The sequence below is a fragment of the Gleimia coleocanis DSM 15436 genome (assembly GCF_000159015.1).
GTDB lineage: Bacteria > Actinomycetota > Actinomycetes > Actinomycetales > Actinomycetaceae > Gleimia > Gleimia coleocanis.
In genome coordinates this window covers 56,867-172,209 of sequence record NZ_DS999543.1, presented here as the reverse complement: position 1 = coordinate 172,209, position 115,343 = coordinate 56,867, and the positions used below count along the sequence as shown (strand labels likewise).

At 48.7% G+C, this 115,343-nt stretch carries 83 protein-coding genes, 1 tRNA gene, 2 pseudogenes and 1 CRISPR repeat array (1 of these 87 cut by a window edge); of the genes and pseudogenes, 28 read left to right on the top strand and 58 right to left on the bottom strand.

Going from position 1 to position 115,343, the window contains the following annotated elements; genetic code table 11:
- A protein-coding gene (locus HMPREF0044_RS02575) for a phosphotransferase (protein ID WP_006546545.1) crosses the window boundary here: on the top strand, positions 1–1,090 show its 3' portion. 68 nt of this gene lie to the left of the window's left edge; only the last 1,090 of its 1,158 coding nucleotides appear in the window; the start codon falls outside the window, past its left edge; the stop codon is at positions 1,088–1,090.
- Here the strand turns inward: HMPREF0044_RS02575 and HMPREF0044_RS08395 are convergent.
- The 3 genes and pseudogenes from HMPREF0044_RS08395 to HMPREF0044_RS02565 form a co-directional block, all read right to left on the bottom strand.
- Entirely contained in the window at positions 1,061–3,088 is a 2,028-nt protein-coding gene (locus HMPREF0044_RS08395) for a PD-(D/E)XK nuclease family protein (protein ID WP_342626747.1), read from the bottom strand. The genes HMPREF0044_RS02575 and HMPREF0044_RS08395 overlap by 30 nt on opposite strands.
- A pseudogene (locus HMPREF0044_RS08390) lies at positions 3,080–4,456 on the bottom strand (ATP-dependent helicase); the annotation flags it as partial. The gene HMPREF0044_RS08395 and the pseudogene HMPREF0044_RS08390, both read right to left, overlap by 9 nt.
- A gap of 97 nt (positions 4,457–4,553) precedes the next feature.
- Positions 4,554–7,820, bottom strand: a complete 3,267-nt coding sequence (locus HMPREF0044_RS02565) for a UrvD/REP family ATP-dependent DNA helicase (RefSeq protein ID WP_006546543.1) — start codon at positions 7,818–7,820, stop codon at positions 4,554–4,556.
- 160 nt (positions 7,821–7,980) lie between these two features.
- Here HMPREF0044_RS02565 and HMPREF0044_RS02560 point away from each other — a divergent pair, with 160 nt between their 5' ends.
- The gene (locus HMPREF0044_RS02560) at positions 7,981–8,205 is read left to right on the top strand and encodes a DUF3107 domain-containing protein (RefSeq protein ID WP_006546542.1); all 225 of its coding nucleotides are present in this window, start codon (positions 7,981–7,983) and stop codon (positions 8,203–8,205) included.
- Between the two features lie 87 nt (positions 8,206–8,292).
- Here HMPREF0044_RS02560 and HMPREF0044_RS02555 read toward each other — a convergent pair whose 3' ends face one another.
- Entirely contained in the window at positions 8,293–8,901 is a 609-nt protein-coding gene (locus tag HMPREF0044_RS02555; RefSeq protein ID WP_040312746.1) for a ferritin-like fold-containing protein, read from the bottom strand.
- A gap of 179 nt (positions 8,902–9,080) precedes the next feature.
- On the opposite strand from HMPREF0044_RS02555, the gene HMPREF0044_RS02550 reads away from it, so the two are divergent.
- Together HMPREF0044_RS02550 and HMPREF0044_RS02545 are read left to right on the top strand one after the other, a co-directional pair.
- Positions 9,081–10,667 (top strand): DEAD/DEAH box helicase, encoded by a 1,587-nt coding sequence (locus tag HMPREF0044_RS02550; protein WP_006546540.1) that lies wholly within the window; start codon positions 9,081–9,083, stop codon positions 10,665–10,667.
- Between the two features lie 594 nt (positions 10,668–11,261).
- Positions 11,262–11,897 (top strand): hypothetical protein, encoded by a 636-nt coding sequence (locus HMPREF0044_RS02545; RefSeq protein WP_006546539.1) that lies wholly within the window; start codon positions 11,262–11,264, stop codon positions 11,895–11,897.
- A gap of 54 nt (positions 11,898–11,951) precedes the next feature.
- Here the strand turns inward: HMPREF0044_RS02545 and HMPREF0044_RS02540 are convergent, their stop codons facing one another.
- Both HMPREF0044_RS02540 and HMPREF0044_RS02535 read right to left on the bottom strand, forming a co-directional pair.
- The gene (locus HMPREF0044_RS02540; RefSeq protein WP_006546538.1) at positions 11,952–12,596 is read right to left on the bottom strand and encodes a MarC family protein; all 645 of its coding nucleotides are present in this window, start codon (positions 12,594–12,596) and stop codon (positions 11,952–11,954) included.
- Positions 12,593–13,447, bottom strand: coding sequence for a PHP domain-containing protein (locus HMPREF0044_RS02535; RefSeq protein WP_006546537.1), 855 nt, complete (start codon positions 13,445–13,447; stop codon positions 12,593–12,595). Before HMPREF0044_RS02535 ends, HMPREF0044_RS02540 begins: the two co-directional genes overlap by 4 nt.
- A 78-nt stretch (positions 13,448–13,525) precedes the next feature.
- Between HMPREF0044_RS02535 and HMPREF0044_RS02530 the strand changes: the two genes are divergently transcribed.
- Together HMPREF0044_RS02530 and HMPREF0044_RS02525 are read left to right on the top strand one after the other, a co-directional pair.
- Positions 13,526–15,031, top strand: a complete 1,506-nt coding sequence (locus HMPREF0044_RS02530; protein WP_006546536.1) for an aminopeptidase P family protein — start codon at positions 13,526–13,528, stop codon at positions 15,029–15,031.
- Between the two features lie 286 nt (positions 15,032–15,317).
- Positions 15,318–16,247 carry a hypothetical protein gene (locus HMPREF0044_RS02525; RefSeq protein WP_006546535.1) on the top strand — a complete coding sequence of 310 codons (930 nt, stop codon included), beginning with the start codon at positions 15,318–15,320 and terminating at the stop codon, positions 16,245–16,247.
- A 104-nt stretch (positions 16,248–16,351) separates the two neighbouring features.
- On the opposite strand, the gene HMPREF0044_RS02520 is transcribed toward HMPREF0044_RS02525, so the two are convergent.
- Positions 16,352–17,041 (bottom strand): general stress protein, encoded by a 690-nt coding sequence (locus tag HMPREF0044_RS02520; protein ID WP_006546534.1) that lies wholly within the window; start codon positions 17,039–17,041, stop codon positions 16,352–16,354.
- 131 nt (positions 17,042–17,172) lie between these two features.
- On the opposite strand from HMPREF0044_RS02520, the gene HMPREF0044_RS02515 reads away from it, so the two are divergent.
- A complete protein-coding gene (locus HMPREF0044_RS02515; protein ID WP_040312744.1) occupies positions 17,173–18,477 on the top strand; it encodes a magnesium transporter MgtE N-terminal domain-containing protein in 1,305 nt (434 codons plus the stop codon).
- A complete protein-coding gene (locus tag HMPREF0044_RS02510; protein WP_006546532.1) occupies positions 18,470–18,976 on the top strand; it encodes a DUF1003 domain-containing protein in 507 nt (168 codons plus the stop codon). The genes HMPREF0044_RS02515 and HMPREF0044_RS02510 overlap by 8 nt, the downstream gene beginning before the upstream one ends.
- A gap of 98 nt (positions 18,977–19,074) precedes the next feature.
- Here HMPREF0044_RS02510 and HMPREF0044_RS02505 read toward each other — a convergent pair whose 3' ends face one another.
- Positions 19,075–21,003: an acyltransferase family protein gene (locus HMPREF0044_RS02505; RefSeq protein WP_006546531.1), complete on the bottom strand. Its 1,929-nt coding sequence runs from the start codon at positions 21,001–21,003 to the stop codon at positions 19,075–19,077.
- Between the two features lie 102 nt (positions 21,004–21,105).
- On the opposite strand from HMPREF0044_RS02505, the gene HMPREF0044_RS02500 reads away from it, so the two are divergent.
- Positions 21,106–22,224 (top strand): Mrp/NBP35 family ATP-binding protein, encoded by a 1,119-nt coding sequence (locus HMPREF0044_RS02500; RefSeq protein ID WP_006546530.1) that lies wholly within the window; start codon positions 21,106–21,108, stop codon positions 22,222–22,224.
- A 206-nt stretch (positions 22,225–22,430) separates the two neighbouring features.
- Here the strand turns inward: HMPREF0044_RS02500 and HMPREF0044_RS02495 are convergent, their stop codons facing one another.
- Genes HMPREF0044_RS02495 through HMPREF0044_RS07815 form a run of 3 tightly spaced genes read right to left on the bottom strand, consistent with a single transcriptional unit; the run spans position 22,431 to position 24,075 of the window.
- Positions 22,431–23,003: a YbjN domain-containing protein gene (locus HMPREF0044_RS02495; RefSeq protein ID WP_006546529.1), complete on the bottom strand. Its 573-nt coding sequence runs from the start codon at positions 23,001–23,003 to the stop codon at positions 22,431–22,433.
- Positions 23,004–23,014: 11 nt separating this feature from the next.
- Positions 23,015–23,446, bottom strand: coding sequence for a YbjN domain-containing protein (locus HMPREF0044_RS02490; RefSeq protein WP_006546528.1), 432 nt, complete (start codon positions 23,444–23,446; stop codon positions 23,015–23,017).
- A 2-nt stretch (positions 23,447–23,448) separates the two neighbouring features.
- Positions 23,449–24,075, bottom strand: coding sequence for a twin-arginine translocase TatA/TatE family subunit (locus HMPREF0044_RS07815; protein ID WP_006546527.1), 627 nt, complete (start codon positions 24,073–24,075; stop codon positions 23,449–23,451).
- A 92-nt stretch (positions 24,076–24,167) separates the two neighbouring features.
- On the opposite strand from HMPREF0044_RS07815, the gene HMPREF0044_RS02480 reads away from it, so the two are divergent.
- The 3 genes from HMPREF0044_RS02480 to HMPREF0044_RS02470 all read left to right on the top strand — a co-directional run bounded on the left by HMPREF0044_RS02480 (position 24,168) and on the right by HMPREF0044_RS02470 (position 27,403).
- The gene (locus HMPREF0044_RS02480) at positions 24,168–24,800 is read left to right on the top strand and encodes an O-methyltransferase (RefSeq protein ID WP_040312742.1); all 633 of its coding nucleotides are present in this window, start codon (positions 24,168–24,170) and stop codon (positions 24,798–24,800) included.
- Positions 24,801–24,839: 39 nt separating this feature from the next.
- A complete protein-coding gene (locus HMPREF0044_RS02475; protein WP_006546525.1) occupies positions 24,840–25,655 on the top strand; it encodes a purine-nucleoside phosphorylase in 816 nt (271 codons plus the stop codon).
- 62 nt (positions 25,656–25,717) lie between these two features.
- Positions 25,718–27,403, top strand: a complete 1,686-nt coding sequence (locus HMPREF0044_RS02470) for a phospho-sugar mutase (RefSeq protein WP_006546524.1) — start codon at positions 25,718–25,720, stop codon at positions 27,401–27,403.
- A gap of 215 nt (positions 27,404–27,618) precedes the next feature.
- On the opposite strand, the gene HMPREF0044_RS02465 is transcribed toward HMPREF0044_RS02470, so the two are convergent.
- From HMPREF0044_RS02465 to HMPREF0044_RS02405, 13 genes and pseudogenes are all read right to left on the bottom strand, one after another.
- Positions 27,619–34,812 (bottom strand): MSCRAMM family protein, encoded by a 7,194-nt coding sequence (locus tag HMPREF0044_RS02465; RefSeq protein ID WP_006546523.1) that lies wholly within the window; start codon positions 34,810–34,812, stop codon positions 27,619–27,621.
- Positions 34,813–34,932: 120 nt separating this feature from the next.
- Positions 34,933–35,586: a deoxynucleoside kinase gene (locus tag HMPREF0044_RS02460; protein WP_211205074.1), complete on the bottom strand. Its 654-nt coding sequence runs from the start codon at positions 35,584–35,586 to the stop codon at positions 34,933–34,935.
- A 96-nt stretch (positions 35,587–35,682) separates the two neighbouring features.
- Positions 35,683–36,330 (bottom strand): deoxyribose-phosphate aldolase, encoded by a 648-nt coding sequence (deoC, locus tag HMPREF0044_RS02455; protein ID WP_006546521.1) that lies wholly within the window; start codon positions 36,328–36,330, stop codon positions 35,683–35,685.
- 37 nt (positions 36,331–36,367) lie between these two features.
- Positions 36,368–37,666: a thymidine phosphorylase gene (locus HMPREF0044_RS02450; RefSeq protein WP_006546520.1), complete on the bottom strand. Its 1,299-nt coding sequence runs from the start codon at positions 37,664–37,666 to the stop codon at positions 36,368–36,370.
- A gap of 18 nt (positions 37,667–37,684) precedes the next feature.
- On the bottom strand, positions 37,685–38,116 hold the full coding sequence (locus HMPREF0044_RS02445) for a cytidine deaminase (protein WP_006546519.1): 432 nt from the start codon (positions 38,114–38,116) through the stop codon (positions 37,685–37,687).
- An 82-nt stretch (positions 38,117–38,198) separates the two neighbouring features.
- Positions 38,199–39,467, bottom strand: a complete 1,269-nt coding sequence (locus HMPREF0044_RS02440; RefSeq protein WP_006546518.1) for an ABC transporter permease — start codon at positions 39,465–39,467, stop codon at positions 38,199–38,201.
- Positions 39,464–40,672, bottom strand: a complete 1,209-nt coding sequence (locus HMPREF0044_RS02435) for an ABC transporter permease (protein ID WP_006546517.1) — start codon at positions 40,670–40,672, stop codon at positions 39,464–39,466. Before HMPREF0044_RS02435 ends, HMPREF0044_RS02440 begins: the two co-directional genes overlap by 4 nt.
- A pseudogene (locus HMPREF0044_RS02430) lies at positions 40,665–42,221 on the bottom strand (ABC transporter ATP-binding protein). Before HMPREF0044_RS02430 ends, HMPREF0044_RS02435 begins: the two are co-directional and overlap by 8 nt.
- Positions 42,222–42,308: 87 nt before the next feature.
- Complete coding sequence (locus HMPREF0044_RS02425) at positions 42,309–43,379, bottom strand: BMP family lipoprotein (protein WP_006546514.1); 1,071 nt, start codon at positions 43,377–43,379, stop codon at positions 42,309–42,311.
- Between the two features lie 158 nt (positions 43,380–43,537).
- Complete coding sequence (locus HMPREF0044_RS02420) at positions 43,538–44,656, bottom strand: mannose-1-phosphate guanylyltransferase (RefSeq protein ID WP_084799313.1); 1,119 nt, start codon at positions 44,654–44,656, stop codon at positions 43,538–43,540.
- Between the two features lie 701 nt (positions 44,657–45,357).
- Positions 45,358–45,651: a 50S ribosomal protein L25 gene (locus HMPREF0044_RS02415; protein ID WP_006546512.1), complete on the bottom strand. Its 294-nt coding sequence runs from the start codon at positions 45,649–45,651 to the stop codon at positions 45,358–45,360.
- Between the two features lie 170 nt (positions 45,652–45,821).
- A complete protein-coding gene (locus HMPREF0044_RS02410; RefSeq protein WP_040312740.1) occupies positions 45,822–46,802 on the bottom strand; it encodes a ribose-phosphate diphosphokinase in 981 nt (326 codons plus the stop codon).
- A 36-nt stretch (positions 46,803–46,838) separates the two neighbouring features.
- Complete coding sequence (locus tag HMPREF0044_RS02405) at positions 46,839–47,855, bottom strand: bifunctional UDP-N-acetylglucosamine diphosphorylase/glucosamine-1-phosphate N-acetyltransferase GlmU (protein ID WP_040312739.1); 1,017 nt, start codon at positions 47,853–47,855, stop codon at positions 46,839–46,841.
- Between the two features lie 525 nt (positions 47,856–48,380).
- Here HMPREF0044_RS02405 and HMPREF0044_RS02400 point away from each other — a divergent pair.
- The 5 genes from HMPREF0044_RS02400 to HMPREF0044_RS08185 all read left to right on the top strand — a co-directional run bounded on the left by HMPREF0044_RS02400 (position 48,381) and on the right by HMPREF0044_RS08185 (position 49,727).
- Entirely contained in the window at positions 48,381–48,587 is a 207-nt protein-coding gene (locus HMPREF0044_RS02400) for a hypothetical protein (protein ID WP_006546509.1), read from the top strand.
- Between the two features lie 119 nt (positions 48,588–48,706).
- A complete protein-coding gene (locus HMPREF0044_RS02395) occupies positions 48,707–48,967 on the top strand; it encodes a hypothetical protein (RefSeq protein WP_158027158.1) in 261 nt (86 codons plus the stop codon).
- A gap of 114 nt (positions 48,968–49,081) precedes the next feature.
- Positions 49,082–49,303: a hypothetical protein gene (locus HMPREF0044_RS08145; protein ID WP_006546507.1), complete on the top strand. Its 222-nt coding sequence runs from the start codon at positions 49,082–49,084 to the stop codon at positions 49,301–49,303.
- Positions 49,304–49,449: 146 nt separating this feature from the next.
- Complete coding sequence (locus tag HMPREF0044_RS08190; protein WP_006546506.1) at positions 49,450–49,590, top strand: hypothetical protein; 141 nt, start codon at positions 49,450–49,452, stop codon at positions 49,588–49,590.
- The gene (locus tag HMPREF0044_RS08185) at positions 49,590–49,727 is read left to right on the top strand and encodes a hypothetical protein (protein WP_158027157.1); all 138 of its coding nucleotides are present in this window, start codon (positions 49,590–49,592) and stop codon (positions 49,725–49,727) included. The genes HMPREF0044_RS08190 and HMPREF0044_RS08185 overlap by 1 nt, the downstream gene beginning before the upstream one ends.
- 70 nt (positions 49,728–49,797) lie before the next feature.
- Here the strand turns inward: HMPREF0044_RS08185 and HMPREF0044_RS02390 are convergent, their stop codons facing one another.
- From HMPREF0044_RS02390 to HMPREF0044_RS02380, 3 genes are all read right to left on the bottom strand, one after another.
- The gene (locus tag HMPREF0044_RS02390) at positions 49,798–52,596 is read right to left on the bottom strand and encodes a Cna B-type domain-containing protein (RefSeq protein WP_006546505.1); all 2,799 of its coding nucleotides are present in this window, start codon (positions 52,594–52,596) and stop codon (positions 49,798–49,800) included.
- Positions 52,597–52,791: 195 nt separating this feature from the next.
- Positions 52,792–53,319: a type 1 glutamine amidotransferase domain-containing protein gene (locus tag HMPREF0044_RS02385; RefSeq protein WP_006546504.1), complete on the bottom strand. Its 528-nt coding sequence runs from the start codon at positions 53,317–53,319 to the stop codon at positions 52,792–52,794.
- A 77-nt stretch (positions 53,320–53,396) separates the two neighbouring features.
- Positions 53,397–53,471: transfer RNA gene (locus HMPREF0044_RS02380), tRNA-Gln, on the bottom strand.
- 189 nt (positions 53,472–53,660) lie between these two features.
- Here HMPREF0044_RS02380 and HMPREF0044_RS02375 point away from each other — a divergent pair.
- The 3 genes from HMPREF0044_RS02375 to HMPREF0044_RS02365 are packed head-to-tail and all read left to right on the top strand — an operon-like array spanning position 53,661 to position 56,860.
- A complete protein-coding gene (locus HMPREF0044_RS02375) occupies positions 53,661–54,464 on the top strand; it encodes an ABC transporter ATP-binding protein (protein WP_006546503.1) in 804 nt (267 codons plus the stop codon).
- On the top strand, positions 54,449–56,149 hold the full coding sequence (locus HMPREF0044_RS02370; protein WP_006546502.1) for a hypothetical protein: 1,701 nt from the start codon (positions 54,449–54,451) through the stop codon (positions 56,147–56,149). The genes HMPREF0044_RS02375 and HMPREF0044_RS02370 overlap by 16 nt, the downstream gene beginning before the upstream one ends.
- A gap of 18 nt (positions 56,150–56,167) precedes the next feature.
- Positions 56,168–56,860, top strand: coding sequence for an RES family NAD+ phosphorylase (locus tag HMPREF0044_RS02365; RefSeq protein WP_006546501.1), 693 nt, complete (start codon positions 56,168–56,170; stop codon positions 56,858–56,860).
- Between the two features lie 157 nt (positions 56,861–57,017).
- On the opposite strand, the gene HMPREF0044_RS02360 is transcribed toward HMPREF0044_RS02365, so the two are convergent.
- From HMPREF0044_RS02360 to HMPREF0044_RS02335, 6 genes are all read right to left on the bottom strand, one after another.
- Positions 57,018–58,901, bottom strand: a complete 1,884-nt coding sequence (locus HMPREF0044_RS02360) for an ABC-F family ATP-binding cassette domain-containing protein (protein WP_006546500.1) — start codon at positions 58,899–58,901, stop codon at positions 57,018–57,020.
- 74 nt (positions 58,902–58,975) lie between these two features.
- Positions 58,976–59,893, bottom strand: coding sequence for a 4-(cytidine 5'-diphospho)-2-C-methyl-D-erythritol kinase (locus HMPREF0044_RS02355; protein ID WP_158027156.1), 918 nt, complete (start codon positions 59,891–59,893; stop codon positions 58,976–58,978).
- A gap of 159 nt (positions 59,894–60,052) precedes the next feature.
- Positions 60,053–60,985, bottom strand: coding sequence for a 16S rRNA (adenine(1518)-N(6)/adenine(1519)-N(6))-dimethyltransferase RsmA (gene rsmA, locus HMPREF0044_RS02350; RefSeq protein ID WP_006546498.1), 933 nt, complete (start codon positions 60,983–60,985; stop codon positions 60,053–60,055).
- On the bottom strand, positions 60,976–62,178 hold the full coding sequence (locus HMPREF0044_RS02345; RefSeq protein ID WP_006546497.1) for a resuscitation-promoting factor: 1,203 nt from the start codon (positions 62,176–62,178) through the stop codon (positions 60,976–60,978). Before HMPREF0044_RS02345 ends, rsmA begins: the two co-directional genes overlap by 10 nt.
- A 15-nt stretch (positions 62,179–62,193) precedes the next feature.
- Positions 62,194–63,396, bottom strand: a complete 1,203-nt coding sequence (locus tag HMPREF0044_RS08345; protein WP_006546496.1) for a resuscitation-promoting factor — start codon at positions 63,394–63,396, stop codon at positions 62,194–62,196.
- A gap of 106 nt (positions 63,397–63,502) precedes the next feature.
- Positions 63,503–64,429 carry a TatD family hydrolase gene (locus HMPREF0044_RS02335; protein ID WP_006546495.1) on the bottom strand — a complete coding sequence of 309 codons (927 nt, stop codon included), beginning with the start codon at positions 64,427–64,429 and terminating at the stop codon, positions 63,503–63,505.
- A gap of 279 nt (positions 64,430–64,708) precedes the next feature.
- On the opposite strand from HMPREF0044_RS02335, the gene HMPREF0044_RS07810 reads away from it, so the two are divergent.
- Positions 64,709–70,627, top strand: coding sequence for an endo-alpha-N-acetylgalactosaminidase family protein (locus HMPREF0044_RS07810; protein WP_006546494.1), 5,919 nt, complete (start codon positions 64,709–64,711; stop codon positions 70,625–70,627).
- 240 nt (positions 70,628–70,867) lie between these two features.
- On the opposite strand, the gene HMPREF0044_RS02325 is transcribed toward HMPREF0044_RS07810, so the two are convergent.
- The 7 genes from HMPREF0044_RS02325 to HMPREF0044_RS02295 form a co-directional block, all read right to left on the bottom strand.
- Complete coding sequence (locus tag HMPREF0044_RS02325; RefSeq protein WP_006546493.1) at positions 70,868–73,075, bottom strand: transglutaminase domain-containing protein; 2,208 nt, start codon at positions 73,073–73,075, stop codon at positions 70,868–70,870.
- Positions 73,076–73,129: 54 nt separating this feature from the next.
- The gene (locus tag HMPREF0044_RS02320; RefSeq protein ID WP_006546492.1) at positions 73,130–74,335 is read right to left on the bottom strand and encodes a CapA family protein; all 1,206 of its coding nucleotides are present in this window, start codon (positions 74,333–74,335) and stop codon (positions 73,130–73,132) included.
- A 151-nt stretch (positions 74,336–74,486) separates the two neighbouring features.
- A complete protein-coding gene (gene guaA, locus HMPREF0044_RS02315; RefSeq protein ID WP_006546491.1) occupies positions 74,487–76,058 on the bottom strand; it encodes a glutamine-hydrolyzing GMP synthase in 1,572 nt (523 codons plus the stop codon).
- 42 nt (positions 76,059–76,100) lie between these two features.
- Positions 76,101–77,834, bottom strand: a complete 1,734-nt coding sequence (locus tag HMPREF0044_RS02310; RefSeq protein ID WP_006546490.1) for an ABC transporter ATP-binding protein — start codon at positions 77,832–77,834, stop codon at positions 76,101–76,103.
- Positions 77,831–79,855, bottom strand: coding sequence for an ABC transporter ATP-binding protein (locus HMPREF0044_RS02305; RefSeq protein WP_006546489.1), 2,025 nt, complete (start codon positions 79,853–79,855; stop codon positions 77,831–77,833). Before HMPREF0044_RS02305 ends, HMPREF0044_RS02310 begins: the two co-directional genes overlap by 4 nt.
- Positions 79,856–79,977: 122 nt before the next feature.
- Positions 79,978–81,738 (bottom strand): ABC transporter ATP-binding protein, encoded by a 1,761-nt coding sequence (locus tag HMPREF0044_RS02300; protein ID WP_006546488.1) that lies wholly within the window; start codon positions 81,736–81,738, stop codon positions 79,978–79,980.
- On the bottom strand, positions 81,735–83,744 hold the full coding sequence (locus HMPREF0044_RS02295) for an ABC transporter ATP-binding protein (RefSeq protein ID WP_006546487.1): 2,010 nt from the start codon (positions 83,742–83,744) through the stop codon (positions 81,735–81,737). The genes HMPREF0044_RS02300 and HMPREF0044_RS02295 overlap by 4 nt, the downstream gene beginning before the upstream one ends.
- 194 nt (positions 83,745–83,938) lie before the next feature.
- On the opposite strand from HMPREF0044_RS02295, the gene pta reads away from it, so the two are divergent.
- The 4 genes from pta (at position 83,939) to HMPREF0044_RS02275 (ending at position 89,647) form a co-directional block, all read left to right on the top strand.
- The gene (gene pta, locus HMPREF0044_RS02290; protein WP_040312829.1) at positions 83,939–85,510 is read left to right on the top strand and encodes a phosphate acetyltransferase; all 1,572 of its coding nucleotides are present in this window, start codon (positions 83,939–83,941) and stop codon (positions 85,508–85,510) included.
- A gap of 118 nt (positions 85,511–85,628) precedes the next feature.
- The gene (locus HMPREF0044_RS02285) at positions 85,629–86,801 is read left to right on the top strand and encodes an acetate/propionate family kinase (RefSeq protein ID WP_040312736.1); all 1,173 of its coding nucleotides are present in this window, start codon (positions 85,629–85,631) and stop codon (positions 86,799–86,801) included.
- A gap of 363 nt (positions 86,802–87,164) precedes the next feature.
- Positions 87,165–89,216 carry an NAD(+) synthase gene (locus tag HMPREF0044_RS02280; RefSeq protein ID WP_006546484.1) on the top strand — a complete coding sequence of 684 codons (2,052 nt, stop codon included), beginning with the start codon at positions 87,165–87,167 and terminating at the stop codon, positions 89,214–89,216.
- Positions 89,213–89,647, top strand: coding sequence for a hypothetical protein (locus HMPREF0044_RS02275; RefSeq protein WP_006546483.1), 435 nt, complete (start codon positions 89,213–89,215; stop codon positions 89,645–89,647). The genes HMPREF0044_RS02280 and HMPREF0044_RS02275 overlap by 4 nt, the downstream gene beginning before the upstream one ends.
- Positions 89,648–89,855: 208 nt before the next feature.
- Positions 89,856–92,389: direct repeats of the CRISPR family, unit length 36 nt; unit sequence GCTGGGAATCAGTCTTAATTCCCTCTGATATACTTG.
- 50 nt (positions 92,390–92,439) lie between these two features.
- Here the strand turns inward: HMPREF0044_RS02275 and cas2 are convergent.
- The 12 genes from cas2 to HMPREF0044_RS02215 all read right to left on the bottom strand — a co-directional run bounded on the left by cas2 (position 92,440) and on the right by HMPREF0044_RS02215 (position 106,724).
- Positions 92,440–92,760: a CRISPR-associated endonuclease Cas2 gene (cas2, locus tag HMPREF0044_RS02270; RefSeq protein WP_006546481.1), complete on the bottom strand. Its 321-nt coding sequence runs from the start codon at positions 92,758–92,760 to the stop codon at positions 92,440–92,442.
- The gene (gene cas1 / locus HMPREF0044_RS02265; RefSeq protein WP_040312734.1) at positions 92,750–93,649 is read right to left on the bottom strand and encodes a type II CRISPR-associated endonuclease Cas1; all 900 of its coding nucleotides are present in this window, start codon (positions 93,647–93,649) and stop codon (positions 92,750–92,752) included. Before cas1 ends, cas2 begins: the two co-directional genes overlap by 11 nt.
- A 14-nt stretch (positions 93,650–93,663) precedes the next feature.
- Complete coding sequence (gene cas9 / locus HMPREF0044_RS02260) at positions 93,664–96,981, bottom strand: type II CRISPR RNA-guided endonuclease Cas9 (protein WP_006546479.1); 3,318 nt, start codon at positions 96,979–96,981, stop codon at positions 93,664–93,666.
- 264 nt (positions 96,982–97,245) lie between these two features.
- Entirely contained in the window at positions 97,246–98,004 is a 759-nt protein-coding gene (locus HMPREF0044_RS02255) for a potassium channel family protein (protein ID WP_040312733.1), read from the bottom strand.
- A gap of 132 nt (positions 98,005–98,136) precedes the next feature.
- A complete protein-coding gene (gene rbsK / locus HMPREF0044_RS02250; RefSeq protein WP_040312827.1) occupies positions 98,137–99,057 on the bottom strand; it encodes a ribokinase in 921 nt (306 codons plus the stop codon).
- A gap of 5 nt (positions 99,058–99,062) precedes the next feature.
- Positions 99,063–100,082, bottom strand: coding sequence for an aldose 1-epimerase family protein (locus HMPREF0044_RS02245; protein WP_006546476.1), 1,020 nt, complete (start codon positions 100,080–100,082; stop codon positions 99,063–99,065).
- 6 nt (positions 100,083–100,088) lie between these two features.
- Complete coding sequence (fucP, locus tag HMPREF0044_RS02240) at positions 100,089–101,459, bottom strand: L-fucose:H+ symporter permease (protein WP_006546475.1); 1,371 nt, start codon at positions 101,457–101,459, stop codon at positions 100,089–100,091.
- Between the two features lie 6 nt (positions 101,460–101,465).
- Positions 101,466–102,116, bottom strand: coding sequence for a deoxyribose-phosphate aldolase (gene deoC / locus HMPREF0044_RS02235; protein ID WP_006546474.1), 651 nt, complete (start codon positions 102,114–102,116; stop codon positions 101,466–101,468).
- Between the two features lie 265 nt (positions 102,117–102,381).
- Positions 102,382–103,353, bottom strand: a complete 972-nt coding sequence (locus HMPREF0044_RS02230; RefSeq protein WP_006546473.1) for a sugar-binding transcriptional regulator — start codon at positions 103,351–103,353, stop codon at positions 102,382–102,384.
- Between the two features lie 160 nt (positions 103,354–103,513).
- Positions 103,514–104,617 carry a hypothetical protein gene (locus HMPREF0044_RS02225; RefSeq protein ID WP_006546472.1) on the bottom strand — a complete coding sequence of 368 codons (1,104 nt, stop codon included), beginning with the start codon at positions 104,615–104,617 and terminating at the stop codon, positions 103,514–103,516.
- A 39-nt stretch (positions 104,618–104,656) separates the two neighbouring features.
- Positions 104,657–105,595: a TIGR01777 family oxidoreductase gene (locus tag HMPREF0044_RS02220; RefSeq protein ID WP_006546471.1), complete on the bottom strand. Its 939-nt coding sequence runs from the start codon at positions 105,593–105,595 to the stop codon at positions 104,657–104,659.
- Positions 105,596–105,599: 4 nt separating this feature from the next.
- Positions 105,600–106,724: a GuaB3 family IMP dehydrogenase-related protein gene (locus tag HMPREF0044_RS02215; RefSeq protein ID WP_006546470.1), complete on the bottom strand. Its 1,125-nt coding sequence runs from the start codon at positions 106,722–106,724 to the stop codon at positions 105,600–105,602.
- A gap of 229 nt (positions 106,725–106,953) precedes the next feature.
- Here HMPREF0044_RS02215 and HMPREF0044_RS08140 point away from each other — a divergent pair, with 229 nt between their 5' ends.
- Together HMPREF0044_RS08140 and HMPREF0044_RS02205 are read left to right on the top strand one after the other, a co-directional pair.
- Positions 106,954–107,835 (top strand): hypothetical protein, encoded by an 882-nt coding sequence (locus tag HMPREF0044_RS08140; protein WP_006546469.1) that lies wholly within the window; start codon positions 106,954–106,956, stop codon positions 107,833–107,835.
- A 246-nt stretch (positions 107,836–108,081) separates the two neighbouring features.
- Positions 108,082–108,570, top strand: a complete 489-nt coding sequence (locus tag HMPREF0044_RS02205; RefSeq protein ID WP_006546468.1) for a DUF456 domain-containing protein — start codon at positions 108,082–108,084, stop codon at positions 108,568–108,570.
- A gap of 49 nt (positions 108,571–108,619) precedes the next feature.
- Here HMPREF0044_RS02205 and HMPREF0044_RS02200 read toward each other — a convergent pair whose 3' ends face one another.
- From HMPREF0044_RS02200 to HMPREF0044_RS02180, 5 genes are all read right to left on the bottom strand, one after another.
- Positions 108,620–109,459 (bottom strand): DUF2971 domain-containing protein, encoded by an 840-nt coding sequence (locus HMPREF0044_RS02200; RefSeq protein WP_006546467.1) that lies wholly within the window; start codon positions 109,457–109,459, stop codon positions 108,620–108,622.
- A gap of 12 nt (positions 109,460–109,471) precedes the next feature.
- Positions 109,472–110,170: an exonuclease domain-containing protein gene (locus HMPREF0044_RS02195; RefSeq protein WP_006546466.1), complete on the bottom strand. Its 699-nt coding sequence runs from the start codon at positions 110,168–110,170 to the stop codon at positions 109,472–109,474.
- Between the two features lie 109 nt (positions 110,171–110,279).
- On the bottom strand, positions 110,280–111,794 hold the full coding sequence (gene guaB / locus HMPREF0044_RS02190) for an IMP dehydrogenase (protein ID WP_006546465.1): 1,515 nt from the start codon (positions 111,792–111,794) through the stop codon (positions 110,280–110,282).
- Between the two features lie 123 nt (positions 111,795–111,917).
- Positions 111,918–113,207 carry an AGE family epimerase/isomerase gene (locus HMPREF0044_RS02185; protein WP_040312729.1) on the bottom strand — a complete coding sequence of 430 codons (1,290 nt, stop codon included), beginning with the start codon at positions 113,205–113,207 and terminating at the stop codon, positions 111,918–111,920.
- A 74-nt stretch (positions 113,208–113,281) separates the two neighbouring features.
- Positions 113,282–114,187 (bottom strand): MerR family transcriptional regulator, encoded by a 906-nt coding sequence (locus tag HMPREF0044_RS02180; protein WP_040312728.1) that lies wholly within the window; start codon positions 114,185–114,187, stop codon positions 113,282–113,284.
- A gap of 263 nt (positions 114,188–114,450) precedes the next feature.
- Here HMPREF0044_RS02180 and HMPREF0044_RS02175 point away from each other — a divergent pair, with 263 nt between their 5' ends.
- Positions 114,451–114,744, top strand: coding sequence for a WhiB family transcriptional regulator (locus HMPREF0044_RS02175; RefSeq protein WP_006546462.1), 294 nt, complete (start codon positions 114,451–114,453; stop codon positions 114,742–114,744).
- Positions 114,745–114,973: 229 nt separating this feature from the next.
- Here the strand turns inward: HMPREF0044_RS02175 and groES are convergent, their stop codons facing one another.
- Complete coding sequence (gene groES, locus HMPREF0044_RS02170) at positions 114,974–115,270, bottom strand: co-chaperone GroES (protein WP_006546461.1); 297 nt, start codon at positions 115,268–115,270, stop codon at positions 114,974–114,976.
- Between the last annotated feature and the right edge of the window lie 73 nt (positions 115,271–115,343).

Genomic DNA, 115,343 nt, shown 5'->3' with positions numbered 1-115,343 from the left:
AGGTATGAAAGCACTAACTCCCCTCTCACTCACCGCCCACGCTTGCGCTGTTTTCCCAAACTTCAACGTGGTTGCTTTAACGCAGCCCAGCGAAAACGACGGCACTTTCATGCGACAGGGAGTTATTGATTCTCGAGGCGACCACTGGGTAATTGTTGCGCCCCTAACTGACGCTGCAGGTGCCGAATTAGAAGCCCAAACTACCCTATTGCATTTTCTGCACCGCGCGTGGGAAAAAGGCTTAGTTCCTTTCGACGTGCCGGTCCCCGCTGCGCATACTCGCGCGAACGCAACCGTCCCTCTGTTCATTCACACTGAGCTTTCTGGGGAAGTTGCTGACCAAACTGAACTGGAAGAATCCGCTACTCTAGCTGGGTCCATGGGTCGGGCGTTAGCTGCTTTACATTCTCTGCCAGCTGAGATTATTGAACGCACCGGATTACCAGTTTATTCAGCAGCGGACTGTCGGGAACGCTTACGTTCCCAGCTTTCCGAGGGCGCAACTGCCTGGTCTTTACCGCAGAATCTATATCATCGTTGGGAAATGGCGTTAGATGACGATGCCTTATTTAACTTCGCGACGACTCCGATTCACGCGAATGTTGATGTTGATGCTTTCCTCAGCATTAATGGTGTCGTTACTGGCATGAAGGACTTCGGGGCTGCGTGTTTGGGCGATCCCGCTGAAGACTTAGCAACTTTACTTACTGTTGATAGCCAGGAAGTAGCGGAAGAATTCATCCGCGCTTACATGTTTGCCCGCAAAAATGCTGATATTCACCTGGTTACACGAGCTTACTTACTCTCTGAATTCGCGGTGTTGCGTTGGTTGTTGCACGGTCTGCGACTACAAGATGCGACGATTGTAGCGGAAGCTAAAGAAATGTTGCAAGAACTGGCTGAGATTCTAGGTGACGAGCCTTTAGTGCCTGAACATGCTGAGATTGAACGTCCAGAATTTAATCTCTTAGACGTAGCTGAAGCTGTAGTAGCTGCGGCTGGTACAGAAAGTGCCTCTGAAGTTGATCCAGAGGCACTAACCGTGGTTCTTAATGAAGTCCTACCCTTGAGTGAAAAGCTCAGCGAATAGTTGTTCAATATTCACGTTTGCAAAATAAGTTTGCAGCTGCGATAAGCTGATGCGCCTTTGTTGCGGACTATAAGAGTCATCTCCACCTAGGAAAATAAGTTCAACTTCGACTTCATTCTCAGCTACTCCCTGCTGCTGGGCGATAGCCTTACGGTAAAGCGCCAGCTGCCCTAAGTACCCTGATAAATGAGAGCTCAAATTATTTTCTCGATGTTTTTCATCTAACACGGGTGGGCGCCCAGTTTTCCAGTCGATTACCCGCCACTTTCCATCTGCTTTCGCCAGCACGTCAATCTGACCACGAATCGTAAGCTGTTCGTGTTTTAAAGAAAACGGTACTTCGAGGCCCACTACTGTAGACAGTTCGTCTGTGAAGATTTCTTTAGCACGTTCCTGTAGCTTACCTAACTGCAGTTTTTGTTTCTGAGTTAGCGTATCGGGGTCAAATGAAACTGTTGTTTCGGCACTGTTCTCTGCGGTTTCTGCCTGCAGAGGCTCAGCTTCTGCACTAGCTTGCCCAGCTTTTTGGCACCAAGTTTGTGCCCACGCATGGAAAATAGTACCCAGTAAAGCAGCGTCGCTAGGTTCCGCAGGTACAGGACGACGCAGACGTTGCGCGAATTCTTTCTGGTGTAACAGTAACGAGGTAACTGAAGTAGCTGAAAGACGTTCAACTGATACTTCTATAGTTTTATCCGCTAAACGTTTCTTGTAAGCATCTAAGGCACGTTGCGCAGTGTAGATCAGTTCTGCTTGTTGCTTATCAGCAGGGTCAAAATCAAGCTCGGTGATTTCCATGCCACTAGTGTTTAGTCTTTGCGCTATCTGCGATAAAACTCGACTACCACTGTCATTAATCAATTTGCGTGAAACACCAGGTTTGCGTGGAATCTGAGTAGTTTCTTGATTTACCACTAGATTCTCGACATCTAAGTCAGGTGCATCCCAAATTAACGCTGGTCCAGAAAAACTGTAGTTTTCTGCAGCTTCTACTTCCGTGGTCTCTGCATCTGCAAATACAGTTGGGTTAACGATTCCCGCATGAATCCCCTCTGTAAGATAGCGCGAGGGAAGCTGGGTGCTTTTTGTGCCGATACGATACCAGGCTCCTGATAAAACCAGTTCTTTCTTTGGGCGAGTGAACGCCACATAAGCCAAGCGCCGCTCTTCGCGTTCCTGGTAGTAGGCTAAATCCAGACGGTACGCTTCAATAGCCGCTTCTAAGGCATCACAATCCTCATACTGGTCAAATTCAGGAACACCAGGCAAGATTTGAGCTTCACCCTTAAAAGTGTAGTCCTGACGTAAATTGTGGGGCAGATCAGCTATCGTCCCCAACCAACCTGACTGAGGGCGAGCATCAAAACTAAATCCACTCTTTAACGTAGCCGGATTCTCGTACTTGATAAAGTGCGCCCCCTCATAAGAGGGGAACCCACCCTCATTTAGCCCGATTACAGCGACGCGATCCCATTCCAAGCCTTTCGCCTGATGCACGGTCATAATCTGGATTACCGAAGAATCAACTTGTGCTGTAGGAGCTTTCAACCCTTGCTCAGCTTCAACTGTGGTTTCCAACCAATCTAAGAAGTTAGCCAAATTTGCGTACTCAGTTTGTGACGCATAGTCATTGGCGATTTCTAAGAAAGCGTCAACGGCTGTGCCAGCCAAGTTCAAGTAAGGATCAGCATCTACTTCCACATCTAAATCAAAAACGCGGATTGCCTTAGAAACAATGTAGGAAACGTCAAAGTCCAGCACTGCCCTGACTGCTGCTAAACGATCGCGTAACAACTGTACTTGTTGGTGTCCTCGGGCTGAAAAACCTGCACCCCCGTCAGCTGACCAGCCAACTTCCGGCGGATTGTCTACGGCATCTAATAAGAACTCTTGTCGGCCTACTTCCAAAGAGTTACGTTTTTTGCTCAGCTGGGTTGCCCAGCTGTACAGGACCTTAATGTCACGAGCGCTTAGATCCAGATTAGTTAGTAACCTCATCACAGCTGGCCCATCCAGCGGGTCAATTGAAGCCGCTAGAATTGCGCGCAAATCAGCAATGACTGGTTGCGTGACTAACCCACCTAAGCCGACTACTGCTGCTTCTAAGCCCTGTGCTTCTAATGCTTCAATCATGGGAAGGAAGTGTCTGCGAGAGCGCACTAAGATTGCGTAAGTTTCGTCGTTTACTCCGCTGTGTGGGTCAATATAAGTTTGCTTCCACTTTTTCACTTGTTCCGCAACGTAACGGTATTCTTCCACGTTAGTTGCCGGATAAAAGACACTAATCTTACCTTTATCCGCATCCTCTGAGTTAGAAGCCACCAGTTTAATAACATCTACGCCCGGATAAGTTTTTTGAGCCAGAGGTGCAGAGATTAAGTTAGCTAAATCAAGGATATTTTCCTTATTCCGCCATGCTTTTGAGAGAGAAAAAGTCTTGGTCTCCATCTGTTGAGCGAACATAATTGGGAAAAGATCCAACGATGCCGCTGAAGCTCCACGCCAACCGTAGATTGCCTGGTTAGGATCGCCCACGGCTGTCACGGACATATCCTTAAACAGGGTGGATAGCAGCTCCATCTGTCCCACTGAAGTGTCTTGGAATTCGTCTAAGAGTACAGCGTCATATTCGCTACGAATTTCTGCAACTACAGTTGGGAAGTTTCGTACAATCTCCAGGGCTACCGCCATTTGGTCAGTAAAATCCAGTAGATTATGCGCACGCTTATAGTCGTTGAATTTCTTAATCAGCGGCAAGAGCAATCTTCTTTCAGAAATCTTATCGAGAAGGCTCTGCGAATATCGTGGCAGTTTCTTCTTACGCCCGGTAAGTGGCGTAGTTTTAATCCCCTCTTCCCAACGTGCTAACTCTGCTTCTAAAGCTGTTATCGTAACCCCATGGCTAGTCATTTCATTAGCTAAATGCAGAGCTGCCTTACGAATTTCTGCAGGTGCTTTTTCAGGTAATTTCCCCTGATAGGTACTAATCAAGTCATCCAAAATCTGCCAGCTAGCTGCGGCAGTGATAAGACGCGCATTAGGGTCTACACCAACTAAAGCACCGTGTTCTTTCACTAAGTTTCCAGCAAAAGAGTCATAGGTTGAAACGTTCACAGAAGCAGCAAACCACGGGTCATTTTCAACTTCCGCTAGTAGACCACTTGAAGCAAGGAATCCAATACGTTTGCGCAGACGATGGGCAAACTCTGCAGCTGCCTTTCGAGTGAAAGTTAAGCCGAGCACACGCTCAGGAGCAATCCCATAGTTAGCCAGTAGGAAAAGTACACGCTGAGACATGGTCTCAGTCTTACCGGAACCGGCTCCCGCCACGATTAGGGTAGGTACAGCTGGTCCTTCAATAATCTCTTGCTGTTCAACTGTCGGAGGAAAACCTTAGTTCCCGGCGCTACGCTACCCACGGCTAAGTCTGCAGCACTTAAAAGAGGCTGTCGTTGTAGTCTCATCATTCGATTGTCCTCAATCCCTCATCTTTAAGTGGACACATTGCCTGCACTGCACACCGATCACAATGGCTCCCTGCGATTGGTTGATAGAAAGGCCCTCTTACTCTCTCAACAGCAAGTTGCAAATCAGCTTCTGTATTGGCTAAAAGTTCTTTGGAAATCTCAGTATCTCCCATGATTGATGACTGAATATACTTAGCCGGATCTTTTTCCCTTAAGCCAAGTAGCCGAGCTCCCATAACCTCATAGCCAGCTTTCATCAACGCATACTGGTAGAAAGCCAACTGCTTATGTTTCTGCGTCTCTTTCACACTTGGCACATACCCCGTTTTAATATCGGTTACACGTACTGCGCCATCAATATGCTCCAGGCGGTCAATGACCCCCATAATGGTGGCTATGCCAACATCAACGCTAATTCGTTTTTCGACTTCTACTTCGCCATTTCCGAAATCAGCAAAACACTGTGCTAATTTAACGATTTTTTCTCGCGCATCAGTGTAAGCGCGTCGCCCTAGTTCAGTTTCACGATTATATTCCCCGTCGTCCCAGAAGATTTCTAAATCAGCTAACATCTGTTCAGCATCACCGTGCGGATATTTTTCTGCAATTGTGTGAATCAATGTGCCTAATCCCGCTGCCCCTGTTGACTTCCGACTTCCACCATGTCGCGAAAGGAACCATTGCGCTGGACAATTCAAAAGTGACTCAATCGCAGACGGGGAAAGCACGGGCTTATCACCAGGAAAAACTGGAGCATGGGATATCTCTTCTAAACGGGTTCCAGTCCAGTTCAACGGATCTGCTATACGGACTCCCTGGAGGGCTAAACTAGCAAGAATTTGTTCTGCTACCCTTGCTAACTCCGGGTTTATTTCGGCTTCTAAAAGCTGCGTGTCTTGGGCAGATAAACGCCGTAATTTAGCTACTAACGGACGCATTTCTGCCACTGGTAACTCACGGAGTTCAACAATCTGTTGAAGCACGTCAAAATTATCCGAAACACTCTCAGCAGATAAGAACTCTTCTGCAGCCAAATCAAAGAAAACTGATTGCGCAGTATCTTCACCACTTACTGCACTTATAAAAAGCTTCTCAGAACTGCGTGAAACTGCAGCTACGAAAGTACGTAGCTCATCCACGCGGGACTGTAATTTCAGCTGTTTAAAAATTTGCGTCTGAGGCAGGCCCTTAAGCTCGGGGTGATGAACTTTCAAGGAAATCTGTGAAGCTTTAGTTAAACGGTTACGGATAGCAAGGTTTGGCCAAACGTCGCTTTGTACGCCCGCAACAAAAACCACTGGCCACTGTCTCCCGGCTGCCTGCATTACAGTAAGAACTTCGATGCCTGCTGGCCGCTGTGCGATAGTAGCCAAGTTATCCGAAGGAATCGTCTGTGCGACCAGCTCATTAGCAAAATCTAATGCGGTTCCCTCCGGATGACGTTGTTGCCACACATCCGCAGTACGGCACAGAGAGATAACCGCATCTAAACGATCATCTGCACTCACCGATTCGGAAGTACCCGCTAAAGCTAGTTTTACAAAAGAGTCCTCCAAACCAGTAGCCTGCCACAGTTTCCAAACTCCAACATTTGGAGAGGCTTCCTGTAATTCCCGCCCAAGATGAATAAGGCTCAGGCACTGCAACATAACCTGTACAGTTGCCTGGTTTTCGGTAGTTTTCAACGTCTTTCGAATAGCACGCTCAGCTTCATCTGAGGTTTTGTCGGTAGCACGGTCAAGCTCTTGAACTTTAGTGAACAGCTCCCACAAATTTAACTCACGTTCACTTAACTGTCCTACTAAATCAGTTACCCGGCGAAGTTTAAGCGGATCTATTTTAACCAGAGGAGAACGCACCAACTGTTCTAAAATCAACAGTTCCTGCTGGACTTCCAACTGCTGTCCGAATTCGTCCGTCAACACCTTTACCGCAACGTTTTCTGCGGACAGTAATAGCAGCAACATCGCGGTGATTGGTTTATGTAAATAAGTAATTGCGCGCGAATTAACAGAAGTAGGAATCCCATTGCGTACCAGTGCTTGCCGGAAATGCTCTACCTCGTGACTGCGACGGACAATCACCGCCATATCCTGATACTCTACTTTTTCATGCAAATGCTGATAGTTTAGCTGTCGGATAATGCCCGTAACTTCCTGATAAGCAGAAGCATAAAGCTGAGCAACCCCCGCAGAAGCAGACTCATCCGCATTAACTGACCCAAATTTTCTGCGGTCAGCACCACCGGCTACAGGCAAGAAACCCGTAAGTTTATCCACGACTTTAGAAAGCACTTGGTTTCCACGGTAAGTTGGCCCCAATTGAAGTGTACTCACCTGCAGGGCTTCTCTGAACCGACCATCAAGATGCGGTTCACCACCACGATAAGTGGCGACTGCAATATCTGGATTAGCTGTCGCTACAATAACAGTCCCCTGCTTTGCTAACGCCACCAACAAATTCAAAGTCGCAACCGTACAGTCTTGCAAATCATCAACAATCACCACCCGGGGAACTTCAAGCGCAGCACTCACCTGCTGTTTTTCTGCCTCTACAGACCAAGCACTAATTACCTGCGCCGCCGTTTCCTGCAGTTGCGCAGTAGTTAAAAGAGCCGGCGTTTCAGCACTGCCCACGCTAAGCGGTAAAGTTTCCCACAGTTGCAAGAGTTTACCGGCACTTACCCAGATTTCTTCCCTCTCGGATTCACCTAAAGCAACTAAACCAGCACCATCCAAACCAGCTTCACGTGCCCGCTCAAAAAGGTTACGAAGTTCCATGCGGAAAGCCGGTAGCGCTCGTAAATCAGCAGGAATATTCTCCGGCCACTCAACAGCACAAGTTTCCAACAACTGTGCCAACTCAATATCTTCCCGCGCCCCCGTTAAAAGCTGCGGAAATAAACGAGGCTCTGCCCGCTCTACGTACCAGGTCTGTAAATACTTATAAGCTAACGCCACCGGAGTTTTCACCGGACGTACAATGCCTGGAAGTAAAGACTCTACCGTCGCCTGTAGGTAATCCGCACGCAACCGGTCCGGCACCAGCACCAGCACATCTTTAACTCCCGCGGTAAACAGCTCACCAGCAAGACTCAACGCCACCGAAGTACGCCCTGCACCCGGACGCCCATAAATCAAGAAACCTTCCGCAGCAACCCCACTTAAAACCGCATTCTTAATCTGCTCGAGCACACTCTGCTGCACCGCATCTAGCTGCGGAAGCAACAACTTTGAAGCACCAAAACTCAGCTTATATTCCACTGAAAGTCCTCCTTAACTCAGCAAATCAGCACACGCCCAGTAAACTCTTTAGCTAAAACAATTCAACCACATACCACTGACACAATTATTTCGCTTAGCTAAAACCATATAAACCCCTTAGGATTAGAAGAAGAAAAACAGAAAACACAAGGAGCTTGCAATGGTAGTAACCATCGGCGTATCCGGTTGCACCCGCGAACTGCGCCTCAACCTCAACCTCAATGCCGACGAACTCTTCCACCAGGTAGAAAACTCCCAGGCACAGGGAACCCCACTAAAACTAGTTGAAGAAAACGGAAACGTAGTGATTATCCCCGCTAACTCCCTGGGATACATCCAAGTAGCCGAAGAAAAAGTCCGCAAAGTCGGCTTTACCGTAGGCTAAAACCCACCAAAATAACACCGGTTCCAGCAAAAGCTGGAACCGGTTTTTAACGCCCTCGGGAAACTAAAAATCCCCCGCCAACGCAACTCAATAAACCAAATGCAAAGCCGTTAAACGCTCATCATGGGCTTTAGAAATCTGCGCGAAAATCTCATCCGCATCCGCATCTCCCAACATCTCCGGATGAGTAAAGAAGAAAGAACGCACCAAAGCTAAAACATCCCCGCCCACACGACGAGTCCACAAAGACAAACGATCCTGCAACTGCTCATCCGCAGCAGTCAGCTCCGCCAAACGCTCCACCGTCCACTGCCCATGCCCAAAATCATTCACATCAGCAGCAAACTCAACCTCACCCGCAGCAGTCGCCAAAGCCCGCATAGCGTCAGTAAAAATCCCCACCCCCACGTAGGTTTTCGTTAAACGTTCCCACCAGGTAGTTGGGCGAGTCCGCGCATCCAAATCATCCAATAAACCACGGAAAGGAGTAATCGCAGCTTCTAAATCAACGCCCGCAGCCTCAGCCCGACGCGCAATCTTCGTGAAACGCTCCCACGCCTGCCCCGACATTCGCGCCATCGCAATCTTTTCTGAAGCTAACGGAGCCTGATCAGCATCCTTCGCTAAACGAGTCTGCGCAGCCAAAGTGGAATAAGCAGAAATTCCCAAAACACTTGCTAAAACTTCGCTTGCCATGAGCGTCTCCTTAAACACAACGCAACCTTGTTAGAAACCATCTTAACCCCAACGCACCCAATATACGGACCTATCCAGGTTCTGGTCACACTCCCCCTAAAAACCGCGTTAAATACGAAAAACCGCTGAAAAGCCCGTAAACTAAGGATGAAGAAAAGAATCGAAAGAAAAGTGAAAATATGGCTCAGAATGCCACCTATTCCGCTGGCGTAGTTAACCTCGCCGGCGTTGAGTACCAAGCACCCGCTGGAGACGCCACCCCAGATATTTCCGAAAAACTCTCCAAAAATGAGTTAGCTGATAAAACCTTCGCAGACTTCGGAATCAACACTGAAATCTGCGATGCCCTCTCAGCAAAAGGCATCACCTACCCTTTCCCAATCCAAGCTCTCACCCTGCCAGTTGCATTAGCTGGACGTGACATCATCGGCCAGGCAAAAACCGGTACCGGCAAAACCCTTGGTTTTGGCCTACCAACCCTAATGAAAGTTCACGGCCCCGCTTCTGCCAAGTACGCCACGGAAGTTCACTACCAGGGCCACCCGCAAGCCATGGTGATTGTGCCAACGCGTGAACTTTGCAAACAAGTAGCAGCTGACCTCCGCGCAGCAGCTAAACAAACCTCCGTACGAATCACTGAAATCTACGGTGGAGCAGCTTTTGAACCACAGATTGATGCCCTAACTAAAGGCACTGACCTGATTGTAGGCACTCCGGGACGTCTGATTGACCTGTTGAAGCGTAAAGTTTTGCAGTTACACGGCGTGAATACGGTTGTACTGGATGAAGCCGATGAAATGCTGGACCTGGGCTTCTTACCTGATGTTGAAATCTTACTTTCGCGAGTTCCGCAGACTCGTCAGACCATGCTGTTTTCCGCGACGATGCCAGGTGAGATTGTAGCTTTAGCACGTCGCTACATGAAGCAGCCTACGCATATTCGCGCGCAGGAAGCTGACGATCAGGGGGCAACTGTTAAAACTGTTAAGCAGGTAATTTACCGTTGCCACGCGTTGAATAAGATTGAAGTCGTAGCCCGTATTCTGCAGGCTCGTGAACGCGGTTTAGCAGTGATTTTCACAAAGACGAAACGTACTGCAGCTACCTTATCTGAGGATTTGTCGGCGCGTGGCTTCGCGGTAGCTTCACTACACGGTGATTTAGGGCAGGGCGCGCGAGAACAAGCTATGCGTGCTTTCCGCAGTGGCAAGGTTGATGTCCTGGTAGCTACTGACGTGGCAGCCCGCGGTATTGACGTGGATGACGTAACCCACGTGATTAATTACCAGTGTCCTGAGGATGAGAAAATTTACTTGCACCGTATTGGGCGTACTGGGCGTGCGGGTGCGTCTGGCACGGCAGTTACTTTTGTGGACTGGGATGATGTGCCGCGTTGGGGTTTGATTTCTAAAGCATTGAATCTGGGGGTTCCAGAACCTTTGGAAACCTACCATACTTCCCCGCATCTTTACACTGACTTAGATATCCCAACTGAAGTTTCGGGTCGTTTGCCACGGGCAAAGCGGACTCGTGCAGGTTTGGATGCGGAAGAATACCAGGATGTGTCTGGAAAGGGGCGGCGTAGTTTTGGTCGCCAGAATCGTTCTGGTAGCCAGCGTCGTTCGCGGCGTGTGGGCTCCCAGAATTCTGATTCCCGAGGGCGTTGTGCGAATCGTAATGCGGATGGCGCTGGCTTACCGCCAGCGAAGTCAGGAGAGGCTGCGCGTCCACAGCGTCGTCGCCGCCGGATTCGTCGTGAAGACTGACGGAGGCATTTTAGATTATTGATGTTTAAATACATCAGACATCTGAGATTTCTCTTGTTTTATCTACATTTTCCTTTTAGGATTTTATATACGACATAGCTGTCGTATATAAAATCCTAAAAGGAAGGTCTGACATGAAACTGAAAAAGTTTTTCTCCCTCGGCCTTGCACTCGCATTCGCGGGGGGATTGTAGTATTTGCTCCACCAGTTGATGCTGCTTCGGAAAGCATCTCTGGAGCTGTAGCTGCTGACGTAACGCAGTACACTCGTGTACGTTACAAGCGAAATTGGGTAGCCGTAACATTTTACGGAAACATCAATAATGGAACTTGCACGCTGTCAGGTGGTCGTCCTAACAACGCTGTCCATTTCCCATACAGTTGGGCTCTAGGATTACGCCACAAATCAAATGGGCAACAGTTCACACGCCTTCAAATTAATGGAACTTCAGGAGGCGGAACTTTCCCGGGCACTGGCGGAGCCCCGGGTAACTTTGCCACATATTTCCAAATAAATACTAAGGGAATGCTCTGTGGAAATAGTTCTTACCGCACTTTTAATGGAACCTTAACTTACTAAGAAAGGAACCGAAGATGTCTAAGTACAAGAAATCATTTCTAGCTGTAGCTGCCACCACCTCACTCCTAATTTGTGGAGGTTTATATGCCTCCCAGGCTGGTGGATTGTTTTCGGACGATACGAAATTAGCAGACCAATTAGGGGCAACCCAAACAAGTGCGGCAGTCCAAAAGTTAAAAGCTAACATTGACCGCGCCTTAGAACAGCAGGAAGCTGAATTAGCTGAATTTTACGCGGATTATGAAATGCCAGCTGGGTTTGAGCATGAGCCTATGGAAACTATCCCTGAACTCCAAACCCAGATTGAACAGCTATCAGCGTTAAGTTCAAAAGAAGCTGAAACCACTCCCGTCACTGTTGAAACAATCAACTACGAGGAAGGTTTCTTCAAAGTCGATGGAATCATGAGTTGGCAATGTGCCTGGATGCATGAAGCTGTAGTCGCTACTGAAAAGCACGACACTAAAGCACGTGACCATGCGATTAAACAACTCTTAGATTTTAAAAACAGCACCGACATTGAATATTTCCCAGACTATGATGTTTTCCTCCAAGACAACATCAAACCTTTGGAAAATAACGATACTAGCAATGCAAAAGCTTTTATCAACAACGGTTTTACCTGTCCCGAATCATACAAAGTTAAATAAAAACTAGTTTTGGGCCCCTCAACGAGGGGCCCAAAACTTATTTAACTAATACTTTCAGCCAAGAATCACGTGTTTATTCGTGGCGATAAAGTCAAAGATAGAAGAGGCCACCATCTGAGTTGCAATGGCTGCCAAAAGTAGACCTGCAATACGGGTAAGTAGCAGCGTGCCTCCCTCGCCCAGAACTCCCGAAAGTGCCACCGCGAAGTAAAGCGAAACCCACAGGACCAGGTGCATGACAACCACTGCCAAAGCAACACCAGCAGTAGCCGCGAAGTTACCTGAAGCATTAGCTACTGCCACCATCACAGCTACAATCGTCCCCGGACCCGCCAGTAGTGGCGTCCCCAGGGGAACTAAAGCGACATTGACTGAATAATCACCGGTAGCATCAGGTTCCTGCTGGTCTTTCCCAGTCAAAAGTTCCATTGCCACGAGGAATAGCAACACGCCGCCTGACAAACGCAGAGCTTCCACCGAAATCTGCAACAGACCCAAAATGTACTGGCCAAACAGTGCGAAAACTACAATCACACAAAAAGAAGTCAGGGTTGCTTGGAACGCAGCTCGTTTCTGCGCCCAGTTATCAGCCTTAGAGGTAAGAGCCAAAAACACTGGGATATTACCCGGTGGGTCCATAATCACGAACAAAATCGTGAAAGTGGAAATGAAAGTAGTTAAGTCAATCCATGAGCTCATGGGGTTAATACCTCTAATTCTCCCTGTTGGGCGATAGCTTGTAGGACACTTGGTTTAGTTAAGTTTTCGCCAAGCTGGTTTGGCTTCCCCAGCCCGTGATAATCCGACGAGCCGGTAACTAGTAAATCGTACGCTGAAGCAATCTCGGTTAGGAAATCTCGATCAGCATATGAGTTATCACGGTGGTGAATCTCAACCCCCGCCAACCCATGTGTTGCCATCTCCAAAATGACTTTTGTAGGCAGAAGCTTCTGGCGGCTACGTGCCCGCGGATGCGCAATCACAGGGACTCCTCCGGCGGCGCGTACCAGCTCCACTGCTTCCACCGGGTCCAACGACCAATGCTTCGCATAGTAAGGGCTAGTAGGATGCAAAATCTGCCTGAAGCAGGCAGAACGGTCTGGGAAATATCCTCTCGCGACCAAAGCATCAGCAATATGTGGGCGTCCTACCGGTCCTTCGGCAGGCGCATATTCTAAAACTGTCTCCCAGGAAATCTCATAGTCTTTTGCCAGCCTATCCACCATTTCCGCGGCACGAGTAAACCTTGAATTAATAGTCTTTTCCTGGGCTTCATTCAACGCGGCCGTAGTTGGATTATGCAAGTAGGAAAGAAGGTGAACCGTAATACCCTGCCATGCGCAAGAAAGTTCCATCCCCCGTACCAAACTAACCCCCGTAGTCTGCACCTGAGAAGCAGCTTCTTCCCACCCGCTGGTAATATCATGGTCAGTTAAAGCAATAACATCCAGGTTAGCTTCCTGGGCTTTTTGCATAAGTTCCGTAGGCGTGTCAGTGCCGTCAGAAAGATGCGAATGCACGTGTAAGTCGATGCGCACAGTTTTAAACATGAGACTACCTGACTATATTCCGAAGCTGATTACTGAACTGGGGATGTAATGCGTGCTAAAAAATAGCACAATATAACTATGACAGAAAAAACTAACGCAAAAGAAGAAACCCAAGCGATAGAGAACCGCGGTTCTAACCGCTCTCACCGTCCTGACTCTACCGCTTTCAAAAACTTCATTGGTTCTAACTGGGGTCCTCGCCCAGCCGGGCCAGATCGCCAAGAAGTAGCTGACTACCTACCAGCCCGTCATGCTCGTGCCGCCGCACCATTCGCAGGTGAGCGCCTGGTCGTACCAGCTGGCCCACTAAAGGTACGTAACAACGACTGCGATTACCGTTTCCGCGCACACTCCGCTTTCGCACACCTCACCGGTTTAGGCGCAGAACTCGAACCAGATGCAGTACTAGTTTTTGACCCACAGGCTGACGGTTCCCATCAGGCAGTTTTCTTCTTCAAACCACGCGCACCACGAGACTCCGAAGAATTCTACGCTGACGCCCGCTACGGTGAATTCTGGGTGGGGGCCCGCATGTCACTCGAAGAAATGAGCGTTTTCACCGGTTTAGAATGCGCTCATATTGATACGCTCCGCGAGCGCTTAGCAACTGACAATGCACCACTGCGAGTTATTCGTGAAGCAGACCCGGCAATGACCGCCCTCGTGGATGAACTCCGCGCAGAATCCAACGCCACCCGCCCAACCGCAGACGACGATGCTTTACTTGAGCACCTGTCTGAAATCCGCCTATGCAAAGATGCTTACGAAGTTAAGCAGATGGAACTAGCGGTAGAAGCCACTCACGCTGGATTCGACCAAATCATTAAAGAACTGCCACGCGCTATCAACCACTGGCGTGGCGAACGCGTAGTCGAAGGGGCTTTCGGCGCGCGGGCTCGTGAAGAAGGAAACGGCCTTGGTTATGACACTATCGCAGCTTCCGGCAACCACGCAAACACCCTGCACTGGATTAACAACAACGGTCCAGTAAACGAAGGAGATTTGATTCTGGTAGACGCCGGCGTAGAAGTAGACTCCCTCTACACTGCAGACATTACCCGCACTCTGCCAGTAAACGGTAAGTTCACTGAAGTGCAGGCCAAGATTTACCAGGCTGTGCTGGATGCATGTGAAGCAGCACTAGTTGCAGCTAACCGCCCTGGCTGTCGTTTCCGCGAGGTTCACGAAGCCGCTATGGAAGTTATCGCAGCACGACTAGAAGAATGGGGCATCCTGCCAGTTCCTAAGGAAGAGTCCCTGCTTCCAACTGGACAGCAGCATCGTCGCTGGATGCCACACGGCACCAGCCACCACTTAGGTCTGGACGTTCACGATTGTGCGCAGGCACGTCGCGAAATGTATGTCGATGCGGTGTTGGAACCAGGCATGTGTTTCACCATTGAGCCAGGCCTGTACTTCCGCGCAGATGACTTGGCGGTACCTGAAGAATTCCGTGGTATTGGCGTACGCATCGAAGATGACATTATCGTGAATGCAGATGGTTCGGTAACGCGTATTTCTGAGAATATTCCTCGTACCATCGCTGATATTGAGGCTTGGATGCAGCGCGTGCAAAACTCCTGAGTTCCACTGCTAGGTCTCTGTACCAGTATTTACAGCTAGGGGTATTTCCCTAAAATCACATGGTAACGCGAGTTCGCATATGACTTTTTGGTCTTTGTCCTTTAAAAGTCATATGCGAACTCGCGTTGTTATATGAGGTTTTGCCTCGTGCGCTCCAGAATTCACATGCCAAAGAGCGTTCGCATGTGAAAATCAGTTTTCCACAAGCAGGCTACGGCAAAAGACTTATCCACAGTTTTTCTACTACTTCAAGTTTTATTCCACTAATCCCAGTAATCTGCATAACATGAAGACTCAAAAACTCGCCTGTCAATCTCCATTTCATGTCGATGCAGTTCCTCAAATCGTCGAGAACCTAGTACATCGAGGTAAAACTCTACTCTACGTTGAAAACCTACCCGCCTGGGAACTATTTGAAGCAAAAATCCTCTCCCTGGCAACTCGCACCTATCAAGCTAGTAAAACTGACTTCGCATACACCGACTTAGTCGCAGCCGTTGCATTAGAACTACCCACGGCAGAGCTTCCCCTACAGCTTGACCTTCTCTTCTTTGATAAAGTCCGCCGTTCCAGTTCGAAAGTCGGAGTTCTAGAAGGCAGAGGAGGAATCGACGTACACCGTCATTTACGCCGCTACCCCAACACATGCAGAAACTTCATCAAAGGATTGCCGATTCTCGACACGCCCTACCTGCTAGCTGAGTTTTTATCTAAAGACCGGCTTGAACAAGCACTAATGCTCGGCGACGCTTTAGTACGCAAAACCCTCAAATGTACTCACTCACTGTCACCTGCACAGCTTGCAGCCTACGCCGAATTAAAAGCTACTACCCTGCAGGTTGCCAACGAGTTTTTGCCAAAACGTTTGCGGAAACTAGTATCTTCACGTTTATGCCTGCTAAACCCGCTGGCTGAATCACCACTGGAATCCAAAGTTCGCGCATTCCTCATTGAAGCAGGGATTACTGAAATATCCCTTCAATTCCCAATCTTTACTGAAGGCTCTCAATATTACGCAGATATTTTCCTCCCCACTAATCGTCTGATAATCGAATGCGACGGTAGTGGAAAATACGCTTTCGACCCAGATAAAACAAGTGAAAAACGTAGACAGTTAGCGATTGAAAATCTGGGCTTACAAGTCCTACGAGTAAGCTGGGAGCAAGCTCACGACTATAAGTTCATGCAACGTTTAGTCCAGAGGCTAAACAAATAGATCCAGGTTCCGCCCTCGGAAAATCATATGGGAACTCGCGTTCGCATATGACTTTTTGAACTAAAGAAAACAAAACTCATATGGCAACGCGAGTTCCCATGTGACTAATTAGCAGAATCTGCAGAATCCTGCTCTTCAGAAACCGGCAGGCGTACTCCGTAACGAGGTTGCTCATCCGGACGTGAACCATACTCAGAAGGTTTCTGTGAGCACGGTACTGACCCGGATGTGAGAGGCAAGTCCGTCATATTAGGCTGAGAGGTTACCTCCGGCTGATCAGGAGCCACGACCGTCTCAGGACGCAGCAGGTTTCCCGGTACGGAAGCAAAAAACTGCGTGTACTGTGGAATATGCGTTTCAGCTAAAATTGCGTAGCGGGCAGCTACCAGACCTTTTTGGGTGATGAAACGATTCCGTGCTGAACCAGTCGCCAATGTAATCGAATTAAAAGTAACCCCACCCAATACTGACGCGAGAATAATCAACCCGAGGATAAGTGGATTCAGTTCACTCCACATTACGGAATAACCAAAAGTAAAAATCACGGCAAACCACATGCCAGTCATTACTCCTGACAGCAAATGCTTTGCGGCAGTAACCCGAGACTCAATGTATGTTACCGAGCTTAAATCAGTGCCTACTACGCGCAAACCAGAGACGTCCACACCGCGTTCTGACGCAAACTTAATCGCAGCTTGAGTTTGCTGCGGAGTACGGAATACAGCTACTTCAGAACCGGTAATTTCCAGCAGGCTCTTTGATTTATCATTAAATGCGTCTACGTCCCAATTCATACTTCCTATGCTGGCAGAATTTCTGAATCTTTGCTCGTAGGCAAGCAGGTTTAACGCTATCAGCAGAAAAATAACGTACCGATTTTAAACTCAGCTACAAAAATACCTCGGTTTAGCGATACTCTTAAAGGGTGACTCAAGGACCAACTACACTACGTACCAAAGGCACGCGCGTATTCGTGGCGCGACTAGCTGGCAAAGATGTTTTCGACCCAATTGGCGATAAAGTCGGGCGGGTCCATGACGTTGTCTCTATTATTCCTTTCAGTGGCCAACCTCAAGTTGTTGGCCTGGTAGTTGAAGTTTCTAGTAGACACCGCATTTTCGTTTCTCTTTCCCGCGTTACCTCTGTAGAATCCGGAGCAGTAATCACTACCGGGCTACTGAATATGCGTCGTTTCAACCAGCGTGCCGTAGAAACCCTGGTTGTTTCCCAACTGTTTGACCGCGTTGTACAAATGCGGGATGGTTCTGGCCCAGTTCGGATTCGTGACGTAGGGATTGAACAAACTATGCCACGCGAATGGCGTATCACTTCCCTGTTCGTAGAGCGTGTGCGCCGCTCCACCCTTGGTTTCAAACGAGCTGGGGAAACTCTCATGGTAGAGCTAAATCAGGTTTCTAGTTTAGCTGCGCAAATGGGTACGCAAGACGCTACCTCAATGATTGCTTACACTGAGGATCTTAAACCAGCAGACTTAGCTGACTTACTGCACGACCTCCCTGAAGCTCGAATGCTTGAAGTTGCCACTCAGCTCACAGATGAACGTTTAGCTGACGTACTGGAAGAACTTGGAGAATCCCATTCAGTTGCGATCCTAGAATCTTTAGATGGCAAACGCGCGGCAGATATTTTGGAACTCATGCAGCCTGATGACGCAGCTGACTTGATTGGTGAAATGAAACCAGACACCGCTGATGAGCTATTGAGTTTGATGGAACCTGATGAAGCTGCTGACGTGCGGCGTCTGATGAAATACGAAGACTACACTGCAGGCGGTTTGATGACTACCGAACCAGTTATTCTTCCACCTGATGCTACTGTTGCGCAACTTTTAGCAAGTGTGCGTCGCCAGGATATTCCCCCAGCGTTAGCAGCAATGACCATTGTGGTTCGTCCGCCTTTGGAAACCCCTACTGGAAAACTACTTGGGGTGGTGCATACACAACGGGCTTTGCGTGAGCCACCGCAAACTCTGCTGGGAACTATCTTAGATACTGACATAGAGTTAGTTGAACCGGATGCAAGCATCGGCACAATTACGCGTCTATTAGCTACCTACAATCTGACGGCTTTGCCGGTAGTCGATGAAAATAAACATCTTTTAGGTGCAGTTTCTGTAGACGACGTTCTTGACCACCTGCTTCCTGATGACTGGCGTGATCAGGAAGATGAGGTAACTGACGCGGAAATGGAGGAACGCTACGATGTCTGAACGTATGGACACTCCCGTTACCCGTCGTCGGGGTTGGTTGCCTTCACTAAACTTAAACTGGGAATCTGATGCTGTGGGTGTTGCAGCAGAGCGTATTGCTCGTTTTTCAGGTACCCCGCAGTTCTTGATTTACTTGAGTATTTTCGTTTTCGTTTGGTTGGCGTGGAATACTTGGGCGCCTTCACACTTGCAGTTTGATAAGGCTGATTTAGGGTTCACAGCACTTACCCTAATGTTGTCTCTACAAGCGTCTTATGCGGCTCCGCTGATTCTGTTAGCTCAAAACCGCCAGGATGACCGTGACCGTGTGACCGCAGAGCAGGATCGTCGTCGTGCAGAACGAAATCTGTCCGACACCGAGTATTTAACTCGCGAAATCGCTAGTTTGCGTCAGGCAATGAATGATGTGGCAACCCGCGACTTCGTACGTTCAGAGTTGCGTTCTATTTTAGAGGAATTACAGGCGCAGCAAGTGCAGTCAGAAACTCCCGAGTCCTAAACTTTAGGAGTTTATTCAAATCGCCCTCGGAAATTTTTTAATTCCCGAGGGCGGTTTTAAAACTTTTCAGTACCCCTGGGGGGCGAAAACTCTTGCTCTTATTTTTTCTGATAGTAGCTTTCTAAAGTTGTTTTCAACTCGCCAGCAAATACATCTCCACCTTCGACACTGGGGTGGATGAAATCTGAAGCTAGGTAATCTGTATGCGGTGCGATTGCTTCATCCCAGTTAGCGACTCGCACCCGCGAAGGATACTTCTTCGCAAAATCACGGATATTTTTATTCGACGCAGCGATCCATTCAATACGTTCTGGCCCGAAACCTGTTACTAAAATTAGGCGACGTGTGGGTCCTATCTCGTTCAGAATAGTTTCCAGGTACTGGATTTCTGCCTCAGAGTTTGTCGCCAGGGAAACCACCACGTAAGGGCGAAGCTGTCCAGTGGTTGCGGCAGCAGCAATCATTTCTGGGGCCTGGTACATGTGGCGTGACACTGCCGCATCTACATAGATTCCTGGGAACACGGCTTCAAGTGAAGGAGTAGAAGCCACCGTCACAGAATCACCCAGCACATAAATGTTCTGGCCAGTGATGTCTACTGGATCTAGCTCCTGCAGTTCCGGTAGCGCAATAAAAGGTAGTTGCGGAGCATCTGCTCGCAGCAGAGAAAACGGCCCCTTTGGTTTACTATCCTGCCCCGCTTCAACAACTTTCTGCGCCGAAGATTTTTCTGGAGCGATGAAAAAGAATCCCAAAACTACACCCAGCACGGTGATTAACGCTAATGCTGGTGCCAGCGCCTGCCAGAAGCTAAAACGACGTCCCTGATATTCAGCTAGTTTCGTAGGTGCTCCCAAAGTAACTGAGTCACCCAACCAACCGCGAATAGTTGGGAAAATACCGTTACGACGCATAGGTTCTTCCACGAACTCAAAGGACAGATGCGCGATCAGTACAGAAAGAAGTAATACTACAACGGCTACTGTCCACGTGGAGAGCCGTGGGAACTGGGTTACCACAATCACCCAGATTGGCCAGTGCCACAAGTAAATGCCGTAAGAGCGCTCCCCTAACCAGCGGAACGGAGCTAAGGAGAGGAAACCAGCTAAGAGTTTACCCGGGCCTGATCCACTGTCTACCGTTGGCAGAAAACCTTGAATTACCAACACTGTAGCAGTAACTGAAATGAGCATCCCTGCAGGGTAAACCCAGGTTTGGTTATCTGGTATGAAATAGTAAGTTGCTAACATTACAACTAAGCCCACCCAGCTGAGAAAGCCACGGGCAAAACGGTTATACCAGGCGGATGGCGCGTGTGAGGTGAAAGGCTTATCAGATAGGAAAGCTAGGGATGAGCCAGCCATGAGGCCAAAAGCATGTGAGTCTGTCCCCTGATACGCGCGGGTAAAATCGTTGGCGTCAGTTACATACCAGGCCATTAACCCTGCTGAAATAATGGCTAATACAAAGGGCACTGCCCACTGCGCGCTTTTGCGGAGCCTCAGGATGATTACCGTAACAAGTGGCCAAATCAGGTAGAACTGCTGTTCCACCGCAAGTGACCAGACGTTGGTCCACAAATGCGGGCTGGCAATATCAAAGTAAGAGGCTCCCTGGAAGATTTCTACCCAGTTGTATGAGAACGTAATAACGCCTAGGAATTGAGGAATAATCCCTGCCAGTAAGTCAATGCTGAATAAGCCGGCGACAATCACTGTAACGATTGCCATCAGGAAAGCTGCTGGGAAGAGACGGCGTACGCGTCGAATCCAGAAGCGTTTTAAGTCTAGAGCGCCTTTGCGGTCATATTCGCTAACTAGGAGTGAGGTAATTAGGAAGCCAGAGAGAACGAAGAATACGTCTACACCGAGGAAACCACCAACTATTTGCCCTGGAAGCAAGTGGTATCCAAGTACAGCGAGGGCCGCCAAAGCACGCAGACCGTCAAGCCCTCTGATAGGACGTAAACTGCCTGTTTTCTGGGGATTTAGCCCTGTGCTTTCTCCAGCCTGGTTTACCGCTACCACTCACGCCTACCGTTTCTGAAGCGTCTCTTACCTAAATGTCTCTACCTATTAGGTTACCTGTGAATGAGCATTTACTGTGCATTTCAGTCTAGGATAGTAGCTATGAGTATCATCACCGAAGAATCCGTGTGGGCTGCTCTGGCTACTGTGGAGGATCCAGAGATTCATCGCCCTATTACTGAACTAAATATGGTTAATACTGTTTCTATTTCTGAGGGAACAGTTGAAGTTGAAATCCTATTGACTACCGCAGGTTGTCCTTTGAAAAACCACATTCACTCTGCTGTTGAAGCTGCTTTGCTGGCACTTGATGGCGTTGAGAATGTACTAGTTGTCATGGGGTCTATGTCTGACGAGCAGAAGAAAGCTCTGCGTGAGAAGTTGAATGGTGGCGTTGAGGAAAAGGAGATTCCTTTTTCTAAGCCGGGTTGTTTGACTCGCGTTATTGCAGTTACCTCTGGTAAGGGTGGCGTTGGTAAGTCTTCTATGACTGCTAACTTGGCTACTGCTTTAGCTAAGCAGGGTCTAAAGGTTGGTGTCGTTGACGCTGATATTTATGGCTTCTCTATTCCACGCATGATGGGTGTCACCCATGAGCCTACCGTTTTGGATGGCATGATTATTCCTCCGGTAGCGCACGGCGTGAAGGTTATTTCCATTGGTATGTTTGTGCCAGATGGTCAGGCTGTGGTTTGGCGTGGTCCGATGCTTCACCGGGCGATTCAGCAGTTCCTTGCTGACGTATTCTGGGGCGATTTGGATGTGCTGCTACTCGATTTGCCTCCTGGCACTGGTGACGTAGCTATTTCTATTCCTCAGTTGCTTCCTACTGCGGAGATTTTGGTTATCACTACCCCACAGTTGGCAGCTGCTGAGGTGGCTGAGCGGGCTGGTTCGATTTCTGGGCAGACTCGTCAGCGTGTGATTGGCGTGGTTGAGAACATGTCTTACTTGCCTCAGCCTGATGGTACGCAGTTGCATTTGTTTGGTGAGGGAGGTGGCGAAACTGTTGCTACTCGACTTACCCAACAGCTGGGCTATGAGGTTCCACTTTTAGCGCAGGTTCCACTGGATGTGAACTTACGTGAGGGAGGCGACGAGGGTTCACCAGTGGCGTTGCGTGAGTCGGATGCTTCTGAGGTGATTAATGCTTTAGCTAAGCATCTTTCTAAGCATTCTCGTGGTTTAGCTGGGCGCCAGCTGGGGGTTTCCCCTAAGTAGTTTTTCTTTTCCGAGGGCGGGCTTTAACTGTTACAGTCAGGGACCGCCCTCGGTTATTTTTAGGCTCACCCTTATGGTTGCGCGCGAACTTCAGTTCCCCCGCAGGAAAAACGCGGGAACTGAAGTTCGCGCGTAAAAGTTATCCACAGAGAAAATAGTTGAGGGTGTAGGCTTAATGCCCACACCCTCATTTGCTACAAAGTGTTTTACGCTTCCTCTTCTTCTAAAGAAATGCCGAGTTCTGCGTATCCCGTGCGAATCGCGTCTAATGATGTCGCGATTGCACAGTGGAGTTGTAGCGCTAGTTGTTTATCCGTCACACCGTGTTCTAAGTCGATGGAATGTTCACAGCATACGCGTAATGCAGTGTCAGCGGAGGCACGGCGAGTGTAAACTTTCGGGAAATAGTGTTCGCGATGCCAGTTTTCAATGAATGCGTCTAGCTGATCTTCTGCGTCTAGTGGAATGTCTACTGAGCTCTGCGCAAATACGGTGAGGATTTCGCCTTCCTGTCCGTTGAAGTTAAAGAGGAACGGGATACCATCCCATCCGGATTCAATTTTCGCACGAGAGCCTTCTGCTGGATCAGCGTCGATAATACCGTAGTTATAGCCTTCTTCATCAAAGTGTTGAGTTACGCGTTCCAGCGTCAGAGGTGCTAGTTCCCCTGTAGGTATTGCTGGCTGGAATCGAGGTTCTTCAACTGCTTCTTCCGGCAGATTTGGAATCTGCTGTGCTCCTTCGTCATCAGCACCGAATAATTTTGAAAACATACCCATTTTATCTATCCTTACGCATCAAGAGCAGCTTCAAGTTCTTCAAAGAACTGACGGCTGGTGGTTACTGCACACTGCAATTGCATTTCCAACTGACTGTCACTTACGCCGTGCTCCCAGTCGTAGGTGAGCTGTGTGTGTACAGTCAACAAGCCTTCATCAGAAATTCGGTAGAAACAGGTTGGGAAAATCTTTTCTGCGTTAAATTCCTTTATTTTTGCACGTACGACGTCTAAGTATTTCATGGTGAGTACGCGACGAGAACGGCACAAAATATGCAATAGTTCCTGGTTTTCACCCGCTAATACGAAATGAAACGTGTTGAAATCCCAGAAACCACCTAAGTCTCCATCGCTATCAACGTAGTATTTGTATCCCTCAGCCTCAAAAAGTGCTTGCAAGCGCTCTTTGGACAGTGGGTAAACTAAGTCCTTGTCCTTAGCCACTATTAACTCCTATTCCTTTGCTTATTTTGTTTAAGTCGTTTTGAGATAGCCCTTCGAGATGGCCCTGCAGCTGGTTTCATAACCGGTTGAATCCTGTAGAAACCTCCGTATCTTGGCATTTTAAGTTTCTTTGTATGTCCGCTATGAGAAAAACCGACGCTGGATTTTTGAGATTGCACCAGTTGATTAATCCCTGCCGCTTCTAATGCTTGAGCAACTGCTTGTGCAGAAGCTTCTTCCACTGCCTTGTGGGCAACTTCTTCAGCTACTTCAATAATAGAGTCTTTAACCTCTGCAGCACTTGTTTTTTCAGAATCTGAATGCGGTTTTTCTTTATTTCCGAGTGGAGACAGTAGGGCTTTCCATTCATCCATTTCTTCTTGAACAGCTTGCTTAACTAAACGGCGTGGATCATACTGACGCGGATCGAGGGCGGAAAAATCAATGTCGTTTAACCCTAAATCACCTGTTGAATCAAGTTCCGTACGAAGTTTAGCTAATTGCAAACGTGCAGCACGAAGCCATTTAGAAATAGACTTCGCTACTTCTGGTATACGCGACGGGCCGATAATGACGGTCAGCACCAGAAGCAAGACTAAAAACTCAGGACCAGAGATTGGAAACGACATACTTTCATTGTACGTGTCAGCGCTGACACATTTAAATGCAAGAACCGTTAATATATTTATTAAAGCCTGATTTTACTAAGAAAGTAGCGGAAATGAGCAACGAAAAAACCCTCAGTTGGTCCTACTGTGAAGACTTCATACCCGAAGGTGAAGTTTTAGAAACTGCTCGCCAGCATGCTCGCGACTTCGGTATTAATACTATTACTTCCGGTGTCGGCGCAGCCCTGCGTATGATCGTTGCAAGTTGTGGTGCTAAAGCAGTTGCAGAGATTGGCACCGGCACTGGGGTTTCAGGGTTGTGGCTACTATCCGGAATGAGTGCCGACGCAGTATTGACCACCATTGACATTGAGCCAGAACACCATAAGATTGCACGTACCGCATTCGCGGCTGCGGGTATGCGCCCTCCACGGACTCGTTTAATCACTGGTCAGGCACTAGATATTTTGCCGCGTATGGCAGCTCGCGCCTACGATTTAGTATTTTTAGATGCCGACCCCCAGCAAAATCACGCTTATATTGCAGAAGCTACTCGAATGTTGCGCCGCGGTGGGGTTTTGGTAGTCGCTCATGCCCTGTGGAATGATACTGTAGCTGATCCGGCTCGTCGTGAACCAGAGACAGTAGCAATACGCCAGCTCGGCAAGGATTTAGCTGACTCTGAAGATTTTATGACCACTATTTTGCCTGTTGGTGACGGCCTGCTGGTAGCAGTTCGCCGATAACTACGTGAGCTAGTTAGAAACCGAGTAGAATATATAGCTATGAATATTGAATCAAACGATATTAACCCTTTTGAACTAGCCTCCCAGGCAGCAACGGTTATCCGCGAGCGTTCAGGCGTTGAGAAGCATGATATTGCGCTGGTGCTTGGCTCTGGTTGGGGTGGAGCTGCTGAGCTGATTGGCGAGGTAGTTTCTGAGATTCCAGCAGCCGAAATTCCTGGTTTTCATGCTCCAGCGGTAGCTGGTCATGGGGCTACTTTACGTTCTATTAAGCTTCCTTCCAGTAAGGTAGCTTTGGTTTTAGGTTCCCGTACGCACTTTTATGAGGGTAAGGGGGTGCGCGCAGTAGCTCACGGTATGCGCACCGCCGCCGCCTGCGGTGTTAATACCGTGGTTCTCACTAACGGTTGTGGTGGTTTAAATCCAGCGTGGGCACCAGGTCAACCTGTTTTAATTAGCGACCATATTAATCTTACGGCTGCTTCTCCGCTTGAGGGCGCTACATTTATTGACCTCACTGACCTGTATTCTTCCCGTTTGCGTGACTTGGCTCGCAGTGTTGATCCGACTCTGCCAGAAGGCGTTTACGCTCAGTTCCGCGGGCCTCACTATGAAACTCCTGCGGAAGTGAAGATGGCGAAGATTCTGGGCGCTGATTTGGTGGGGATGTCCACCACTTTAGAAGCTATTGCAGCTCGTGAAGCGGGTATGGAAATCTTAGGCATTTCTTTAATGACTAACCTGGCTGCTGGCATTTCTGAAACTCCTCTGTCTCATGAGGAAGTTATTGAAGCTGGCCAGGCAGCGGGCCCTCGTATTTCTGCACTTTTAGCTGAAATTATCGCTAAGCTGTGATTTTTGTGCGGGACTTACTATTGTAGGTCCCGCATTTTTCGTAACTGTATTTAGGAGTTTAAATGTTGAACTTTGATGAGATTGAAGCTTGGATCGCGGATGATCCTGATACCGCTACTCAAGCGGAAATTCGCGATTTGGTTACTGCTGCTCAGGTAGGCGATGAAGTGGCTTCTGCTGATTTAGCTGACCGTTTTAACGGTACGCTTACTTTCGGCACTGCGGGTTTGCGCGGTCAGTTGGGCGGTGGCCCGAACCGTATGAACCGTGCAGTAGTTATCCGCGCTGCCGCTGGCTTAGTTGCTTACTTGAAGGAAACGGTTGGTCCTGACTTTCACCTGGTAGTGGGCCATGATGCACGTTATGGTTCTAAGCAGTTTGCGCAAGACACTGCTGCTATTGCTGTGGCCGCTGGTGGTCGCGCTTCCCTTTTTGACCGCGCGCTGCCTACCCCCGTTACTGCTTTTGCTTTGCGCCACCTTAACGCTGATGCTGCGGTAGTTGTTACTGCTTCGCATAATCCTCCACAGGATAATGGTTACAAAGTTTATTTAGGTGGCCGCGCTGTAACTGACTCTGGTCAGGGCGCGCAGATTGTGCCTCCTGCTGATAAGGATATTTTCACCGCTATTAAGGCTGTTCCTTCTGTAGCTTCCGTGGAGATGGCTGAATCTGGCTGGGAAACTCTTTCCGATGAAATAGTTGAGGCTTACTTAAGCCGGGTTACTTCCCTCATACCAGCAGGTGAAAAAAACCTGCGCATCGTGTTGACTTCCATGCATGGTGTCGGTGGTGAAACCTGTCTGGCAGCTCTTAACCGCGCTGGTTTCAATGATGTTCATTTGGTTGCTGAGCAGCATGATCCAAATCCTGATTTCCCCACCGTTACTTTCCCGAACCCGGAAGAACCAGGTGCTTTAGATTTATCGTTTGCGTTGGCGCAAAAAGTTGATGCCGATATTATTTTGGCAAATGATCCTGATGCTGACCGTTGTTCTGCTGCGATTCGTGATCCGAAGTCTGCTAACGGCTGGCGTCAGCTTTCTGGTGACGAAGTTGGTTCTTTGCTGGGAGAACAGGCTGCTTCTAAGTATGCGGGTGATTCCGCTGCGTTGCTGGCAAACTCTATTGTTTCCTCTCAGTTGCTTGAGCAGATTGCTAAGCATCACGGTGTTTCTTATAAGGCAACGCTGACTGGGTTCAAGTGGATTTCCCGTGTAGACGGCTTAGTATTTGGCTACGAGGAAGCCCTTGGTTATTGTGTTGATCCTGGTTTCGTGCGCGACAAGGACGGTATTTCTGCCTGCCTTCAGCTTGCTACTATGGCTGCTGATCGTAAGGCCGATGGCTCTAACCTACAGGATGCGTTAGATGACTTAGCTCGCCGCCATGGTTTGTATGCGACTGCTCCACTTTCTATTCGCGTTTCTGACCTTTCCCTTATTCAGCAGGGCATGGCTAATCTGCGTAAGGGTGAGTTGACTGAGCTGGCGGGCTCTCCATTAGCTTCCGTAGTTGATCTGTCTGAAGGTTCAGCTGAGCTTCCTCCCACTGATGGTTTAATCTTCCGCACTGAACGTGGAGATCGTGTGGTGGCTCGCCCATCCGGCACCGAACCAAAGCTAAAGTGCTACTTAGAAACCATCGTAGAAGTTCCCGAGGGCGCTTGCATGTGCGGCATCCGTGAAGAAGCGACTAAGCGTTTAGAACAGATGAAGCTAGATATGCGGGCAGCACTAGGTATCTAAGCCCACAATCTAAGCTATTACTGTTAAGTGCCGTGGAGGCTCTCCTCCACGGCACTTTTAGTTTATCTTTCGCCTAACAAGGACTCTAATACTATATTTGCTTCACTCGGTTGTAAAGCTGTTTCTGCCACCGCCCTCGGTAAATAAAAATCGCCCCGCTTTTCCCTGACTTAACGGGGAAATAGCGAGGCGACTCTAACGGGAGTTAAACCCTATCAGTGGCGACGCTTCCGAGCCACAAGCAGACCTGCACCCAAGAAGAAGGACAGCAGAGCTGCGTAAACAATACCGGTTTGTACACCAGTCTGAGCCAAAGGCTTCTTTGGAACAGGCTTATTCACAACCTTACCCAAATCAACTACTTCAGCTTCAGCCTTAACTTCTGCATTTAGAACTTCATTAGACTTAATGTAGCCCTTAGGAGCAGCAGTTTCCTTAACCTGGTACTTACCGAAATCAACTGACTTGAAGATAACTTCACCAGCATTATTAGAGGTTTCTTCAGCTACAACCTTGCCTGATTCATCAGTCAAAGCGAACTTAGCGCCCGCCAAAGGCTGACCAGCTGGAGTGACCTTAAGCAGCTTCACGTCACCGCGAATCAGCTTATTCTCAAATGCTTCCGCAACGTTAATTTCTTCACCATCGTTTACTACGGTCAGTAGGCGACCGAAGGTTTCTGGGCTTGGGTTGTAACCGGTGATTGGCTGCAGTTCAACTACAATCCATTTACCGTATTCCACGCCCTCGAACTTAACCAGACCCTCAGCATCAGTTTCTGCCTTGTGGGTAGGTTCAGCAGCCAAAGTGAAACCGTCAGGGTATTCAGTTAGCTTAACTGCTTCACTTTCAACCGCCTGGTCAAAATCATCTGACGCAGGGAACAAACCGAATACAACACCTGCAAGAGGCTTCTGCGTATCTGCATCAACCTTCTTCACAATAATGTCACTGGCGATCTTGCGGTTTTCAATCTGGCCCAGTTCCACAACCTGCTTATCAGTATCGATAGTTACTGGATAGGTGTCACCGTGAGCTACGTAGCCTTCCAGTGGCGCCTTTTCACGAACCGTGTAAGAACCGAAACGAACGTTGAGGAAGGTTAAGTTGCCGGCATCATCAGTTGCCTTAGTTTCTACAACCGTGTCATTAGCATCAACTAGCTCAAACTCTACACCAGCCAAAGGCTGCTGAGTCTTTCCTTCAACCTTAGTAAGGGTTACTTCACCGCGGATAGCACGGTTGTTAACGGTACCAGCATTGACTTCCACGCCTTCTTCACGTACGGATACGTTAACCGGCTGGGCATCCAGAACGAATCCTTCTGGAGCTGCAGTTTCAACCAGTACATAGTCACCGTAGATTACCTTTTCAAAGACCAGTACGCCTTCATCATTGGTAACACCTTCGTGAATGGTCTGATCGCCCTGCTTCAATGCGAAGTGAGCACCAGCTAAGCCATTCTGATCGTCTACAGAGAACTTAGTAACCTTAACGTTACCCTTCTTCAAAGTGTTTTCTACAGTACCCAGATCAACCATCTGCTTATCATCGCGAATGCTTACATTAGCAGTCCACGCAGTATTCAGATTGTAATTTTCTGGAGCGCTCAGTTCAGAAGCAACGTAATCACCGTAAACAACATCGTTGAATACTACGTTACCCTGTTCATCGGAAGTAGCCTGGTATTTCACAGTATCTGCCTGCTTCAGAACGAAAACAGTTCCAGGAACTGGTTTAGTCGTATCGTCAGAATCGACCTTACGTAATGAAACAGTGCCCTTCTTTAGAGTATTGCGCACGGTATCCAGAGTGACTTCCTGAGCTTCAGTACGAATCACTACCTGTTGGGTAGCGGTAGTACCTACATAGTTAATCAGCGGAGTGATTTCACGTAACTGGTATTCGCCGTACTCGACATCTGCGAAGGTAGCTACACCGTCTGCTTGAGTCAGAGCAGTGTAAGCAGGTGCGGTTGGGTAAGAACCATCAGCATTCTTCTTAAAGAGACCGAATTCAACACCACCCAAAAGGACGGTTGGAGTATCGTTATCAACCTTAGTGACCTTAACAGTACCGGTGATTACCTTATTAATGAAAGGCGCACCAGCTGATACTTCCTGCTTTTCATTCACTACGGATATTTCACGTCCTTCAACCTCTGCAGATGGATTGAAACCTTCCTTCGGGGTTGTTTCCTTCAGAATGTAGTTTCCGTAAAGAACCCGCGTAAAGGTAGCAGTGCCTTCTGCACCAGTGGTTGCAGTGTAGGCTGCGTTAGCTTCAACAGTGCCGTCAGCGCCCTTCTTGAAGAGGCTGAATACTACACCTGCCAACGCATTACCCTTTGTGTCCTGCTTGTTTACAACCACGTCACCGCGAATACGAGTGTTCACGAATGGGTTTGTTGTCAGATCGTTAACTTCCCCGGACTGATCGATAACGATTTCTCGCTTATCAGTAGTGTTTAAGTTGTGACCTGCAACAGTTGCCTTTTCACGTAGTTCGTAAGTGCCAAAAGGAACCTTCGCAAAAGTGGCTACACCATCATTGTTAGTAGTTGCTTCAACTGTAGGATCAGTTGCAATACCGTTAGCCGTCTTAGCGTAAAGCCCAAATACTACACCGGCAAGTGGCTTAGCTGGGGTGTCATCATCAACCTTCTTAACGGTTACGGAACCATTAATGAATTGGTTAGTGATAGTTCCAAGATTAACCACTTGACCATCTTCGGTTACATTCACTTCCCGATCCGTAGTATCCAAAACGTAACCGGTGAGGGTTTTGGTTTCACGCACTACGTAGGTACCGTAACGAATGTTTTCGAAAGTAGCTACGCCCTGTTCATTAGTCTTTACAGTTGCGGTTGGATCAGCAGCAACTACTCCACCGTTCTTTGCAAAGAGCTTGAAAGTAACTCCAGCCAGTTTCTTAGTAGGTTCATCCTTATCTACCTTCACCAAAGTCACATTTGACTTCTTAATGGTGTTAGTAATCGGAGTAGATACGAAATCAACTACCTGACCGTCAGTAGTAATATTTACGTCCAGTTCCCGTCCCAAAGGAAGGTATCCGACAGCTGGAGTTTTTTCTACTAACTTGTATTTACCAAACTCTACGTTGTTGAAGGTAAGCATACCCTGCGTATTAGTGGTTTCAGTTGCATACACAGCGTCCTGCTTAGCGCCATCAACTACCTTGTGCAGTGTAAATACTACTCCAGAAATAGGGGTCTGAGTATCCGCATCAACTTTCTTCAAGTTCACAGTGCCCTTAAAGATAGTATTTGCAAAGTCACCCATTGCGTAGGTTTCCGCGTGTGCGCGTACCTGCACATCCAGGGTCTGGGTAGAACGCACATAGTTTGTTGGTGCGGTCTTTTCACTAAGAGTGTAATCACCGTAGAGAACATTAGTGAAGGTGGCAACACCATCTGCACCGGTTGGTGCGGATTCATACTTCACCTTCGGATCAGTCTTGCTTACCAGTTCAAAAACTGCACCAGCCAAAGAAGTACCAGCCTTATCAGCATCAACCTTCTTTACCGTTACGGTTGCTTTGATTACAGTGTTTTGAATTTCCAGGTAAGGCAGTGGATCACCGGCAGTATCAGTTGCATAAGGCTGTGGGCCGACAACTAGTTGCTTTGGCGTAGCCAAACCGGTAATACCAGCTGGAACGGTAGTTTCAGAAAGCGCATACTTACCGAAAGGTACGTCCGCAAAGGTTGCCATACCCTTTTCGTTTGGCTCTGCACCTGTGGTTGCAGTCAGAGGTGCTGGAACCTGGTTCGGTGCATCCGCTCCGTCCAGAGGCCCAACCCAAGTTAAGGTAAAGCCAATACCGTCAAGTAAGTTACCATCCTGGTCTACCTTCTTAACGACAATATCGCGCTTATTTACCTGCACGCCCGCATTACGGGTGTGATGTAACTGTGTTGGATCCAAAGTAAATTCAGATGAATACCCAATTGGGTTAGCAACGGAATTTAGTTCCTTACAGTTTTCTTCGTTTGCAGAGTTAATTGGGTCTACACCAGCTTCTGCAGCTGGACCACAGAGTCCAACGTGGTTTACTAGCTTAACGTCACCGTCCACTACATTGGTGAAAACTTCTTCAGCTTGCTTCTCAAACTGCAGGCGGTAATCACCACGCGTAAACACGCGCATCTTGAAGTAACCCTTTGAGTCGGTAACTGCGGTTACTGGAGTACCATCCGGGTTTGTAGCTGGTTGACCTGTGGCAGCGTCTACCAGGGTAACAGTGCGATTTTCAATACGAGTTTCGTCTTTACGCGCAATACCATTCTGGTCAAGGTCCTTAAAGTAGATACCATCAACCGTATAGTGAACAATTTCAGAAGTTACTTCGTTTGCTTCACTGTAGTTTAGGTTGTCTAAGGAACCTGCAACAGAGTTCACAGCGCGGTAGCCGACAGGTAGTTTCTTAGTTCCCTCAGTAAAAGGAATCTTATGCTTAGTGACAACCTGAATTGCTTCACCCGGCTGAATAGACTTTCCTTCTTTAAGCACTGGCTTAATATTGCGGATTTTTGACCAGTCGGTTACTTGGTCAGCAGTTAGCCAAGCACCATCTCGAACAGCATCAATTGTGTCACCTTGCGGAACAGTTGAATAGTAGTGTTCGAAACGATCTGAAGCATCAGTCTCAAGACCGTTGTATACAGAAAGGGTTGCTACAACTGGACCCGTTAATGGAGTTTCGTATGACGAGTGAGTCATTTCTGTGGTTTCTCCACCTTCATCTACGAAAGTCCAGTGGCGAGCAGGATATTCGCCCTTTTCATTCGCAGCGACGCGGTGGTCAGCCAGGTGCGGCAAAACATCTAGCAAAGAGGTTTTACCTACCGGACGGAAACCTGCGTTACGTGCTTCCAGACGATAGTAGATATCGCCGCCCAGGTCCTGTGCTGGAGCATTTAAGAACCAGCTTTTACCATCCAGAGAAACATTCTTACGTACCACGATTTCTTGTGGTGGAGTGAATGTAGCATTTACAGAACTAGTCAATACATTCTCTGCCCGGTCACCATTCTTGTTGATGTCATATACGTCTGGTTTTACATTCCAGTCAGCTGCACCAATCGGCTGCTTAGAATCCCAGGTCGTAAACATTTCAATCTTATTTGGACCAGGTTCAGCGTAAAGGGAAGTATCAAGCAGAACGCGAGATACTACCCACATCTGTCCTTGATCATTACGGGAAATATCACCGTAATTGTAAATTACTGCAGTTTTTCCCGAATTGTTGTAGTTAGGAACAATTTGCGGTTCTACATTTTTGCCTGTATTCCGGTTCCAATCTGAAGAAGAAGCTTCGGTACCGACATAGTTAATGCCTGGTGGCAGCAAGTAAATCTGCTTGAAGTTCTTCAATGGCCCTTTGAAAGGTCCCCACTGATCAGTTGGGTAGCTCTGCCCCTGGTACATACGTACGCGAGAACAATTTTCCTTAGTTAGCTTAGTTGGGTCTTCACCCTTAGCAATCAGCTTGTTCTCACAGTTTTCATACAGGATAGTTTGATTCCAGTCAAAGTCTTGACGAATCTTCGGGTTAATAGCCTGAATAGCTACATAGTTATTCCAGTCCCAACCTTCAGGAGCAGTTTTGACTTCTGTACTGTCGGAAGTAGAATATTTCATCTCTGCGATATTCTTGTAATTCTGTATGTTGTTTTGATCAGCATAAGCGTTCTGGTTCCACTTTTCTACTTCCGCAGCCGTTGGCGCAACATCTACGGTGATAACAAAGTTCATGTTGTCAAAAACTACCGGCCTGTCAAAGCGGAAAATCAGCTTCGAATATTTACGTGCCCGGTCGTTAATATAGAAATTATTTTCGTTAGTATTACCAAACTGTAATGGTTCGGTAGTAAGTTTTTCTTCAACACCGGCAGCAGTTACACCATAGAGGTGCAGCCCACCATCAATAATGCGCTGTTTTGCTTCCTCACTAGTTGGTGCCCCTGTATTGTCATGGACTCGAATATCACCCAGGAATACACGACGGTAGTAGAGACGCGGATCTAGTTCCTTATCCACAATTTCGTGAATAGTATGCGTCTTTCCACCAGTTCTCTTACCATTTGGACTGCTACCATTATTAGATTGGGAGACACGAATATTGAAACCAAAAACTCGACCGGTACGAGCGTCGTCAGAAAGATCGTTCTTATGGATACCGTCGTAAAGATTGCCTTCTACGAAAGTATTTATATTCGTGATCCTGTCCTTATCAAGAGACAAATTACCAGTAGGTACGAAACCGATAGCTACGAAACCTGTCTTCACAAAGTCGCTACCCGCATTATAGTTTAACGTATCTGGATCAATAACGATTGAAGCCGTGTTAGTATGCACTTTCATTTCTGCACCGTCTTTTAGTGCAGCGTTACTGAAGTTTAAGTTAATAAGTACACCGCGTACGCCAGTTCCACACTGCCAGCTTACGTCACCGAGATCAGTAGCTTTCTTCGTGATAGTAGCCTTACGGTTATTAGAACCTGGTACGTACTGCCAACCAGCGTCGATTGAAGGTTGAGCCAATTCGGTTCCTTCCGGTAGCTCGTCAGTAATAGTTACCGTTTCACCCCAGTACTGACCAGCGCTACCCGGAGCGTCCGCAGGCTTAGTGTAAACCAGACCAATACAGTAGCTCTGCTCGACGTAGCCACCCTCACGTAGCTCTCCAACCTTAGTAACAGCATTAACATCCTTAACAATGTATCTACTAACATAAGCGCGCTGGTTGTTTGAGTTATCCCAATAGGCGTCATTTACTCCAGATGCAGGGCCCCAATGACGTTTGATCGTCTTATAGTTCATCCCCGACTTTGCAACTAAATTAGCAGAAACACTTTTAATTGGAGTCTTATCTCCGTCATACAAAGTCCATTCAACCGGAATAGCAGTTCCATTCGGGGTAATCCCATTAATAAAGTTAGTAACAAATGGGATTTCTGATAGTACACCACCCTTAAGCAAGTTATAGGTGTAATCCATGTACCAGTAATCATCATCTTCACGTGCAATAGAAGAATTAGCATTGGCTGAATCTGCGAACTTAGGTTTCACCAAATACTTAGATTTCTTAACTTTTACAGTGATTACCGCGTTAGGAATATTCACGCTTGTACCGGAAACGTTAATACCCGGCACAATAGTAATCGGCTCACCTGACCAGTAATCCCATTTTGCAGGAATCTCTGGATTTTTAGCATTTTCTAAAGATGTAAGCGTAAGGTCAATACGCTGCGTAGGGTCATTAGGATTATAAGCAGCCTGCGCAGAACTTCCCCCAAAGAAAGTTGGCACAGTAACCAATCCCAAGACCAGTGCGAGAGTAACAAAGATTGCTCGCACACGGGTGTTGAAAATAGTTTTTACCATACTCTCTATCTTATAAAACTGCGGTATACACTTCTATATTAATCATTAAAATGCAACCCATCCCACAAGCAAACCCGGTTTGCAACACAACAAGTTCAACCACCACAAAAACTATAAAAACTAAAACAACTCAGCAGGAACAACCGACCTAACTCGCTCAATAAACTCATCCCGCGACTCAGGATTCTCTAAAAGATCATACTCAGAAATATCAAACTCAATAACTTCAGAAACCTCATAGCAGTTAACCACCCAATCGTCATAGCCTTCCCACAACTTCCGGTAATACGAAACCAACTCCGGGCTCTGCTCAAAAGAACGTCCACGCTGCGCGATCCTATCCAAAATAGTGTCAAAATCGCCACGCAAATAAACAAACAAATCCGGAGCCTTCTTCGGAATCTCAGCCACCGCCTGCATCATGTTATTCAACAAATCCGAATAAATCTTAAACTCTAAATCAGAAATTCCCCCCAACTGGTGGTTAATATGCGCAAAATACCAATCCTCATAAATAGAACGATCCATCACAACCCGACGACCGCCCTCACGCAACGCCTCCCTAATAGACGCGAAACGATTACTCAAAAACTCAAGCTGCAACAAAAACGGGTAACGACGCTTCTCTTTCTCATCCGGAGTAGAAGTATAAAACAACGGCAAAACTAAAGAATCATCAACTTTTTCCTTAACTACCATAAACCCCAGTTCCGCACCAAGAACCTCAGAAACCGTAGTTTTACCAGCCCCGATCATACCCCCAACAACCAGCACCGTCAGCGTCCTTCCCTAATCACGTATGATTTCCCCAAGGGCGGTGCCTCACTACCCCACAACGAGATATGAAACACCGCCCTCGGAAAAGAAAACTTATGCCAGATCAGCCAAAATCGCAGCAGAAGCAGACAAACCCAAACGATTTGCACCAGCTTCAATCATAGCCACAGCATCAGCTGCCGTACGGATACCACCCGAAGCCTTAACCCCCAAACGATCCCCCACAGTCTTACGCATCAAAGCCACAGCATGTACTGAAGCCCCACCCGCAGGATGGAACCCCGTAGAAGTCTTAACAAAATCCGCACCCGCCCGTTCAGAAGCCTCACAACAAGCTACGATTTCCTCATCAGTCAAAGCAGCAGACTCAATAATCACCTTAAGCAAAGCACCTGGAATAGCATCACGAACAGCCCGAATATCTGCCTCAACCTCATCCCATTCACCTTCCTTCACCAACTTCAAATTAACAACCATATCAACTTCATCTGCACCCAAAGCTACAGACTGAGCTGCTTCAGCCGCCTTAACCTCCTTATGATGCGCACCAGAAGGAAAACCACAAACAGTAGCCACAGCAACATGATCAGGAGTAGATACTGGAAGCTGATTAGGGCTTACACAAACAGAAAAAGTACCCAAATCAGCAGCTTCATCAATGACGCGCTGCACGTCAGCCGCAGTAGCCTCTGGCTTCAAAATAGTATGGTCAATCAGCTTAGCTACTTCCGCCTTATTCATTTTTATCTCCTTAAATTCGTATCAAAGCAATAACTAATTAAAAATCCGTTGCCAGACGTTCAAAAACCACAGATTCACGTGGAGTTGGAGCACTCTCACCAATCGTGTAACCACCCACCAAAGATTCCAAAGCACGCTCAAAACGCTCCGGAGTCTGAGTGTGCAAAGTCATCAATGGCTGCCCCTTACGAACTGGGTCACCAATCTTCGCATGCAGTTCAATACCAGCTTCAGCCTGCACAGCCTCACCAGCAGCCGCGCGACCAGCACCCAAACGCCAAGAAGCTACACCCACAGAAAGCGCATCCAATTCAGTTAAATAACCGTCTGCTTCCGCAACCACCTGGTGAGTATGAGCAGCCACTGGCAATGGAGCAGTTGGGTCACCCCCCTGTTCACGAATCATCTGATTCCAACGATCCATTGCACGCCCATCCTGAAGAGCCGCTTCAATGTCTTCATCAGGCTTACCAGCTGCAGCCAACATTTCCTGCGCCAAAGCCAACGTTAGTTCAACAACATCAGCGGGGCCGCCACCAGCCAAAACCTCTACAGATTCCCTAACTTCCAACGCGTTACCAACCATGTTACCCAGTGGAGTAGACATATCAGTAAGCAGCGCTACAGTATGAAGCTTATGAGAAGCACCAATGTTAACCATAGTCTGCGCCAGTTCCCGCGCCTTACCCAAGTCCTTCATGAACGCGCCGGAGCCAACCTTAACATCCAGCACCAAAGAACCAGTGCCTTCAGCAATCTTCTTAGACATGATGGAAGAAGCAATCAACGGAACACAATCCACCGTAGAAGTAATGTCACGCAACGCATAAAGCTTCTTATCAGCTGGAGCCAAACCTGCACCGGCAGCACAAATTACTGCACCAGCTCCTTCGCCCAACATGTGCATGATGTGTTCATTTGAAATAGATGCCTGCCAGCCGGGGATTGATTCCAGCTTGTCCAAAGTGCCACCAGTATGGCCAAGACCGCGACCAGAAAGCTGCGGAACAGCAACGTCAAAAGCAGCGACCAGTGGGGCCAGAGGCAAAGTAATCTTGTCACCAACTCCGCCGGTAGAGTGCTTATCTGCAGTTGGACGTGGCAAAGCTGAGAAATCCATAGTTTCACCAGAGTCAATCATTGCCTGAGTCCACTGAGAAATTTCATCTGGATTCATACCCCGCAAGAAAATTGCCATGGCCAGTGCAGCCATTTGCTCTTCTCCTACTACCCCACGGGTGTAGGCATCAATTACCCAGTTAATTTCGTCTAGAGAAAGTACGTGACCGTCACGCTTAGTGCGGATTACGTCAACGACATCAAAAAGTTCAGTCATTTCTCCTCCTTTGATGTGTTAGTTTGCGGATGCGTGCTTATTACGCATATGTTCGAGGTGGCCGGGACCAAACGCGTCAGGTAGCACCTGGCTCATTGGTTGAATTCCTCCTGGCATCGTCACCAGTAGGTTAGGACCACCATGCTCATAGAGAAGTTGGCGGCAGCGTCCACAAGGAATCAGCGTTTCCTCATCCTTATTTACGCAAGCAAATGCCACAAGACGTCCGCCACCAGTTTTAATAAGTTCAGAAACCAGTCCACATTCTGCGCAGAGAGTCAAGCCGTAGGAAGCGTTTTCAACGTTACATCCAGTTACAATGCGACCATCGTCTACCAGTGCTGCCACTCCTACAGGATAGTTAGAGTATGGCACGTAGGCTTTACGCATAACTTCAACAGCGTAAGTATGTAGAGTTTTCCAGGTTTCTTCAGTAATTTCGATTGGCATGATTACCTTTCAATTTCTGAATCACCTGAGTGAAATTGGTGTAAGGGCACCGGGAAGGTGCCCTTACACCAATATTCATCTATCAGGCTGGGTATGGCTTACCTTCAGCTGCAGGAGCCTTAACTGCTCCAACGAAACCAGCCACTGCCAAAATAGTGATCACGTAAGGAATCATCAGCAGGAATTCTGCTGGCAAACCAGCTTGGACGGTCTGCATAGTGGCACCCAAGTTAGTTGCAAAACCGAACAGCAAAGCTGCTCCGAATGCTCCACGAGGATTCCAACGTCCCAGAATCATCGCTGCTAAAGCAATGAAACCAGCACCAGCAGTCATATCTTTAGAAAATGCTAGACCCTGACCGAGGGTGAAGAATGCGCCACCCAAACCAGCAATAGCGCCACCTAGGATTACGTTCTGCCAACGAGTACGGTTCACCTTAATACCCACAGTATCAGCTGCCTTTGGATGCTCACCACAGGCACGCATCCGCAAACCCCAACGAGAGTTATACACCAGGAACTGCAGCAAGATTACTGCGATGAACATGAGGTAAACCAAGATCGTCTGGTTGAACAAAACTGGGCCAACTACTGGAATATCAGACAGAACTGGGATTGGTAGCTTAGGCAACGCGTGAACCGCATTCAAAGATGCTTCGTTTTCCTTCAGCACAGTTGAGTAAAGGAAAGAAGTTAGCCCCAGCACCAAAACATTCAATACCACACCCACGATAATGTGGTCAGTACGGAAGTTCACGGTGAATAGTGCCAGCAGAACTGCTACCAGCGCACCAGCCAGGGTTGCACCAAAGAGGCCCAGCACTGGGCTAGAGGTAAGGGAAGCTACAACTACACCCAGGAATGCGCCAAAGAGAAGCTGGCCCTCAATCGCAATGTTGATAACGCCGGAGCGTTCACATACAACACCAGAGAGAGAACCAAATACCAATGGCACTGCGAAGCTGAGAGCCCCGGTGAGCAGCGCGATCATTGGCAGGTGCGCATCAGATTTTCCAGCTACGGTAAAGACCAGAAACGCAAGTACGAACGCGATTGCTACACCAACTAGGTACCATCCGTTAATCTTCTTACGCTTTAACGCCGCGTTCCAGATAAGCACAGTAAGGGCAATAGCAGCCACCAGCATTACTAGCGTAAATGGGCGGGCAGGAACGTGGGTTTCAGGAATTTCAAACCACTTGGTCGCACCACGCCAGGTGATGTGGGAGATTCCCGAGGACGTTGCAGCAATGATCGCTGTGAGGACAGTCATCACCGTAGCGGTGATAGGGTCACGCAACGCTAGTTTTACACGTACGTCATTACGTTCGGTAGTTTCAACGGTGCTCACTTGCCCTCTCCCTTCACAGTTGCAGAAGTTGCATTTTGGGCTACCCTACGCTTTTCACGGAAGTACCGAACAGCTTCAGAAGCCGCAATCAGCAAGACAATAATCGCCTGGGTGATCTGTACGATATCAACTGGGATACCTGCAGAAGCCTGCATAGTAGAAGCACCTGCCGCTAAAGCACCAAAGAGGATACCTGCAAGCAAAGTACCCACCGGGGTAGCTTTACCTAAAAGAGCTACGGTAATTGCATCGAAACCAAAAGAACCAGCGGTAGAGTTAGCTAAGAAACGTTCCGTTCCCAGAGTTGGAGCGGTACCAGCTAAACCTGCTAAAGCACCAGAGATTGCCATGGTAATGAGAATTACTCGAGAAACCGACATGCCAGCGGTACGAGCCGCATCTGGGTTCGCACCACAAGCACGTAGTTCAAACCCGAAAGTAGAACGCTCCAGCAACCACCAAACAAAGACCACTGCCAGCAAGGCTACCACGATAGAAAGGTCAAGTCGCAAGACGTCTCCAAAGAGGCGCGGGTAAGTAGCAGTTGCAGCTACAGTCTGTGACTTACCTGGCGTACCGTCACCAATCAGGAACTCCTGCTTTAGTAAGAATGCCAGTAACTGTACGGTAATGGCGTTCATCATAATGGTGACGATAACTTCATTCGCACCCAGGTGCGCTTTAAGGAAACCTGGGATACCGCCCCACAGTAAGCCACCAAGCAGAGCGAAAATAATCGCTACTATAAGGTGTAATCCGTATGGGAGGTTGAAGCTAAGACCAGCAAAGGTCGCGAAAATTGCGCCCATTGCCAACTGTCCCTGCACACCAATATTGAATAAACCAGCGCGGAAAGCCACCGTAATGGCCAGACCTGCAATGATCAGAGGAACTGAGCGGGTCATGGTTTCAAAGATTGGCTTTATCGCACGAGTTGGGTTATTAGACTGATAGTCATAGATTGCCCCACGGAACAAGGAGGTGAAGAAACCTTGGAAAGAATTAGCTACTTCACCAAAAAATGCCCCTGGATTAGTGTTAAACGAAGCAGCGGCTAACTGTACGTCGCGATCAAAGATTACGACTATGAAAGCACCAATCAGCAAAGAAGCAGCAATCGCGCCCAGAATAGTCAGGGGAGAAATGCCGAAAACTCGCTTCATGATGCGCTGAGCGAATCCTTGGCTCTTAGTTTCTTTACTCATGAGCCCCCTCCATCTGAGTTGGGTTGGCAGCAACCTGCGCACGAGCTTCCTCTAATGGAACACCCGCCATCATCAAGCCCAGTACGTCACGAGGAGTACCAGCTGGCACGATACCAACTACACGACCGCGATACATTACGGCAATGCGGTCTGCCAGTGCATCAACTTCGTCAAGTTCAGTAGAAATCACCAAAACTGCAGTATTGTTGTCGCGTTCTTGGACAATACGTTTGTAAACAAACTCAATTGACCCAACATCTAAACCGCGGGTTGGCTGAGATGCTACCAGAGCGGTTAGAGGACGACTAAGCTCGCGAGCCAAAATAGCTTTCTGCGCGTTACCACCAGACAAAGTAGAGATTGGATCGTGAATAGAAGTTACGCGAACATCAAATTCGTCACGCAGTTTTACAGCGTTTTCAGCGATCACCGAAGGGCTCATGTTGATGCCTTTTGCGAATGGTTTCTGATCGTAAAGATCCAGAATCATGTTCTCTGCAATAGAGAAAGAGCCAACCATACCTTCGGTCTGACGATCCTCTGGCACATACCCTAAGCCATTACGCAGACGCTGTTTAATTCCCAGGTCATTTACTGCCTCTCCGCCTATGGAAATAGTGCCGGAGTTAGGTTCTAATGCACCCAGGATACAAGACGCTAACTCAGTCTGACCGTTTCCTTGCACACCCGCAACACAAACGATCTCACCACGCTTAACTTCTAAATCAACGTGATCTAACAAGAGCTGGTTTGTTTCAGAAAGTACAGACAGGTTCTTTACCGACAAACCCACTTCACCAGGCTCAGCAGGATCCTTTTCAACCCCCAGGTTGACAGGGCGACCTACCATAAGAGAAGCCAGTTCTTTCTCAGTTGAGGTTGGGCTAGCTTACCCTACTACTTTGCCACGGCGGATTACAGTAATGCGGTCTGCAACTGCACGAACTTCACGCAACTTGTGAGTAATAAACACAATAGAAGTACCAGCTGCTTTTAACTGCAACATGATTTCCATCAGTTCATCAGTCTCTTGAGGCGTCAAAACTGCAGTTGGCTCATCCAAAATCAACACTTCTGCATCACGGGAAAGCGCCTTAATGATTTCCACACGTTGCTGTGCGCCAACTGGAAGATCACTAATCTTTGCCTGCGGATCAATGTCAAAACCGAATTTCTTAGAAAGTTTTTCAACCAACGCAGCAGCTTCCTTATGTTTAATAACGCCAGCTGCATTAGTTGGTTCATAGCCTAAAGCCACAGATTCAGCGACAGTGAAAACCGGAACCAGCATGAAGTGCTGGTGAACCATACCGATACCGGCGGCTACAGCGTCGCCAGGCCCTTTGAAAGTAACCGGTTTATCGTCAATGAGAATTTCACCATCGTTTGGCTGATAAAGGCCATACAATACGTTCATCAAGGTGGACTTGCCCGCACCATTTTCACCCAGTAGCGCGTGAATTTCGCCTGGCTGAATGGTTAAATCAATGTGGTCATTCGCTACCAGCGGGCCGAACACCTTAGTGATACCTCGTAGTTCGAGTTTCACGTTTGTGTCCTTTTCGTTTCGAGCTATGAATTAAGGCCCGAGCCGACGCGTCGGTTCGGGCCTTAATACAATAGCATTAAGTAACTATCATGGCTGGTTCTTGGACTCAACCTTGATTTCGCCAGAAATAATCTTCTCCTGCAGTGCCTTTACGCCTTCCTTAACTTCTGCTGGAACCTTAGCATCGAAGTCGTGGAATGGAGCCAGGGAAACACCACCGTTCTTCAGGGTACCGACGTAAGCCTCACCGGTGAACTGATCATCTACCAGGGACTTGATAGCGTCGAATACGGAGTTGCCGATTTCCTTAACAACAGAGGTCAGAATCAGGTCCTTACCATCTGGCTGGGTGTTGTAGCCGTCAGCATCTACCCAAATAACCTTAGTTCCGTTGTTAGCTTCCTTAGCAGCTGCGATTGCGCCAGCACCAACTGGACCAGCAACAGGCATGATTACGTCAACGCCCTGTTCAATCATCTGCTTAGAGAAGGTCTGACCCTTAGAAACGTCAGAGAAGTCACCAGTTGCGATGCCGTCCTGCTTTTCCTTATCCCAGCCAACCAGCTTAACGTCAGCAGAGTGTTCTTCGTTGTACTTCTTCATACCATCTTCGAAACCATCAGCGAAGATTGCGGTGGTAGGAATGTTCAGACCAACGAAAGTACCAATCTTGCCGGTTTCAGTCATACCTGCTGCAACGTAGCCAGCCAGGTAAGAAGCTTCAGAAGTCTTGAATACCAGTGGCTTCAAGTTTTCTGGCTTTTCTTCGTAGTTGAAGTCAACGATTGCGAACTTAACATCTGGGTTAGCTGCTGCCTTTTCCTTGATGATGTCAGCCATTAGGAAGCCAACGCCAACAATAATGTCACAGTTGTCTGACAGCAGAGCTTCAATGTTTGGATCGTAATCAGCTGCGGAGTGGGATTCGGTGTACTTGATCTCAACGCCAAGTTCAGCTTCTGCGCGCTTCAAACCTTCGAAACCTGACTGGTTGAAGGACTTGTCATCGAAGCCACCTTCATCGGAGACCATACAAGCCTTAACATCAGTTGCAGGCTTTTCAGCACCAGCATCTTTAGTGGCACCTGCGCCACCACAAGCAGACAAAGTCAATGCTGCTGCAGCCGCAATTGCACCAAACTTCAAAGTGTTCTTCACAGTTCCTCCTGAGGAGTTGAAAGTAATTTTACGAGTCTCCCAAACCACAGTTTGGTCCGCTCATTTGCCGTTCCAGTTTACCTGAATTTTCCCTGAAAAACAGGGAACTATATGGAATCGTTACCGAAGCGCGAATGTGCGATAAGACACTCTAAGCATTAAAGGAATTGGCTCTCTGACGAGTTTTCCAACAACTCCACGACCTGCTTCACCTGCTGCGCAGCCTCCAGCGGAGCAATTAAAATCACATCTTCAGTAATAACCGCATGCACAGCACCCAAACCAACCGACACTAACAAACGCGTCCCATCTGTCGCGAAAACACGAGACTCATCGCCCTCGGAAACACTATCCAAAAGCTGAACCGACTGCCCATCCCAAGCAAGCTCAGCCAAAGCCACACCACCCAAGCCAGCAGACTGCACCCGCCCTAACGCAGCAAAATCCCCCACATCAGACCAACCAACACGCGCCGGCAACGGAACTACCGCCACCAACCCCTCAGCAGCAGCTGGCTCCGCCACCGCATAGTCGAAAGCAATCTTCGTTAAACGCTCCCAACATGCCACAAACTCAGGCGCAGAAAAATCCTCCCTAGCTAAAGCAGTTAAACCCGCAGAAAGCTGCGGATGGTGCCGATCCAAAACCCGCTTCAGCAAAGAAGCCAACATAACGAAAATGCCACCATTCCAAAGATAACCCTGCTGTACAAAAGACGCAGCTGTGAATACATCAGGTTTTTCTACAAAACGTTCAACCTCCTGCACTTCACCCGTGCTAAAAACTGGCTTAATATACCCATACGCAGTAGAAGGCGCATCCGGAATAATACCCAAAGTCACAATCCGATCCTGCGCAGCCTCAACCGCCGTTCGTACACACTTTTGAAACAACGCAACATCAGTAATAGCGTGATCCGCAGCAAAAGAGCCCACCATCACGTCATCACCATAACGATTTCTCAAAACTTCAGCAGCATACCCTATCGCAGCCATAGAATCCCTGGCAGAAGGCTCTGCAATGACATTTACCTGCGGATATCTTAAAACCTGTGCAACTACCGCATCATAGTGTTTTTTACCTGTAACTACGGTTACAGACTCTGCCACTGGCAACAACCGTTCCACCGTACATTGCAACATAGACTTATCGGGATGATTCAACGGCAAAAGAAACTTCGGCTTTTCCCGACGCGAAAGTGGCCACAACCGCGTCCCCGCTCCCCCAGCCGGAATAATCGCATGAAAGTTCTCAATCACACCAATTAATTCGCTCATAAATATCATTGTCGCACGCCACTGCCCCCACACACGTTTTAGGGGTTAGAGGACAAAATGTGTTGCTTGTGTCCTAAATAGTCCAGGTTTGGGGTAGACTTTTTGGAAAAACCTACCCCAACACATGTATCTACGATTTTCTTTAAAGTTCAGGGTATCTTTTTTGAAATAACTTACCCCAAACATAATTAAACGGACTCCTCACCTAATTGAGTGCAGGTTAAACCGAAAAACCAGAAGAAACAAACCCAGAAACACCAAGGACGCCACACACGCATCCAACTTACGAGCCGAACAACGCAACACCGAAGTAACCATACGTAGTGCAACACGCACGCGACCACCACGCCCACAACGCAAAACTAAAACACTAAAACTGATCGCTCAAACTAAGACTACGCAACCACAAAAACCCGACCCACTAAACAAAGTTCATGCGCCTCAAAACCCCAAGCACGCATATGCCTCAAAACCAGGCAAAAGAACATCTGCAGAATCAGTTAAGACTAAAACTGAATTTTTGTGGAATCCTCAGACATAACCAGGGACTAGCATTGCCTGAATATCTCCACATCGGAATAACCGGGGTCAGTCCACAGTAACACGACCTGTCCTAAACCTCCGTTTTAGCTTCAACACTTATAAAACAGTTAGGGGATCCACCTTCCGGTGAATCCCCTAACTTAAAAGTACTTGGTTAATCAGCCTTCAACTGCTACCAGATCAACGTGCAGAATGTCGCGGCGTACTGGGTGACGCTGTACATCCTTAATTACTGCCAGCTGTTCCTTACCATCGAATGCGATAGAGAGGGTAGCCTGACGGTTGTTCTTAACGATCATGAATACTTCGTGACCTGGCAGTTCAACGTGAACTGGAGCCAAGTTTGGGCCGTAAACTACAGCTGGAACTTTACCAGCCATACGGGAACGACGTGCGAAGCCCTTACCAAAATCGGTACGAACAGTAGCTTCAAGACGGATTACATCTGCCATTTTTACTCCTTAGGGTATTTATTTAAGTAACCCCGGTGCGATAGTCTCTGCATAGCTTACTCACAGAATGTTTAAGCTAGGTGGCAGGTACCTTCGCCCAGTCGATAACGGCGACTCAGTTAGTGAACTGAGCCTCCCTCGCCGAGGCAACGTTACTGATTATATCCGATTTAAGCGACACCGTCGAATAGTGAAGTAACTGAACCATCGTCAAATACCTCACGAATTGCCCGTGCCAATAGAGGCGCGATAGACAGAATCGTCAAATTATCAAATCGCTTTTCATCCGTGATAGGAAGCGTATCAGTTACTACAACTTCTTCGGCACCACAGCTTGAGAGACGTTCTACGGCAGGATGTGACAAAATACCGTGGGTAGCAACAACGGTTACTGACTTTGCGCCCGCATTCTTAACTACTTTCACCGCTTCTGCGATGGTGCCGCCGGTATCAATCATGTCGTCTACCAGGATGCAGTCGCGACCTTCGACTTCACCAACCACACGGTTTGCTACTGCCACGTTAGGGCGGGTAGTGTCGCGGGTTTTATGTACAAATGCCAGTGGGCAACCGCCCAGCTGATTAGCCCACTTTTCAGATACACGAATACGACCTGCGTCTGGGGAAACCACTGCGACGTTGGACAGGTCAGTCTTGGAACGTACGTAGTCAACCAAAACTGGCATTGCCCATAGGTGGTCAACTGGACCGTTAAAGAAGCCCTGTGCCTGGGATGCGTGGAGGTCTACGGACATGAGACGGTCTGCGCCTGCAGTTTCAAAGAGGTCTGCCATGAGGCGTGCGGAGATTGGTTCACGACCCAGGTGTTTTTTGTCTTGGCGACCGTATGGGTAGCAGGGGGCAACTACGGTGATACGTTTTGCGGATGCGCGTTTTAGGGCGTCAATCATGATGAGTTGTTCCATGATCCATTCGTTTACTGGGTCCGTGTGGGACTGAATCACGAATACGTCTGCACCACGCATAGATTCGTTGAAACGTACGTAGGTTTCCCCATTTGCGAAGTCATATGCTGTTGTTGGCGATACGGTAGTTCCTAATTCCTTTGCCACCGCCTCTGCAAGTTCGGGATGGGCGCGTCCAGAAACGATCATTAGTCGCTTCTCTCCGTGGGTGAGGATTCCAGTCAACGTAATCTCCTGTTTTTGACGGTGATGAGCGGATATTTAGTTATTTTGATAGGTGAATGGTGGAACTACCGTTCCTTCCGTAACTTCTGTATCGTGTAGGAAGCTGTGAGTGATTACGGCTCCGGTTCCGACTTGGACGTTACGAAGTGTAGTGTTTGGCCCAATCACCGCGTATGGTTCTATGACGGTGTCGCCTTCCAGAATTGTGCCTGGTTCAATTACGGCATCTGGACCGATTTCTACGGTTACGTCAATGTGGGTAGTGCACGGAGCTACGATTGATACTCCGGCTCGCATGTGTTGGTTAAGGATTCGACGGTTCATTTCGTCGCGTAGTTCTGCCAGTTGGGCGCGGTCATTGCATCCTTGTGCTTGCCATTGGTCTTCTAGGATGAAAGCTCCACAACGGCGACCTTCTTTTACGGCGATTGCTACAGTGTCAGTGAGATAGACTTCGCCTTGGTCGTTTTCTGTATCGATTTTCCCGAGGGCGGTGCGTAAAAACTCTGCGTCGAAAGCATAGATCCCAGCGTTTATTTCTTTGATTTCGAGCTGTTCTTCTGTGGCGTCTCGGTGTTCTACGATACCAACTAGGGCGCCGTGGTCTCTTACCATGCGCCCGTATCCGGTTGCGTCTTCGACGATGGTTGTCATTACGGTCACTGCGTTTTGATTGGTTTCGTGCAGTGCGTGTAGTTGCTGGATTGTTTCTGGTTCTAGTAGTGGCACGTCTGCTGAAGTGACGATTACGGTACCAGTAAGAGTGTTTGGAAGGGAGTTAAGCCCGCATTGTACTGCGCGTCCGGTGCCGGGAATTTCGTCTTGGTCAGCGATTAGTACGTTTTCATCGAGTGCTTTTACAACTTCAACTACGCGGTCACGTTGGTAACGAACGACTACTACAACATCGGCTGCGCCTGCTTCATAGGCGGAGCTGATTGCGTGCCCCACTAGCGGCAGACCACACATTGTGTGAAGAACTTTCGGGGTAGCTGATTTCATACGTGTCCCCTGACCGGCGGCCAGGACGATAACAGCACTAGGGTTACTCACAGCTTTTTCTCTCTGACGTAGCTTCACTTAGTTGGTGTATTTTTAGTTTTTGGACAGGCTGAATCCAACACCATTTACTATCTTAATGGTTTTTGCTTGCAAAGTGGGAACTGTCTCGGAAAACTACGGTTCCGAAAATAGGAAAACGTTTCCGACCGTCAAACATCTGATAACTTACCAAGTTTTTACTACAGTAGTCAGAATAATCCTCAAAGACGAAAAATACCGACAGCGACTAGTTGGTACTTTAACCACATTTTCAGTAGTCGTATTCTCTTTCTCTGGCTTCGCCTGAGTTGCAAATACAGCTGAAGAAAACTCAGCACAACCTGTTACGACAGTAGCTGAAACTCCTGCCGCTACTCCTTCGTTCTATACAAAAATCACCATTCACAAAGACCGCAAATACCGTGTAGGCGAAAAATTTATTTCCAACGTTACATCATTTTCGTAAAGAATACTTCCAAATACGCACGCACGTTCATCCCTGAAGGTTCAAACCATTGAAGAATGGACTAAGTGTAAGTGGACTCGCACTTTTGCCCCAGAAGTTACAAAACCGACTATAGCTTCGTATACTACGTTATCAACACCGAAGACGTTGAACGTGGCTACTTCCAGCCACGTATAAAGCACCAAGATGTCGACGAAACTTTCGGTGATAAGGTAATTATCCGCGCTACAACCGTTGCTTTGGAAGAACCAGAATTAACTGGTAAGAAAGACACCTAGTTATCTGGGCGACACCTTATACTTTTAACTTCAAGATAAGTGCCAAAGGTAAGACCTCTCTAATCTTAACCACGGGCACCACTAACTTGAAGTTCGCAGAGGGCGTTTGTAATGGCGAGTTGACTCCAAACACTCAAAAAACCTGTGCGACAGCAACTCACGAAATCACCGAAGCAGATTTGGAAGCTGGAGAATTTACTCCAACCCTGCAGGTGACCGCCCTCGAAAATAGTCAGGAAGTACAAACTGTCACCCTCCCTACCAAGGCAATCTCACTGCCAAATAAACATGTCCGGGCAAAAACAACCGGCTTCACCCCACACAACTTTAATCCAAACTCCATCATGCAGCGACGTTCCACTGACAACGGCGTAACCTGAGGTCCAGAAACTTACATTTCTAAGACAACTGGCCGTCAATGAGTAGACCAGCACTCCTACTCTGATTCTTCCTACATCGTTGACTACTCAAACGGTAACATTTTCAACTTCCACGTGAAAGGTCATAACCGTGGTTGGCACAACTACGCGAAGTTCACTTTCGGCGCGGCTGGTAACACCACGAACAACCATCCCAATACAATGGACGTTCACGTCGCTATTTCTGACGACAACAGCCACACTTGGTCCCACCGCATACTCACCGCGGAAATCCTCAAGGGACGCACTGACGTACTAAAGGCATTTGCAACTTCCGTCGATGGTATTCAGGTGTAGCACGGCCAGTACGCCTGGTAGCTTACTCTGCAGATGGTGGCGTCACCTGGGGAGCTCCAAAGATTGAAAACGAGCTAACTGCCCCAGTTAACAACACTCACTTAATCCGCGCTTTCCCAGCTGCTAAGACCTTCTTCAAGGGACACATGGGCTATTCTTCCCTGGCAATCTTGCCTGATGGCACGGTTGGTGTTCTCTCTGAATTAGCTGGTGAAATGATTATCGGCTCTGTCTCTGGTTTCACTCCTGGGGCAACTATCCGCATCGAACTGAATCTACCTCAGTAGTGGCTAAGACCCCTGCACCAGCTAAGAGAGGTAAGCCTACTATGGCAAACATCGGTGCGGAAGTATCTGCTATCAATTTCATTGCACTAGCATTCGGCATTACCGGTGTAGCAATGCTAGGTCGTCGCCATGACTAACCTATCTAAATAAATATTTGGTGGGCAGCTAGTTTCTAACTGCCCACCAATTTATATTCAGAACCTAAAATTAACGACGATTTGCGCGACTACGTATCCGCAGAACCGCAGTACCTAAACCACCAGTCACAACCGCTAAGAACAGTAGACCGCTAAGTTCTACACCGGTTTTAGGAAGTTCCTTCTTCGGGATATCCACCGTTGGAGGAACTGGTGGAATAGGTGGAATCTCCTGCTGATTTGTGATTACCACCAGTTGTTTATTAACTACCTCTACCTTAGTTTTAAAACCCGGAACTTCAGTTTCCGTAACTACGTACTTAACTTCTTTTCCTTCACGGTAGCGTGGCAAATCAGTGAAAGTATGCTCCCATTTACCGTTTTCGTCAGGGCGGATAACCACTAAGTCACCGACTTTAGATTTTTCTGTACCGTCCTCAGCCCAAAGTTGCAGTTGGATCTCTTTCGGTAGTTTCTTATCTAAAGTCTTCCCAGTATGATCTACCCATTTCTTCATTACAGTTAAGGAAGTTACTTCTGGAGAATAAGAGTTAGTGACAGTAAAACCTTTCTCCACGTCACCGGTGATTGCTACTTCGTAGCCATCCACTGTCACTTCTTTAAGCGAATAGGAAATCTCTTTATCACTCGTTGTACCGTCTGCCAGGGTGATGGTCTTAAACTTTGGTAGGTACTTAAATACCCCCGACCACTTATTTGCATCACTTAACTCAAGAGAATAATTAATATCCTCATTATCGGCAAAAAGCTTAACGATAACTTTATCTGGGCGTTTTCCATCCTGATTATCAGCATCATTCCAATACTTTTGGACTGGAATATCAATCACTGGCTTATCTACGCCAAAAGTCTGTGCACCGTTAGAACCAATACCGCCACCGCGAGTAGCTGAATAGTTACCGGTGATAAATACTTTTGCTAATGCTTTAGTGCGCTCTGAAGGGACTGCGCTGGTGTTTAAACCTAAATGCGCCTGAGCCTGTCCGGCTGGAACAAGCAAAGTTCCAGCCGCTTTATCGGCAGCTAAAGGCTGTCCCGTACTGGTATCTACCCAGTTATAAGGAACGCCACCGAGCATTGTGTCAGTAACCTTATAGACTGCCTCACCGGAATGGATACCAAAGAACGGATTCGAGTAGAGGAAGACCTCATTAATCAACGTTTTACTTGAGTTTGAAAGCCGAGAAGAAGCCTTTGCGTGGTTACCGTAAATTGCACTACCCTCAGCAATATTAATTTCGCTCACTGAAATAGGACAAGCAGCAAAACCACCGCCCTCGAATTCCGCATTATTATCCGTAATAATCGCATTCGTCAGATTCAGCAAACCATGTTTCCAAGTAAGACCGGCGAACCCGTTTGGGGTGCCATTAACGTAAATGCCACCACCGCCAAAAACCTGATTAGTTCGGCCGGAACCGTCCATGCGGTTATTAATAATCTTGCCAGCACTCACATTCCCCACGTGTTGCGCTCCATACGCAGCCGATTGGATAAACAGGCCGCCACCGGCAGCACCAGCAGAGTTCCCTTCAATCACGCCACCGACCATATCTAAAGTTGCGCTGCGATCGCTCCACGTATTACTACCTAAGCTAATGCCGCCACCAACTTCGTCAGCCTGGTTATTACGTACCGTAGCTTCACCACTTAAACGCAGGTGGGCTCCGCCCTCAGCTTGAATCCCGCCACCCGCAGCGTAAAACTGCTGCACATCCGTATCAAATAAACGAATCGCCCGGTTGTTTTCAACTACACCCGCAGAAAAATCAAAGTCAGCGTGTTCAAGGAAAATACCACCACCATCACTGGCCTGGTTGTTACGAATAACCCCGCCTTCCATCTTTAATACCGCACGCTGCTGTGCAGAATTAGAAACATACAGGGCACCACCAAAAGTCCTGGTATTGCGCGGATTCTGAATACGGTTATTTTCTAAAACCGCACCTTCCTTCAGCGTTAAAGTCCCCGCAACCCGAACTAAGCTCTTCTTCCCAACTAGGGAATCACCATTACCATCGACAGTAATATTTGCTAATGAAGCTACTGCTCCACTGGGGACTGCCAGCAAGTAGCCACTATAGTTTTCCCCGCGAACAAGTTTCGCTGTCACCCCGTTAAAATCAATGTCATTGCTAAGTGTTACAGCACCAATTACCCTAATCGAACCAATCTGAGGATCTGCCACAGCTAAACTCTTGGCTTTCTCTAGCGTCTTAACAGCAGTGCTTGGAGTCGTCCCATCGTTTGCGTCACTGCCGTTAACACCGTCAATAAAGAGAGCTTTCTCAGTTACCTTAATATCCCTAATCTGTAAAACCTTCTCATTCCCCGTAGGGGCAGCCACTGCATCCGGTTTTAACTTGGGAACTTTCAAAACTAACTGGTCACCGGCGTTTTCCAACCGTAGCGAGTACTTAAGCAGGTAAGGAGCAAAGAACTGCTCACCCTCAGGGCTATAGTATTCCACCACTACGTTGGAATGATTAACCGGAATCCCACTGAAGCTAACTTTTCCGCCATTCGACCAGGAAAACTCATCCGCAACATACTGTAAAACACCCGTAGTAGTGGTGTTATTTAACGTATTAACTAGCTCGTAGGTAATCTGGAAGTCCTTTAACTTCCAGTTCGGAATATCAACAATCCCACCACCATCAGTTTGGGTTGCCCAGTAGTTAAAATACGTGGCCTGCAGATTCTCTAGGGCGGAGAATTCTGGCCTTTTCACAACAAAATCTAGGTTGAACTGTCCTTCAGCGGCATTAGCTTTAACGCTTGAAAGATTCAGTGGCAACAATGCCACTACAAAAGCTAAAGCCACTAGAATCTTGAAGAATTTTTTCATGTTCACTGGCACCTCATTCACACGAAGACCTTAGTTACATTGCTTATAGTAACCTAGCCTAGTCGGATTTTCCTTGAAACTCTAGGATTTCAAAGAAACAATTGATAACTTCCCTGTTAATTCATAAAGAACCTATACGGTCGTTGAAAGCGCTGCTACCACCGCTTTCGCAGTCGCTTTAGCAGAAGTTGGATTCTATCCCGTAACCAGATTCCCATCAACTACTACGTGAGGTATAAACGGCAACAAGGCTTTAGAATAACCAGCTCCCCGCTCAATCATTTCTTGCTGAGCATTATAAGGAACTAGCTTACCTTGCTCCCAGAAATCAGCCGTCAGATTCTGTAAAGCTGTGTTACCTGGGAAGTCATACATTACAGCGTGCCCACCCGTGAAATAGATGGCATCAAAATCTGTAGCAGAAACATCACCCGCGCTTAAAGTATTCTCTAACAGCGCCATCTTAAGTGGGTCAAGATGCCAATCTTTCGCAGCAGCATTGTAGTTAGGAAACTTCAATGAACGCGGTTCCAACGGTACAGCCCCACCCGCAGGACTAATAATTGTCTGCGTGTAACCAGATTCCGCGAAAACTTCCCAGGCATGCGCAAGCTCTGAAAGCCACAGTCCAGTCAAATGTGATTCGTCCTCGTAGTGAGCAACATTCGTCACTACGTGCAAAATCTTCTTCAACGCATTCCCCCAAATACTCTGGCTGACCAATACACCCGAATCTCACGGTTAGTGGGTAGTAAAAAAGGTTTCGTTTCAGCGTTACTAGCACTGAAACGAAACCTACTTGGTTCCGCCCCCAGGATTCGAACCCAGATCTCAAGGCACCAAAGGCCCGCGTCTTGCCATTAGACCAGGGCGGAAACTAAACCTATTCTGCCACATTTACGCGCAGAATCACAATCGCAACCTCCACACCTCTTCTTTTAGTACTACTGAGCGCCCTCCGGGAAAAATATAAAAATCAGGGATAAATCAGGGTGCGCACCTGTCTGTCCCCGGATTTCCTTTCGCCCCCTCACCTATAATTGTTAGGAAAAGAAAGGATAATAATGACCATCCCAGAAGCACAGGCTCCGCTGCCTGCACCACATTCACACTCTGAAATTCCTGCAATTGAACTGCGCGGACTCACCAAAGTATTCGGCAACACCGTCGCCGTCGCCGGAATCAACCTGATTATCCCCAAAGGCTCTTTCTTTGGCGTTGTCGGACCAAACGGCGCAGGCAAAACCACTTCCCTAAATATGGCTACCGGTCTGCTCATCCCCGACCGCGGTACCGCACTCATCAATGGCGTAGACATTTGGGCAGATCCAGCACAAGCTAAACCCATGCTCGGCATCATGCCAGACGGTTTACGACTCTTCGACCGACTCTCCGGTCCAGCCCTGGTCACCTACTTCGGAATGCTCCGCGGACTTTCCAAAGCCGAAGCCGAAGAACGCGCGACCTCACTAGTGAACGTCCTGGGACTAGCAGAAGCCGGCAACAAACTAGTAGTCGACTACTCTGCCGGTATGACCAAGAAAATCTCCCTCGCCTGCGCGCTGGTTCACAACCCAGACATTTTGGTACTCGACGAACCATTCGAAGCAGTAGACCCAATTTCAGCCGCCACCATCCGCGAAATTCTCAATAATTTCGTTTCCAAGGGCGGTACTGTGATTCTGTCCTCCCACGTAATGGAAACCGTGCAGAAGCTCTGCAGTCACGTCGCTATTTTCAGCCACGGTCGGGTACTGGCAGCGGGAACTACCGAGCAGGTGGCTGCCGGACAAGATTTGGATACTCGCTTTGCTGAACTGGTGGGTGGCGTTAAATCTACGGAAGGTTTGGAATGGCTGCGACACTGATTAAACTAAAGTTCCGCATGATTATTAATGACCTCATGCGGGAAAAATGGAAGATTGTTCTTTTCGCAATCCTTGGTATTCAAGGTGCCCTCAGCTTTGCCGGAATGATAGCGCTGCTAACTGGTAGTGCTATCGCTGGCGCTCTCGTCGGTTATGAGGGCTTCATTTATGCTACTCTTTCCCTATTTTCCGCATTTATTTTCCTAATGTGGATGATTGCGCCAGTAGTTGGCTATGGTTTCGACGATTCTTTAGACCCACGTCGTTTTGCAACCCTCACTTACCCACACCGTAAGCTGGGTCAGTCCCTGATTTGGGCGACAGTTTTTGGCTTAGGATCTTTACTTACGCTAGTTTTATTCATTCCGGCAGTCATTGCTTTATTAGGGGCTTTGCAGTGGGTTAGTGCAGTACTGTTTGCGCTGTTGATTCCGGTGGCTCTCTACCAGTACGCGGTGTGGGGTCGAGCTTTGTCTACGACCTTAGGTCACGCGCTGGTGTCCACTTCAAAGGGTAAGGACCGTACTGCGTTAATCACTACCCTGTTGTTCCTTGGTTTAGTTGCTCCGATGGGAATGTGGATGAGCTGGGCTGCCCAGCATTTGTCTTTCGACACGGTTTCGCAGATTGCATCGGGGATTTTGTGGACTCCCCTGGTAGCGCCATTTGGTATGGCGTTCACTGTCGCGCAAGGTGCTTGGGTGCAGTTTGGTTTGCAGGTGTTTTACACTCTGGCGTTATTAGTTGGTGGCCAGTGGTTGTGGCAGCGTACTCTGCCAACGTCTATGGTGGGCAAGGCGGTTCCGGTTTCTGTAGCTGCAGAGCAGGCGATTTCTGAGGGGCGCCACCTGGTTGATGAGTCTTTAGTTACTAAATCTGCCGGAAACGCTGCTTTCGATTTGGGTAAGGAACTTCCTTTGCTGGGAGTATTTTCAACTTTGCGCTTAAATTCTGCGACTGTGGCGTTGGCGTCTCGGACTTTGCAGATGTGGTTGAAGGATCCGCGTCTTTCGGCGTCTGTTTTAGGCCTCCTAATTTTCCCTGTGATTGCAGTATTTATGCCGCGTTTGAATGTGGATGCGGGTGAGGGACCTAATGTTTTCATGGGTTTTTCATTCTTTATTTACATGATGCCGTTTATTCTTGCATTCACGGTAGCTAGTTTGCCTTCTTATGATTCCACTGCCCTGTGGGGTTACATTTCCGCTGGGGTTACGGGTAAGCAAGATCGCGTAGCTCGTCTGCTGGGGAGTTTCCCGGTGGTGATTGTAATGATCGCAGCGGCAGCAGGCTTGGTAGGGTTTTTCAATCCTGGCCAGCATGCTTTTGCTTTGGGCATTGATCTGCTTTCTGTTTTCTTGCTGGGTGTGGCGGTTTTACTGCCGGTTTGTAGCATTTGGCTTCCGGGTGTGCAGCCCCCGGGTGCTTCTCCGCTTTCAACGAAGGGTGCTGGTAATCAGGTGATTGTGCTGGCGATGATGGGTATCGGTCCGCTGGTGATGCTGGTGCTTTATTTGCCGATTTTTGGCTTGTATTGGTTGATTCCTTCCGCGGTTTTAGCTGCTTTGGTGGGATTACTTTGGTCTTCCCTTATTGCTGTGGCGGGGGTTACAATTAGCGCTAAGCTTTATCAGGCTAATCAGGTGAAGCTGTTGGCACAGATTCGGAACTGGCCGGGGCACTAATTTTTCTGGAGGGCGGAAATGTCAGCTAAACGTTTAACAGGGTTTCTCACCGCTGGTATGGGAGCTTCACTGATTTTAACTGCGTGCGGAACGGCTGATGTTTCCGCCCCTAAGTCTGATTTGGAAAAGCCTACCCCAGGCATGTCCAGTGTCTATAGTTCTACGCTTTCTGATCGGGAAAACTCTTTGGGCGAATACGGTAAGTCTCATGAGTTGCCTTTGGGGTTCATTGAGTTAGCAGAGGCTGAGTTAGCAGAGTATCCGTTGGAACCTCCGGTTGCTTACGAGGCTGCGACACTTAGGGCGATGTTCCCACAACTGGTTGGTGCTGAGGTTATCGAGCAGGGTGAGGATGGAATAGCTTTTCGTAGCACTGTAGATAATCCTTATGCAAAGAAACTTTTGCTTAAAACCGATCCTGAGGGCTCTGCTTTAGTTTCGCATTTCGCTCCTGGTGATATTGCTGTTGAAGCCACTTTTTACTGGCAGTGCGTGTGGAGTGAAGCTTTACAGAATACGTTGGCTGGTGGTGGCACTGGTGAGAAAGAAGCTAATGTCTTAAAAGAGGCAACGGTTGCGAAGCAGATTTTAGAAAAATACAATCCGCAGTATTTAGACGCATTCGTGGAACGAAATGAGCTTAATACTAAGAAGAACGCGAAAGAGCTCAGCGATTGGCTCTACGACAACTGCAACTTATCTAAGTTCTAGTTAGCGTTTTTCTAGGTTGTGTGCCGGGACGGTTGTTCCGGCACACTTTCTTTTCGCCCTCGCAAACGCGCGAACGCGAGTTCCGACGCAGGGAAAACGCGTGAACTCAAACTCGCGCGCAACCAAAACGCGCGAACGCGAGTTCACACGCAGACAACTACTCAGCCAACTCCAACCAACGCATTTCTAACTCTTCATGAGTTTCTCGCAGCTGCGCCGCTTCTGCAACCAGCTCAGTCATTATCTCAATGTCCGCAGCAGTTGGATTCAATATTGCTGAGACGTCTGCAAGTTTCGCATCAACTTCTGCGATTTGTGTGGCTAGCTTGTCGATTTGTCTTTCCAGCTTCTGCATTTCTTTTTGCGCGGCGCGGTCTGCTTTCGCAGTGCTGGTTTTCGACGTGGTAGGTGCAGTTTCTGTAGCACCACTTGCGGAAGTATTCACGCTGGTTTCCAGGTTTGCGCGCAAACGCAAGTACTCGTCTACGCCTCCGGGCAGGTGGCGGAGTTTTCCGTCACCTAACAGGGCTAACTGGTGGCTGGTGACGCGTTCCAATAGGTAACGGTCGTGCGAAACGACTACCAGGGTGCCGGGGAATGAGTCTAGCAGATCCTCCATGGCTGCGAGGGTATCAGTATCTAAGTCGTTGGTAGGTTCGTCTAAGAGGATGACATTGGGTTCACTCATGAGCAGACGAACTAACTGCAGGCGACGACGCTCACCACCGGAAATATCAGCGACTGGAGTCCAGGCGCGTTCTTTAGTGAATCCGATGCGTTCTACCAGTTGCGAAGCGGTGACGTCTTTACCGCCAATGACTACACTAGGAGCAACCGCATTTACAGCTTCGACTACTCGCAGGTCGGCGATTTCATCCAGTTCATGCGTGTCCTGAGAAAGTACCGCCACGGACACAGTTTTACCTTGCTTAACCCGTCCTTTATCCGGAGTGATTACGCCCGATAGGAGGCGCAGCAAAGTAGTTTTTCCGGCGCCGTTCACGCCGACAATACCGACACGTTCAGCTGGCGCCAGACGGTAGGTGACGTCACTGAAAATTACTTTTTCTCGCTGTCCGTCGGCGAAAGCTAAGGAAACGTTCTCTAAATCGAGGACATCTTTGCCAAGGCGGGCAGTCGCCATTTTCACGAGTTCAACTTCGTCACGCGGTGGTGGCTCGTTAGCGATTAGGGCTTCTGCAGCGTCAATGCGGAAACGGGGTTTTGAGGTGCGTGCGGGGGCGCCGCGACGCAACCAGGCTAGTTCTTTACGGAGCAGGTTTTCACGTTTCGCAGCGGCTACTTCTGCCAGGCGGGCGCGTTCTGCGCGGGCTAGTACGTAAGCGGCGTAGGAGCCTTCATAGACTTCAATCCGACCAGGAATTTGTGGTTTCCCTTTACCAGGGTCGACTCCGGCAATAACTTCCCAAACGTGGGTGCAGACCTCATCAAGGAACCAGCGGTCGTGGGTGACGACTAGTAGTGCTCCGCTTTGGCGGGCTTTATTTCCACGCCCTCCGAAACGGAGGTTAAGGTGCCCGGCTAGCCAGGCGACGCCTTCTACGTCCAAGTGGTTGGTAGGTTCGTCGAGAATGAGAACTTCTGCGGGATGCCCGTCAATCAGCCCTTGGGAGAGGACTTTTGCGAGGGATACGCGACGGCGTTGCCCACCCGAAAGCTGATTGAATGGTTTGTCCAGGGGCACGTCTGCCAGCAGGCCCGCGTGAATGTCGCGAATCAGCGCGTTTGATGCCCATTCGTGAGCTTCTTTTCCAGGGTGGATTACTTCCAGGACGGTTGCGTCAGTTTCCGGGTCGCGTTGGGTGAGGAAAGCTACTTCCACGCCGTCACGGCGGATGAGTGCGCCCCCGTCAGGTTTACGTACGCCGGAGAGCAGTCCCAGTAGCGTGGATTTTCCGGCACCGTTAGAACCGAGGATACCGATGCGGTCACCGTCTTCTACGGATACGTTAATGCCGTCGAGGATGATGCGCGAGCCCCCCAGGGCCTTGAGATTCTGGGTTCCGAAAAGGTGTGCCACAGCGTTTCCTTCAGTTCGTTTTTAAAGTTCAGTTTCTAGGGTAGCGGTCTGACCTGATTCGATTCCAGCTAGCTTTACTCAACCCCCGCTGGTAGCCCCGGTCCGCTGGTGATTAGAGTTGCGACCACGTTGGGGTGGTTTTGCATTTTTTTCGCGAGGGCGGTCGCATGAGCCTGCGTTTGAGCGAGCATTGCAATAGTTGGTCCTGAGCCTGAGAGGACTACGTTAAGGGCATCAGTTTCTTTTGCCGCGCGGTAGGTTTCTGCCAAATCTAGACGCAGGGTGAAAGCTGTGGCTTGCAGGTCGTTTTCAAGAATCTCAGCGATTTCAGCTGCGGTACCCAAAGCAGTTTTCAGGTTTTCGTCTGCTTCTAATATGTCATGAGTTTGTGTTGGAAGGGGAATCTCACTGCGCCCCCTATCACTGGTATCAAAGGCAGTGAATACTGCTGGGGTGGAAAGCCCTGTGGCACTCATTAGCATTACCCAGTGACGTGTCCCCGCTAGTTCGTTGGAAATGTCTTTATCCAGGCGGGTCATGTGGTCGCCGTAGCCAAGCCCAAGGCTGACTCCCCCAGTTAGGCAGGCTGGTACGTCCGCTCCTAAACGTCGTCCTAATACTTCTAATGCGCTAGAGTCCAAATCTAAACCGAGTAGCTCATTAACAGCTACCAGCGTAGCTGCAGCGTCAGCTGAACCACCTGCCATGCCACCGGCAATCGGAATACGTTTAATAACTGTTAGATCAAGATAATAGCCGTTAGGAAGACAACCACGCTCACCAGCGAGTTCCACTAAAAGTGAGGCAGCTTTAAAAGCTAAGTGTGTAGCAACTTCCACATCAGCTAACGCAGCTTCAGCAATCCGATTCGCTTCCGCCTCACCTAAGTCAGCTTTATTCCTGACTCGCACGGGATAACCCGACGGGGTGAAAGCAATCTCAGCGGAAAAGTTATCCAGACCGCCCTCGGGAAAAGCACGGAGAACTGCCACGCAAGTTTCGCGTAAACTCACTGTCTCAAAAATGGAATACAGCGGGTGATAACCTTTATTGTCCGGTTTACCAACGCGTAAAACCAGATTCAGTTTCCCCGGCGCACTGCCTATTACAGTACGCGTACTGGTCTGCTCTTCCATGAAAAACTCCCAGTCTCAGGAAACAATCCCCAACTCAGTAGCGGCTCGCCCTAAAGCCACGAACTCGTTAATATCCAAAGTTTCACCGCGGCGCACAGAATCAATACCCGCTTTAGCTAGCAGTTCCTCAGCTAAAGTAGCGTTCCCAGCCCAGTTCTTTAATGCTGCCCGCAAAGTCTTACGACGCTGCGCGAAAGCCGCATCAACTAGCTTAAAAACAGCTTCTTTAGAAACTGCCGGTTCTCCCAGCTCAGGCCCTTCTCCCGCAGCGTAACGAGTAATCCGCACTAAAGAAGAATCCACATTTGGAACTGGCCAGAAAATCTGGCGCGAAATAGTCCCTGCCATTTCCGCATGACCATACCAAGCGGCCTTCACTGAAGGAACCCCGTAAATACGCCCACCCGGAGTAGCTGAAAGACGCTGCGCTACTTCCGTCTGCACCATCACCAGGATTTCCTGAATAGATGGGAAGTGCTCTAAGAAGTTCAATACCAGTGGGACAGCCACGTTATAAGGCAAGTTTGCAACCAGACGAGTCGGAGCCTCCCACTCAACTATTTCCCCATTTATCAGTGGTGCTTCATTCAGTTCAGCGTCACTACGTACTTGCAAACCATCTTTCAACAGCACCCGCAGCGGCAAGTCAGCAGACCCTTGCCCGGCCACCGTAGAGGGCAAAGCAGTTGCTAAAACCGGGTCAATTTCCACTGCGGTAACCCGGCAGCCGGCTTCCAGTAGTCCCAGGGTTAAGGAACCTAAACCAGGGCCGATTTCTAACACGTGTTCGCCTGCAGTGACGCGTCCGGCAGCGATAATTTTCCGTACCGTGCCCCCGTCATGAACGAAGTTCTGTCCTAAAGTTTTCGTAGGTTGAATATTCAGGGCAGCGCAAATCTCCCGCACGTTCACGGGGGTTAGCAGATTAACTTCAGTCATCAGTACCATCCGACAGAATTCGAGTGGCCTAATGCGCCACATGGAGTGCCATATCGTCCTTCAATATACCCGATTCCCCACTTAATCTGGGTAACGGGATTAGTTTGCCAGTCTGCTCCGGCGCTGGCCATTTTATTTCCCGGCAAGGATTGTGGAATACCGTAGGCTCCCGAGGACGGATTCTGCGCGTAAGGATTCCAATGAGACTCGCGATCCCAAAGCATCACCAGGCAGTTAAATTCTGCGGGAGACCAGCCTTTAGCGGCAACTAGTGGTTGCGCTAAGCCACGCGGATCATCACCAGAATATACTGGGGTTGGCAGTGGGTTTCCTTCGTCATCTACGAATTGGCCTTTGGCGCGTAGCTTCGCAGCAATTTCAGTTGGGTCAGCCATTCCAACTAGTACAACTTCGTCCACAGGTTTCGTAGTTACAGTATCAGAAACCAGTACGTCTACGAGCAGTTCTTCATCCACTTTCTGCTGGTAGCGAATGATAGTACGTTGACCGACTTTGCCTTTGGTTTCAACCTTTTTCTTACCTTTAGCAACTTCCGCTGATTCTTTTTCAACGGTTTTGAAAGGAACTGCCGCGGTGGTTGAAACATTACCGCGAGTAACTCGTTTCACGGTTACAGTAAGGACACCGCCCTCTAAATGGGTTACTGCCCGGTCAAGTGGATTAAGCTTAACCTGCGCGGCTTCTAAAAGTGCGTGTATATCGTGGGGGTCACCCAACTTCAGCTTCATTTCTTTACCGTCAGCTTTAACTACTACTTCAGTACCTGGCTTCGCCAAAGGGAGCAGTAGTTTTCGTTCAGCGGAACGCTGCGCAGGGATTTCTAAACGATCAGAGGCTTCAGCTAGAACTTCCGCAATAGTCCCTTCTGTTACCCATTGGGTTTGCATTTCCCCACGGTTAATCACGGACAGCTCTTTTGCCTGGCGTATCTCGATCCGCCCACCGGCGTTAATCTTAGAGTCTAATGCTGGAGTAATCTCATCCCGCGCCGAATAGTTAATACCAGCGTCTTGAAGTACTGCAGAAACAGTTTTCTCCCAGGTATCAACAGGGCGAACTACACCATTTACTGATACCAGCACAGTCTTATGACTGATTCCAAGGTCAGCTGTTGCTCCGCCGACTACTAGTGAGGCGGCGGCAGTTGCAGCAATCAGAATCTGTTTTGCAGAAAACTCCATAGTTAATTCTAACTCTTAGAGCAAGCCTAATTGACGGGCACAGTGTGGCCACTGTCCCCAACCTGCGCGCTGCTGCAAAATTTGTGCGCGTAAAGTTTGTTCAGCAGCAGAATTTTCAGAAGGTAAGCCACTACCACCCACTGCACGCCAGGTTGGCAGTGAGAACTGGTACATACCGTAGTAGCCGTTGCCAGTATTCGTTGCTGGGTTACCGCCAGATTCACACTGTGCCAGAGCCGCCCAAACGTCGCCGGTTGCAACCGGCGCAGGCGCGGGCTGGTTAGGGTTCGCACTCTGTTGAGGTGCTTCTACTTTCGGGCGTTCCTTAGTGCCTTTTTCAATCACGCGGGTCTGTGGTGCTTTTGCTACAACCTTAGAGATTTCTTTATTGACCAGCACCTTGTCACCGCGAGTATGACGGTAGTAAGTAGTTTTTTCCAAGCCTTTTGCGCCCTCTGCTACTACGCGTTCCTCGCCTTTAAACAGTTGGTCAGTTTCCTTAACCTGAGTTTCAAAAGGTAGTTCTTTTTCTTCTACAACGTTTCCACGTTTCACGCGGATAACTTCAATCTGCAGTTTGCCGTCAATCTTATCAACGACTACTGCGTCAATCCCGGATGCCGTTACTTTAGCTTTTTCCAGGAGGGTTGCTACGTTATCAGCCGCGGTAGCTTCAACTTCGACGGCTTTACCATCAGCTTTTACCTGGATTTTTGCAGCGTTGCGGCTCAATGGTTGCAGCTCACCACGTTCAGAACTACGAGAAGCCGGTAGGGATACGTCACGGCCAGTGTCTTCAATCGTGGAAAGTACTTCCTCTAAGCTACCGGCGGTAGACCAGACCTTAACTGTCTGATCATTTTCAAATACCGTGTATTCTTTAGCTCGTTTAATGCGAATACTAGCTCCATCAGCAAGTTCCGCATCGAGTTTCGGAGTCACTTCATCATATTTACCGAGCTTAATGTTAGCTGCTTCTAAAGCATCTGCTACTGTACCCTGCCACGTAGTTACCTGCTGAGTCTTACCCTCATCCTGAATGGTGTAAGTATCGCGCGCCCAGTAGATTCCAACTGTCACAACAGAAGCTAGCATTAGAACTCCTGAAGCGATACCAGCGATTAGCTTACGGCCTTTGTCTTTAACAGCGGTTTTTGCCGCTGCTACGACTACGCTTTCCGTATTCATTTCCATGGTTTCAGCAGATTCTGGTTGCATTGCAGTCAAAAGCAAATCCTTTGTTTGACAGTTATTACTTATATAACCGTATCTACATCTCCTGGGGATTGCACGTGCAGTTAAGCAAACTCACACTAGAGGAAAGTCACCAACTTCCATATATTTGCGCAGCATTACGGTTCAACTGGGTGACGGTTTCAGCTTCACTTAGTTCCCATAGTGAGGCAATGTAACGAACCGTGTGAGTCATTACGTAGCTGGCGTTAGGAGACCCACGATGTGGTACGGGCGTTAAATAAGGAGCATCAGTTTCAACAACTACCAGTTCTTTAGGGATCTCTAAAAAGGCTTCTCTGAGTTCTGCATTAGCTGGGTAGGTTAGTGTCCCTCCGAAGCTGGCGTACCAGCCGTTTTCTTTACAGGCTTGTGCCAGTTCTTTACCGCCTGAAAAACAGTGGAATACGATTGCTGAGTTAGTGTCTTTCGTTTGAAAGTCTTTGAGGATGCTGACGCATTCCGCGTGGGTTTCTCGGTCGTGGATCTGTACTGGCAGGTTGTGTTTTACCCCCATTTCTAGGTGGGCGTAAAAGGATTTAATTTGTGCTTCCAGTCCGGTGTGGGCGGTGCGGTACATATCTAACCCGGTTTCTCCGACGGCTACTACCCCGGGGTGACTGAGGTGTTTGTCTACTTCATTCAGTGCCTCATCCAGGTCAATATGGTGGTCCTTAATCTGTGGGATTAGGCCATCTGGCGAGGTGTCGTTCAGTCCCGCGTGTAGGGGTGCTTCATTCGGGTGGAGTGCCAGCGCAGCGCGAATTCGCAGGTCGTCGCTGTCATATTGTTGAGTGAGTTGCAAAGCGCCTGCAAAATCAGGAAGTTCACACGCTACAGTAATAATGCGATTAACGCCGACTGTTTTTGCGCGTTCAAGCTGGTCCGCGAGCGCTATTTTCACGCCGTCTGCAGAGGGAATTTCCCATTCCCCGAGTGGCAGGTGAGTGTGGTTATCCATTACGGGGATTGGCAGGGGTAGGGAGGCTTCGGGCCAGGTGCGCTTCTTTTTACTCATGTTTCCAGCTTAGCGTGCGTAGGCGGGGTGGTCACTTCTATATTTCCCGAGGGTGTCTCTTATCGAATCTACTTTCCCTATGTTATGGCTTTCTTTGTACTCGTGCTTGTGCGTAGCAGTTAGCTTGCTTTTTCGAAGCTTGTGTCAGTTCCGCCCTCGGGAATTTAATCCTCCAAACGTAAGTTTTTTCGCAGACTCTCCGATAAACTTAATTTTGCTGATATCTGCTCAAAGTTGAGTATTTACAAGCAAACTTACGCAAATGATTTGGAGACGACGATGTCAAAAACCCGCCGAATCTCTGCGAAAGCAATTAGTGTGCTGGCAGGAACCGCCGTCATCAGCGCGGTACTCACCCCAGCAGCCTTCGCAGCAGAAACCCCACCGCCTGCAGCAACACCTGCGGCAACAAACCTAACTGAAATTCCCCAATCCAGTATGCAAGCTCTCTGGGTGAACTCAACCCCAGCGACCAACGAAGCACCAAACGGTGGCCCCCTAAATTACATTCTGGACGGACGCACCGAAACCTACTGGCACACCCAGTGGTATCCAAGCGTCATCGCCCCACCACACAGCTACATAGTGAAGCTCAACAACACTCCAGTGAAACTAGCAAAGCTAGAACTCACCCCACGTCAATCCTCCAACGGTTCCGGACGTGCACGAGCCTGGAAAGTATCTGTCACCACCGAAACTAACTGCTCTGAAAACAGCAGTTACCAAGAAGTAAAAACCGGCGAATTCCCCGGCGACACCTCTGAATGGAACATCGTTCGCAACATCGAAATCAACCCAAGTGTCCCCGCAACCTGCGTTAAGTTCACACAGGAATCCTCATGGGGCGGACACAATCCAGGTGATACCACTTCCATCCCTGACCGAGTAGCATCCCTAGCAGAATTCCGCGCATTCACTGGCGAATGGGGAACTGCTCAACCAACTCCAGCTCCTGGCCTGGATCCAATCACTAAAATTCCGCAATCTCAGCTGCGTTCCACCTGGGAAAGCACCGCCGCTGAAACCGCTGGCGAAGCAGCACCAAACGGTCCTATCGCCAACATTTTTGACGGAAACCGTGACACCTACTGGCATACTCAGTGGCATCCACGCCCTATTGCTCCCCCACATAGCTACACCGTGCAATTAGGTGACTCTCCGGTAAAACTAGCGAAAATTGTGCTTACTCCACGCCAGTCTTCAAATGGTTCTGGACGCGCACATGAATGGGAACTCTATGTTTCCACGGATGGCACCTGTACCGCTAACAGTAACTTTGAAAAAGTCACGGATGGCTCATTCCCAGGTGACACTGCTACTTGGAACCAAGACCGTGAGATTCAAATTAAACCCGCTCGCACCACTAACTGTGTAAAGTTCGTGCAGACTTCCTCATGGGGTGGTCACCAAGGTAACGAAGAAATCTCTCTCACTGAAAACGTAGCTTCCCTAGCAGAATTCAATGCTTATACGGGTGATTGGCCAGCTGATTCCCCCGTACCAGCTCCACCAAGCGTAGATGAAGCATCCCTCCTCACTCTGACTGACGGAATACTGAACGTAAAAATGTTCAAAGCATTCCCACAAGTCTACGAATGGGCATTAGGCGAAGCTAAAGCACCGGGCTTAACTGAAGCACCACTTCCGTTGGTAACTATTGACGAACAGCCAAAAGCTGTTACGGTAACTGAAGCTGTAGTAGCTACCGATCAGCGTAGCGCCACCTGGAACTTCGCAGTAACTGGCACTCCTATTACTTTTAAAGCGAAAGTAACCCTTGACAGTGGCGTATGGAAGTTTGAATTAACTGACCTGGTAGATCCAAACGAAGAAGTCCACCGTATTACGCTACCCGGTTTATCACTGGTATCTTTGGAACCAGCTGAACAGCTAGCAACCGCACGTCTTTCTGTAAACCGTGCTCAGTCAGGTGACCAGATTAAGCGGGCAAGCCAGTATAGCCGCGCCGTCTACTCTTACATGAGTGTTCCAACCAGCGCGCAGCTTTCCTTCGGTATGGATAACAACGCTATTGCGGACAATACTGCTCGATACCAAGGGTCGAACCAGGGTTCAAACGCTAAGTGGCTGAATGTTTTCAAAGACGGTAAGGGCCATGTAATTCCCGGTTCCTTCGTTTGGCGTTCAGTATCTGCTTCCACTATTGGTTTAGACGCAAACCCATATATCGTAGTTAAACCAACTACTGATGCTAATGATGATGCGAATCTGAACTGGCAGGACGGCGCTATCGCCCTACGCGATATTCGCCCAGCAATCAATGGCTCTGACCAGGTGAAGAACACGGTTATTACCCGTATTCCTTTCAACATTGTGTCTCAGGCAACCCACCCATTCCTGCGTACTTTGGATGACACGAAGCGCGTTTCTTTAGCTACGGATGGTTTGCGTCAGCAAGTTATGTTGAAGGGCTACCAGGCTGAAGGCCACGACTCAGCTCACCCTGACTACGCTGGTCACTATAATGAACGCGCTGGTGGTTTCAGTGACCTGGTTACTTTAGCCAATGAATCCAGTAAGTGGAATGCTACATTAGGTGTCCACGTAAACGTCACCGAATCTTACTCTGAGTCTAAGAACTTCTCTGAAGATTTGCTTCAGATGCCTCCTCGGAAGGCTTGGGGTTGGATGAACCAGTCTTACTACATTAACAGTCCTAAGGATTTGGGTACCGGTAAGGTTTTAGAACGTTTCCAGCAGTTCAAGGACGAAGCTCCTGCGAACTTAAATTGGCTTTACATTGACGTTTATTACCCTGATGGTTGGGAAGGTCGCCGCCTGGGTGCGGAACTTTCTAAGCAGGGTTGGGTAATTGGTTCTGAATGGGCTAATAAGTTCCCTGAGAATTCTATTTGGTCTCACTGGGCTAATGATGAGAACTACGGTGGTACTGAAAATAAGGGTATTTCTTCTCAGATTTTCCGTTTCGTTGAAAATTCTCGGAAGGATTTGTTCAACCCTCATCCGATTCTTTCTAATTCGAATATTGTCGAGTTTGAAGGTTGGACTGGCCATGTTGATTACCGTCAGTTCATTAAGAATGTTTGGGATCGTAACCTGCCGGTTAAGTTCCTACAGCAGTCTGACATTATGAAGTGGGATGCGAATAAGATTGTCTTTAAGAATGGTACGGTTGCTACTTCTTCCGTTCGTTCTATTGACGGCACGCATGTTCCTTATAACCGTACAATTTCCTTTGACGGAGCGGTAGTTTACGAGGGCGGCAAGTACCTGTTGCCTTGGAAGGATGGCGGTAAGGATCGCCTGTACCACTGGAATATTGAAGGTGGTTCTTCTACTTGGACTTTAACTGACGCTTGGAAGTCACAGGCTTCTTTGGAAGTGTTTAAGCTGACTGATACTGGTCGCGTGAAGGTTGGTACTGTTCCTGTTGAGAATGGTCAGGTTACTTTAAACGCTGACGTGAATGTGGCTTATGTGCTGTACCCGACTTCTGCAGTGCCGAAGGTAAAGGATCCTAACTGGGGTCAGGGTTCCAACTTGGTTGATCCTGGTTTCTTCTCTGGCACTTTAGATGCGTACCAGGTTGAAGGTAACGCTAGGGTTGTGAAGTCCACGATTGAGAACTTCCAGGCAGAGTTAGGTGACGGCCCTTCTGCTATTTCTCAGTCTTTTGCTAAGGGCAACCTACCTGCAGGTACTTATAATGCTTCTGCTTGGGTTGAGATTCAGCCTGGTGAAAACCGTGAGGTTTCCTTAAGCGTGAGTGGTTCAGGTGTTAAACCTACTAAGCTACAGGCAGCTGTGGATGGTGTTCCAACTACTAAGTTCCGTATGTCTTTGACTCCTAATAAGACTGCGTCTGACGAAAAGTTGAATACTTTCTTCCAGCGCGCTCGCGTTACTTTCACTACTACCGGTGGCAGGGTTGATTTTAAGATCTCTGCGGCTGCTGGCACGGCAAAGGTTCTGGTTGATGATTTGCGGATTGTTCCGTTCGTTGAACCAGTTTTACCTGCGGGTGTGGATGCTTCTAAGGTCGTTTTGTTTGAGAATTATGAGAATCCTGATGCTGGTTACTGGCCTTATGTGACGGGTCCTGATCAGCGTGGTGATGCTCGTACTCAGCTGACTGAGTTGCACCCTCCTTATTCTCAAGCTGGCTGGTGGGGTGTGAATGCTAGTGGCACTCCTCAGGCTGGTTTCAAGCTGGTTGATAACGTTTTGGATGGTAAGTGGTCCATCATGGCTCATGAGGAAAACCTCGGTGTCATTCTGCAGACTTCTGAAACTACTGTCCAGTTCAAAGAAAACCACAAGTACCGCATTAGCTTCGACTACCAGAATGCGCTGTCTGATACTTACGCGTTTGTAACTGGTTACAGCACAGTTCGTGATAATCGACTTGTTGTTCATAAAGATCAGGTACATTCTTTCAAGTCCACTGCTGATATTTCGTCGCTACCTGCTCGTGGTACCACGCAGAAGTTCGAACATGTTTTCAATGTTGGTGCTTGTGGTTCCTACTGGTTCGGTATTGAAAAGCTATCTGGTGGCCACCAGGCTGACCTGTCGATGGACAATATTTTGGTTGAGGACTTAGGCGTTTCTGACCAGCCTCCTGCTTGTGCGCAGATTACCGCTGAGGCACAGGATGCGTCTCTGGTTGCTGGTAAGACTAACTTGGTTAATACCATTGTGACTTCTGATGAAAAGCAGTCCGCTCAGGTTCTGAAGCATTCTCTGGGTGTTCCTGAAGGCTGGAGTGTTGTTGCTCTAGATTTGGCTGATCCTAACTTGCCTGCTCAGGGTACTTCTACACAGCGTTGGCTGGTTACTACTCCAGCTGATTCTGCGGGCATGATTGCTGATTTGAATGTTGCTGCCGCCTATGACTTAGGCGATCAGGGCGTTCGTGTCTTGCAGAAGACTGTACCGATGAAGGTTAATGCTGATGGTCTGGTTAATGGTAAGAATTACCTGTCTGATTTGCCTTTCGTTAGCTCTTCTAATGGTTGGGGTCCGGTTGAACGTGATACCAACAATGGTGAGAATCAAGCTGGGGATGGTGGTCCGATCCGTATCGATGGGGTTACTTATGAGAAAGGTCTGGGTACGCACGCTAATTCCGTGGTTCGTTTTGATCTGGGTGGCAAGTGTACCAGCTTCCGCGCTGTAGTTGGTGTGGATGACCGTCAGGCTACCGCTGGTTCTGTACAGTTCACTGTTTCGGGTGATGATCGTGTGCTGGTTCCGCTTACTCCGGTGATGCGCGCAAATTCACCTGCAAAGGTTTTGGAAGCTGATTTAACTGGTGTTGACGTGCTGATTCTGCGTGTCACGAACGGTGGCGACGGCGCTGGTAATGACTGGGCTTCTTGGGGCGATGCGCACATTAACTGTGCGGTAGCTCCTAAGGAAGCTCCAGCTACGCTAACGGTTTCTGCTGATTCCGCGAAGCCTGGTGAAGAGATTATTTTATCTTTGACTGGCTTCCAGCCTGCTGGCTCTGTTTCTATCCGAAACGCGTTTACCGCTGAAGAGTTCGGCACTGCAGAAGTTTCTGCTGAAGGTAATGCAACTTTCAAATATGTGGTTCCTGCTGATGCTAAGCCTGCTGAGCTTACTTTCGGCGCAGTTCAGGCAGTTGATGCGGATTGGAAGGCTGCTTCGGCGAAGATTCAGGTTACTGCAAAGACTGAGGATGTGAATCCTTCTGGGCCTGGAACTGGTTCCGAGGGCGGCGAGGAAACTCCTGCAGCTAGCGCAGAGGTTACTTTACTTACCACTGAAATCACTGCTGGTGATGAGATTGTTGGTATTGGTAAGGGCTTTGCTGCGAATACTGAATACTTGGTGGAGCTTCATTCTAAGCCACTACCTTTGGGCTTAGTTACCTCTGACGCTGCCGGTAAGATCACTTTCAGTTTCAAGACTCCGGCTACTGTTTCTGCGGGAGCACACCATGTGGTGATTCTTGATAAGGCGGGTAAGCAGCTAACAAAGTCTGCGATTGTTGTTAAGGCTAAGTCTGCTGGTTCTAAGCCAGTTGTGAAACCTTCTAAGCCTGGTTCTGCGACTAAGCCTGCGGTTTCAACCCAGAAGGCCTCTGTAAAGACTTTGTCTAATACGGGTGCTTCGGTAGCTGGCTTCACTGTTGTGGCTTTGGTTCTTGGGGCTGCTGGCGTGATGCTGATACGTCGCCGTCAGGGCTGAGCTACTGGTTTTAACTAAATAACGCACTCGGGGCGTGTGTAGGATTTCTACTTGTTAGTTTCCTATACACGCCCCAAGTACTTTTAAATAAACGCGCGAACTGCGATTCCTACGCAGGCAAAACGTGGGAGTTGCGATTCCCACGCAGACAAAACGCGGGAGTTGCGATTCCCGCGCAGAAGAATCACGCATAAAAGTGTGCCCCCTCAAAAAAGAGGGGGCACACTTAACTAACAGCTATCAGCGGTAGTTGTTAATGTAAGTAGGCATGATGTAATCATTGGCAATCGCATGATCATCAGTCATGACTGGGTCGTTAATATCTTTAGCGAAGTAGAGTTCTTCATCCCCTGGAATATCATTCCAAGTTGGGTCGTAGTACAACCATTTGCCGTCGATTTTCACAGCTGCCCAGGCGTGTCCAATAGAAGGGTCGCCGTGAATACCACCGGTAACGACTACTGCTTCCATTCCAGCTTCACGAGCCATGAATACGAATGACTCAGCGTAGGATTCGCAAACTCCTTTATGAACAACTGCCGTACCGTAAGTTGTCCAGTTGGTTTCCAACTCTGGTTCATTGATTGGCACGCCCTTGGAGTTATTTTCACGCAATACTCTTAACGCCGCATAGTTATATTTAGTGTTGTCAATAACCCAGCGGTTAATCTTACGTGTCTTTTCCAGATCGCTCAGATTATCTAAACGCATTTCTTTCACTGCGCTACGCAGTGCATTGCGTGCTTTCATAGTACGTTGATTTCGCGTTGCTTTATCGATAACTACGTATTCGATAATCAATGAGGTGCCCGAAGGAGTGTATCGATAGCGACTAATCTGCGGAGCATTTGTCGTCTGAGTGGCAGCTTCGTAAAGTGCCGCTAATAGGTAGTCAGTGTTCCTAGCTTCAGGGAACTGGGAAGTATCGATATATTCTTCGCCATGAAGCAGATGCCGAGCAATATGTGCAGATAGAGCGTTGGATGCAAAAATCTCTTGCTCCTCATTTAATTTTTCTTCAGCTTCTGCTTCTTCTTTAGAAACAGGCTTTTCTTCCTGCTTCTGCTTGATTTTATCGGCCTCATCTTCTTCTACGGTTTCACGCTTAGTTTCGATAACACCCGTAGGAATCTTTTCAGCGTCCTCACTAAGCTTTTTTAAAATTTCCCGATAATTTTCTGGATACTTCTCTACCGTGAAGTCAGCTATTATTCCGGCGCCTAAAACCTGCATGGGGACTTTCAAACCCTGTTTTTCTTTTTCTGCTTTATCCCAAAGTGGTTTGACTGGCAGATCACGGGTACGCCCAGACACCATGGTGACGGGTAGTTTAGTGGGCATATCTTCAAGGTTTGCAAATGTTAGTAAACCGCGGTTAGCACTTGAGAAGTTTGCTTCCAACTCAGCTGCAGCTAGTTTCAATGAAACACGGTCTTCATATTCACTTAATGCTACTCGGTTTGAAAGAACTGACGGAGTTTGACCTTTGAGTGCTACCACCGCAAGGCTCGAAACATCCTTAGTATTCTCTTTTCTCGCAACCTGGAATTCTTCTTCAGTGGGTTTACGCCCTAATTGTTTAAAAAGTTCATCTTCAATGGGGTTTGCTTGGTTTTGTAGTTCGCTGATAATCCACTCACGACTTTGTTTCTCAGCGTTTATGTTCCAAGAAGTCTTGTTTGTGTGTGCGATAACACGGCTGATGCCGTGGTCGTAGGATTTTAGATCCAGTGCTTTATCTTTATAATCTACGACTTCGATACCTACTTTGACGATCAGATATTCAGTAGCACCTTCGACTGATTCCCACTTAAGTTCCAATGAACCATTTTCGGTAAAGTTGTGGCTCACTACAGGTGTGCTTGGAGCATTTTTGTCGGCTGAGTTTATTTTGTAGGTGATAATCTTGGGTTTTTCCAAGAGCTTACCGGTTTTGAAGTCGTTTTTAACAACTACGTAAATACGGTCTAGTAGTCCCCAACTTTTGGTAGTGTACAACTTGTACGGGCTTTTCTGAAGAGAACCAAATTTTTCTTTAGATTCGGCATAGATGGGGCGTTCGTCGTTTGACGATATGCTGATCGTGTTAGTTTGAAAGTCACGATTGATTTCCAAAAATGGTTTGGAAGTTAAGGCAATATCAGTGTAAACCTCGACTGGATGATAGTAAGAGCGGTTCTCACCGTTAGGTATTTCAAAGTCTTCCCAATAGTCGAACTGAGAGGCTTTTTCTTCTTTAACCTCAAATTGAATCACATCATCCGAGGATATTTCGTGTATCTCTTCGAAAGTGATATTAGCTTCTTCATCGTATTTTTTCTTCAGCTCGGTGATTGAAGAAATTGTTTTAATACGGTCTCCACGCACGCCGACTGTTCCGCCTGGGAAACAACCGGAGAGAGTGAATGCAAGCATTCCGGCCGTAATGAAAGAGACGAGCTTTCGCATTATTTTCCTTATTTTCCGAGGGCGTTACCTGCCTGTAAGCCCCGCAGTTCCAACTTACTTCTGGGTTCCAAACTCAGGAAGTTTAAGCAGATTGTGAACTTCTTGGTCGGCAGTGCGGATGCGCTGCACGGTGGCTGTGTCGAAGAGGTTTTCGAAGCGTCCTCCGGGGAGGAAATCTTCAGTTAAGTAGGTGGTGTAATCGTGCAGTGGGAAGCCATTGTAAGAGCGTCCGTTTGGCACTTTCGCCACCCAAGTTGGGTGTGCTTTCACCATAGTGATGATGGTTTTTTCACCGGGGAGTTTAGAGAGACCGACCTCGGTAATAACCCCGCGCTCTGTCCAAATATTATCCACGGTTTCAAGGCGTTGATCTGAAATCAAGTTGCCCATCGAATAAATAATGAACTTTTCTGCACCGTCTTTCACAACTTTTTCAGTCGGTTGAATAACATGCGGATGCCCACCAAAAATGACATCTGCTCCCCACTCAATCATCTGATGGTAGAGCTCCACTTTTTCTGGAACGGGTTCTAAAGCATATTCCACACCCATCTGGGGAAATACTACTGTCACATCAGCTTCAGCTTCAGCCTTTTCCAACGTCGCTTTCACAGTTTCTGGATCCAGATCAGCCATGTGCGTAGCATACTCGTCAGCTGAAAGATTTTGTTCTAAACCGTTAAAGCCGTAGGCAAAACCAACCACCGCGATCTTAATGCCATTAATTTCTTTAATCAAGATAGGTTCATCTTTAGAGGCTCGCACGCCAAAGGTACTTACCCCAACATTTTCAAAAGTCTGCTTCGTAGAAAGCAACCCCGGAATACCCATGTCCAGAATATGGTTGTGTGCTAAATCCACAGCATCAAACCCAGCGTCTTTAATGGCGTTAGCAGTTTCTGGAGGCGCGTTAAAAAGTGGATAACCGCTCAGTGGACGGTCTGGGCGAATCGTACCTTCAAAGTCCCCTAACGCTAGATCCACTCTACTAATCAAGTCTTTAATACCAGTGAAGTTAATAGTGAAGTCGTAACCATTACCAGTATTTGCAGCCCAGTAGAGAGTATCGTGGTAAAGCATATCGCCACTGCCAGTAATAGTAGCCGTCATTGGCTCTGGCTGAGGGGCTTCTTTTTCGACGGGTTTTTCCGTAGTTTTAACTGGCTTCTTCTCTACGATTGGGGGAACAGGTTCTTGGAAACATCCGGAAAGGGTGCTGGCGAGCACTCCAATGGTGAGGAAAGAAATCAGTTTTTTCACGTTGACCTCATTGTTAGCTGGCGTTTCATTTTTATACGCTAACTAACATTCTAGCACTGCGATATTGGGCGAGATTCAGCGCACCGCCCTCGGGAAAAGAAAACTGCCCCTGGATAAATCCAGGGGCAGCTCACTTAGCGAAAGCTACGTATCATTCCCATTCAATGGTTGCTGGTGGCTTGGAAGTAACGTCCAAAACCACGCGGTTTACATCTTCAACAGAGTTGGTGATGCGAGTGGAAATGCGTGCCAGCACGTCGTAAGGCAGGCGAGTCCAGTCAGCGGTCATAGCGTCTTCGGAAGACACTGGGCGCAGCACGATTGGGTGACCGTAGGTACGGCCGTCGCCCTGCACGCCAACGGAACGAACATCTGCTAATAAAACTACTGGGCACTGCCAGATGGTTTCATCTAAGCCAGCTGCGGTAAGTTCTTCACGCGCAATCAAATCAGCTGCACGTAGGATATCCAGGCGTTCCTTAGTGACTTCACCAATAATGCGGATGCCTAAACCTGGACCTGGGAATGGTTGGCGGGCAACAATCTTTTCTGGAACTCCCAGTTCACGACCGATAGCGCGAACTTCATCCTTAAACAAGGTACGCAGTGGTTCAACTAAATCAAACTTAAGGTCTTCTGGCAGACCACCTACGTTGTGATGGGACTTAATGTTTGCTGCGCCTTCACCACCACCAGATTCGACTACGTCCGGGTATAGAGTGCCCTGTACGAGGAACTTGATTTCTGCGCCAGTTGCGCCGACTTCTTCAATTACGCGGCGTTGAGCTGCTTCAAAAGAACGGATGAATTCGCGACCGATAATCTTACGCTTTTCTTCTGGTTCAGAAACACCTGCGAGGGCGGTGAGGAATCGTTCAGATTCATCGACAGTGATTACGCGGATGCCCATGCCTTTTGCGTAGTCTTCTTCAACCTGTTCACGTTCGCCTGCGCGCAGCAGACCGTGGTCTACGAAAATACAGGTGAGCTGATCGCCAACTGCCTTGTGTACCAGTGCAGCCGCTACAGATGAATCAACCCCGCCGGAAAGAGCACAAATTACGTGAGCTTCGCCGACTTGTTCGCGAATACGCGCAACCTGTTCATCGATGATAGATCCAGGAGTCCAAGTTGGTTCCAGACCAGCACCGTTGTAAAGGAAGTTTTCCAACGCGTTTTGACCAAATTCAGAGTGCATTACTTCTGGGTGCCACTGCAGACCAAAGAGGCGACGTTCAGTGTCTTCAAATGCTGCTACTGGGGTTTCTGCGGTGGATGCGGTTACGGTGAAACCTACTGGTGCAGCTTGCACTGCGTCACCGTGGCTCATCCATACTGCCTGATCCAGTGGGGTGCCGCTGAACAGGCAGGATTCTCCATCCACCTGAGCTGGGGTGTGACCGTATTCGCGGGTGCCGGTACGTCCAACGGTGCCACCCAGGGCATGTGCCATGGTTTGAAAACCGTAGCAGATACCTAGAACTGGCAGACCGGTATTGAAGATTGCTGGGTCAATGGATGGTGCGCCTTCTTCGTAGACTGAGGATGGACCACCGGAGAGGATAATCGCTACAGGTTCTTTAGCCAGCATTTTTTCAACTGGCATGGTGTGTGGAACGATTTCCGAATAAATTTTGGCTTCGCGGACGCGACGAGCGATTAGCTGCGCGTACTGGGCGCCAAAATCAACAACGAGTACTGGGCGAACGTTAGTGTCGTTCATTGGAGCTTCTACATTATTCACAATGCTACTCTATCCTAGGTGTCACTCTGCTTGCCAGGTCTTCCATAAGCTAGCGTATTCGCCTCCGAGTTCTACTAGCTCATCGTGGGTGCCAAGTTCCGCGATTTGCCCGTCAACCATTACTGCTACGCGGTCTGCGTCATGGGCGGTGTAAAGACGGTGTGCGATAGCAATCACAGTGCGTCCGTGCATAACTTTCGCGAGGGAACGTTCCAAGGAACGCGCGGCAGTGGGGTCCATCATGGAAGTTGCTTCGTCTAATACCAGGGTGTGTGGGTCAAGCAAAACTATGCGAGCCAGCGCTAGTTGCTGTTCCTGACCTGGATTCAGGCGGGTGCGGCCGGATCCAACTTCCGTATCGATACCATTTTCGAGGGCGTTCACCCATGAACTTGCTTCAACAGCGTCAAGGGCTTCCCAAAGTTGCGCTTCAGTTGCTTCTGGTGCAGCTAAAAGCAGGTTGGAACGAATGGTGCCGACGAACATGTGGTGTTCTTGGGATACTAACGCCACATGACGGTGCAGTTCAGCTTCGTTGAGGTTTACTAGTGGTACTCCCCCAACGGTGAGTTCACCGGAGCCTGGAGTATGCACACCGGCGATTAAGCGGCCGAAAGTGGATTTGCCAGCACCTGATGGACCGACGATTGCCAGGGTTTCCCCTGGTTTAATGTCGAGGCTAACGTCGTGTAAGACTTCTATTCCCTCTCTATAAGAGAATGAAACATTACGCGAGACAATGCTTTCTCCCCGTGGTTTTTCCCCGGTTGGGTGACGGTCTGGTTCAACGTCTTCGATACCGAAAATACGTCCCAAAGAAACGTTTACGGTCTGCATGGAGTCAATCCAGAAGGAAAGTTCGTAGAGGGGTTCCTGTAGGTCTACTGTGTAGAAGGCGACTGTGGTGATTGCACCCAGGGTAACTAAATCGTACTGGTAGAGCCAAGCACCTACTAATACTACGAATAGGGTTGGGATCGACAGCATAGAGTTCATAAGTGCCACTAACCAGGTGCGTAGGTATGCGGCGTAGCGTTCAATGAGGATCATGCCGTTTACTTCCCGGTCGTAACCGGCATTACGGGGACCACTCATTGAGAAAGCGTCGATGGTACGGGCTTGTTCAGTGGTTTCAGAAACGTAGCCGTTGAGGCGCGCCCACTGCGCGTTCATTGTGCGGTAAGCGGGGGTGGCGTGCACCAGGTAGCGTTTCAGAGCTACCCCTACCACTGGGAGCAAAATCATAGAGACGATTGCTAGCTGCCACGAAGCTGCGAATGCAAAACCGTAGGTGAGGATCACGGTTAGCACTGCGGTGATGAACTGGGAGATACCTTGGTTGACTACGAAACGCACGTTTTCGATATCGGTGGTGGTACGTCCCAGCAGGTCACCGGTACCTGCAGATTCGATGGTTGATTGCGGGATAGAAAGTACGCCGCGTACAAGTTTTGCCCGTAGGCGGGCGAATACTTTTTCAGAAAGTACGCGGGAGACGTATTCAGAAAAGAAGTTTACTACCGATTGAAAGATAAGTAGCGCGATGATAATGCCCAGGTACCAGATGACTACGTCACGGGTGGTACCTTCATCAATCATGTCTACCACATCGCCGATAATCCAAGGTACGGCAACCGTGCAGGCCACGACAATGACCTGCAGGATAACTGCCAGGGTTAGTTGTCCTTTGAATTCACCCAGCAGGTTCACGAAGCGTCGCTGGGAGATACGGGTTTGTGAGATTGGTAGTTTCATGCTTCACCCCCGGTGGTACGAGAAACGATGTGCTGGTAGGCGTGGGCTGAGTTGGATTCTGCTTGGCTGAGCTCAGCGTGGGTGCCACGAGCGATTTCTTTTCCGTCGACTCCCATGACGATTACTTCGTCACAGTGTTCCAGGATTAGTGGTGAGGTGGTGACTACCAGGGTGGTTTGCCCGTTGCGTGCTTTCGCTAGGTTTTTGGCAATGCGGTTTTCCGTGTGGGAATCAACTGAGGAAGTTGGCTCTACGAGGATAAGCACATCGGGGTTGGCAAAGAGGGCGCGCGCCAGGCAAATACGCTGTTTTTGACCGCCGGAAAGGGAGCGTCCTTTTTCACTAATGAGTCCGTCGAGCTGTCCGGGGAGGGCTTCCATAATGTCAGTGGCATCAGCATTATGAATGGCTGCAAGTACCTGCGGGTCGGCTTCAGATTCCCAGATGGGAGCGGTGAAGATTTCTTCGCGGGAAGCATTTTCGATTACTTCTGCGTAGATCATTTCTTTAAGGTTTGGGGTTGGCCAGTGACGCCATTGGGAGCCCATTACGTTGTCACGCAGAGTACCGGCGAACAGGTGATAATCCGTAGAAGATAGGATCACGTGTTTACGTAGGTGGTTGAGGTCCAGTTTGCGCGCGTCGGTGGCGCCGTACCGGATTTCGTGGGTGTCGTCCATCCGGCCTAGGCGGGTGGCGAGGCTAGCTGCGTCTTCTGGTTCTGCACTGACGAGGGCGGTCAGTAAACCACTTTTCACGGTGATTCCACTGTTTACGTCGGTGAGGTCTGCGGTGGCGTAGTTTACGGTGGAGCCGTCGGCAAGTTTTGCGTTTACGACACCAGGAACAGCAAAGATGGAAGCGATTTTCTTAACGCCTACCCACGCGCGAGTGCCGGCTTGGATCACCCAGGTTAATGCGGTGATGGGAGCATCCAGGTATTCGGTGTAAGCGTAGAAGGCTAGTAGTTGTCCGACGGTGATGTCACCGTCGAATACCAACAGTGCGGCGTATCCTACGACGAAAGCCACGAAGATGGATGGGAGAGAAGTTTCAAAAGTGGTTAGCAGGGACTGCGGTACTGCTACTTGGAAGCCTTTTTCTGCGACTTCTTGGTTTTTTTCTTCGAACTGGCGCATGAATTGATCTTCGCCACCCATGCCACGCAGGACGCGCAAACCAGTTACTGCGTCGGTTGAAAGGGTGGTGAGTTCACCTTGGGCTTGACGTTGCAGACCTTGTTTTTCTTGGAGTGGTTTGATTACTAAAGAGGTGATTAAACCGATGATTGGCATACCGATAATCACCATCAGTCCCAGAGTGACGTCCACTTCAAGCATCAGGTAAGCCACAACAACGGTAGCTACGGAAGCAGAAATGATTTCCATCATTTCCCACTGGGTGGAGCCAACATAGTCTACGTCGGCGGTTGCAGAAGCAACGACATCACCCGTTTCTTTTTTAGAGTGAATAGAGATACCCCGTTTTGCTACGCGGTGAGACAAGGAACGCGCCACGGTTGCGGTCCCAGAGAACCAGGTGGCGATACCAAACATTTGCCCTAATGAGCTGGTGATAGCAGCAATGAGAATCAGGGCTAGTACGTATAAGGATGGCCAAATAAGATAGGTGCCGAAGCCTCCTTCTACGCCAGAGTCCACCAGGTTGCCAACTGCTTCGGCACTGAAAATTGAGGCAACGTTAGCGATAATCGCAATGAGCGAGCCAATGATAATGTATAGCCAGTTTCGTTTGAGAACAAAAGCGGCGAGTGGCCCGGGTTTACTGGGAAGTACGTCAGCTTCACCTTCGAGAATCCGCAATGGTTTGTATCGGTAGTTTGGTTCGCGAGCAATTGGTGGTAACACTACATTCTGCTCATGCGCACGCTTACGCAAGTTTTCTTCCATTTGCTGGGCCGTGTATGGCACGCTGGGCGTGTGTTTATCTACCGTGCTTTGCATTTGAGTTCCATTTGCTTCCTGGCTTTCACGCGCGGATTCAAAGGTTTCAGCTTCCAATATCCCTCCCCTTCACAGTGAGTTTATTTAGTTTTGTTAGTGTTGGGGATTTTTCCCAACGGTATATAACTATAGGGTATTTGTCTGCCTTCTAATAGGTCTATCCACCTACCGGCGTAGACCTACTGATGTTGCCAGGTGTGCCAGAGGCTGGCGTATTCTCCATCCTGTTCTACTAGTTCAGTGTGTGAGCCCAGTTCTGTAATCTGACCGTCAATCATTACTGCGATTCGATCCGCGTCGTGAGAGGTGTAGAGACGATGGGCGATAGAAATTACGGTGCGTCCCGCTAGCACAGATCGCATGGACCGTTCCAGATTCCGCGCGACAGTTGGGTCAATTAGTGAGGTCGCTTCATCCAACACCAGAGTGTGAGGATTAAGTAAGATGATGCGCGCTAAAGAAAGCTGCTGTGCTTGTGGGGCGGAAAGTTCGTACTCTCCGGCTCCCAGTTTAGTATCTAACCCGTTTTCTAAAGCAGTTACCCACTGGGTTGCTCCGACTGCTTGCAGAGCCTCGTGAATCTGCGTATCAGTTGCATCCGCGCATGCTAAAGTCAAGTTTTCGCGTAAGGTTCCTAAGAAAACATGATGTTCTTGGGTAACTAGCACTACTTCGTTACGCAATATTGCTTCCGGAATCTGTGTCAGAGGTACCCCGTTTAGGGTGACTTCGCCAACGGTCGGTGAGTTAATTCCCGCAAGCAAACGCCCTAAAGTGGATTTACCGGCACCGGAAGGTCCGACGATTGCCAGGGTTTCGCCAGGTTTAATGTCTAGGGATACTGAACGCAGAACCGGCTTTCCGGGGCGGTATTCAAACGAAACATTCGCTACGCTTAACTGGCTTGAGTTACCGGCGTCCTCTGCTGTTTCAGATTCCACGGTTACTTCAGTCGTGACGTCCTCGGGAACTGCCAAGCCAACCCCGAAGATACGACGCAATGCCACTGTCGTCACCTGCGCAACGTCAACCAACCAGCTCATCCGATCCAAAGGAGTACGCAACTGCAGAATGTATAGGCTGACCGCAGTAACTGCACCGACGCTGAGCCAGCCTTCACCGACTAGGTAAACGCCCACCAAAATCACCAGCAACAATGGCATCAACGCCAGCCAGTAGCTGTAGCGGAACAACCACGAACGCAGCAGGGACGTATAGCGATCCGAAGCTAGCGTCCCATTCAAATCGTGCAGGTAGCTGTGTTTTTCAGCGTTTTGGAGGCTGAATGCTTCTACTGTGACGGCTTGGTCTAAAACCTCAACGTAGTGGGCATCAAGTTTGGCAGAATTACTTGCCTCAATTCGGTAGGCAGGTACTGCCCGGTCTAAATACCACTTCACCATCAGCGCATACACCGGTAAAAATGCCAGTACTATCAGCCCGAGTTGCCATGAGGTTACGAAAATCGCCGTGTAGATGAAAATCACCTGCAGGGTACTGACAACAAATGTGGAAGCCCCCATGTGCAGCATGTAGCGCACGGAGTTTAAGTCGTGGGTTCCACGCGCGATGATATCGCCTGAACCAGCTGATTCCAGGGTGGATAGTGGCACTTTCAGGTAGTCGTCGATGAGGTTAGCGCGGATATTGCCAAAGATTTTTTCTGAAAATACGGTGGCGTAGTATTCGCCAAAGTAGGTAACGACGGCACTGAGAATCACCAGGGTTAGCAACCCACCTAGGAACAGGTACACGGTTTGTAAGGTGGTTCCGGTGGTGATTAAGTCTAAGAGTTTGCCTACCACCCACGGGATGGCAACGCTGAAAATTACTGCGGTGATTTCCAGTGCGAATGCCAGGTAAAAGGTGGAGCGGTGGGTTTTGGTGAGTTTCCAGGCTTTGTTCCAGCCTTGGGCGGAAGTAGTCAGCGGTAGTTTCATTTTTTGACTCCTTCTGCTTCCTGGTCGTTGTCGGTGCCGGTTGCACGTGAGACGACTTGGCGATAGGCACGTCCTGCTTCGCTGGTGTCTGCCAGTAGTTGCGCGTGGGTTCCAGCCCCGATTGCAGTTGGCAAGGTTTCCCGAGTTTCTTTTTCGAGGGCGCTATACACCACTACCCGATCACAGATTTCGAGTACCAGTGGAGATGAAGTAACGATTATCGTGGTTTTGCCCTGGCGGTAGTCGCGGAGGTTTTTCGCAATGCGACTTTCCGTATGTGAATCCACTGCTGAGGTGGGCTCAATTAGGATTAGTACATCTGGGTTGGCGTACAGGGCTCGGGCTAAAGCAATGCGCTGGCGTTGTCCGCCGGATACTGAACGACCTTTTTCAGTGATTAACCCGTCCAAGCCCCCGGGTAAGCCGGTGAGGATGTCCATAGCATCAGCGGCTTTCAGGGCTTCTACTAACTGTGGGTCTGCGTCATCCGGCCAAGGGTAGGCTTGATAGTTTTCTTCGCGGATTTCTAACTCTAAGTTCTCACGCAGAATGTCTTCTTTAACGTCGCGAGCTGGCCAGACTCGTTTACTGGCTCCGGCAACGTTATCACGTAAGGTTCCGGCGAATAGGTGGTTTGTAGCTACAGAGGTAATTAGGTGTGCACGGACCTTTTCGATGGGGATTTCTACCAGTCGTTGTTCACCTATGTAAATAGTTTCGCAGGTGTTTAGTCTTCCTAAACTTTCGGCAAGTAAGGCAGTTTGGGTTGGATCTGGGCTGACCAGCGCGGTGATTTCACCGGGGTTAATAACTGTTCTGCCCGTTTTTTCTGTCAAAGGTACCTGTTGCCAGTCGAAATCGCCGTTTTCTGGTTTGGCTTCTGCGTCGCTGATTACGTCTGGCACAGAAGCGATTTTGGCGAACTTGTCTAGGGAAACTCGAGCCCGTGTAAAAGAAGTAATAAACCAGCTGAAAGTGCGCATCGGTTGGGATAGGTACATGGCGTAACCGTAGAAAGCCAATAGTTGTCCAGCTGTTAGCTCTCCTGAGAAAACTAATAGCGCACCGTAACCAATAATGACGACAGTTAGTAATGCCGGTAGGGTTTGTTCAGTTACCCGCATCCAGGCAGAGGGTTTCGCAACCTGCACCCCAGCTTCAGTCACTACCGCATTTTGCGCGACATAGGTTTTCTTAAACTGGGTTTCCCCGCCAATCCCACGCAGGACTCGTAATCCTGAGAGCATATCGGTGGTTAAAGCTGATAACTCACCCTGGGCTTTACGCTGTTCGCTTTGTTTCGCATAGAACTTCGGCACAATGAAACTCAGCGTTCCCAGCATAATCGGCATGCCAATAAGCACTACCAATGCCAGGGGCACGGAAGTCGAAAACATCAGGTAAGCGATGAAACCAATACCAGAAACCGCCCCTACAAAGCTTGCAAACTGCGCCTGCAGGTTACCGATGTAAAAAGTGTCGGAACTAAGGGTGGTGAGAGTTTCCCCGGTAGTTAAGTTTTCTTTAGTGCTTAAAGCGCGTCTGATGGTATGTGAAAACAGGAAGTAAGAGGAGTTGATGTAGCCAGATTGCCACAGAGCAGATTCAAAAATAGCCTGGAGTGCTAAAAGCACGCCGATTAGGAAAATAATTAGCCCTAACCACCCCAGTGACCAGTAAAGGTCTGGATAGGTAGCCAGTCCCTTAGTAATAGCCGTGCCCACGTCCAGGGCCTCACCGGCAGCTTTAGAAACTAGGGGCATGAGGATGGCTGAACCAATGCTTAAAGCAATGACAATCACCAGGGGAATCCAGTTATGCTTTGCTAAAACGCACAGGTTAGCCCACTTTTTAGCACTAAATTTCTTAGCGGGATAATCTACCGGGTTAAGTCCGGGGATAGAGATATCTGGATAGTCTTTTACCGGCGGTAAGGTCACTTGCTCAGCCTGAGCGCGAGCTTCAACGTCGGCAATGCGTTGTTCCAAACTAACCGGGTTACTCACCTAAAACCCCTACTTTTACCATGCTTTTACCTTAGAGTCTTACTGTAGCACTAAAAAGAACGCCCTCGGAACTAAAAATGTCTATCTTCTCATGCTTTATTCCCCGCCAAGCCCAGATTTTTTCCCTGATAATAGGAAGGTAGGATTCTTTTAAACGAACTCTTTAACTAATGTTAGGAAAGGAAACTCCTCCAATGACGGAGCTGCTCTTTTTAACTGCTTCTGAAAACATCTCCGGTGGCGTAGAAACCGTACGTCAGGCACTGGAAACCCTGCGCGCCAACTACGGCAAAGTCGGAGTCTTCCGCCCATTCATCAACGCCCACCCAGAGCAAGACCCAATCCTGACTGAATTCGGTGGCGACTGGGGCACCACCCGCTCCCACATCGTCGCAAACGAAACCGCAGCCATGAACCAGGTAATCTCCAAGTTCACTGCTTTCAACCACGACTTCGACGCAGTCCTCATCGTTGGCCTCATCGACGGTGACCTCATCAACCCAGGTGAACTCACCCGCGCCGGCCGCACTGCCATCAACCTCGGCGCAACCGTAGCCCTGCTCGTAGACTCCGCAGTCCGTACCCCAGAACGACTGGCAGACTACTGCAAGTTAGCTGTTAATGAACTAAACAGCGTACACGCCCCAGTTTCAGCACTAATTGTCCTTAACCCAACTGAAGGTGCCCGCGTAGCCATCTCTAAGCACCTGGGTGACATGCGCGTAATCACCGAACTAAACGACTACGCTCTGATTGAAGCAACCGCTGAAAAAACTCACGTCGTAACTCCTTTAATGTTCGAAAACGCTTTAAAGGATCGTGCTCGCGCGCAGAAACGCCGCATCGTCCTACCAGAATCCGAAGATGATCGCGTACTCAAAGCGGCAGCTATTATCCTCGAAGCAGACGTAGCTGACATTATCCTGCTCGGTGAAACTGGTGAAGTATTCGCCCGCGCAGAAGCACTCGGCCTGGACCTGTCCAAGGCAACCGTAGTTTCCGTAAACGACCCAGCCTACCGCGAACGCTACGTCGCAGAATTCGTGCGCCTGCGCGAAAAGAAGGGCGTAACCGTTGAACAGGCTGAAGCTAAGATGAGCGATGTCTCTTACTTCGGCACTATGATGGTTCACCTCGGTGACGCAGACGGCATGGTATCCGGCGCCTCCCACACCACCGCAGAAACCATCGTCCCATCCTTCCAGATCATCAAGACCAAGCCAGGAACCTCCATTGTTTCTTCTGTTTTCTTAATGCTAATGGAAGACCGCGTACTAGTTTTTGGTGACTGCGCAGTTAATCCTAACCCAACTCCAGAACAGCTAGCAGATATTGCGATTTCTTCTGCAGAAACCGCAGTGGCTTTTGGAGTTGATCCACGGATTGCACTGATTTCCTACTCCACCGGCGCGTCTGGTTCCGGCCCAGATGTAGAAGCCGTTATTGAAGCTACCCGCATTGCTCGTGAAAAACGCCCAGACCTGGCATTGGAGGGTCCTATCCAGTTCGACGCCTCTGTGGATGCTGCTGTTGCGAAAGCAAAACTACCTGACTCTGAAGTTGCCGGTCGCGCAACCGTATTCGTATTCCCAGACCTCAACACTGGCAACACCACCTACAAGGCAGTACAGCGTTCCGCTGGTGCCGTCGCAGTTGGTCCAGTACTGCAGGGTCTGAACAAGCCAGTAAACGACCTGTCCCGTGGCGCGTTAGTAGAAGATATTGTAAACACCATCGCTATCACCGCCGTTCAAGCACAGAACTGACTCTCACACTCAAAAGGATTTATCCGAGGACGTTTTCCCAAACCCAACATTTCAATCTGAAAAGGTAAGTGTGGGCGGGCGTCCTCGGAAAATAAAGAAAATATCGAAAGGCACATTCGTGACTGTTCTAGTTATTAACTCCGGTTCCTCTTCCCTGAAGTACCAGCTGGTAAACCCAGAAAACGGTGCAGCCATCGCCTCTGGCCTGGTAGAACGCATTGGTGAAGAAATCGCTTTCATCAAGCACGCATACGGTGAGCAAGAAGTAAAACTGGAAACCCCAGTAGCCGACCATTCAGTTGCTCTTGCAAAAGTTCTGGAACTCTTCGACCAGGTTGGTCCAGCACTGTCTGAAGCAGGAATCGTAGCTGTCGGTCACCGCGTCGTCCAGGGTGGTTCCTACTTCTCCGGCCCAGCGATTATCACCGACGAAGTTCGCGACCTCATTGAAGGCTTCGCTCCCCTGGCACCACTACACAACCCAGCACACCTTAAAGGCATTGACGTTGCACGCGAACTCATGGATGTCCCTCACGTAGCCGTTTTCGACACCGCATTCTTCCAGTCATTGCCAGCTGAAGCCGCAACCTACGCGTTAGATAAGGAAGTTGCTGCGAAATACTCTATTCGCCGCTACGGTGCACACGGCACCTCCCACCAGTATGTTTCCGGTAAGGTAACTGAATTCCTAGGCGATTCAGAACTAAAGCAGATTGTTCTGCATCTAGGTAACGGCGCGTCAGCTTCCGCAGTTAAAAACGGTCACGCTGTTGATACCTCCATGGGCCTTACCCCGCTGGAAGGTCTGGTAATGGGTACTCGTACTGGTGACATCGACCCAGCTGCAGTATTCCATCTGTCTCGCGTGGGTGGCATGAGCACTGACGAAATTGACACTTTATTTAACAAGCAGTCAGGCCTTAAAGGACTTACAGGTGACAACGACATGCGCGCAATCCGTGACCGCGCAACCGCAGGAGACGCGGAAGCCCGCGCCGCCCTGGATGTTGTTGTCCACCGTCTAATTAAGTATGTGGGTGCTTACACTGCGGTATTGGGTGGTTTGGATACTCTAACCTTCACTGCAGGCATCGGCGAAAATGACCCTGACCTCCGCGCTGAAGTTTGTGAACGTCTTGCTTTCATGGGAATAAAGTTGGATTTGGAAAAGAACGCAGTTCGTTCTAAAGAACCACGCGTAATCTCCACTGAAAATTCCGCAATCAAGGTTCTGGTAGTTCCAACCAACGAAGAACTAGCTATCGCACAGCAAGCAATGAGCCTGATCTGAACCTAATAGTTCAGGTGGGGAGGTTTCCTTCGAGAAACCTCCCCTTTCTGTTTGTGCGTGGAGTTCGGGGAGCCCGTGGATTCTAGTGTCCGGAGGCTTGGGGAGGAAGCGACTGGTTTGCCAATGAGCCGTGCGCATCCACCTCCAAAAACTCACATGCGAACACGAACTCCCATATGACTATTGCCCACCAACCACCCAAAAACTCATATGCAAGTGAGCTCTCGGACGCAGACAAAACGCCGGAACTGTAACTCGCACGTTCGGACGGTACTGCCAACCCAAGATATACTTTAACTAGCATTAAAAATCAACAACTATAAGCAAAACTCGGCTTCGACGCTGAGCGGAAATCAGGTAACCATGAACTTTTACAGCCTCTACGACCAAGGTTTTGCCCGCGTCGCAGCCGTCACCCTCCCAGTAGCTTTAGCCGACCCAGCCACTAACGCTCGCCGCATCATTGAAGCCGCCACCGAAGCCCACAACCAAGGTTGCTCACTGGTAGTTTTCCCAGAACTTTCCCTCACCGGCTACACTGCGGAAGACCTGTTCCTCTCTGACGTCATGTATGACGAAGTGATTAAAGCTCTGCAAGAAATCAAAGAAGCCTCTAAAGAGCTCACTCCTCTAATTCTGGTGGGTTCCCCACTTCGTCACGCTGCGAACCTCTATAACACGGCGATTGCCATTCACAAGGGACACTTCCTGGCAGTAAAGCCAAAGCTACATATTCCAAACTACGGCGAATTCTACGAGGTTCGTTGGTTTGCCCAGATTTCTGCCTGGCAGGTACCTGCCGAGTTTAAGATCGGCAAAGACGTAGTTCCAGGTTTTGCCTGCCCAGCCCTGCAGGCAACTGATCTGCCAGCTTTCGTAGTAGCACCTGAAATCTGTGAAGAACTGTGGGTAACTTCCCCAGTTTCCGCTGATGCCTCTGCTTGCGGCGCCACGATTATTGCTAACTTGTCTTCTTCCCCAGTCACGGTTGGACGTGCGCGTGACCGTCGTCTGATGTGCCAGTCAGCCTCTCACCGCGGGGCTTGCGCCTACATTTATACTTCCTCTGGCGAAGGTGAATCCACGAATGATTTAGCTTGGGACGGTCAAGCTCTGATTTATGAAGCCGGTGACCTGGTTAAAGAAAATCAGCGTTTCCACCGGGGCCTGCAACTAACTATTGCTGACATTGACTTGGACCGTTTGCGCCACCAGCAGCAGCGCATGAATACGTTCACGCACGTGTCTGCTGAGGACACTCAAGTAATTGAGTTTGAGCTGAACCCTCCACATACAGATTTAGGTCTACAACGGCAGATTCAGCGTTTCCCATACGTTCCAAGTGATCCAGCAACCATGGATGAAGACTGTTTCGAAGCCTACAACATTCAGGTTTCTTCACTGATGCGTCGCTTAGAGTCCATTGGCCCAAACGTTAAACCAGTCCTAGGTGTTTCCGGTGGTTTAGATTCCACCCAGGCACTGTTAGTTTGCGTTGAGGCAATGGACCGGTTAGGACGCCCTCGGGAATATATTCTTACTTTCACCATGCCAGGTTTCGCCACTACGGAACATACGCGTTCAAATGCGCAAGCATTGTCAGAAGCGCTGGGAACCACGTTTGAAACCCTGGATATTCGCCCTGCTGCCACGCAAATGTTGAAAGAAATGGGCCACCCGTTTGGGCGTGGCGAAGAAGTTTATGACGTGACTTTCGAAAACGTGCAGGCTGGTTTGCGCACGGACTTCCTCTTCCGCATTGCGAATGCGCGTGGCGGCATTGTGATTGGCACGGGCGACTTGTCTGAGCTGGCGTTGGGCTGGTGTACTTACGGCGTGGGCGACCACATGTCGCATTATTCAGTGAACCCTGGCGTACCAAAGACGCTTATGCAGCATTTAGTCCGCTGGGTAGTGTCTTCTGGTAAGTTCAATGAGCCAGTGAATGATATTTTGAATTCCATTTTGGATACAGAGATTACTCCTGAGTTAATTCCGTTGAAAGCGGGTGAGGAGCCTCAGTCTACACAATCTTCGATTGGTCCATACAGCCTGCATGATTTCACTCTTTACTACACGCTAAAGTACGGCTACCGGGTGGAAAAGATTGCGTTCCGCGCGTGGCATGCGTGGCGGGACGCAGCTGCGGGCGAATGGCCTTTGGGCTACCCTGAGGGGGACCGCGTTCAGTATGGTTTGGAAGATATCCTCATGTGGCAGCGTTTATTCTTCCGTCGTTTCTTCCAGAATCAGTTTAAGCGCACCGCAGTTCCTAATGGTGTGAAAGTTTTACCTGCGGGTTCACTTTCACCGCGTGGGGATTGGCGTATGCCTTCTGATGCTTTGGCTGACGCATGGCTACGCCGGATTGATGATTTGGGTTTGTCTTTGGGGTTTGAGGTCGTGAAGAAATGAGCGTGTTTGTGCTGGTTCCACTGGTTGCCTTGAGCGTTGTGGCTCCCCTGGTTTTCTTTTGGGTGGCTTTCGTTTGGGGCCGTGGTTTCTTTAAGGTGAATGCGCTGTTTAAGGTGGATGGTCCTTTAACGGAGTTGGATTTTGCTGCGACGCCGTTTCGGTTCTTGTGCCGGGGGCTGGTTCCACAGCAGGTGGCTCCGATTGCGCCGCAACTGCAGATTTTCGTTGGTTTGACAGCGTTTTTCGCGGTTTTGCATGGGGTTATGAGCCTGGTGTTTGGTTTAGTTGCATTACTTTTTAACTATTTTAAGGACGTGGCTGGCTTATTCTTTATGCTTTCTTTTACGGGTGCGATTGTGGTTGCGGGTTTAGCTTTCGTTTCGCGCCGTTTCTTCATTTCCGAGGGCGTTGCACCTAACTCACCGCACTAAACGCAACCTTTAACCGGTTTAAACGCACTAAACGCGACCTCTATCCTTTCTGAGGTCGCGTTTAGTGTACGTGCTGGTATTAACTGCTATCTTAAATCCCTAAACAGTGTGGATTTAACTTTTCACTCTTACTACAGACAACCTGCCGATTGGCCATTGCCCTGATTTTCTACTGCCCTAAGATACAGCACCCAACGGTTCAAAGCCCGTTGGGTTTTAGTCATATTTCCCTCTGATATACTTGGTAGCTCAGTTGCCTTACGGGCTGCTAAGCTGGGAATCAATCTTAATTCCCTCTGATATACTTGGGAAGGTTGGGTGACTGGTGGTCGGTATGCTGGGAATCAGTCTTAATTCCCTCTGATACACTTGGCGAGCTATGGCAAGCCCGCCGCGTAGAGCTGGGAATCAGTCTTAATTCCCTCTGATATACTTGTGGCTCCCCTCAACCTTAAGCTGCTACGGCTGGGAATCAGTCTTAATTCCCTCTGATATACTTGTTCCTCCATGCCTTTTTGCGCGGGCTTGGCTGGGAATCAGTCTTAATTCCCTCTGATATACTTGGGGCTTACCGGCGACGGGCTACCAGGCTGCTGGGAATCAGTCTTAATTCCCTCTGATATACTTGAAACGCAGAATCGAACTTGAATATGATTTCTGGGAATCAGTCTTAATTCCCTCTGATATACTTGGGACGCTTTCTTGAATGGTCTCCAACGCGCTGGGAATCAGTCTTAATTCCCTCTGATATACTTGAATCGAATCATAATACGCTTCCCACTGCGCTGGGAATCAGTCTTAATTCCCTCTGATATACTTGGGTTTACAGATTCCCTAACGATTAACCCGCTGGGAATCAGTCTTAATTCCCTCTGATATACTTGTTTAACACCCATGGATATTTGCCAGCGTGGCTGGGAATCAGTCTTAATTCCCTCTGATATACTTGGAAAAGGCTATCGCCTTCCACCCAGCTCGCTGGGAATCAGTCTTAATTCCCTCTGATATACTTGGCTATCAGCTCTCTTTTACGTGGTGAGCGCTGGGAATCAGTCTTAATTCCCTCTGATATACTTGAAAAGCATAATCACTTAACGCGCGCTTCGCTGGGAATCAGTCTTAATTCCCTCTGATATACTTGAATCAACTTCATTGAAAGCCTGCTCCGCGCTGGGAATCAGTCTTAATTCCCTCTGATATACTTGGTATCGCCCGTGACCCAATGGTCGCTGCGCTGGGAATCAGTCTTAATTCCCTCTGATATACTTGCAACACTTTCAAAGTCACTGTTGCCCAAGCTGGGAATCAGTCTTAATTCCCTCTGATATACTTGCTGGCGGGTGCCGGGTTGGCTTGGACGCGCTGGGAATCAGTCTTAATTCCCTCTGATATACTTGGGAAAGCACACCAGCAAATCGGACAACGGCTGGGAATCAGTCTTAATTCCCTCTGATATACTTGCCCAATCGAAAAATACGGCGTCGCCATCGCTGGGAATCAGTCTTAATTCCCTCTGATATACTTGGCGACGCAACTCACCCAACGGCATAGAAGCTGGGAATCAGTCTTAATTCCCTCTGATATACTTGTGCTCGCGCTGGTAACAACCGCAGTGGAGCTGGGAATCAGTCTTAATTCCCTCTGATATACTTGCGTGGGGTATGGATTCGTATTCGCCGTAGCTGGGAATCAGTCTTAATTCCCTCTGATATACTTGACGCGGGTGAAACCGTCGATTTCACGTTGCTGGGAATCAGTCTTAATTCCCTCTGATATACTTGAATCCCCCGAGGCATAACCAGCGACGCCGCTGGGAATCAGTCTTAATTCCCTCTGATATACTTGCGCTACGGTCAACACTCACCGGGGTGATGCTGGGAATCAGTCTTAATTCCCTCTGATATACTTGTCCAGGTAGCGGGGAATGGTTGAAACGTGCTGGGAATCAGTCTTAATTCCCTCTGATATACTTGTAGACATAAAGAAGGAGTTAGCCCAGAGGCTGGGAATCAGTCTTAATTCCCTCTGATATACTTGGAATTTGAAAAAATAACCTTGAAATGACGCTGGGAATCAGTCTTAATTCCCTCTGATATACTTGACTGCCGGAAATACGCGGACTACAAGCCGCTGGGAATCAGTCTTAATTCCCTCTGATATACTTGAGACTGCTGGGACGTATCTGTATGTTTTGCTGGGAATCAGTCTTAATTCCCTCTGATATACTTGCACGGTGGCGACGACAAAGCATGCGCAAGCTGGGAATCAGTCTTAATTCCCTCTGATATACTTGCAAGTCTACGTGGACGCCCAGCAAGTTACGCTGGGAATCAGTCTTAATTCCCTCTGATATACTTGGTGAAAGGGTTATTAACATTGATTGTCGGCTGGGAATCAGTCTTAATTCCCTCTGATATACTTGTGTCGCGGTGGGTGATTAGCCAGAATGCGCTGGGAATCAGTCTTAATTCCCTCTGATATACTTGAGCCGCACGAAGCCTAGACAGCGGTCTAGCTGGGAATCAGTCTTAATTCCCTCTGATATACTTGTATGCGTGAAAAGTTAATTGATAGCGGTGCTGGGAATCAGTCTTAATTCCCTCTGATATACTTGTGGGTTTTGTTTGCCCGTTTTTATCGACGCTGGGAATCAGTCTTAATTCCCTCTGATATACTTGATGCTTGGAAGAACTCGTGGAAAGCCACGCTGGGAATCAGTCTTAATTCCCTCTGATATACTTGATATCAGAGGGAATATCCCAGTTTTTCAAGGAAAAGTCAGATTTTAACGATTAAAAAATTGTTAGTTGTTCTGGCGTTTCAGGCTCAGTTTCTTCCTTATTATTAGAAAAACGCATCATTGACGACCACTGTTTGTCAGTGACAGTCATCACACGAACTTTACCACCCGCCGGAATGCCACGTGTAACAGCATTCATAACTGGCACATCAGTACCACCAGTTGGTCGATACCGCGCATAAACACTAAACTGCACCATCGAAAAACCACAATCAAGTAGCCTATTCCGATACTGCGTCGCAGCTCTTCTTTGAGCTTTAGTAACCACAGGTAAATCAAACATTACAACTAGCCACATAGGATCATCTGCCATTTCTGAAACTCCAAACAGGTGGAACTAACTTTTCAACATCATCCTCAATATAAAGACCAAACTGCTGCGCAAAATCTTCAAAAACCGCTGGAATAGTCAAACCATCTACAGAAAACTTTCCACAAGCAATATCAACTAAATCATGTTTAACTTCATCAAACTCAACCTCACCGTCCCCCAGTAAGCCAAAAACCTGAGCATCAACCGCTGGACGAAACACCTCTAGCAAATCATCCACCAAACAAAAAGCATTAGACCTACCATGATGAAAAACACCCAAAGACGGCTCTAACCCCGCAGAAAGCACCGCGCGAATCCCATGCCCACGCACAATCGCATAGGCATAATCCAACATCCCATTCACACCAAAACGCGCACCCGGCACCCGATTAAACCCCTCACCACCCAACGCCTTCCAATAAAACTTAGCAGCCTGAGCCTCAACATTAGCCGGATCCCCCGAACGAACCTGCTTCCTTAACTCCCTCAAGAAATCCCCACCACGCAAACCCAAATCATCTAAAGCACTAGCCTGCCCACGAAGCTTCTCTTTAATAATCTGCTTCCAAGCATTCTTCCGACGTGGCTCAGAAAGCTGCGCCTGCGCAATCCGCCTGGCAGCTACCCTAGTATGATCACTCCAACCAAAAGCACCACCCTCAGGAACCCCACGCCAATCACAAAGCATAACCGCAACACCAGCCGATAAACAACGATGCAACGCGCCACCCGAAAACACCACCCTATGCCCAATAAGCAAAACAGCCACATCAGAAATAGGCACCAACACTGGTTCCTTACCATCCGGCTCAATAGAAATAGCCCCGCGGGCAGAAGAAATCTGACCGCACATAGAACTACAATCCAGAACTCTCCACCCGCGAGGCATATTCCTACCCTAATCTAGCCTTGCCACGAAACCGGAAGCCCAGAATAACTAAACCTCCGCTTACGCCCCAAACCATCACGACGAATCACTTCCGGCATAGCGGAACCAAAAACCTTATTAACCGCAGGACGCCAACCTTGCCCCGCAATAATAGATTTACTGCCCTCAGAAACGTCCTCACCCAAACCTTCCTGAGCCAAATACACAGGCCTTAAACGAAGTCTTGATGGTGAGAAGAATCCAGCTACGGTCCAGTGTGTAGTCCCTGGGAAATCCTGCTGCAATTCTGCAATCTGCCCAGATGTCTCACTGCTCAAATCCAACAACAACTCATCCCCAACTACCAGCCACCCAAGGTACTCAGCTTTTCCTTCACGAATAGCTTCACGTACTTTCGGTTCCGCATAACGCATTGAAACAGACTGGGGAGGCAGTTCTACGTTAAATAAATCCTCATTCCGGTAACGCAGCAAATCTGGGGCAAAAACACGGACCATACCATAAGTCGGTTTCTTACCTGCTATACGGTAGATTCGCGCGTGATGAATTGCGCTACCAATATCTACAGACCCACCCCGCACCAGAAGTGAGGCTGCAGCTTTACCGAAAATCCCAACTTTATCTAATGGCCCATAATGCGTGCCATTCACAATGATTGTTCGATCCTCATTAGCTGGCAGCCCATCCTTCCAAGTGAAGTCTGGCTGACGTGTTAGAGCACACCAGAGAGCTGGGGTTGATGCCCGATCAATTTCAGTTAGTGACCAAGCATCCCCCACTTTATGCATTTGAAGTTTAGTAATAGTGTCATCATGAGCTTTGCCGTTGCCTAACTGCAGACGCAAGCTACTAAAGATACTGACTTCATCGTTATACAAAGCTAGGTTGAATTTTTCAACCAAAACCCGCATATTTTCTGACCAGCTCTCAAAAATTTGCCTATCTGCAACGTTTTCACCACGGAAAGATTTCCACGTTTCCGCGGCACCAATTGCGCGTTCAGAGGCACGGATGTTACCACGTAAAACCAGGGTTTTAGCTACTGAGTTTCGCAACATCGCTACAGTAGCGGCGTCCATAGCGTGGTGGCGACGATCCAATCGGGTTTTTCCATTCCCGCCGATAAAGTTCACTCGGCTTTCAAAACCAGAGGCTTTACGTGCAGCAGAAGTTAACGAACCGCGGAATACACGCACTTTAGTGCCGGTATGTTTCTCATCGAAATAGTATTGAACACGGTGTGCAAGTTCCCGAGCCATCCATGCTACGGATTCCATAGAACGGTTATCAATCTCAGGGTCAGAGACTTTACGTTTCAACCTATCTTTGACGCCTTTTTGTAATTCCCGATGTTCCTTCGATGAAGCAAAACCATCTGCAATCCAAAAATCTACTCGTTTCAAGGCTTCTGCCACTGATACACCTGGAATTCCACATTCTGCTGCCCAAACAGCGAATGGTTTATTAGATTTTGATTTATTACAACGTTCACAGGTTGCTACCAGGTTGTCACGAGTATTCGTGGACCCTAACCCCGCGCGAGGAACAATATGATCCATCTCAGAGTTTACAAACGTAATAGCAGTTCCACAGTATAGGCATTCTCCATTCTGTCGTTGAATAGCTAAATACCTAGTCACATCAGATCCACGAACACCACTGGTTGCGTTAATATGATCTGCGATTTGAGAACGGACAGCTTGATTTCGCTGATAGCGTTTCTGGTTTTCACGGTCAATCTCAACTGCTTGTCTCTTTGAGATAAAACCCTCCCGCACGTGCTCAATATTTACTGACAGGGGTGCGCCCCATTCAGCTTCAGCGGCCATTAGATACCGGTTTACTGCTTTAAGAACCCTATCTACCGCAGGATTTCCAACCCGCGCACCAATAGGTTCTGCCGGAGGACGCCAATCCTCACTAACCCCAAATTCATTAACTCGAGCTTCAAACAGATCCTCGCCATTTTCAATCATCCGTTTAGTTAAACGTTCTAAAGAATCCACTGAATAAGCTGCTCTACCGATAGGCAGACTAAATGAATCAAGTTTCTCATTATCTTCATCAGAAAGATTCTGTAAAAATTCTGCTACCTCAACTTCCGCAGCAGTTCCTTCAGTTAACTTCTCTGCATGAGACAGAGCAGAAACCATAACGCAACGCGCCTCATAGTCAGCGTTCAACCACCACTCTTTAAGTGGTTTAATCTTGCAGGTCGCAAACGCCACGTTAGTGACATCAACTGGTGGTTTCGCTGAAGCACGTTCCCCGTCAGCGGTTTGAGTTGCCGTCCCCATCAACAGATTACGTTCAACACCAATTTCTTCAGCGACATCACTCCACGTGATATCCGCAGTTGGTTTTGCATTAAGTAAATATTCAAATACGCGTTTCTGAGTTTCCACATCTAAACGTTCGTCTGCTCCTGAACCCAGATGGCGGATACGCAGATTGCTTACAATTGACGCAATCCGATAGCGTTGGAAAGCTGGATGAGCTTTTTCGGCACGACGCTTTCCATGCTGCCCTGGAAGCACATCGTATCCTACGAGTTCTCCGGAAGCTCCCTTCGGCGAATCTGCGGCAAATACAAGTTCAATTAACTCACGTAATAAAGCATCATCAAGTCCTTGAATTTTAGCAATCTTACGAAGTTCGTTCGCATTATCAGATTGCATCAATTTTCCCCCCAGAAAACCAGGTTTCTTATTTTCTGGCCGGGTATCGGTTTTCTCACGATTCTTAGGGCGTAAGTTAACATCTACAGACAAATCTAAAGCTACAACCATTTCCGCTGGAGTTGCGCCCTCTGGCATTTGCAACAGTGTCTTTGCCTCAACTCGTTCTTTCAATGCCAAATACTGGTCTGAGGGTGGCTGTTCAACATGTAGTGAGCGCACCGGCACCCACGGTGAACGCCATCCACGGTGTCGCGCAATATGTCGAACTGCGATAGCTAATTTTTCATGTAGGTCATTTTCATCACGAATCGGTGTTTGCGCTAGCTCAGCTCGAACTAGCCAAGGAGTATAAGGATCTTTGTAATCAGCATGGTCAGGAAGCGTCCAGCCTTGCGCCTCTATGAATCGGTCTAACGCAGCTAAGCGGCGTTTACGTTTGCGGAATAAACGCCGGGTGCGTCGCGCAACGCCAGACATAGCTAGGCGCGTAGTATTTGTTTTCTTACCATTAGGGTCAATACCAGCGTCATGCCGATATACAGAGAGGTTTAAGAAACCAAGTGGAGTATCGTGCTGGTCTACTTCGACTGCACAGAAACCAATAGAGTTTAAGCCAACATCAATGCCAATGCGATAGTTTTTATTATCCATAAACTTAGTCTAAAACTATCCACTGACAAAATCATTCATTTTATGAATATGTTATAAAAAAGAACCGACCCCTTAAAGAGGTCGGTTGGAGAATTCCGTACCGCTAACGAGGCGGTACTTACTGAGAATCAGTCTTAACACCAGTATAATCCCAGTACACGCAAAAAACAACCCCAAAATTCGAAATACATAGTTTAAACCTATACAAAACCGGAATATAATCCTTAAACCCCTAGATTCTTCAACTGTTCATACCACTTCCCCTTATTTTTCTTCTCTAGCAAGCTGCAAATTTTTCAGTTCTTCTCTTAACAAGTTAATCGTTTCTTCCAAAGCAGCGATACGGTTATACGTTTCATCCTCAACTCGTTGCACTTCCGAAGACGCCCGTTCAGTAATCCAAGACGCTAAAGTTGCTGTGATAATACCGATCAATGCCATACCTCCCAGCATTAACCCTAAAGTAATGACACGACCAGTCTGAGTAACCGGCGTGTAATCACCGTAGCCAACAGTAGTGATAGTAACTACTGACCACCAGAGCGCGTCAGAAAACGACGTAATGTTCGCTCCTGCTGCTGGACGTTCAGCTTCTAAAATCGCTAAAGAAGAAACAAACACTAATAAAATCGTGCTAAAAAGCGTATAACTGATAATCCTATCCCTAAGTTTCTCACCCGTAGTGCGCTGCAAAACAGACAAAAGTGTCACCAACCGAATTAAACGTAGAGGACGCAACACAGGTAACGCTACCGACGCCAAATCAATCAAGTTTGCTTTAATCCACTGAAAACGATTTTTTGCCAAAAATAAACGAATCAAGTAATCAGCTAAGAACACCAACCAAATCACAAAAATACCAGTTTCTAACCTATTAACTACAACAGCATTCGGTTGCGCTAACACCTCATAAGCGTAAAGCGTTAAAAACAGTACCGCTAAAACAGCCATCACTGTCTGGGTCTTAGCCTCCCAACGCTCTAGCTTCAACCCAAATTTGGATTCAGTATCATCACGACTCATTTTCGCTTCACATTCACCTAGATAAATACTCTTAAGTTCACACACCCTATTCTTACATTCTGATTCAGTAATTAAATAACCTGGGGGAGCTCCCATGTAGCTCCCCCAGGTTCTAGACAACCAGTTTAACTTTTACAACTCAACCTCTGGATACCTGGACTGGAAATCCAAAGCATCAGCGTAAGAAGTCTGAGTTCCCAAACGGGTTACAGAGTCACCCGCGTATAGGCCCGCAGTCTGCAGGGACTTAGCAATATCACCAGTCTTTACCCACATGTGAGAGAAGCAACCAATGAATGCGTCACCTGCCCCAGTAGTGTCACGAGCCTGAACTAGGGAAGGACCAAAGAACTCTTCAGTCTCACCGTTAGTCCAGTAAACGCCACGTGAACCCAAGGTCACGATAACGTTCTTAATGCCCACGTTCAACAGCACTGCGGAAGCATTACGAATATCATTCTGCGTATCCACTGGCATGCCAGTTAGCAAGGACAGTTCGGTTTCGTTTGGCACAATGAACTCACAGGTCTTAACCCGGTCCAGTACCAAGTCAGGTGCAGCTGGGGCTGGGTTCAACAACACTGGAATACCATGCTTTTCACCGAATTCAACGGCAGCGTAAACAGTTTCCAATGGAACTTCCAACTGCAAAACAATCAGCTTACAACCCTTAATACGTTCTGCTGCAGATTCAATATCCTCAGCGGAAAGCTGGTTGTTAGCGCCCTTAACAATAATGATGGAATTGTGGGACTGCTGATCAACAAAAATTGGTGCAACACCTGAGGAACCTTCCGTGCGTAGCACGTGGGTGGTGTCAATACCATTTTCAGAGAAGTTGCGGATAGTGTTTTCTGCGAACAAGTCATCACCAACGCGGGTAACCATCACAACTTCAGAACCTAAACGTGCTGACACAATCGCCTGGTTAGCTCCCTTACCGCCACAGCCCATCTGGAAGTCAGGAGCCTCAATGGTCTCGCCTTCTTCCGGCATCCTGGTGATGTAAGAAATCAAGTCAACCATGTTGGAACCGATTACTGCAATACCCATTTTCACTACCCCTTAATACCAGTAGTCACGCAGAAGGACTTAACTTCACCTGCTGCTAACCAAACCAACATGCCAGCAGCTTCAGCTGCTTTGAAACCTTCCGGACGAGAAGTACCTGGCAGCACGAATGCCGCAACCTTCTGATCTTCATTGTGCAGAATCCAACGAGTAGCCACTGGGAAATCTGCAGTATTAAACGCCGCTGTGAAAGTAACCCCATCAGGAGACGTTAAATCAAATTCAGCTCGCTCACCGTACTGTGGCAAATTATCCGCAAAATACACGATTTCAGGGTCAAACGCCTCAGCCCCCTCTAAAGAGTTAGCGTCGAACTTACCGGATAAAATATCCTCATTCAACTTCGTCCACTCAGGGGTCGGTGTCACGTGAGCTGGAATACTGCGACGCAACTGGAAAGCGTCATCAGGCAAACTAGAAGACATCTTCCCACCCTGTACGAATGCGTAGTTCATGTGGCACATGTACTGCAAAGGCATTGGCTGATACTTAGACAAATTCTTAACATCCAAAGTGATATCAAACAATGCAGAACCAGCGGTAAGTTTCACCGCGGGGAAAGCCTCATAGTGGTGTCCAAAACCCTGCACGTATTCATAGCGGGAAACCACTCGTGCTTCGCCCTCGGAAATCTCTACCCAAGCTTTCTGCATGTCAGCGCAAGGAAATTCACCATGCAAAGGATGAGTATCTTCTGGTGAAGGACACCCGCCAGCCAGCAAGCCAGAGTGGAATGCGAAACAACCATAATTGTCGACAATCTGCTCAGCTGGCTGAGGCTGAGAGAACATATTCGTCATCCGCAAGTCACGGCCATCAAACTCTGCTGCCCAAATGGTCGCCCCCATGTAAGGCAAGATTTCAACAAACCCACGACTATTCGTCAAAGTCAAAGACTCAATCCCCGTCTCATACTTACGAATAGAAACAGTGAATTCATCATTCTCTGCAATCACCTTAGGTTCCGCGCTGAACTGCGCACGATCCAAGAATAATTTCGTAGCCATCTTCAATCACGCAACTTTCTTAGAAGCAGTGAGCTTCCCCAAGAAGTACCAGCCAACTACTGCGAAGCAGACTGCGTTGACAATGAAAGAGAACTGCATAGAGCCAGTATAGTCAGAAATCAGACCCTGGATAACAGGGATTACAGCACCACCGATGATAGACATAACGATGACTGCACCACCCGTTTCCTGATGACGCTTATCAGCAATAGTGTCCAAAGTGCGAGAGTAAATAGTTGCCCAGCATGGGCCGAACAAGCCGGAAGTAACAATCGCCATGTAAACAGCAGACATGTTAGGAACCATTACGATGTACAGAACAGACAGGACACCCAAAACAGAGTAAGCCAACAGAACCTTGTCAGTATCAAAACGAGAAATCAACAAGTTAGCTACGAACTTACCAATGAAGAAAGCTGCGAAAGCACCAATCATGAAGTTAGCTGCGTTGCGTTCATTCAATGAAGTGTCCAAGGTCAGTGCCAAGCGGATAGTGAAGGACCACACTGCGGTCTGCATTCCCACGTACATGAACTGTGCAAAAATGCCCTTGCGGAATGCGGCGTTACGAGCCAGGTAGCTGAGGGTTTCACCAATGGATGCCTGTGCTTCCTTTGCGCCCTCACGCAGTGGCTTACAGTGTGGGAACTGAGTTATCGCAATGATTACCAGCAGGATTGCGAGGATACCAATGATAACCATGTATGGTTGCAGGGTGCGCTGTAGCATTTCCTGTGCGAAAGCTGCTTTTGCTTCGCCTTCCAAATCACCCAGCTGCTTGTGTAGCGCGTCACCGTCAGTGAAGATGAGGTACTTGCCCAGCAGAATACCAGCGATGGAGCCCAGTGGGTAGAAGGTCTGGGAAACGTTGAGGCGCAGGGTGGACTTGTCCTTTGGACCAATCATGGAAGAGTAGGTGTTAGCGGAGGTTTCCAGGAAGGACAGGCCAACTGCGATTGCGAAGAGTGCTGCCAGGAAGACAGAGTAGGTTGCTACGTGGCTAGCTGGGAAGAACATGGAGCAGCCAACAATGTAGAAGGTCAGGCCGATTAGAATACCGGTCTTGTAGGTGGAGTGGCGGATTACGCGGGATGCTGGGATAGCGATTAAGAAGTAGCCGCCGTAGAATGCTGACTGCACGAATGCGGATGCGAAGTCAGAGAGGGTGAAGATCGCCTTGAACTGGGTGATCAGAATGTCGTTGAGGGAGGCTGCTACGCCCCACATTGGGAAGCAGATGGACAGCAGGATGTACTGGAACCATGGGGTACGGTCCAAGTAGCCGTCTTTTTGTTGGATGGTTGGGTCTTTGATGATACCGAATGAACGGTTACCGGCAACTGCACCGGCTTCGTTGGTGGTGTGGGTTGCGCTCATTTTGTTTCAGTTTCCTTCCAGGAGGATTGGACCTGCGGAGGCACCGATGCGGCTTGCTCCGGCTGTGATCATTGCGTTGAAATCGGCTGCGGTGCGGATTCCACCGGAAGCCTTGACTCCCATTTCTTCACCTACGGTTTCGCGCATTAGCTTCACTGCTTCTATGGTTGCACCGTGGGTGGAGAAACCGGTTGAGGTTTTCACGTATTCTGCACCGGCACGCTTAGCAGCCAGGCAGGTTTCGACGATTTGCTCGTTGCTGAGCAGGCAGGTTTCAAGGATTACTTTCACGAGGGCGGCGCCGTTTGCGGCTTCCACGACTGCGCGAATGTCTGCTTCTACGGTTTGGTAGTCGCCTGCTTTTGCAGCTCCGATTTGGATTACCATGTCTACTTCGTCAGCACCATCAGCGATTGCCTGTTTGGTTTCCAATGCTTTTACTGCGCTGGATGAGGCCCCTAAGGGGAAGCCGATGACGGTACATACTTTGACGTCACTGCCTGCGAGTTCTGCTTTCGCGAGTGGAACGTACACAGGGTTAACACAGACAGAGAAGAATTCGTGTTCTTTAGCTTCTGCTGCCAGTTTTTTGATATCTGCTGGGGTTGCGGCTGCAGCCAAGGCAGTGTGGTCAACGTATTTGCTGAGTTGTGTCATGAGTGTTCGGACTCCTTCGTCGAATACGGTTTTGCTATCAGCTCATTTTTTACATTTGTGCCTGTATTTTTAATGAGTTTCTAGCGCGCAACCCGAATGCACAACGCTTTTGTGAGTTGCGATACTCTAAAACTACGCTCTACTTTTACGTTTGTCAATTAATTCTAGGCACATATGTGCCAGTTTGTGGCAGATAGCCCTCAAAGATCACCATTTAAAAAAAATTTAAGTAGGACTATCCGCCCTCGAAAAACAAAACCAACAACTAATCCAAAATTGCCATCGCCGTAGCCGCATCAATCACCAAATGGCTCACATAACCATAGCTAAGCGCCACCTTCGCAATCTCCGCTTTCTCTTCCCCACCAACAACCAACAACTTCTGCGGAACCCGACGCAAATGCGGCAAAGAAATACTCACCGTACGCGAATTCAAATCGGGCAAACAAATACGCCCCTTACCATCCACAAAACGTGAACAAATATCACCACAACTACGCTGCAACAACAACTCACGCTCCTCCGGACGTAACGCAGAAAGCTGCATCATATAAGCATCCGAACTAACCTCACCCACCGTGAAAACCGCGAAACGCGCCGTACGACCCATCTCCAGAACCTCAACCACCTGACGTTCCTTCTCAACCGCCGTCTTCACCTGCACAGTCTCAAAAACCGTCGGCAAAGCCAACATATGCGGCTCACCCTCAAAAGCCTCTGCAAAACGATTAATCGTCGAAATCTCAGAAAAACCCGTCTCTGCAGCACCCACGCCACCGCGGATCTGCACAACCTTCACATTACGACGCGGAGTTTTCACCAAAGCACGACTCATCGCCTCAACCGTACGCGACCAAGCCACCCCAATCGTATCCCCCTCAGCCACCAACGAAGTCAACAAATCCGCAGCAGCCCGCCCCAAAGACTCATTAACTTTCTGACGATCAGCAGTACCAGGGAAAACCACCCGCACATCACTCAAACCGAAACGCTGGATTAAACGCTCTTGTAAAGCCTGATCCTCCGTACGCGGATCATGCACGGTAATACGCACAAAACCTTTCTCTTGGGCATGCGAAAGTAGCTTCGAAATTGTAGGGCGAGAAAGATGCAGTGTATCAGCAACTTCTTGCTGACTCATGCCCGAGTAATAGAGTTTAGCGGCGTCGATAGACTGAATATCCTTATGAGACAGCAGCGTTGCTGAAGTATTCATTCCAAGGGCTTTCCCTGGCATCGTCGTCACCGACTTCCCTTTACTCAAGTGCGTTGTAGCTGTTTCAACAGCCACCCATTGGGCACATATGTGCACCACTATTGTAAAGGTTTTGGTGGGGTGGACGCCACCAGGCAAGTAAAACACCCAGCAAACCGCCCTCGAAAATCTCTACAGAAAACTACTTGCCTTCCGCAACCATCCGCATCCAGCCCTGCAAAGCCGCGCGCGACTCAGCCGAACTTAAACTACCTTGCAACTTTGCGCGGAAATACCTGCCATCCGCAGCCGGCAGCCAGCAAGCGCTCTCACTCTCCGCATACACACAATACTCGTTCCCATAGCCAGACGGAATCGGCAAATAATCATAGTTACGACGCAACTCAAGGATAAAATCCTGCGGGGTCTGCTCAACTTGAGAAAAAGCCACGCTACCACTGCCAAAACCGGAATAGAAAACCACCGGATGCCTATAATCCTGAGTCTCCACCCGGTCAAACTTCAACCCATTCTGGAACTGCGGGCGAGCCTGAGCATACGCATCCCCTTCAGGCATCTCAAAACGCTCAGGCAGGAAGAATGGCAGCAACCCCTGAGACTTAGCCGGGTCAGCAACCGGGTAAACCGGGTCCAGTGCCTTCAGCAAATCTTCCATCTCTGGACCCACCTCAGATTCACGCACCTTCTGCTGAATCACCGCAATCTTTTCACGCGCCTGCTCAGCAGAAGCCAGTACACCACCGGCATCCACTCCACCGATGTTAAGAATCGACTCAAAACCATTTTCTAAGATGTCCAAATCTTCATGTGGAGCAAAGCCTAAATCAATCGGCGTCAAACGCATGGCTGGAAAAAGCACCGCTTTCTTAGCGAACTGGTACTGCATGTAAGCATAAGAGAACTCCGCGTAAGCATAGGCTTCGTCCTGTTGCTTATGAAACTCAGACACCCAGTTACTCAACCTGCTCGCACTCTCGTTAGTTCCAATCTGATCCAGCTCACTTACCCACAGCTGGAATCCCGGAGCCTGCGCACATTCTTCACGAATCTGGCTCGCCATGTGTTCATTAGCGTCTGTACCTGGACGATGCTTATTGTCATACCAGGCTTGCGACAAGTAAGTGTCAAAAACGGTCGTTGAAAGATCCTCACTACAATAGTTTGAAATCGTACTGCGAACGTTGTGGTAGTGTAACTGCGCTGGTCCTTGAAGTGCTGCGTATCCGCCAACCGCCAAGACAAACCCCAGAACAATCGCCAGTTTTTTCGCGCCTAATGATTTCATCTTTTACCTAAGTGTCGTTTTGCAGTGTTAGCTCTATTGTCACCTGAATGTAAACCCCGTGTCCAGCAGTTTTTGTGGAACTACCCGCTGGTTCGCTAACGCTAGGAGCTTCACTTGTTCCGGCGCATAGTTCAGCAGGATTTGCGGAATTTTCAGCCATTTTGGTCGGTTCATTTCCCGCGCCAGGCGAGCATGGAGGTCCTTGGCTTTAATCGGCTGCGGGCCGACTAGGTTCACTGACCCGCTGATTTCTGAGTGTTTTAAGATGTGCAGGACTGCCCGCACGTAGTCTTTGAGGGCAATAGTTGGCATCCAGTTTTCACCGTCGCCGAGCTGCGCGCCCAACCCATACTTATAAAGCGTGCGAAAGGCTTTGAGTAGCCCACCATTTTCGGCAAGCACCAGCCCGGTACGCAGGTTTATTGTCTGAACGCCAAGTTCGTGTGCAAGGTTAGCTTCTGCCTCCCACTTCCGGCAAAGCTGCGCTAAAAAGTCAGTGCCAGTTGCCACAGTTTCAGACAGTTCTTGATTTGCATTGCTGGCATTTGCCCCGTAGATTCCCACAGCTGAGGCACTTAAAAATTTCCGAGGGCGGTCTGTCTCAGGTAAGGCGTTGAAGGCTTTAACTAAGGTTCGGACGGGTTGAATGCGTGAGGTTTCTAAGAGGTGTTTCCGCGAGCGCGTCCAGGGTTTATCTGCGATTCCAGCTCCGTTGAGGCAGATGACGGCTTCAACTGGCTGTTGGTTTTCGGTGTCGAAAACTTTTAAGTCGATTTCCCCTGTTGCGGGGTTCCAGTAGTATTCGCGTACTCGTTGTTCAGCATTGGCATTATCGCAAGCTGAGGTTTCCCACTTACCGTGGCTGTCGGTGTTTGTCCGGCGCACGAGTTTCCTCACTGCGTAGCCTGCGGCTAGCAGCTCGTCCACCAGCGCCCGTCCTATCAGCCCCGACGCCCCTGAAACTACAATTACTGTCACAGAATTATTCTGGACTATAAGGTGAAACTACCATGTCTACGCGCTGCAGGTCTTTTAGTTCCGAATAACCCGTAGACGCCATAGTGCGTTTCAAAGACCCTAGGAAGTTCACGGTACCGTCAGCTCGTGAGGATGGGCCATGCATGATTTCTTCCAAAGTACCCACGGTTCCAACTTCCGCACGGTGCCCACGAGGCAACTCTGGGTGATAAGCCTCGGACCCCCAGTGCCAGCCCCCACCAGGAACATCCGTCGCACGAGCCAGAGCAGCGCCCAACATTACCGCGTCCGCGCCACAACCAATCGCCTTAGGTAAATCACCGGTACGACCTACAGAACCATCAGCGATAACGTGCACGTACCGCCCTCCGGACTCATCTAAATAATCGCGTCGAGCAGCTGCCACGTCCGCAATCGCCGTTGCCATCGGCGCATGAATACCCAGCAGGCGTCGTGTAGAATGTGCTGCTGAACCGCCGAAACCAACCAGCACACCCGCTGCCCCTGTACGCATCAAATGTAGAGCCGCCGTGTATGTCGCTACGCCACCCACGATCACTGGCACATCCAGCTCGTAAATAAAACGCTTCAAATTTAACGGCTGCGCTTTAGAAGATACGTGTTCGGCAGACACCGTAGTACCGCGGATCACGAAAATATCCACACCCGCATCTACCACGTCTTTCCAATACTTCTGGGTGCGCTGCGGGCTTAGTTTACCTGCTACAACAACACCAGCGTCACGGATTTCGGCTAAACGCTGGCTGATCAGCTCACGTTTAATCGGCTCAGAATAAATCTGCTGTAAACGAGTATTAGAAGCATCTGCGGGTAATGAACGAATCTCTTCAAAGATTGGGGTAGGATCCTCATAGCGTGTCCATAAACCCTCTAAATCCAATACGCCAATACCACCTAGTTTACCTAGTTTTATAGCGGTTTCCGGGCTCATTGTCGAATCCATTGGAGCACCCATGATTGGTGTTTCCACGTGGTAGGCATCAATCTGCCAGGAAATGTTCACGTCCTCTGGGTCGCGCGTACGCTTCGCAGGAATTAGGGCAATGTCGTCTAGAGTGTAAGCGCGGCGGGCTCGTTTTCCGCGTCCGATTTCAATCTCGTAAGTCATATTTACAGTGTAGCGCGGTCCTGCTGTATCGAACTGTGCTTCTTCGAAGTCTTAATAGACAATTACTTCCAAAAACAGTCTATTTAACGCTAACTTTCTCTGAACTTTCTAATTTTTTAGACTCTTTTCATAAAAAACTGTTTAAAAAACACTTACTACATTCAAAAGTTATCCACAGAACTAAAAACTATCTATTAACCTCACCGTTGCTCACAATAAACTACTCATCATGAAGTACCAATGGATAACCTTAAACAGGCAGAATGAACAGAAAAGCTTTTCAGAAAGCTCCTATCTAAAGAGACTGCAGGTTACGAAAACTCTGACCTTAGAGTTCCCGCGGGAGGCTACTCCTTGGGAAATACATCAAGCAGCGTTAGCTACGCTTACACGTTTAAACATCGAGCGTTCTCAGAAAGCTCTATTCGTAAGTGGTTCTGTCGCCGCTGGTCTCTATAACGTTTCAACTTGGAAGCTACAAAACACCATCCGATTAATAACGATTTCAAGTACTGCAAAGAAATGCGGGCACTTTGGCGTGTATAAAGGTTTCGGTAGTTTTGCTACGCCGTTTCCTACAAAGGTTCAACGCATCTATCGTCAGTTTCCACCTCAAGCGTTCACTGAGATTGCTGGTTTTCCAACGCTACATATTGAGTTTCTTATTTTAGATTTCCTTTGCCAAAGTGATCCTCTAGAAGCATTTACTGTAGCTGATGCTTTGGCACGTTTGCGTATTTCTGGAAACCGTTTTAATCGGAAGAGTCTTACCGGGCGATTTTCTGATTTTAAGTCTGATTTGGTGGCGCTTGCTAAAGAGTATTTACCGCAGAAACATTTAAAAAGGGTCCTAGGACGAATTCAACTTTTAGACCCTTTCGCTGAGTCTGCAGCTGAATCAGTTACTCGGGTAACTTTATTGCAACTGGGGGTGTCCACTATCAAGTCGCAGTTTCCGGCTTCTTTCTCTGGCCAGACTTTCTTTGCAGACTTTTATTTGCCGGATTTGAATATCATTCTGGAGGTTGATGGTAATGGTAAGTATTCAAAAGCAGAGGATATTACTAGAGAGAAAGCCCGTGAGGCTTTTTTTCTCTCAATCCGGGTTTAAGGTGGTTAGAGTTAGTAGTTTCGAAATTCAGTCGACCAGTTTTCCTGAGATTTTAGCTAAGAAACTCGGGGTTAAACTGCGCAGGCTCAAAAGAGTCTAAATTATCTAAAAACTGTCTATTTTTCTTCCGTTTTCATCGATTATTGTGGTTTAAAAGACCTTTTATCCAAAAAACTGTATATTTTGCGCCAATCGCTGTGTATCCTTCGCGACGCCAGCTAGTATTATTCCAGCTAAACTCAGAATATGATTCTTATGTACATTATTGTGGCGTTATTGCTGGCGGTTGGTGTGACTGGCGCGCTAGTGCAGATTTGGCCGTCTACCCCGTTTTTGTTAGTGGGTTTCTTGATTTGGGCGATTTACTTGGGTGGTGTCACTGCCTGGGTTTTCTTCGCGCTTTCCACGGTTTTGCTGATTGCAACCATGGTTTTAAAGTTCCTGATTCCGGGTAAGCAGTTGAAGAATGCGGGTATTCCGAACTCGACTTTGTTGCTGGGTGGCGTGGGCGCGGTCGCTGGTTTCTTTTTGATTCCGGTGGTGGGTTTGCCGCTTGGTTTCCTTTTGAGCGTGGCAGTTGCCGAGGGCGTTCGATTGAATGACTACGCTAAGGCGAAGGATTCTGTAATTACGACTTTGAAGGCTACGGGCGTATCGGTTCTTATCGAGTTCAGCATTTCATTCGCGTTAGTGTTAGCTTGGGCGATTGTTTCCCTATTCTTAGCGTTTGGCTGATTCTTTGTTGGTGCTTAGCAGATACCTTTACTAAGCACCAACAATGCATTTAAACATACGGAATAGCAGACTCACGAATATCAATATGCGCTGTTAATCCCCTTGGAGTGTTTTTCCAACGGTCCAGTGCAATTATATTCCTTCGTTTAAAGGGAGATGGACCTACTGTTATTGAAATAATCGAATCTAGACTAAAAGGAAATACTATGTAAGGAACCGCATGCTGCGCACCAACTCTAATATTTTGAGTTAAAAGACAACTTGTTGTGCGCAACACAAGTCTTTTTTCATTCTCCAAACTAAAAGCCCCATGTTTCACTTTCGCCAATAAATGAGTGAGCTCAAAAAAAACATAATTCTCTAACTCAGCCAGATCTTTTATCGACTTCAAAGAGTTTTGAATCTGCAGAAATAAACTATCTGGAAAAACATCACCATATATAACTTCTTCCACTACAGGTGTAATACCAAACCTATAAGGTTCAGGTTCTTTGGGTTCTAAAAGAAGTTTATCTTCATCAAATTCTATACAAACTCCATTTTCACGAGCGTAATTACGCCACATATACAATGAATCTGCCTCAGTACTAAAACTTATAATCTGTGGCACAGATTCAAGTCCAAGTTTTTTATGGATATTAGCTGGAATGGACGGTAGTCTGAGGTATTTTCTAGCCAACGCATCTTTCAGAATTTCTAATGATTCAAAAAGATCACTATTTACTGAATCATACTTATTCGCTGGGTCAACCTTATTAAGCAGCATCTTAATTGCATGCTTAATCTCAGTTGCATCATTTAAAAACTCGGTATCTGAAGCCCATAATTCTTTGTTATGAACAATGCTAAATAACGCGTTCAAATCTGTGTAATGATAAATACTAGCCATTTTGACTCTCCTTTACGCTAACCACTCTAAGGTGTCTAATGGTGCTTTGCCTTTGGATACCAGGAAGTTTGAGAAGTTGACTGCCCAGCGGTGGTGGGCAGCACGCTCAAAATCGTGTAGTTCCAGCAGTCCCTTTTCGTCTAGTTGCGGGTACTTCCGCACCATTGCTTGTAGGAGTGACAACGTCATGGAAACGTCCACATCAGACTGGTGGAGCTCATCCGGATCAACTGCAATGCCATAGACTTCTAAAAGATCCACCAGCTTACGCTTACCTTTACGCCAGCGGTCAAGTTCGCGATCCAAAACCAGTGGATCAACAATCGGTGCGAAGCGGCCACCTAAGCGCTCAGCTACCGTGGGCAGACCATAGCGACGCAACTCGTTTTCCAACAGGGTGACATCAAATTGCACGTTGAAACCGACCAGTGGAGCGCCCTCGGAAAGGTAAGAAACCAGCTTAGCTGCCAACTGTTCCAAACCCACCCGCGGATCCAAACCCTCTGCCTGCGCGCGCTCATTGGTAATCCCATGCACATCAATCGCAGACTGTGGAATCTCAACGCCTGGGTTAAACAGCAGCGTCACCTGTTCTAAAACTTCAGAACCACAACGAACCTCATAAGATGCAGTCACAATCCGGTCACGCGCCGTATCCACACCCGTGGTTTCCAAGTCGAATCCCAGCAGATTCCCATTAATCCAAGACATCAGTAACTCCTTTAATCAGTACATAACCAGCATATCCCCCAGCACTGACAATAACTTAAAAATAAACCGGGCCCGGCAAAAAGCCGAACCCGGTTTAGGAAAAACTCAATCAGTTCTTAGAAGAATGATAGTTAGGAGCTTCCACAGTCATCGCCACATCATGTGGGTGAGACTCACGCAGACCCGCAGGGGTAATGCGCACGAAACGACCATTACGCTTCAAGTCATCAATAGTGCCCGCACCCAAGTAGAACATGGACTGGTGCAAGCCACCGACCAGCTGGTAGATTACGGAAGCCAAAGAACCTGAGAAAGGCACTTGACCTTCAATGCCTTCTGGAACGATCTTATCGTCAGAGGAAACGTCAGCCTGGAAGTAACGGTCCTTAGAGTAAGACTTACGGCCACGAGAAGACATTGCGCCCAAAGAACCCATGCCACGGTAACGCTTGTACTGCTTACCGTTAGTGAACACCAGTTCGCCTGGGGATTCTTCACAGCCAGCCAGCATAGAACCAACCATTACAGTGTTAGCGCCAGCTACCAGTGCCTTCGCGATATCGCCAGAGTACTGTAAGCCGCCGTCAGCAATCAGTGGCACGCCAGCTGGGATACAAGCCTTAGACGCCAGGTGTACCGCAGTCAGCTGTGGCACGCCCACACCTGCAACCACGCGAGTGGTGCAAATAGAACCTGGACCAACACCAACCTTAACAGCGTCAACACCTGCGTCAATCAGTGCCTGCGCGCCTTCAGTGGTAGCAACGTTACCGCCAATAATGTCGATACCAGCGAACTGTGGATCAGCCTTAATCTTAGAAATCATTTCCAAAGCCAGCTTAGCGCCACCGTTAGCGGTGTCTACAACCAGTACGTCTACGCCAGCTTCAGCCAGTGCTACCGCACGATCCCAAGAGTCACCCCAGTAACCGATTGCTGCGCCTACAATCAGGCGGCCTTCCTTATCCTTGGAAGCATTCGGATACTGTTCAGTCTTTACGAAGTCCTTTACAGTAATCAAACCTGCCAGGCGCCCTTCGTCATCAACCAGTGGAAGCTTTTCAATGCGGTTAGTTGCCAGCAGAGCCTTAGCTTCTTCACGAGAAATGCCCACGTGACCAGTGATCAGTGGCATTGGGGTCATGCAGTCAGATACGCGACGGGTACTCCACTCTTCAGTTGGGACGAAACGTAGGTCGCGGTTAGTGATAATACCCAGTAGCTTATTGTCCGCGTCTACTACTGGCAGACCGGAAACCCGGTAGCGACCACAGAGGCGGTCAAGTTCTTCGATAGTAGCGTCCGCGTGAATGGTTACGGGGTCGTTAACCATGCCGGATTCAGAGCGCTTTACCAGGCGTACCTGTTCAGCCTGGTCTTCGATGGAAAGGTTACGGTGCAGAATACCAATGCCACCCTGACGTGCCATGGCGATTGCCATGCGCGCTTCAGTTACGGTGTCCATTGCTGCAGAAATCATTGGGATTCGCAGAGATATGTTACGAGTTAAACGGGAAGTGGTGTCTACTTCAGAAGGAACAACATCAGTTAGTTCTGGAAGAAGTAGCACGTCATCATAGGTCAAGCCAGTAAGCGCAAATGCGTCAGGATTAAACTGTGTCATTCCTGAATATTACCGCATTCGCCTACTGGCTTGCCTATAGTGTTCGCTATTTAAAACCTGTTTTAGCTGTATTTCACAGTGAAGCTATTCACGCTGGTTATGTGTTTATTTTCCGCCCTCGGATTAGGAAAGCAGACCCAGCGCGAAGGTGGGTGCCAAACGCAAATCTGGGAGCAGCAGCATCTGTGCTACGTGGTAGGCGTCTGGTTTCCCACCCCAGGTGACGGCGGTTGGCTGGTTTTCGGTGCCGAGTTCGTGGCGCCACTGGCCGGGGGAGGCTACCAAATATTCGTTCGCGTATCGCCACCACTGGTCAATTTTTTCCACGAGGGCGGTGACTCGAGCCTCTGAGCCAACGAGTTTACCGTATCCGCTGGCGCCACTCAATGCGTCTGCGAGCGTAGTCGCAGCCCCCAAGGCTTCACACATAACCCAGTGCATGCGTTCACGCGCGATTGGCCGCCCATCTTCACCGGTAGTGTAGACGAAGCCTGGCTGACCGTCGGCGTCCCAACCGTCGCGGATGGCTCGTTCGATTACCTGATCAGCACATTCTAGAATCCACATGGGGATATCTTCACCCAGACGGTCCAGTTCAGCGCCAGCGTGGAGAGCCAGGCGCCCCCATTCCAAGCCATGTCCGGGAGTGTGTCCGTAGGGGCGGAATGGGTCGGTTGGGCGGTCGATATTGTATTCAGGTAGTGGGTTCCAGTTGGAGTCGTAGTGTTCGGCTACGCGCCAGTTAGTTGCCCGAGCTTGTTCGTCAAGCACCCATTTGAGAATATCCAGGGCGCGGTCTAGCCAGAGGCGTTCGCCAGTTGCGTCAAAGGCAGCTAGGTAGCATTCCACGGTGTGCATGTTGGCGTTTACCCCGCGGTATGCTTCAGTTTCGGTGAAGTCACGGTTGTAGGATTCGCGTACCTTGTGGTGGTCCGTTTCCCACCAGATGTTTTCTTGGCTTTGCAGGGCTTCGTCTAACAATTCTGACCCACCTTCGATTCCGGCGATGATGGCAGATGAGGCGGCGAGAACTACGAAAGCGTGGGCGTAAGCGGCTTTTGTTTCATCGACTACGTTGCAGGTGCCGTCTTCGTTTAGTTCACGGGAGATGGCTGAGTACCAGCCGCCGTATTCGTGGTCTTTGAAGTAGTTCTGCAGGCAGTGAACGCCGTGGGTGGCGAGTTCTTTCCATTCTGGTTTTTGTTCTTTAATCCATGCCAGGCTGTAGACGTGGACCATGCGGCAGCTGATCCAGAGTTCAACTGGTTTTTCTGTGGATACGGTTGCGTCGTCTAGGAGGTAGCCGAAGCCGGTTTCAGTTTTTGAGTGGCGGGCAAATTCCAGTAGGTTACCCCATTGGTGTGCGCGGGCTTCGGGGGTGAAGTCTTTAGCTAAAGCGTTGACGACGCTCATGTTGTCTCCTCTTTGAGATTGCGGGGCTAATCCATTTTTTAGTATAGCCCTCTGCGCCGTCATATTTTAGTTCTTTAATAACCTCTGAGGGTGGCAACTACTTCTTCGACACATCCGCTGGCAGTGCGCATTTGGATAGCGTTTGCCGGCAGGTAGTTTGGTCGCGCGGGGCCGACGAGAACGAGTTGTAAGTCGGTGTTTTCGAGTTCTCTTAGGTAGGCTTCGTTGTGAATGATTGAGCCGCAGATCACCAGGATTTTCGCGTTTAGTTTGGTCACCAGGTGCCGGGTTTTTTCGAGCATGCTGGGAACGTCGGCGTGCAGTGCGGTTACTGGGAGTAGTGCCGGCATTAGGCGGGTGGGGATGCCTTCCCAGTGGAGGGAAACGCCGATTACGTGGGCAAGCAGGGAGCGTGGTTCATCTGAGACGACGACTACTGCGTCGTTGGTTTCTTTTGGCTGGCATTCTTTGCAGTTGGCAACTTCACGCACGACTTGCAGGGTCATTTGGGAGAGCAGGGCGCGGGGTGCGGTGCCGGGGAGTTCTCCCTCGGGGTCAGTTTGCAGGGCGACGAGGGCGGGCTGGATATATTCTGACCAGGTTTTTAATAGCCCGTCGCGGGTGATGAGGATGTCTAGGTCGGCGTGTAATGCGGTTGCGTTACTGGCTTTGGCGTGTTCAATAATGCTGTTTACGCAGACGGTTTTTTGGTTGGCGTGGTAGACAGCGTTGGCATCTTGGATACTTTGGCAGGCGTCCGAGGGCGATACGCCTGAGCGCACTAGTTCTACTACTGCTTGGATTAGTTCAAACTCTGCGACGGTGTAGCGGCGGTGTGTACCGGTTTGGCGCTGTGGTCCCAGGCCGTAGCGACGTTCCCAGGTGCGTAGGGTTGAGGCTGAAATGCCGAGTTTTTCAGCGACTACGGTGAGTGTTAGCGGTGCGGGTGCCAAGTTTATGGTTAGGTCTGGCCGTGGCATATGGCATTCCCCCATCTGGTTTTCAGCTAACTTTCAGATTCCTACTTTATAACTTTAATTGTTACCAGAAAATAGATTTTGCGCCATTCGAAACGAGATTCGAAGAAGCTCAAAAACGTAACCGACTAAACAGCGAATCGTTCTTGAATAAGTATTGAACAGTTTGCTAAGATTTCTTTTGTGAGTTCAGGAGCTTACATCCCTTGGAAACCACTACGGTTCCCAGTAAACTCCCGCCGAACTTACGAAGAAAGGAGAAACAAATGACTAACGTATCTCGACTCCCTGGCCCAGCAGTAGATCTGTGGAACTGGCAGGAAGCTGGCGCATGCCATGATATGGATACCGAACTGTTTTTCCACCCAGAAGGTGAACGCGGTTCAACCCGTCGTCGCCGCGCCGAAGCAGCTAAAGCTATCTGCGCCACCTGCCCAGTACTGGAACAGTGTCGTGAATACGCACTGAAAGTCCAGGAACCATACGGCATTTGGGGTGGTATGAGTGAAGAAGAACGTCGTGAATACCTGGCATCTCAGAAGCGCCGTCGCACTGCCTGATGCAACCTAAAACTTAAACAGGGCACTTCCATTCGGAAGTGCCCTTATTTTATTTACACCGTACTCCTAACGCGCGAACGCGAGTTCCCGCGCAGGGAAAACGCGCGAGTTGCGATTCCCACGCAAGGAAAACGCGCGAACGCGAGTTCCCGCGCAAGAATACAGAAAAATAAGTATCCCGCCTGACCATCAGCCAGGCGGGATACTTAAATCAGCTTACGCTAGGTTCTCAGCGTTCGATTACTGCCAGAACGTCGCGGGTTTCCAAAATCAGGAATTCTTCGCCGAGGTACTTAACTTCGGTGCCACCAAACTTAGAGAAGATAACAGTGTCGCCAACCTTAACGTCCACTGGTACGCGGTTGCCATTGTCGTCTACGCGACCTGGACCAACTGCTACAACTTCGCCTTCCTGTGGCTTTTCCTTAGCTGCACCTGGAATTACCAGACCGGATGCGGTGGTCTGTTCAGCTTCCAGCTGCTTTACAACAATACGGTCTGCCAGAGGCTTGATGGAGATAGACATGTGAGTCTCCTCTTCCTAGAACAATAATTACTTCTACTCTTATAGGGTAAGACCCCGCTTAGCACTCTTGCAA

What these genes read in the sequence shown, in the direction of transcription:
- HMPREF0044_RS08395 (WP_342626747.1), bottom strand. Translation starts at nt 3,088, where the DNA reads ATGAGGTTACTAACTAATCTGGATCTAAGCGCTCGTGACATTAAGGTC.
- HMPREF0044_RS02560 (WP_006546542.1), top strand. Translation starts at nt 7,981, where the DNA reads ATGGTAGTAACCATCGGCGTATCCGGTTGCACCCGCGAACTGCGCCTC.
- HMPREF0044_RS02555 (WP_040312746.1), bottom strand. Translation starts at nt 8,901, where the DNA reads ATGGCAAGCGAAGTTTTAGCAAGTGTTTTGGGAATTTCTGCTTATTCC.
- HMPREF0044_RS02550 (WP_006546540.1), top strand. Translation starts at nt 9,081, where the DNA reads ATGGCTCAGAATGCCACCTATTCCGCTGGCGTAGTTAACCTCGCCGGC.
- HMPREF0044_RS02545 (WP_006546539.1), top strand. Translation starts at nt 11,262, where the DNA reads ATGTCTAAGTACAAGAAATCATTTCTAGCTGTAGCTGCCACCACCTCA.
- HMPREF0044_RS02540 (WP_006546538.1), bottom strand. Translation starts at nt 12,596, where the DNA reads ATGAGCTCATGGATTGACTTAACTACTTTCATTTCCACTTTCACGATT.
- HMPREF0044_RS02535 (WP_006546537.1), bottom strand. Translation starts at nt 13,447, where the DNA reads ATGTTTAAAACTGTGCGCATCGACTTACACGTGCATTCGCATCTTTCT.
- HMPREF0044_RS02530 (WP_006546536.1), top strand. Translation starts at nt 13,526, where the DNA reads ATGACAGAAAAAACTAACGCAAAAGAAGAAACCCAAGCGATAGAGAAC.
- HMPREF0044_RS02525 (WP_006546535.1), top strand. Translation starts at nt 15,318, where the DNA reads ATGAAGACTCAAAAACTCGCCTGTCAATCTCCATTTCATGTCGATGCA.
- HMPREF0044_RS02520 (WP_006546534.1), bottom strand. Translation starts at nt 17,041, where the DNA reads ATGAATTGGGACGTAGACGCATTTAATGATAAATCAAAGAGCCTGCTG.
- HMPREF0044_RS02510 (WP_006546532.1), top strand. Translation starts at nt 18,470, where the DNA reads ATGTCTGAACGTATGGACACTCCCGTTACCCGTCGTCGGGGTTGGTTG.
- HMPREF0044_RS02500 (WP_006546530.1), top strand. Translation starts at nt 21,106, where the DNA reads ATGAGTATCATCACCGAAGAATCCGTGTGGGCTGCTCTGGCTACTGTG.
- HMPREF0044_RS02495 (WP_006546529.1), bottom strand. Translation starts at nt 23,003, where the DNA reads ATGGGTATGTTTTCAAAATTATTCGGTGCTGATGACGAAGGAGCACAG.
- HMPREF0044_RS07815 (WP_006546527.1), bottom strand. Translation starts at nt 24,075, where the DNA reads ATGTCGTTTCCAATCTCTGGTCCTGAGTTTTTAGTCTTGCTTCTGGTG.
- HMPREF0044_RS02480 (WP_040312742.1), top strand. Translation starts at nt 24,168, where the DNA reads ATGAGCAACGAAAAAACCCTCAGTTGGTCCTACTGTGAAGACTTCATA.
- HMPREF0044_RS02475 (WP_006546525.1), top strand. Translation starts at nt 24,840, where the DNA reads ATGAATATTGAATCAAACGATATTAACCCTTTTGAACTAGCCTCCCAG.
- HMPREF0044_RS02470 (WP_006546524.1), top strand. Translation starts at nt 25,718, where the DNA reads ATGTTGAACTTTGATGAGATTGAAGCTTGGATCGCGGATGATCCTGAT.
- HMPREF0044_RS02465 (WP_006546523.1), bottom strand. Translation starts at nt 34,812, where the DNA reads ATGGTAAAAACTATTTTCAACACCCGTGTGCGAGCAATCTTTGTTACT.
- deoC (WP_006546521.1), bottom strand. Translation starts at nt 36,330, where the DNA reads ATGAATAAGGCGGAAGTAGCTAAGCTGATTGACCATACTATTTTGAAG.
- HMPREF0044_RS02450 (WP_006546520.1), bottom strand. Translation starts at nt 37,666, where the DNA reads ATGACTGAACTTTTTGATGTCGTTGACGTAATCCGCACTAAGCGTGAC.
- HMPREF0044_RS02445 (WP_006546519.1), bottom strand. Translation starts at nt 38,116, where the DNA reads ATGCCAATCGAAATTACTGAAGAAACCTGGAAAACTCTACATACTTAC.
- HMPREF0044_RS02435 (WP_006546517.1), bottom strand. Translation starts at nt 40,672, where the DNA reads ATGAGTAAAGAAACTAAGAGCCAAGGATTCGCTCAGCGCATCATGAAG.
- HMPREF0044_RS02420 (WP_084799313.1), bottom strand. Translation starts at nt 44,656, where the DNA reads ATGAGCGAATTAATTGGTGTGATTGAGAACTTTCATGCGATTATTCCG.
- HMPREF0044_RS02415 (WP_006546512.1), bottom strand. Translation starts at nt 45,651, where the DNA reads ATGGCAGATGTAATCCGTCTTGAAGCTACTGTTCGTACCGATTTTGGT.
- HMPREF0044_RS08190 (WP_006546506.1), top strand. Translation starts at nt 49,450, where the DNA reads ATGGGCTATTCTTCCCTGGCAATCTTGCCTGATGGCACGGTTGGTGTT.
- HMPREF0044_RS02390 (WP_006546505.1), bottom strand. Translation starts at nt 52,596, where the DNA reads ATGAAAAAATTCTTCAAGATTCTAGTGGCTTTAGCTTTTGTAGTGGCA.
- HMPREF0044_RS02375 (WP_006546503.1), top strand. Translation starts at nt 53,661, where the DNA reads ATGACCATCCCAGAAGCACAGGCTCCGCTGCCTGCACCACATTCACAC.
- HMPREF0044_RS02370 (WP_006546502.1), top strand. Translation starts at nt 54,449, where the DNA reads ATGGCTGCGACACTGATTAAACTAAAGTTCCGCATGATTATTAATGAC.
- HMPREF0044_RS02365 (WP_006546501.1), top strand. Translation starts at nt 56,168, where the DNA reads ATGTCAGCTAAACGTTTAACAGGGTTTCTCACCGCTGGTATGGGAGCT.
- rsmA (WP_006546498.1), bottom strand. Translation starts at nt 60,985, where the DNA reads ATGGTACTGATGACTGAAGTTAATCTGCTAACCCCCGTGAACGTGCGG.
- HMPREF0044_RS02345 (WP_006546497.1), bottom strand. Translation starts at nt 62,178, where the DNA reads ATGGAGTTTTCTGCAAAACAGATTCTGATTGCTGCAACTGCCGCCGCC.
- HMPREF0044_RS08345 (WP_006546496.1), bottom strand. Translation starts at nt 63,396, where the DNA reads ATGCAACCAGAATCTGCTGAAACCATGGAAATGAATACGGAAAGCGTA.
- HMPREF0044_RS02335 (WP_006546495.1), bottom strand. Translation starts at nt 64,429, where the DNA reads ATGAGTAAAAAGAAGCGCACCTGGCCCGAAGCCTCCCTACCCCTGCCA.
- HMPREF0044_RS07810 (WP_006546494.1), top strand. Translation starts at nt 64,709, where the DNA reads ATGTCAAAAACCCGCCGAATCTCTGCGAAAGCAATTAGTGTGCTGGCA.
- HMPREF0044_RS02325 (WP_006546493.1), bottom strand. Translation starts at nt 73,075, where the DNA reads ATGCGAAAGCTCGTCTCTTTCATTACGGCCGGAATGCTTGCATTCACT.
- guaA (WP_006546491.1), bottom strand. Translation starts at nt 76,058, where the DNA reads ATGAACGACACTAACGTTCGCCCAGTACTCGTTGTTGATTTTGGCGCC.
- HMPREF0044_RS02310 (WP_006546490.1), bottom strand. Translation starts at nt 77,834, where the DNA reads ATGAAACTACCAATCTCACAAACCCGTATCTCCCAGCGACGCTTCGTG.
- HMPREF0044_RS02300 (WP_006546488.1), bottom strand. Translation starts at nt 81,738, where the DNA reads ATGAAACTACCGCTGACTACTTCCGCCCAAGGCTGGAACAAAGCCTGG.
- pta (WP_040312829.1), top strand. Translation starts at nt 83,939, where the DNA reads ATGACGGAGCTGCTCTTTTTAACTGCTTCTGAAAACATCTCCGGTGGC.
- HMPREF0044_RS02280 (WP_006546484.1), top strand. Translation starts at nt 87,165, where the DNA reads ATGAACTTTTACAGCCTCTACGACCAAGGTTTTGCCCGCGTCGCAGCC.
- HMPREF0044_RS02275 (WP_006546483.1), top strand. Translation starts at nt 89,213, where the DNA reads ATGAGCGTGTTTGTGCTGGTTCCACTGGTTGCCTTGAGCGTTGTGGCT.
- cas2 (WP_006546481.1), bottom strand. Translation starts at nt 92,760, where the DNA reads ATGGCAGATGATCCTATGTGGCTAGTTGTAATGTTTGATTTACCTGTG.
- cas1 (WP_040312734.1), bottom strand. Translation starts at nt 93,649, where the DNA reads ATGCCTCGCGGGTGGAGAGTTCTGGATTGTAGTTCTATGTGCGGTCAG.
- cas9 (WP_006546479.1), bottom strand. Translation starts at nt 96,981, where the DNA reads ATGGATAATAAAAACTATCGCATTGGCATTGATGTTGGCTTAAACTCT.
- HMPREF0044_RS02255 (WP_040312733.1), bottom strand. Translation starts at nt 98,004, where the DNA reads ATGAGTCGTGATGATACTGAATCCAAATTTGGGTTGAAGCTAGAGCGT.
- rbsK (WP_040312827.1), bottom strand. Translation starts at nt 99,057, where the DNA reads ATGGGTATTGCAGTAATCGGTTCCAACATGGTTGACTTGATTTCTTAC.
- HMPREF0044_RS02245 (WP_006546476.1), bottom strand. Translation starts at nt 100,082, where the DNA reads ATGGCTACGAAATTATTCTTGGATCGTGCGCAGTTCAGCGCGGAACCT.
- fucP (WP_006546475.1), bottom strand. Translation starts at nt 101,459, where the DNA reads ATGAGCGCAACCCACACCACCAACGAAGCCGGTGCAGTTGCCGGTAAC.
- deoC (WP_006546474.1), bottom strand. Translation starts at nt 102,116, where the DNA reads ATGACACAACTCAGCAAATACGTTGACCACACTGCCTTGGCTGCAGCC.
- HMPREF0044_RS02230 (WP_006546473.1), bottom strand. Translation starts at nt 103,353, where the DNA reads ATGCCAGGGAAAGCCCTTGGAATGAATACTTCAGCAACGCTGCTGTCT.
- HMPREF0044_RS02225 (WP_006546472.1), bottom strand. Translation starts at nt 104,617, where the DNA reads ATGAAATCATTAGGCGCGAAAAAACTGGCGATTGTTCTGGGGTTTGTC.
- HMPREF0044_RS02215 (WP_006546470.1), bottom strand. Translation starts at nt 106,724, where the DNA reads ATGACTTACGAGATTGAAATCGGACGCGGAAAACGAGCCCGCCGCGCT.
- HMPREF0044_RS08140 (WP_006546469.1), top strand. Translation starts at nt 106,954, where the DNA reads ATGAAGTACCAATGGATAACCTTAAACAGGCAGAATGAACAGAAAAGC.
- HMPREF0044_RS02205 (WP_006546468.1), top strand. Translation starts at nt 108,082, where the DNA reads ATGATTCTTATGTACATTATTGTGGCGTTATTGCTGGCGGTTGGTGTG.
- HMPREF0044_RS02200 (WP_006546467.1), bottom strand. Translation starts at nt 109,459, where the DNA reads ATGGCTAGTATTTATCATTACACAGATTTGAACGCGTTATTTAGCATT.
- HMPREF0044_RS02195 (WP_006546466.1), bottom strand. Translation starts at nt 110,170, where the DNA reads ATGTCTTGGATTAATGGGAATCTGCTGGGATTCGACTTGGAAACCACG.
- guaB (WP_006546465.1), bottom strand. Translation starts at nt 111,794, where the DNA reads ATGACACAGTTTAATCCTGACGCATTTGCGCTTACTGGCTTGACCTAT.
- HMPREF0044_RS02185 (WP_040312729.1), bottom strand. Translation starts at nt 113,207, where the DNA reads ATGAGCGTCGTCAACGCTTTAGCTAAAGACTTCACCCCCGAAGCCCGC.
- HMPREF0044_RS02180 (WP_040312728.1), bottom strand. Translation starts at nt 114,187, where the DNA reads ATGCCACGGCCAGACCTAACCATAAACTTGGCACCCGCACCGCTAACA.
- HMPREF0044_RS02175 (WP_006546462.1), top strand. Translation starts at nt 114,451, where the DNA reads ATGACTAACGTATCTCGACTCCCTGGCCCAGCAGTAGATCTGTGGAAC.
- groES (WP_006546461.1), bottom strand. Translation starts at nt 115,270, where the DNA reads ATGTCTATCTCCATCAAGCCTCTGGCAGACCGTATTGTTGTAAAGCAG.